The 113,355-nt window shown below is 69.2% G+C and carries 103 protein-coding genes and 1 tRNA gene (2 of these 104 cut by a window edge); 70 read left to right on the top strand and 34 right to left on the bottom strand.

All coding sequences use genetic code 11. From position 1 onward, the window contains the following. Positions 1-442: the 3' portion of a DUF2497 domain-containing protein gene (locus IEY36_RS01360; protein WP_229681005.1), read on the top strand. The gene continues 116 nt to the left of window position 1, outside the view; 442 of the gene's 558 nt are visible here — the last part of the coding sequence; its start codon lies beyond the left edge, outside the window; its stop codon occupies positions 440-442. Positions 443-572: 130 nt separating this feature from the next. Here IEY36_RS01360 and IEY36_RS01355 read toward each other — a convergent pair whose 3' ends face one another. Next, complete coding sequence (locus IEY36_RS01355) at positions 573-1,541, bottom strand: tripartite tricarboxylate transporter substrate binding protein (RefSeq protein WP_188965113.1); 969 nt, start codon at positions 1,539-1,541, stop codon at positions 573-575. A gap of 106 nt (positions 1,542-1,647) precedes the next feature. Here IEY36_RS01355 and IEY36_RS01350 point away from each other — a divergent pair, with 106 nt between their 5' ends. From IEY36_RS01350 to IEY36_RS01325, 6 genes are all read left to right on the top strand, one after another. Then, positions 1,648-4,353, top strand: a complete 2,706-nt coding sequence (locus IEY36_RS01350; RefSeq protein WP_188965112.1) for a valine--tRNA ligase — start codon at positions 1,648-1,650, stop codon at positions 4,351-4,353. 6 nt (positions 4,354-4,359) lie between these two features. Further along, entirely contained in the window at positions 4,360-4,533 is a 174-nt protein-coding gene (locus IEY36_RS01345; RefSeq protein ID WP_188965111.1) for a hypothetical protein, read from the top strand. 73 nt (positions 4,534-4,606) lie between these two features. Beyond that, a complete protein-coding gene (locus IEY36_RS01340; protein ID WP_188965110.1) occupies positions 4,607-5,407 on the top strand; it encodes a DUF72 domain-containing protein in 801 nt (266 codons plus the stop codon). A 41-nt stretch (positions 5,408-5,448) separates the two neighbouring features. After that, positions 5,449-6,450: an LLM class flavin-dependent oxidoreductase gene (locus IEY36_RS01335; protein WP_188965492.1), complete on the top strand. Its 1,002-nt coding sequence runs from the start codon at positions 5,449-5,451 to the stop codon at positions 6,448-6,450. Positions 6,451-6,528: 78 nt separating this feature from the next. Beyond that, positions 6,529-8,247: a dihydroxy-acid dehydratase gene (ilvD, locus tag IEY36_RS01330; protein WP_188965109.1), complete on the top strand. Its 1,719-nt coding sequence runs from the start codon at positions 6,529-6,531 to the stop codon at positions 8,245-8,247. Positions 8,248-8,612: 365 nt separating this feature from the next. Beyond that, positions 8,613-8,957 (top strand): hypothetical protein, encoded by a 345-nt coding sequence (locus IEY36_RS01325; protein WP_229681004.1) that lies wholly within the window; start codon positions 8,613-8,615, stop codon positions 8,955-8,957. A gap of 7 nt (positions 8,958-8,964) precedes the next feature. Here IEY36_RS01325 and xth read toward each other — a convergent pair whose 3' ends face one another. Further along, a complete protein-coding gene (gene xth, locus IEY36_RS01320; RefSeq protein WP_188965107.1) occupies positions 8,965-9,732 on the bottom strand; it encodes an exodeoxyribonuclease III in 768 nt (255 codons plus the stop codon). A gap of 386 nt (positions 9,733-10,118) precedes the next feature. After that, the gene (locus IEY36_RS01315) at positions 10,119-10,472 is read right to left on the bottom strand and encodes a HesB/IscA family protein (RefSeq protein WP_188965106.1); all 354 of its coding nucleotides are present in this window, start codon (positions 10,470-10,472) and stop codon (positions 10,119-10,121) included. 104 nt (positions 10,473-10,576) lie between these two features. Here IEY36_RS01315 and IEY36_RS01310 point away from each other — a divergent pair, with 104 nt between their 5' ends. The 13 genes from IEY36_RS01310 to serS all read left to right on the top strand — a co-directional run bounded on the left by IEY36_RS01310 (position 10,577) and on the right by serS (position 22,581). Next, positions 10,577-11,725, top strand: a complete 1,149-nt coding sequence (locus tag IEY36_RS01310; protein WP_188965105.1) for a deoxyguanosinetriphosphate triphosphohydrolase — start codon at positions 10,577-10,579, stop codon at positions 11,723-11,725. Between the two features lie 183 nt (positions 11,726-11,908). Continuing rightward, positions 11,909-12,484, top strand: a complete 576-nt coding sequence (locus IEY36_RS01305; RefSeq protein ID WP_188965104.1) for a hypothetical protein — start codon at positions 11,909-11,911, stop codon at positions 12,482-12,484. 132 nt (positions 12,485-12,616) lie between these two features. Then, positions 12,617-14,464, top strand: coding sequence for an arginine--tRNA ligase (locus IEY36_RS01300; RefSeq protein WP_188965103.1), 1,848 nt, complete (start codon positions 12,617-12,619; stop codon positions 14,462-14,464). 43 nt (positions 14,465-14,507) lie between these two features. Next, positions 14,508-15,257, top strand: coding sequence for an SPOR domain-containing protein (locus IEY36_RS01295; protein ID WP_188965102.1), 750 nt, complete (start codon positions 14,508-14,510; stop codon positions 15,255-15,257). Between the two features lie 10 nt (positions 15,258-15,267). Next, positions 15,268-16,299: a beta-N-acetylhexosaminidase gene (gene nagZ, locus IEY36_RS01290; protein WP_188965101.1), complete on the top strand. Its 1,032-nt coding sequence runs from the start codon at positions 15,268-15,270 to the stop codon at positions 16,297-16,299. Then, entirely contained in the window at positions 16,296-17,006 is a 711-nt protein-coding gene (locus tag IEY36_RS01285; RefSeq protein WP_308423097.1) for a site-2 protease family protein, read from the top strand. The genes nagZ and IEY36_RS01285 overlap by 4 nt, the downstream gene beginning before the upstream one ends. Further along, positions 17,003-17,761: a segregation and condensation protein A gene (locus tag IEY36_RS01280; RefSeq protein ID WP_188965100.1), complete on the top strand. Its 759-nt coding sequence runs from the start codon at positions 17,003-17,005 to the stop codon at positions 17,759-17,761. Before IEY36_RS01285 ends, IEY36_RS01280 begins: the two co-directional genes overlap by 4 nt. Beyond that, on the top strand, positions 17,745-18,554 hold the full coding sequence (scpB, locus tag IEY36_RS01275) for an SMC-Scp complex subunit ScpB (protein ID WP_229681003.1): 810 nt from the start codon (positions 17,745-17,747) through the stop codon (positions 18,552-18,554). The genes IEY36_RS01280 and scpB overlap by 17 nt, the downstream gene beginning before the upstream one ends. Continuing rightward, positions 18,551-18,709 (top strand): hypothetical protein, encoded by a 159-nt coding sequence (locus IEY36_RS01270; protein WP_188965099.1) that lies wholly within the window; start codon positions 18,551-18,553, stop codon positions 18,707-18,709. Before scpB ends, IEY36_RS01270 begins: the two co-directional genes overlap by 4 nt. An 11-nt stretch (positions 18,710-18,720) precedes the next feature. Next, positions 18,721-19,767: an ABC transporter ATP-binding protein gene (locus tag IEY36_RS01265; RefSeq protein ID WP_188965098.1), complete on the top strand. Its 1,047-nt coding sequence runs from the start codon at positions 18,721-18,723 to the stop codon at positions 19,765-19,767. An 89-nt stretch (positions 19,768-19,856) separates the two neighbouring features. After that, positions 19,857-20,495 carry a Sec-independent protein translocase protein TatB gene (tatB, locus tag IEY36_RS01260; RefSeq protein WP_188965097.1) on the top strand — a complete coding sequence of 213 codons (639 nt, stop codon included), beginning with the start codon at positions 19,857-19,859 and terminating at the stop codon, positions 20,493-20,495. A gap of 57 nt (positions 20,496-20,552) precedes the next feature. Next, positions 20,553-21,299, top strand: coding sequence for a twin-arginine translocase subunit TatC (gene tatC, locus IEY36_RS01255; protein ID WP_188965489.1), 747 nt, complete (start codon positions 20,553-20,555; stop codon positions 21,297-21,299). A gap of 13 nt (positions 21,300-21,312) precedes the next feature. Further along, positions 21,313-22,581 carry a serine--tRNA ligase gene (gene serS / locus IEY36_RS01250; RefSeq protein ID WP_188965096.1) on the top strand — a complete coding sequence of 423 codons (1,269 nt, stop codon included), beginning with the start codon at positions 21,313-21,315 and terminating at the stop codon, positions 22,579-22,581. Positions 22,582-22,587: 6 nt separating this feature from the next. On the opposite strand, the gene IEY36_RS01245 is transcribed toward serS, so the two are convergent. Both IEY36_RS01245 and IEY36_RS01240 read right to left on the bottom strand, forming a co-directional pair. Beyond that, complete coding sequence (locus tag IEY36_RS01245; RefSeq protein WP_229681002.1) at positions 22,588-23,547, bottom strand: MBL fold metallo-hydrolase; 960 nt, start codon at positions 23,545-23,547, stop codon at positions 22,588-22,590. Further along, entirely contained in the window at positions 23,544-24,407 is an 864-nt protein-coding gene (locus tag IEY36_RS01240; RefSeq protein WP_188965094.1) for an ATP-binding protein, read from the bottom strand. The genes IEY36_RS01245 and IEY36_RS01240 overlap by 4 nt, the downstream gene beginning before the upstream one ends. Before the next feature lie 90 nt (positions 24,408-24,497). On the opposite strand from IEY36_RS01240, the gene yajC reads away from it, so the two are divergent. Both yajC and IEY36_RS01230 read left to right on the top strand, forming a co-directional pair. Next, complete coding sequence (gene yajC / locus IEY36_RS01235) at positions 24,498-24,860, top strand: preprotein translocase subunit YajC (RefSeq protein ID WP_188965093.1); 363 nt, start codon at positions 24,498-24,500, stop codon at positions 24,858-24,860. 283 nt (positions 24,861-25,143) lie between these two features. Further along, positions 25,144-26,964: a hybrid sensor histidine kinase/response regulator gene (locus IEY36_RS01230; protein ID WP_188965092.1), complete on the top strand. Its 1,821-nt coding sequence runs from the start codon at positions 25,144-25,146 to the stop codon at positions 26,962-26,964. A gap of 237 nt (positions 26,965-27,201) precedes the next feature. Here the strand turns inward: IEY36_RS01230 and IEY36_RS01225 are convergent, their stop codons facing one another. After that, the gene (locus tag IEY36_RS01225; RefSeq protein ID WP_188965091.1) at positions 27,202-27,843 is read right to left on the bottom strand and encodes a superoxide dismutase; all 642 of its coding nucleotides are present in this window, start codon (positions 27,841-27,843) and stop codon (positions 27,202-27,204) included. 122 nt (positions 27,844-27,965) lie between these two features. Here IEY36_RS01225 and IEY36_RS01220 point away from each other — a divergent pair, with 122 nt between their 5' ends. From IEY36_RS01220 to IEY36_RS01200, 5 genes are all read left to right on the top strand, one after another. Beyond that, positions 27,966-28,775, top strand: a complete 810-nt coding sequence (locus IEY36_RS01220) for a phytoene/squalene synthase family protein (protein WP_229681000.1) — start codon at positions 27,966-27,968, stop codon at positions 28,773-28,775. Positions 28,776-28,848: 73 nt separating this feature from the next. Then, complete coding sequence (locus tag IEY36_RS01215; RefSeq protein WP_188965090.1) at positions 28,849-29,472, top strand: hypothetical protein; 624 nt, start codon at positions 28,849-28,851, stop codon at positions 29,470-29,472. A 39-nt stretch (positions 29,473-29,511) separates the two neighbouring features. Then, positions 29,512-30,309 carry a hypothetical protein gene (locus IEY36_RS01210; protein WP_188965089.1) on the top strand — a complete coding sequence of 266 codons (798 nt, stop codon included), beginning with the start codon at positions 29,512-29,514 and terminating at the stop codon, positions 30,307-30,309. 85 nt (positions 30,310-30,394) lie between these two features. Beyond that, positions 30,395-31,522, top strand: coding sequence for a hypothetical protein (locus IEY36_RS01205; RefSeq protein ID WP_188965088.1), 1,128 nt, complete (start codon positions 30,395-30,397; stop codon positions 31,520-31,522). Positions 31,523-31,584: 62 nt separating this feature from the next. After that, entirely contained in the window at positions 31,585-32,712 is a 1,128-nt protein-coding gene (locus IEY36_RS01200) for a hypothetical protein (protein ID WP_188965087.1), read from the top strand. Between the two features lie 4 nt (positions 32,713-32,716). Here the strand turns inward: IEY36_RS01200 and uvrA are convergent, their stop codons facing one another. Continuing rightward, positions 32,717-35,578: an excinuclease ABC subunit UvrA gene (gene uvrA / locus IEY36_RS01195; protein WP_188965086.1), complete on the bottom strand. Its 2,862-nt coding sequence runs from the start codon at positions 35,576-35,578 to the stop codon at positions 32,717-32,719. Between the two features lie 188 nt (positions 35,579-35,766). Here uvrA and ssb point away from each other — a divergent pair, with 188 nt between their 5' ends. The 6 genes from ssb to IEY36_RS01165 all read left to right on the top strand — a co-directional run bounded on the left by ssb (position 35,767) and on the right by IEY36_RS01165 (position 40,894). Next, the gene (ssb, locus tag IEY36_RS01190; RefSeq protein WP_188965085.1) at positions 35,767-36,300 is read left to right on the top strand and encodes a single-stranded DNA-binding protein; all 534 of its coding nucleotides are present in this window, start codon (positions 35,767-35,769) and stop codon (positions 36,298-36,300) included. Between the two features lie 171 nt (positions 36,301-36,471). After that, positions 36,472-39,141 (top strand): DNA gyrase subunit A, encoded by a 2,670-nt coding sequence (gyrA, locus tag IEY36_RS01185; RefSeq protein WP_188965487.1) that lies wholly within the window; start codon positions 36,472-36,474, stop codon positions 39,139-39,141. Further along, positions 39,134-39,643: a pantetheine-phosphate adenylyltransferase gene (coaD, locus tag IEY36_RS01180; protein WP_188965084.1), complete on the top strand. Its 510-nt coding sequence runs from the start codon at positions 39,134-39,136 to the stop codon at positions 39,641-39,643. The genes gyrA and coaD overlap by 8 nt, the downstream gene beginning before the upstream one ends. 14 nt (positions 39,644-39,657) lie before the next feature. After that, entirely contained in the window at positions 39,658-40,248 is a 591-nt protein-coding gene (locus IEY36_RS01175) for a peptidylprolyl isomerase (protein ID WP_188965083.1), read from the top strand. 23 nt (positions 40,249-40,271) lie between these two features. Then, positions 40,272-40,775: a peptidylprolyl isomerase gene (locus IEY36_RS01170; RefSeq protein WP_188965082.1), complete on the top strand. Its 504-nt coding sequence runs from the start codon at positions 40,272-40,274 to the stop codon at positions 40,773-40,775. A gap of 43 nt (positions 40,776-40,818) precedes the next feature. Next, positions 40,819-40,894, top strand: a tRNA-Lys gene (locus tag IEY36_RS01165). 179 nt (positions 40,895-41,073) lie between these two features. On the opposite strand, the gene IEY36_RS01160 is transcribed toward IEY36_RS01165, so the two are convergent. Further along, positions 41,074-42,924, bottom strand: coding sequence for a serine/threonine-protein kinase (locus IEY36_RS01160; RefSeq protein WP_188965081.1), 1,851 nt, complete (start codon positions 42,922-42,924; stop codon positions 41,074-41,076). Between the two features lie 65 nt (positions 42,925-42,989). Further along, positions 42,990-44,678, bottom strand: coding sequence for a solute carrier family 23 protein (locus tag IEY36_RS01155; RefSeq protein ID WP_188965080.1), 1,689 nt, complete (start codon positions 44,676-44,678; stop codon positions 42,990-42,992). 143 nt (positions 44,679-44,821) lie between these two features. Between IEY36_RS01155 and IEY36_RS01150 the strand changes: the two genes are divergently transcribed. From IEY36_RS01150 to IEY36_RS01120, 7 genes are all read left to right on the top strand, one after another. Then, complete coding sequence (locus IEY36_RS01150; RefSeq protein ID WP_188965079.1) at positions 44,822-45,628, top strand: formyltransferase family protein; 807 nt, start codon at positions 44,822-44,824, stop codon at positions 45,626-45,628. Beyond that, positions 45,625-46,380: a hypothetical protein gene (locus IEY36_RS01145; protein ID WP_188965078.1), complete on the top strand. Its 756-nt coding sequence runs from the start codon at positions 45,625-45,627 to the stop codon at positions 46,378-46,380. The genes IEY36_RS01150 and IEY36_RS01145 overlap by 4 nt, the downstream gene beginning before the upstream one ends. Beyond that, positions 46,377-48,446, top strand: coding sequence for an MFS transporter (locus tag IEY36_RS01140; protein WP_188965077.1), 2,070 nt, complete (start codon positions 46,377-46,379; stop codon positions 48,444-48,446). The genes IEY36_RS01145 and IEY36_RS01140 overlap by 4 nt, the downstream gene beginning before the upstream one ends. After that, positions 48,446-49,432 (top strand): ABC transporter substrate-binding protein, encoded by a 987-nt coding sequence (locus IEY36_RS01135; RefSeq protein ID WP_188965076.1) that lies wholly within the window; start codon positions 48,446-48,448, stop codon positions 49,430-49,432. Before IEY36_RS01140 ends, IEY36_RS01135 begins: the two co-directional genes overlap by 1 nt. A gap of 7 nt (positions 49,433-49,439) precedes the next feature. Beyond that, positions 49,440-51,503, top strand: a complete 2,064-nt coding sequence (locus IEY36_RS01130) for a PP2C family protein-serine/threonine phosphatase (protein ID WP_188965075.1) — start codon at positions 49,440-49,442, stop codon at positions 51,501-51,503. Between the two features lie 115 nt (positions 51,504-51,618). Then, on the top strand, positions 51,619-51,957 hold the full coding sequence (locus IEY36_RS01125; RefSeq protein WP_188965074.1) for an STAS domain-containing protein: 339 nt from the start codon (positions 51,619-51,621) through the stop codon (positions 51,955-51,957). A 10-nt stretch (positions 51,958-51,967) separates the two neighbouring features. Continuing rightward, positions 51,968-52,429 (top strand): ATP-binding protein, encoded by a 462-nt coding sequence (locus tag IEY36_RS01120; protein ID WP_188965073.1) that lies wholly within the window; start codon positions 51,968-51,970, stop codon positions 52,427-52,429. An 18-nt stretch (positions 52,430-52,447) separates the two neighbouring features. Here IEY36_RS01120 and IEY36_RS01115 read toward each other — a convergent pair whose 3' ends face one another. After that, positions 52,448-53,560, bottom strand: coding sequence for a tetratricopeptide repeat protein (locus tag IEY36_RS01115; protein ID WP_188965072.1), 1,113 nt, complete (start codon positions 53,558-53,560; stop codon positions 52,448-52,450). 260 nt (positions 53,561-53,820) lie between these two features. On the opposite strand from IEY36_RS01115, the gene IEY36_RS01110 reads away from it, so the two are divergent. Genes IEY36_RS01110 through IEY36_RS01085 form a run of 6 tightly spaced genes read left to right on the top strand, consistent with a single transcriptional unit; the run spans position 53,821 to position 58,852 of the window. Next, complete coding sequence (locus IEY36_RS01110) at positions 53,821-54,630, top strand: hypothetical protein (RefSeq protein ID WP_188965071.1); 810 nt, start codon at positions 53,821-53,823, stop codon at positions 54,628-54,630. A 36-nt stretch (positions 54,631-54,666) separates the two neighbouring features. After that, entirely contained in the window at positions 54,667-55,653 is a 987-nt protein-coding gene (locus tag IEY36_RS01105; RefSeq protein WP_188965070.1) for a COG4223 family protein, read from the top strand. A gap of 5 nt (positions 55,654-55,658) precedes the next feature. Then, positions 55,659-56,750 carry a PstS family phosphate ABC transporter substrate-binding protein gene (locus tag IEY36_RS01100; protein WP_188965069.1) on the top strand — a complete coding sequence of 364 codons (1,092 nt, stop codon included), beginning with the start codon at positions 55,659-55,661 and terminating at the stop codon, positions 56,748-56,750. Between the two features lie 25 nt (positions 56,751-56,775). Then, positions 56,776-57,510, top strand: a complete 735-nt coding sequence (locus IEY36_RS01095; RefSeq protein ID WP_188965068.1) for a hypothetical protein — start codon at positions 56,776-56,778, stop codon at positions 57,508-57,510. Positions 57,511-57,567: 57 nt separating this feature from the next. Continuing rightward, positions 57,568-58,002 (top strand): hypothetical protein, encoded by a 435-nt coding sequence (locus tag IEY36_RS01090; RefSeq protein WP_188965067.1) that lies wholly within the window; start codon positions 57,568-57,570, stop codon positions 58,000-58,002. Between the two features lie 43 nt (positions 58,003-58,045). Beyond that, positions 58,046-58,852: a bestrophin-like domain gene (locus IEY36_RS01085; RefSeq protein ID WP_188965066.1), complete on the top strand. Its 807-nt coding sequence runs from the start codon at positions 58,046-58,048 to the stop codon at positions 58,850-58,852. On the opposite strand, the gene IEY36_RS01080 is transcribed toward IEY36_RS01085, so the two are convergent. Further along, positions 58,849-59,454, bottom strand: a complete 606-nt coding sequence (locus tag IEY36_RS01080) for a hypothetical protein (protein WP_188965065.1) — start codon at positions 59,452-59,454, stop codon at positions 58,849-58,851. The genes IEY36_RS01085 and IEY36_RS01080 overlap by 4 nt on opposite strands. Before the next feature lie 120 nt (positions 59,455-59,574). Between IEY36_RS01080 and IEY36_RS01075 the strand changes: the two genes are divergently transcribed. The 3 genes from IEY36_RS01075 to IEY36_RS01065 are packed head-to-tail and all read left to right on the top strand — an operon-like array spanning position 59,575 to position 61,885. After that, the gene (locus IEY36_RS01075; RefSeq protein ID WP_188965064.1) at positions 59,575-60,552 is read left to right on the top strand and encodes a hypothetical protein; all 978 of its coding nucleotides are present in this window, start codon (positions 59,575-59,577) and stop codon (positions 60,550-60,552) included. A gap of 2 nt (positions 60,553-60,554) precedes the next feature. Then, the gene (locus tag IEY36_RS01070; protein ID WP_188965063.1) at positions 60,555-60,959 is read left to right on the top strand and encodes a DUF6524 family protein; all 405 of its coding nucleotides are present in this window, start codon (positions 60,555-60,557) and stop codon (positions 60,957-60,959) included. Beyond that, a complete protein-coding gene (locus tag IEY36_RS01065) occupies positions 60,956-61,885 on the top strand; it encodes a hypothetical protein (RefSeq protein WP_188965062.1) in 930 nt (309 codons plus the stop codon). The genes IEY36_RS01070 and IEY36_RS01065 overlap by 4 nt, the downstream gene beginning before the upstream one ends. Positions 61,886-61,998: 113 nt before the next feature. On the opposite strand, the gene IEY36_RS01060 is transcribed toward IEY36_RS01065, so the two are convergent. Beyond that, positions 61,999-62,706, bottom strand: a complete 708-nt coding sequence (locus IEY36_RS01060) for an MlaA family lipoprotein (RefSeq protein ID WP_188965061.1) — start codon at positions 62,704-62,706, stop codon at positions 61,999-62,001. Then, entirely contained in the window at positions 62,703-63,146 is a 444-nt protein-coding gene (locus tag IEY36_RS01055; RefSeq protein WP_188965060.1) for a hypothetical protein, read from the bottom strand. The genes IEY36_RS01060 and IEY36_RS01055 overlap by 4 nt, the downstream gene beginning before the upstream one ends. Positions 63,147-63,287: 141 nt before the next feature. On the opposite strand from IEY36_RS01055, the gene IEY36_RS01050 reads away from it, so the two are divergent. The 4 genes from IEY36_RS01050 to IEY36_RS01035 are packed head-to-tail and all read left to right on the top strand — an operon-like array spanning position 63,288 to position 66,903. After that, positions 63,288-64,022: a CoA transferase subunit A gene (locus IEY36_RS01050; protein WP_188965059.1), complete on the top strand. Its 735-nt coding sequence runs from the start codon at positions 63,288-63,290 to the stop codon at positions 64,020-64,022. Further along, entirely contained in the window at positions 64,022-64,651 is a 630-nt protein-coding gene (locus IEY36_RS01045; protein WP_188965058.1) for a 3-oxoacid CoA-transferase subunit B, read from the top strand. The genes IEY36_RS01050 and IEY36_RS01045 overlap by 1 nt, the downstream gene beginning before the upstream one ends. 5 nt (positions 64,652-64,656) lie before the next feature. Next, on the top strand, positions 64,657-65,259 hold the full coding sequence (locus tag IEY36_RS01040) for a 2-hydroxychromene-2-carboxylate isomerase (RefSeq protein WP_188965057.1): 603 nt from the start codon (positions 64,657-64,659) through the stop codon (positions 65,257-65,259). Positions 65,260-65,301: 42 nt separating this feature from the next. After that, positions 65,302-66,903, top strand: a complete 1,602-nt coding sequence (locus IEY36_RS01035) for a zinc-binding metallopeptidase family protein (RefSeq protein ID WP_188965056.1) — start codon at positions 65,302-65,304, stop codon at positions 66,901-66,903. On the opposite strand, the gene IEY36_RS01030 is transcribed toward IEY36_RS01035, so the two are convergent. Genes IEY36_RS01030 through IEY36_RS00985 form a run of 10 tightly spaced genes read right to left on the bottom strand, consistent with a single transcriptional unit; the run spans position 66,900 to position 76,542 of the window. Beyond that, on the bottom strand, positions 66,900-68,108 hold the full coding sequence (locus tag IEY36_RS01030) for a TIGR03862 family flavoprotein (RefSeq protein ID WP_268238093.1): 1,209 nt from the start codon (positions 68,106-68,108) through the stop codon (positions 66,900-66,902). The genes IEY36_RS01035 and IEY36_RS01030 overlap by 4 nt on opposite strands. Beyond that, complete coding sequence (locus IEY36_RS01025; protein ID WP_188965054.1) at positions 68,084-68,458, bottom strand: VOC family protein; 375 nt, start codon at positions 68,456-68,458, stop codon at positions 68,084-68,086. Before IEY36_RS01025 ends, IEY36_RS01030 begins: the two co-directional genes overlap by 25 nt. 19 nt (positions 68,459-68,477) lie before the next feature. Beyond that, positions 68,478-69,665: a CaiB/BaiF CoA transferase family protein gene (locus IEY36_RS01020; RefSeq protein ID WP_188965053.1), complete on the bottom strand. Its 1,188-nt coding sequence runs from the start codon at positions 69,663-69,665 to the stop codon at positions 68,478-68,480. Continuing rightward, a complete protein-coding gene (locus tag IEY36_RS01015; protein ID WP_188965052.1) occupies positions 69,665-70,636 on the bottom strand; it encodes a Bug family tripartite tricarboxylate transporter substrate binding protein in 972 nt (323 codons plus the stop codon). The genes IEY36_RS01020 and IEY36_RS01015 overlap by 1 nt, the downstream gene beginning before the upstream one ends. Further along, positions 70,633-71,838: a CaiB/BaiF CoA transferase family protein gene (locus IEY36_RS01010; RefSeq protein WP_188965051.1), complete on the bottom strand. Its 1,206-nt coding sequence runs from the start codon at positions 71,836-71,838 to the stop codon at positions 70,633-70,635. The genes IEY36_RS01015 and IEY36_RS01010 overlap by 4 nt, the downstream gene beginning before the upstream one ends. Before the next feature lies 1 nt (position 71,839). After that, positions 71,840-72,643 carry an FAS1-like dehydratase domain-containing protein gene (locus IEY36_RS01005; protein WP_188965050.1) on the bottom strand — a complete coding sequence of 268 codons (804 nt, stop codon included), beginning with the start codon at positions 72,641-72,643 and terminating at the stop codon, positions 71,840-71,842. A gap of 38 nt (positions 72,644-72,681) precedes the next feature. Beyond that, positions 72,682-73,512: an amidohydrolase family protein gene (locus IEY36_RS01000; RefSeq protein ID WP_229680998.1), complete on the bottom strand. Its 831-nt coding sequence runs from the start codon at positions 73,510-73,512 to the stop codon at positions 72,682-72,684. Positions 73,513-73,516: 4 nt separating this feature from the next. Then, complete coding sequence (locus tag IEY36_RS00995) at positions 73,517-74,362, bottom strand: amidohydrolase family protein (protein WP_188965048.1); 846 nt, start codon at positions 74,360-74,362, stop codon at positions 73,517-73,519. Between the two features lie 2 nt (positions 74,363-74,364). Then, positions 74,365-75,345, bottom strand: a complete 981-nt coding sequence (locus tag IEY36_RS00990) for a Bug family tripartite tricarboxylate transporter substrate binding protein (RefSeq protein ID WP_188965047.1) — start codon at positions 75,343-75,345, stop codon at positions 74,365-74,367. Positions 75,346-75,402: 57 nt separating this feature from the next. Beyond that, positions 75,403-76,542: a 2-methylaconitate cis-trans isomerase PrpF family protein gene (locus IEY36_RS00985; protein ID WP_188965046.1), complete on the bottom strand. Its 1,140-nt coding sequence runs from the start codon at positions 76,540-76,542 to the stop codon at positions 75,403-75,405. A gap of 62 nt (positions 76,543-76,604) precedes the next feature. Between IEY36_RS00985 and IEY36_RS00980 the strand changes: the two genes are divergently transcribed. Both IEY36_RS00980 and IEY36_RS00975 read left to right on the top strand, forming a co-directional pair. After that, positions 76,605-77,528: a dihydrodipicolinate synthase family protein gene (locus tag IEY36_RS00980; RefSeq protein ID WP_188965045.1), complete on the top strand. Its 924-nt coding sequence runs from the start codon at positions 76,605-76,607 to the stop codon at positions 77,526-77,528. A gap of 11 nt (positions 77,529-77,539) precedes the next feature. Beyond that, positions 77,540-78,400 (top strand): protein-L-isoaspartate O-methyltransferase family protein, encoded by an 861-nt coding sequence (locus tag IEY36_RS00975; protein WP_188965044.1) that lies wholly within the window; start codon positions 77,540-77,542, stop codon positions 78,398-78,400. A gap of 60 nt (positions 78,401-78,460) precedes the next feature. Here the strand turns inward: IEY36_RS00975 and IEY36_RS00970 are convergent, their stop codons facing one another. Continuing rightward, positions 78,461-78,913, bottom strand: a complete 453-nt coding sequence (locus IEY36_RS00970; RefSeq protein WP_188965043.1) for an Lrp/AsnC family transcriptional regulator — start codon at positions 78,911-78,913, stop codon at positions 78,461-78,463. Positions 78,914-78,987: 74 nt separating this feature from the next. Here IEY36_RS00970 and IEY36_RS00965 point away from each other — a divergent pair, with 74 nt between their 5' ends. Further along, positions 78,988-80,310 carry a D-amino acid dehydrogenase gene (locus IEY36_RS00965; RefSeq protein WP_373290280.1) on the top strand — a complete coding sequence of 441 codons (1,323 nt, stop codon included), beginning with the start codon at positions 78,988-78,990 and terminating at the stop codon, positions 80,308-80,310. 274 nt (positions 80,311-80,584) lie between these two features. Here IEY36_RS00965 and IEY36_RS00960 read toward each other — a convergent pair whose 3' ends face one another. The 3 genes from IEY36_RS00960 to IEY36_RS00950 all read right to left on the bottom strand — a co-directional run bounded on the left by IEY36_RS00960 (position 80,585) and on the right by IEY36_RS00950 (position 85,501). Beyond that, on the bottom strand, positions 80,585-81,673 hold the full coding sequence (locus IEY36_RS00960) for an adenosine deaminase family protein (RefSeq protein WP_188965041.1): 1,089 nt from the start codon (positions 81,671-81,673) through the stop codon (positions 80,585-80,587). A gap of 4 nt (positions 81,674-81,677) precedes the next feature. Then, on the bottom strand, positions 81,678-83,240 hold the full coding sequence (locus IEY36_RS00955; protein WP_188965040.1) for an ABC transporter substrate-binding protein: 1,563 nt from the start codon (positions 83,238-83,240) through the stop codon (positions 81,678-81,680). 188 nt (positions 83,241-83,428) lie between these two features. After that, entirely contained in the window at positions 83,429-85,501 is a 2,073-nt protein-coding gene (locus IEY36_RS00950; RefSeq protein ID WP_188965039.1) for a methyl-accepting chemotaxis protein, read from the bottom strand. Between the two features lie 219 nt (positions 85,502-85,720). Here IEY36_RS00950 and IEY36_RS00945 point away from each other — a divergent pair, with 219 nt between their 5' ends. Beyond that, positions 85,721-86,023 carry a putative quinol monooxygenase gene (locus IEY36_RS00945; protein WP_188965038.1) on the top strand — a complete coding sequence of 101 codons (303 nt, stop codon included), beginning with the start codon at positions 85,721-85,723 and terminating at the stop codon, positions 86,021-86,023. Between the two features lie 21 nt (positions 86,024-86,044). On the opposite strand, the gene IEY36_RS00940 is transcribed toward IEY36_RS00945, so the two are convergent. Genes IEY36_RS00940 through IEY36_RS00920 form a run of 5 tightly spaced genes read right to left on the bottom strand, consistent with a single transcriptional unit; the run spans position 86,045 to position 90,513 of the window. Beyond that, entirely contained in the window at positions 86,045-87,328 is a 1,284-nt protein-coding gene (locus IEY36_RS00940) for a hypothetical protein (protein WP_188965037.1), read from the bottom strand. Further along, positions 87,325-87,924, bottom strand: a complete 600-nt coding sequence (locus tag IEY36_RS00935) for a hypothetical protein (protein ID WP_188965036.1) — start codon at positions 87,922-87,924, stop codon at positions 87,325-87,327. The genes IEY36_RS00940 and IEY36_RS00935 overlap by 4 nt, the downstream gene beginning before the upstream one ends. Before the next feature lie 6 nt (positions 87,925-87,930). Further along, entirely contained in the window at positions 87,931-88,800 is an 870-nt protein-coding gene (locus tag IEY36_RS00930; RefSeq protein ID WP_188965035.1) for an HpcH/HpaI aldolase/citrate lyase family protein, read from the bottom strand. Beyond that, positions 88,797-89,669 carry a hypothetical protein gene (locus tag IEY36_RS00925; RefSeq protein WP_188965034.1) on the bottom strand — a complete coding sequence of 291 codons (873 nt, stop codon included), beginning with the start codon at positions 89,667-89,669 and terminating at the stop codon, positions 88,797-88,799. Before IEY36_RS00925 ends, IEY36_RS00930 begins: the two co-directional genes overlap by 4 nt. Position 89,670: 1 nt before the next feature. After that, positions 89,671-90,513 carry a serine hydrolase gene (locus tag IEY36_RS00920; protein WP_188965033.1) on the bottom strand — a complete coding sequence of 281 codons (843 nt, stop codon included), beginning with the start codon at positions 90,511-90,513 and terminating at the stop codon, positions 89,671-89,673. A gap of 100 nt (positions 90,514-90,613) precedes the next feature. Here IEY36_RS00920 and IEY36_RS00915 point away from each other — a divergent pair, with 100 nt between their 5' ends. Next, complete coding sequence (locus IEY36_RS00915) at positions 90,614-91,543, top strand: 3-hydroxyacyl-CoA dehydrogenase NAD-binding domain-containing protein (RefSeq protein WP_188965032.1); 930 nt, start codon at positions 90,614-90,616, stop codon at positions 91,541-91,543. Between the two features lie 36 nt (positions 91,544-91,579). Here the strand turns inward: IEY36_RS00915 and IEY36_RS00910 are convergent, their stop codons facing one another. Both IEY36_RS00910 and IEY36_RS00905 read right to left on the bottom strand, forming a co-directional pair. Next, complete coding sequence (locus tag IEY36_RS00910) at positions 91,580-93,286, bottom strand: N-acyl-D-amino-acid deacylase family protein (RefSeq protein ID WP_188965031.1); 1,707 nt, start codon at positions 93,284-93,286, stop codon at positions 91,580-91,582. 247 nt (positions 93,287-93,533) lie between these two features. Further along, positions 93,534-95,093 (bottom strand): peroxidase family protein, encoded by a 1,560-nt coding sequence (locus IEY36_RS00905; protein WP_188965030.1) that lies wholly within the window; start codon positions 95,091-95,093, stop codon positions 93,534-93,536. 284 nt (positions 95,094-95,377) lie between these two features. Between IEY36_RS00905 and IEY36_RS00900 the strand changes: the two genes are divergently transcribed. From IEY36_RS00900 to IEY36_RS00845, 12 genes are all read left to right on the top strand, one after another. Then, the gene (locus IEY36_RS00900) at positions 95,378-98,755 is read left to right on the top strand and encodes a transglutaminase family protein (protein ID WP_188965029.1); all 3,378 of its coding nucleotides are present in this window, start codon (positions 95,378-95,380) and stop codon (positions 98,753-98,755) included. Further along, positions 98,748-101,219, top strand: coding sequence for a circularly permuted type 2 ATP-grasp protein (locus tag IEY36_RS00895; protein WP_188965028.1), 2,472 nt, complete (start codon positions 98,748-98,750; stop codon positions 101,217-101,219). The genes IEY36_RS00900 and IEY36_RS00895 overlap by 8 nt, the downstream gene beginning before the upstream one ends. Beyond that, positions 101,216-102,091 (top strand): transglutaminase family protein, encoded by an 876-nt coding sequence (locus IEY36_RS00890; RefSeq protein WP_188965027.1) that lies wholly within the window; start codon positions 101,216-101,218, stop codon positions 102,089-102,091. Before IEY36_RS00895 ends, IEY36_RS00890 begins: the two co-directional genes overlap by 4 nt. Positions 102,092-102,231: 140 nt before the next feature. Further along, positions 102,232-103,008, top strand: a complete 777-nt coding sequence (locus IEY36_RS00885) for a class II aldolase/adducin family protein (protein WP_188965026.1) — start codon at positions 102,232-102,234, stop codon at positions 103,006-103,008. Beyond that, entirely contained in the window at positions 103,005-104,642 is a 1,638-nt protein-coding gene (locus tag IEY36_RS00880; RefSeq protein WP_188965025.1) for an amidohydrolase, read from the top strand. Before IEY36_RS00885 ends, IEY36_RS00880 begins: the two co-directional genes overlap by 4 nt. A gap of 7 nt (positions 104,643-104,649) precedes the next feature. After that, the gene (locus IEY36_RS00875) at positions 104,650-105,591 is read left to right on the top strand and encodes an ABC transporter permease (protein ID WP_188965024.1); all 942 of its coding nucleotides are present in this window, start codon (positions 104,650-104,652) and stop codon (positions 105,589-105,591) included. Beyond that, complete coding sequence (locus IEY36_RS00870) at positions 105,588-106,463, top strand: ABC transporter permease (RefSeq protein WP_188965023.1); 876 nt, start codon at positions 105,588-105,590, stop codon at positions 106,461-106,463. Before IEY36_RS00875 ends, IEY36_RS00870 begins: the two co-directional genes overlap by 4 nt. Before the next feature lie 17 nt (positions 106,464-106,480). Further along, positions 106,481-108,079, top strand: coding sequence for an ABC transporter substrate-binding protein (locus IEY36_RS00865; protein ID WP_188965022.1), 1,599 nt, complete (start codon positions 106,481-106,483; stop codon positions 108,077-108,079). A gap of 138 nt (positions 108,080-108,217) precedes the next feature. Beyond that, entirely contained in the window at positions 108,218-109,651 is a 1,434-nt protein-coding gene (locus IEY36_RS00860) for an amidohydrolase family protein (protein ID WP_188965021.1), read from the top strand. A gap of 276 nt (positions 109,652-109,927) precedes the next feature. Beyond that, entirely contained in the window at positions 109,928-110,911 is a 984-nt protein-coding gene (locus tag IEY36_RS00855; protein ID WP_188965020.1) for an ABC transporter ATP-binding protein, read from the top strand. Further along, positions 110,908-111,969: an ABC transporter ATP-binding protein gene (locus IEY36_RS00850; RefSeq protein ID WP_188965019.1), complete on the top strand. Its 1,062-nt coding sequence runs from the start codon at positions 110,908-110,910 to the stop codon at positions 111,967-111,969. The genes IEY36_RS00855 and IEY36_RS00850 overlap by 4 nt, the downstream gene beginning before the upstream one ends. A 148-nt stretch (positions 111,970-112,117) precedes the next feature. Next, positions 112,118-113,355: the 5' portion of an FAD-dependent monooxygenase gene (locus IEY36_RS00845; protein WP_188965018.1), read on the top strand. Its footprint extends 292 nt past the window's final position; the window shows 1,238 of its 1,530 coding nt (coding positions 1-1,238); its start codon is at positions 112,118-112,120; its stop codon lies beyond the right edge, outside the window.

The following is a 113,355-nucleotide window of genomic DNA, read 5'->3' as shown; positions in this document are numbered from 1 at the left end:
GACCCCCGCTGGCGCGGAGGCTGACGCCGCGCCGTCCGCCGTTGCGCCGGCGGAGCCTGGCGAGCCCGAGCCCCTGTTGCTGACGGAGGATATGATGGTGTCCGAGCCCATGGACCCCGCGCCGCCCGTGGCCGGACCGATCGCCGAGGTGGAAACGCCGCCGGTACCAACGCCGTCCCAGACACCGCAGCCCGTGGATCCCGAAGGGCTGTTGGCGCCGGCCGTCGCCGCCGCGGCAGCCGCCTCGGTCAGCCAGTTGCTGCGCGCTGTCAGCACCGAACGCGGCGCGATGGTCCATCGTGGCGGACCGAGTATCGAGGATGTCGTGCGCGAGGAACTGCGCCCGCTGCTGAAGGACTGGCTCGACCATCACTTGCCGGCGATGGTCGAGCGCTTGGTGCGGGCCGAGATCGAACGGGTGGTCGGGCGCGCCTTGTCCTGAGTGTCCATTGGTCGCGTTTCCGAGGCCGGTCCGGACCCGCAATCGACCGCCCCCTCCTGCATGCTGACCTGGGTGGCTGGGTAGTGCCGGGTTTTCCAGGCGGCCCCTCAGGCGCGACGGCCGCCCGGCATCACTCCGAGCGGATGTTGTTCTCGCGCACCACTCGACCCCAGGTCTCCATCTGGGTGTCGAGGAAGCTGCCGAAGGCCTCGGGCGTCGAGCCGACGATTTCGATACCGAGCGGGCCACTGATCCGCGCGCGGACCTCCGGCATCTCCAGCGCCTTGCCCAGCGCCACATGGAAGCGGCGCAGCACCGGCTCCGGCACGCCGGCGCGGCCGATCACGCCCCACCAGGCCAGGGCATCGATGCCGGGAATGCCGGATTCGACGACGGTGGGCAGGTCGGGGAACAGGGTCGACCGCCGCGCCCCGGTCTGTGCCAGCGGGCGCAACGTCTGGCCCACCTGGCCGCCGAGCCCGGCATTGGTCGCCATCGGCATGTCGAGTTCACCGGCAGCGGCTGCCGCGCTCATCGGCCCGCCACCGCGATAGGGGACATGCACCACCTGGAAGCCGCCGGCCTTCTGCATCAGCGACATGGTCAGATGCGCCAGCGAGCCGTTGCCGATCGATCCGTAGGTCAGCGTGTCGGGCCGCGCCTTGGCGGCGGCGACGACCTCCTGCAGGCTCCGCCAGGGGCGGGAGATATGGGTGGTGATCAGCATCGGGGAGGTGCCGACCAGCATCACCGTCGTCAGGTCCCGCTTCGTGTCGTAGCCGGGATTGGCGATCAGTGCCGGGTTCACCGCATGGGTGTCGAACACCATCGCCCAGGTCAGTCCATCCGCCGGTGAACGGGCCAGCGTGGCAGTGCCGATGGCGCCGGAAGCGCCGGGGCGGTTCTCGATCACCACCGGCACGCCGAGCTCGGCCGAGAGGTGGGGCTGCAGCAGGCGGCTCAGCGTGTCCACCGATCCGCCGGGCGGGAAGGGAGCGATGAGGCGTATCGGCCCGCTCGGCCAGGGCGCCTGGGCCAGGGACGGCCGCGCCAGGGCGGCGGCGGGCAGGGCGAGCAGAGGGCGGCGCTTTGTGTTCATGGTCGGTCCCCGGGAGGCTTCAGCGCATTAGCCCGGCGCCCGGCGCTCGTCCAACCCGCATGCGCAGCCCTTGACGCGGGGCGGCCGGGCGGGGAAGGGATGCGCCATGCTCGACAAGTCCTTCGACCCCGCCGCCATCGAACAGCGCCTCTATGAGGGCTGGGAGGGCGCTGGCGCCTTCTCGGCGAACCCCGCTTCGCCGGCCAAGCCCTTCACCATCATGATCCCGCCGCCCAATGTCACGGGCAGCCTTCATATCGGGCATGCGCTCGACAATACGCTGCAGGACATCCTGATCCGCTGGCGGCGTATGCAGGGGCGCGACGCGCTGTGGCAGCCGGGCACCGACCATGCCGGCATCGCAACGCAGATGGTGGTCGAACGCCTGCTGGTGCAGGAAGGCAATGCCGATCGCCGCAGCTTGGGGCGCGAGAATTTCGTCAAGCGCATCTGGGAATGGAAGGCGGAATCGGGCGGCACCATCACGCGACAGTTGCGCCGGCTGGGCGCCTCGCTCGATTGGCCGCGCGAACGCTTCACTATGGATGAGGGGCTTTCCGTTGCGGTGCGCGAGGTTTTCGTGCGGCTGTACCGGGACGGCCTGCTGTACCGCGACAAGCGGCTGGTGAATTGGGACCCGAAGTTCCTGACCGCGATTTCCGACCTGGAGGTCGAGAGCAAGGAAGTGAAGGGGCATCTGTGGCACCTGCGCTACCCGATCGAGGGCGAGCCGGGGCGCTTCCTGGTGGTGGCGACGACGCGGCCGGAGACGATGCTCGGCGATACGGCGGTGGCGGTGCATCCGGAGGATGAGCGGTTCCGTTCACTGGTCGGCAAGCGGGTGATTCTGCCGCTGGTGGGCCGCTCCATTCCCGTGGTGGCGGATGAGTATTCCGACCCGGAGAAGGGCTCCGGCGCGGTGAAGATCACCCCCGCGCATGACTTCAACGATTTCGAGCTCGGCAAGCGGCACGACCTGCCGATGCCCTCGGTGCTCGATGCCGAGGGGCGCGTGTTCCTCGATGAGATCGCCGGCGCTTTCGCGGCTGTCGATGGCGTCAGCGACCTCGACTTCGTGCGTGGCCTGGCCGGGCAGGACCGTTTCGCGGCGCGCAAGTCGATCGTCGCGCGGCTGGAAGAGATGGAACTCGTCGAGGCGATCGAGCCGCACACCCATGCGGTACCGCATGGCGACCGCTCGGGCGTGCCGATCGAACCGCGGCTGACCATGCAATGGTATGTCGATGCCAAGACGCTGGCCGCGCCGGCGATCAAGGCGGTCGAGACCGGCCAGACCGTGTTCACGCCCAAGCAGTGGGAGAACACCTTTTTCGCCTGGATGCGCGACATCCAGCCCTGGTGCGTCTCGCGCCAGCTCTGGTGGGGGCATCAGATCCCGGCCTGGTACGCGCCGGATGGCGAGGTGTTCGTCGCCTTCACTGAAGCGGAGGCGGCTGACCTCGCGCGGGTAAAATTCGGCCGGGATGTGGAACTGGTTCGCGACGAGGACGTGCTCGACACCTGGTTCAGTTCTGCGCTGTGGCCGTTCTCAACCATCGGCTGGCCAGAGAAGACGCCGGAACTCGCGAAATACTACCCCGGCGACGTGCTGGTGACGGGCTTCGACATCATCTTCTTCTGGGTCGCCCGGATGATGATGATGGGCATCCATTTCATGGGTGAGACGCCGTTCAAGACGGTGTGCATCCACGGCTTGGTGCGCGATGAGAAGGGGCAGAAGATGTCCAAGTCGCGCGGCAACGTCATGGACCCGTTGGAATTGGTCGATGCCTATGGCGCCGACGCGGTGCGCTTCACGCTGTGCGCGCTGGCCGGGCCGGGGCGCGACATCAAACTGGCGAAGCAGCGCATCGAGGGCTATCGCGCCTTCGCCACCAAGATCTGGAACGCGTCGCGCTTCTGCGAAATGAACGGGATTGCGCCACGTAGCGATTTCGATGCCTCGGCGGTCACGCTGCCGTTGTCGCGCTGGATTCTCGACGCGGCGAACAGTGCGGTGGCGGAAGCCAATGCGTCGCTCGAAGCCTTCCGCTTCGACGACTATGCCGGCGCCTGCTACCGCTTCACCTGGAACACCTTCTGCGACTGGTTCCTGGAATTCGCCAAGCCGGTGCTGCTCGGCCCGGATGGGGCGGAGAAGGAGGAGGTGAAGGGCGTTGCCCAGCATGTGCTCGGGACCGTGCTGCGCCTGCTGCACCCGGTGATGCCGTTCCTGACCGAGGAGTTGTGGCACCGGCTCGGCTATGGCGCCGAGGGCAGCCTGATCCGCGAGGCTTGGCCGGAAGCCGTGTCGGTCGAGGGTGTGGTCGAGGCGAGGGCGGAACTCGACTGGGTGGTCGGCGTGGTGTCGGAAATCCGGTCGATACGCTCGGATTTCGACATCGGCTACAAGATCAAGGGCCGGCTGGCCGCGCATATGCCGCCGGCCGAGGAGGCGCGGCTGCGTGACCGGCTGACGCGGCACAATGATATTCTACAACGGCTGGGCGGTTTGTCGGCGGTCGAGCCGGCCAGCACGGGCACGTCGTCGGGTGCCGAATTCGCCGTGTCGGGCGACCGCTTCGACCTGCAATTCGGCGACGATTTTGACTTCGCCTCCGCCGCGCCGCGGCTGGAGAAGGAATTCAAGCGCGTCGCCGGCGAGGCCCAGAAGGCTGAGGCGAAGCTGTCCAGCGAGGTCTTCATCTCCCGCGCGCCGGAGGAGATCGTGCAGGAAAACCGGGACCGCCTGGCCGCCGCGCAGACCGAGATGGCGCGGCTGCAGGCCGCCATCGCGCGCATCACCGGCTGACGGGCGATGTTCGATGGTGCCACGATCAACCTGTTCGTGGCGATTACGGTCGTCGTGTTCGTCACGGTTGGCGGTCGTGACCTGTTGGTGCGGCAGGGGCTGTCCAGGGTGGTGGCACAATCCGTCGCGGGCCTGGTGGGAATTTTCGTGGCGGTGGGATTCCCGCTCGCGCTCGGTTGAGCCGTCCCGCCGCCGAAGGTGATGTGGCGCCGGACCCGGTCCGGTCCATGCTTGCCGCAGGAGAAATCGCACCATGCCTGCCACCCCCGGACGCATCCATGTCGGCATTGGCGGCTGGACCTTTCCGCCTTGGCGCGGCGTGTTCTACCCGAAGGGGATGCCGCACAAGGACGAGCTGGCGCATGCCGGGCGGCAGCTGACCGGCATCGAGGTCAACGGCACGTACTATCGCCTGCAATCGCCGGATAGTTTCGCCCGCTGGCATGACGAGACGCCCGAAGGCTTCGTCTTCGCCCTGAAGGGGTCGCGCTTTGTCACCAACCGCCGCGTGCTGGCCGAAGCGGGGCCGTCGCTGGAGAAGTTCTTCGCCAGCGGGCTTACGGCGTTGAAGGCGAAGCTTGGCCCGATCAACTGGCAGCTTGCCGCGACCAAGCAATTCGACGCGGCCGATATCGACGCGTTTCTCGGCCTGCTGCCGAAGGCGCTGGACGGGCTGACGCTGCGCCACGCCATCGAGGCGCGGCATGAAAGCTTCCGACACCCGGACTTCGTTGCCATTGCACGCAGACACGGCGTGGCGATCGTCACCGCGGCGGATGGGGAGTACCCGCAATTCACCGACCTGACGGCGCCCTTCGCCTATCTGCGCATCATGGGCACCACGGCCGACCACCCGGAGGGCTATGATGCCGCGGCGCTCGACGCCTGGGCGGCACGGGCGAGACGGTTGGCGGCGGGGCAGGGGCTCGACGGCTTGGCCGCGCCTGTCGCGGAGCCAGGTCCGCCGACCCCGCGTGATGTGTTCCTGTTCGTGATCAGTGGCGAGAAGGAACGCAACCCTGCCGCGGCGATGGCGCTGATCTCGCGGCTCTGATCCGGGCTTCCGGGCCGCGCGGGTGCGCCCATATGCACGGTATGATCCCGCTCTCCATTCTCGACCTCTCCCCGATCCCCGAGGGCAGTGACGCCGGCCAAGCGTTACGACACTCGCGCGATCTCGCCCGTCATGCCGATGCGCTGGGATACCGGCGCTTCTGGATGGCCGAACACCACAACATGCCAGGCATCGCCAGTGCGGCGACCGCGGTCGCGCTGGCGCATGTGGCGGAGGGCACGCAGCGCATCCGCATCGGTGCGGGCGGCATAATGCTGCCCAACCATGCGCCGCTGATCATCGCCGAGCAGTTCGGTACACTGGCGGCGCTGTATCCGGGGCGGGTCGACCTCGGCCTCGGCCGCGCGCCGGGGACGGACCAAGTGGCGGCGCGGGCGATGCGGCGCAACCTCACCAGCGGCGAGGACGCCTTCCCGCAGGATGTGGTGGAGTTGCTGAGCTATTTCCGCCCGGCCGAGCCCGGCCAGGCCTTGCGTGCGGTCCCCGGTGCCGGCGAAGCGGTCGAGGCCTGGATCCTCGGTTCCAGCACCTTCGGCGCGCAGCTCGCGGCCTATCTGGGGCTGCCCTATGCCTTCGCCTCGCATTTCGCGCCGGCGCAGATGATGGATGCCATCGCGGTGTATCGCGAGCGGTTCCGGCCCTCCGAACGGCTCGCCGCGCCACATGTCATGGTCGGCGTCAACGTCTTCGCGGCGGAGACGGAGGATGAGGCGCGCTTCCTGTTTTCCTCCCTGCAACAGGCCTTCGTGAACCTGCGCAGCGGCCGGCCGGGCAAGCTGCCGGCGCCGGTCGAGGGGTTCGACGGACAACTCGACCGCTATGCGCGGGCTATGCTCGACAATGCCTTGTCCTGCTCGGTGGTGGGCACGCGCGAGACGGTGCGGCAGGGCATCGCCGAGATCGCCGCGCGGACCGGGGCGGATGAGCTGATGGTCACCGCGCAGATCCACGACCATGGCGCACGGCTGCGATCCTTCGAAATCCTCGCGAAGGCTCAGGCGATGGTGGGCATCGCCGCTTGACGCGCCGCGCGATCGGCCTTCGATAGGGGGGAAGCCGGCCCGCGACCGGCCCCCGACCCCCGCGTGAGGAAATCGTCCATGACCGCCTGGGACAAGTCCCGCCTGCCGAGCCGCCACACCACCATGGGGCCGGAGCGCGCGCCGCACCGTTCCTATTATTACGCGATGGGGCTGACCAAGGAGGAGATCGAACAGCCGCTGGTCGGCGTCGCCTCCTGCTGGAACGAGGCCGCGCCGTGCAACATCGCGCTGTCGCGCCAGGCGCAGGCGGCAAAGGTCGGCGTGAAGGCGGCGGGGGCGACGCCGCGCGAATTCACTACCATCACGGTGACCGATGGCATCGCCATGGGGCACCAGTCGATGAAGTCGTCCCTCGCATCCCGCGAGGCGATCGCCGATTCCATTGAACTGACGATGCGCGGGCATTGCTACGACGCGCTGGTCGGCATCGCCGGCTGCGACAAGTCGCTGCCGGGCGTGATGATGTCCATGCTGCGGCTGAACGTGCCGAGCGTGTTTATGTATGGCGGGTCGATCATGCCGGGCCGGCACCACGACCATGACGTGACGGTGCTCGATGTGTTCGAGGCGGTCGGCCAGCACGCCGCGGGGAACATGTCGGATGAGGAACTGGACGAGCTGGAACGCCATGCGTGCCCCGGGGCGGGCGCCTGCGGCGGCCAGTTCACCGCCAACACCATGGCCTGCGTGTCGGAGATGATCGGCCTCGCGCTGCCGTTTTCCGCCGGCGCGCCGGCGCCGGATGTGACGCGCGACGACTACGCCGTGGCGTCCGGCAAGGCGGTGGTCGAGCTGATCCGCCGCAACCTGCGCCCGCGCGACATCGTCACGCTCGACGCGCTGCATAATGCGGCGGCGATTGTCGGGGCGACCGGCGGTTCCACCAACGCGGCGCTGCACCTGCCGGCGATGGCGCATGAGGCCGGCATCCGCTTCACCTTGCAGGATGTCGCCGAGATCATGCGCAAGACGCCGCATATCGCCGACCTCAAGCCGGGCGGGAAATACGTCGCGGCGGATGTGTTCCGCATCGGTGGCGTGCCGGTCATCATTAAGGCCCTGCTCGATGGCGGCTATGTGAAAGGCGATTGCCTGACGGTCACGGGCAAGACGCTGGCGGAGAACCACCGCGAGGTCATCATCCCCAAGGACCAGGATGTGGTGCATCCGACGAGCAACCCGATCAGCCCGATCGGCGGTGTCGTCGCGCTGCATGGCAATCTCGCCCCGGAAGGCGCCATCGTGAAGATCGCCGGCATGCATAACCTGCGCTTCGAAGGCACCGCGCTATGCTTCGATTGCGAGGAGGACGCCTTCGCCGCGGTCGACGCCCGCGCCTACAAGGCGGGTGACGTCATCATCGTCCGCTATGAGGGCCCCAAGGGCGGGCCGGGCATGCGGGAGATGCTGTCCACCACCTCGGCGATCTACGGCCAGGGGATGGGCGACAAGGTGGCGCTGATCACCGATGGGCGGTTCTCGGGTGCCACGCGCGGCTTCTGCATCGGCCATGTCGGGCCGGAAGCGGCGGTCGGTGGGCCGATCGCGTTGCTGCAGAACGGCGACAGGCTGGTCATCGATGCCGAAAAGGGCACCATCGACATGCTGGTGCCTGACGAGGAGATCGCCCGCCGCCGCGCTGCCTGGAAGCCTCGCGCGCATGACTACAATGCCGGCGCGCTGTGGAAATATGCGCAGCTTGTGGGGCCGGCCTATCTCGGTGCTGTCACCAACCCCGGTGGCGCCGCCGAGACGCATTGTTACGCCGACCAATAGCCATCGTGGTGCCATCGCGTCGCCACAGGCAACGCGCCACTTAACCCGTGCGTTGAGGGGCTGCGGCATCAACCGCCGCCCCCATACGGGAGACCGTGATGATGACGTCCCGCCTGCTGCTGCCCCTATTGGCCGGAATCGGCCTGGCCGGTTGCGTTGCCTATCCGGTGGCCGGACCGCCGCCACCACCGCCGCGGGTCGTCTATGCCGCCCCCGGACCGCCACCGCCGGTGTATGTTGAACCTGCGCCGCGTCGCCGGGTGTGGGTGCCGCGACGCTGTGATGCCTATGGCCGGTGCTGGGGAGGTCATTGGCGCTGGGTCTGAGGCGGCCATCCGGGCCGTCCGGCGCGGAAGGATGAGTTGATGCGTAAGCTTTGGCCGACCTTGGCCGTTCTGCTGCCCGTCGCCCTTGCCGGCTGCGTGCAGTACCCCGATGGCACCTGGGGGCCACCACCGGTAGCGCAGCCGGCCGTGACGTATGCGTCGCCGCCCGGTCCACCGGTGCTCTATTCGCCACCCTCCTATGGCTATTACCCCGGGGCGCCGGTCTATGTCGTGCCGGCGCCGCAGCCGTCGCCCATGGTGGTGGCGCCGTCGGTTGGCATCGGGATCGGGCTGGGCTGGGGGCGCGGCTATTGGGGGCCGGGCTATTACGGCCGCCCCCGCGGCTATTGGGGTCGGCCGGGCGGGTATTACCGGCGCTGGTGAGACGGGTTCAGCGCAGCGTCGCGATCACCGGCGTGTGGTCGGAAGGCTGCGTCTCGCTGCGCGGCATGGTGTCGACCTCGCAGGCTTCGAGCCGCTCCGCCAGGTCGGGGCTGAGCAGCACATGGTCGATGCGCAGGCCGCGATTGGTCTCGAAGGCGGCGCCGTAGTCCCAGTAGGTGAACAGTGTCTCCGCCGGGTGCAGCGCGCGCAGCGCGTCGGTCAGGCCGAGATGCAGCAGGGCGCGGAACTGGGCGCGCGATTCGGGCCGCACCAGCGCATCGGTCGGCGGCAGAGCGCCGGGGGCGAGGTCGGCCGGCGTCGGGCAGACGTTGAAGTCGCCGAGCATCGCGAAGGGGGTGAAGGTGTCGAGCCGTTCGGCGGCGACCGCGCGCAGCCGTTCCATCCAGCCGATCTTGTAGGCGAAGCCGGCCTCGCCGCCGGAATTGCCGTTGGGCAGGTAGATGCCGGCGGCGTTGAGCCCCCCGGCGCGGATTTCGATGTAGCGGGCCTGGCTGTCCTCGGCATCGCCGGGCAGGACCTCGGCGACCACCTCGAAGGGGATGTTGGCGATCACCGCCACGCCGTTGCGCCCGCCTGATTGGCCGACCGCATGGGCAGTGTAGCCGAGGGCTTCAAACTCGCCGGCCGGTACCTGTTCGGCGGTGCAGCGGGTCTCCTGGAGGAACAGGATCTCGGGTTTCACGCGGTCGAGGAAGCGCGCGACATGGCCCGCCCGCTGGCGGATCGAATTGACGTTGAAGGTCGCGAGTTTCATGCCGGCTTCGATGCAGGGGAGGGGCACCATACCCCTTCCGCCGAAGCCGCGGTCAAGGCACGTCGATCAGGCGGGGGCCGTCAGGCCGCCACCGCCAGCGCCATGCAGCCGAGGAAGAAGCCGATGCGCGCGATGATCGCGGGCATCACGCCATAGGCATTGATCGGTTCGGGCATCGATGCAGCCTCCGCTTGGGGCCGCCACCGGCTGGCGGCCTGCCATGGGGAGCTTATAGGTCAGCAATACTGACCTTCAATGAAAATGCTGCGATGCAATAGAACGTGACGCATTCGATGTGGTTCGCGCATCACCTTCCGAACCCGGGAATGATCGCGCGATTCAGACCTTCGGTGCAGCCGCAGCGGCGGTCGTCACGCTCAAACGCGTCAGCCGACCGAGAAGGAGGTCCCGCAGCCACAGGCGGAGACCGCCTGCGGGTTGCGGATGGCGAAATGCGCGCCGATCAGTTCCTCGGCCCAATCCAGTTCGGCTCCGGCCAGCAGGTCGAGCGAGACGGGGTCGACGAAAACACGCCCGGCACCCTCCCCGACGATCAGGTCGTCCTCGGCCGGGCCGTCCTCCAGGCCGAACTTGTACTGGAAGCCGGAGCAGCCGCCGGCCTCGACCGCCAGGCGCAGCCCGGCTGCGGGGCGGCCTTCGCGCGCCGCGATGTCGGTGATCTGGGCGTGGGCGCGCTCGGTGACGCGGAAGGCGGGGGCGGTGATGGACCCGTCGGGCATGGCGGTCTGGACTCCTTGGCGATCAAGATAGGGCTTCCGGGCGCCGGTTCCAACGACGGCCTTGCGGTTGCCGTCGGGTGCGGCGCGGTGCTACGGCCCGCGGCATGGTTCTGGCACCCTATGCCGTCCGCCCCGAGACTTCCCGCGGCCGGCTTCATCCGGAAGCGGGGGGTGACGCGCGCTCGCCCTTCCAGCGGGACCGCGACCGCATCGTGCACGCCACTGCCTTCCGCCGGCTGCAGTACAAGACGCAGGTCTTCGTCTATCACGAGGGCGACCATTTCCGCACCCGGCTGACCCATTCCATCGAGGTCGCGCAGATCGCGCGCTCGATCGCCCGGCTGCTGGCGCTGGACGAGGACCTCGCCGAGGCGCTGGCGCTGGCCCATGACCTCGGCCACCCGCCCTTTGGCCATGCCGGGGAGGATGCGCTGAACAGCGCGATGAAGCCCTATGGCGGCTTTGACCACAATGCGCAGTCGCTCAAGGCAGTGACGCTGCTGGAGACGCGCTATGGCGGGTTCGACGGGCTGAACCTGACCTGGGAGACGCTGGAGGGCCTGGCCAAGCACAATGGCCCGCTGCGCCGCCCATCCCCCTACATCGCCGACTACGATGCGCGGCACCCGCTCGACCTCGACACCCATGCCGGGGCGGAGGCGCAGGTCGCCGCCCTGGCCGACGACATCGCCTACAACAACCACGACCTCGATGACGGGTTGCGGGCGCGGCTGTTCACGCTCGAGGAAGTCGGCACGCTGCCGTTGATCGGCGAGGCGCTGGCCGAGGCCCGCCAGGCCAACCCGGACATGGCGCCGGACCGCGTGGCGCCGGAGATGATCCGCCGCGTCATCAACCTGATGGTCGTCGATGTCGAGGTCGAGACGCGCCGGCGCCTCACCGTGCTGGACCCGGCCAGCGTCGATGACATCCGCCGCGCCAGGGAACCGGTGGTGGCCTTCTCGCCGCGCATGGCGGAGGCCAACCTGGCGCTGCGCGACTTCCTGTTCACGCGGATGTACCGCCACTGGCGGGTCAACCGCACCATGGCGAAGTCCAAGCGCGTGGTGCAGATGCTGTTCAGCCTGCTGCATGGCGGGCCGCAGATGCTGCCGCCCGATTGGCGCAGCCGCGCCGGGGATGCCGGCAGCGCCCAATGCGCCCTGGTCGTGTGCGACTACATCGCCGGCATGACCGACCGTTACGCGCTGGAGGAACACCGGCGCCTGACCGACCCGGATGTGCCAGGCTAGAGGTGGTCGCGCCCGGCCGGAGTGAGCCAGGCGCGTGACGATCTCCGATCAGGCAGTGTCTTGGACGGCTGGCGTGAGCGCAGTCGATCGCAAGCCGCTCTGGCCACGGGCCTTCGCACATTCCATTCCGCGTCCGGCTCGGCTAGCCTCGCTTCCCGGCGGGCAGGTTGAGGAAACGGTTCGATGAGTGGATCAGCGGACGGCGGCGCCAAGCGGACAGCGTCCCAGGGCAATCTGACCAGCGGGCGACCGAAGCGCTCGCGACGTGAATATCGCGAATTCGACGTCGCGGAAGCCTGGGACAGCTTCGCCGCCGAGGAACAGGCTGGCGACCATGACGACCATTCCGCCCAGTGCCGTGCGGTCATTTTCGTCGACAGCGAGGAGTTCGACTCCGACCCCGAAGGCTATGAAGGCCAGACCGGCAACGGCCACGGCCATGCGGAGATGGATGCGCTCGACTTCCTGATCGGCAGCATGGGCAACGAGGCGGTCGAGGCGGTGCTGCAGGAAGGCTCGGTCACGCTGGACTGCGTCGGCAAGCCCTGCTGCGTGCAGTGCTCGACCATGCTCGGCCTGCTCAATATCGGGCCGAAGACGCCGGCGACCAAGAAATCCCGCAACACCATGCTCGCCGGCGGGGCCTGGTCGGTATCGCTGCGCCTCAAGACCTTCCTCGTCGAGAAGTGGAAGTTGAAGGAGTCCGACATCCAGGACTTCGCCGCCATGGATCAGAGCCGCTTCGACCGGACGCTGTAGCGCCAGTCGGGCCAGGACGGTGCCCGGGCCAGGCCACGGATGCGGCAAATCGTCGATGACGGGGCCAGGGTGGCTACGCCCCGGCGCCGGCATGGCGTATCAAGCGCCCCGACATCCCTGCCTGAGTATGACATGACCGAGAATATCTTCGCCCTGCTGACGCAGGAGGTGCGCGGCGTGCTTGCCGCCCTGGTGCCCGATCTGCCGCCCGAGGCGCTGGCGCGCGTGCAGGTGGAGCCCCCGCGCGATGCTGCGCATGGCGACATGGCGACCAATGCCGCGCTGATCGCCGCGAAGCCGGCCCGCATGCCGCCGCAGAAGCTTGCCGCCGCGCTGGCCGAGAAGCTCGCCGCGCTGCCGATGGTCACCGAGGCGACGCCGGCCGGCCCCGGCTTCGTGAACCTGCGGCTGGACGAGGATTTCCTGCGCGCCCAGTTGCCGGCCGTGCTGCGCGCCGGGGAGGCCTATGGCGACAGCACGATTGGCGCCGGGGTGCGGGCGAATGTCGAGTATGTCTCGGCCAACCCGACCGGGCCGATGCATGTCGGCCATTGCCGCGGCGCGGTGGTGGGTGATGCGCTGGCCAATCTGTTGAAGAAGGCCGGCTGGGACGTCACCAAGGAATACTACGTCAACGATGCCGGCAACCAGGTCGGCGCCCTCGGTTGGGCGTCCTATTGGCGGTATCTGCGCGCGGTCACCCTCGATGCCGATGAGTGGAATGCCGAGAACACCGAACAGCGGTTCGGCGTGACGCTGCAATATCGCGGCGACTACCTGGTCGCGGTGGGCGATGCGCTGGCCGAGCGCCACGGCGCAGGGATGATGCCGCGTCGCGTCGAGGGCGGCACCGTTCCGGAGGAGGAGACGCTCTCAGCCTATGCCCCGGCGCTGGAACGCGGCTGGCTGGTGAAATCCGCCTGGCTCGACACCGCGCGTGAGATCGCGGTGGCGATGATGATGGCGGAGATCCGCGAGGACCTGGCACTGCTCGGCGTCGAGCAGGACGTGTTCGTGTCGGAACGCTCGCTGGTCGAGGCCGGTGCCGTCGAGGGCGCGGTGCGCCTGCTGGAAGACAAGGGGCTGCTGTACGAAGGCGTGCTGGAGCCGCCCAAGGGCAAGACGCCCGATGATTGGGAACCGCGCCCGCAGACGCTGTTCCGCGCCACGGAGTTCGGCGACGACGTGGACCGCCCGCTGCGCAAGTCGGACGGCACCAACACCTATTTCGCCAATGACATCGCCTATCACGCCGACAAGGTCGGTCGTGGGCAGGAGCTGCTGATCGACGTCTGGGGTGCCGACCATGGCGGCTATGTCTCGCGCATGCAGGCGGCGGTGCGCGCGGTCTCGGACGGCCGCGTGCCGCTCGAGGTCGTGCTCTGCCAGATCGTGCATGTGATGAAGGCGGGCGAGCCCGTGCGCATGTCCAAGCGCGCCGGCACCTACATCACCCTGCGAGACCTGATCGAGGAAGTCGGTCGCGACGCGGTGCGCTTCACCATGCTGACGCGCAAATCCGACGCGCAGATGGAGTTCGACCTCGACAAGGTCGTCGAGCAGTCGCGCGACAATCCGGTGTTCTACGTGCAGTACGCGCATGCGCGCTGCCGCTCGGTGCTGCGCCAGGCGGAGGCCGCGGATGCCGCGCTGGTCGCCGATCTGGCCGATGTGCCGCTCACGGCCCTGGCCGATCCGTCGGAAATGGCGCTGATCCGCCGGCTGGCGGCCTGGCCGCGCAGCGTGGAAGCGGCTGCAACAGCGCGCGAGCCGCATCGAATCGCGTTCTATTTAGCGGACTTGGCCGGGGATTTTCATGTACTGTGGAACCGTGGTCGCGACGATTCGACGCTTCGGTTCATCCGGACGGAGGATCGGGGGGCGACCCGGGCCCGGCTGGCCCTCGTCGCGGCGACCGCGACGGTGATCCGCTCGGGCCTCGGCGTCATGGGGGTGACGCCGGTGGAGGAAATGCGCTGACGGGCTCGACCATGGCCCCAGGGGCAGTCAGGGGGGGTGGGGCGTGACAGATGTACCGGTGCCATCCTATCGCGTGCGGCGTTCCGATGATGGCGGGGCACCGTGGCGGATGGTTGCGTTCGGCGGCGGCGTGGCCGCGGTGCTGGTGGTGGGCGGCGGCATCTATTGGGGGCTGTCGCGTGCCGGCGGGCCGCGTTCGGTGCCGGTGATCGAACCCGACCCGCGTCCCTTCAAGGTGCGCCCGGACGACCCCGGCGGGTTGCGCGTGCCGAACCAGGACGAACTGATCTTCGAGCGCAACCGCGGCAGCAACCTGCAGCCCCGCGACGCGCGCCTGGCGCCGGAGCCGGAGGCGCCGAGCCTTGAGGCATTGCGCGCCCAAGTAGCGCAGCCGCCGCCGCGGGCTGCCGCGCCGGAGGCCCCTGCCGCCACGCCGCAGCCGCAGCTGCCGGCCGCGGTGCCGCGCACGGCCGCCACCGTCGCGCCTGCCCCCGCACCGGCGGCCGAACAACCCGCCGCGCCCACGACCTTTGCCCCGGCGGCCAATGGCCGGATCCGCGTGCAGCTTGGCGCGCTGACCTCCGAGGAATCGGCGCGCGGGGAATGGGACCGCCTGGCGCGGGCACATGCCGACCTGCTCGGCGCCTTCCAGCCACAGGTGGTGCGCTTCGAACGCGAAGGCCAGACGACACTGTACCGACTGCGGACTGGCGGCTTTGCCAACACGGCCACCGCGCAGGCCTTCTGCGAGCAGGCGAAGGCGAAGCGGATGCCTTGCGTCGTGGTCCGCTGACGCTGCCGGCGTGACCCCCCGCGCGGCGATCATCGGCCTGTCCGGCCTGCGCCTGACGGCCGAGGAGGCCGCGCTGCTGCGCGCCCGCCGGCCGGTCGGCGCCATCCTGTTCGCGCGCAATGTCGCCGAGCCGGGGCAGTTGCGCGCTCTGACCGGCGAGATCCGCGACATCCTCGGGGCCGAGGCGCCCATCCTGGTGGATCAGGAGGGCGGCCGCGTCGCCCGGCTGAAGCCGCCGCAGTGGGAGCGATTCCCGCCCGCCGCCGCCTTCGAGCATGCGCCGGAAGCGGCCTTGCGGGCCAATGCCGAGTTGCTCGGGCGTGTCTGCCGGGAGGTCGGGCTCGACGTGGTTTGCGCCCCGGTGCTCGACCTGCGGCTGCCCGGCGCGCATGGCGTGATCGGCGACCGCGCCTTTTCCGAGGACCCCGCCGTGATCGCCCGACTCGGCGCCGCCTTTGTGGCGGGGTTGCAGGCCGCCGGCGCGATTCCGGTCATCAAGCACATTCCCGGCCATGGCCGGGCGCTGGCCGACAGCCACCATGAATTGCCGCGCGTGACGGCCTCGGTGGCCGACCTCGCCGCGGATATCGCCCCGTTCCAAGCGCTGGCGGGTTCCGGTGCCTGGGCGATGACCGCGCATGTGCTGTACGAGGCCTGGGATCGGGCATTGCCTGCCACCATTTCCCCGGTCGTGATCAGGGACATCATCCGTGGTGAGATCGGGTTCGAGGGCGTGTTGGTGACCGATGACCTGGCGATGGGTGCGCTGGCCGGTGCGTCGAATGATCTGGCCAGCGCGGCGCTGGCGGCCGGCTGCGACCTGGTGCTGCATTGCACCGGCCGGCTGGGCGACACCGCCGCGCTGCTGGCCGATTGCCCGACGCTGACCGACCGCGCGGCCGAGCGGCTGGCCCAGGCTCGGGCGATGACCGAGGCCTTCCATGGCCGCCGGCCCGACGCGTTGCGGGCCTTGCGCGATGCGGCGCTTGGCGCCCTGGCGGCGGTGGCACCCGGCGACGACCCGACCGCGCGGCCGGCATGATGCCCGATTGGCTGCCGGAGGTGGCGGCGGCGGCGATCGCCGCCATCCTCGCCATCACGCTGCATGAGGCCGCGCATGGCTACGCCGCGCTGTGGCTCGGCGACGACACGGCACAGCGCGCCGGGCGGATCAGCATCAACCCGCTGCGCCATGTCGACATGATGGGCACGATCATCCTGCCGGGCGTCATGGTGGCCGGGCAGTTGCTCGCCATGGGCCAGGTGCAGGGGGTGTTCGGCTGGGCCAAGCCGGTGCCGGTGAACATCTGGCAGCTGCGCAATCCGCGCTGGGGGATGGTGCTGGTCGCCGCCGCCGGGCCGGCGACCAATGCGGTGCTCGCCGTCATCGCCGCGCTGCTGGCGCATCTGGTGTTCTGGGGGCAAGGGGAGCTGGGGCCGGAGATGACGCGCTTCCTGCTGCGCTTCGTCGGCCTGTCCATCATGTCGAACCTGGTGCTTGGATTGTTTAACCTGCTCCCGCTGCCGCCGCTTGATGGCGGGCGGATCATGGTGGGCCTGCTGCCGCGCGGGCCGGCAATGGCGTTGGCGCGGGTCGAGCCCTACGGCATCCTGGTGGTGATCATGTTCCTGTTCATCCTGCCCATGGCCGTGCCGGCCTGGGACCCGATGAACCTGTTCCTGCGCAACATCGTCGCCCCGGTATTCGATTTCGTGCTGCTGACCGCCGGGCATGGGGGCGGCGGGTGAGCGAGTCGCTGCACCTGACGCTGGACGGCTTCGAAGGGCCGCTCGACCTGCTGCTGGAACTGGCGCGGTCGCAGAAGGTCGATATCGCGCGGATCTCGATCGTCGCGCTGGTGGACCAGTATCTGGCGGTGATCGAGGGCGCGCGGCGGGTGCGGCTGGAACTGGCCGCCGATTGGCTGGTGATGGCGGCTTGGCTGGCCTGGCTGAAGTCCCGCTTACTGATCCCCCCCGAGGAAGCCGAGGGCGAGGATGCCGAGGCGCTGGCCGAACAGCTCGCCGACCGACTGGTTGAGCTGGAACGCATGCGTGCCGCCGCGCTGTGGCTGAACCGGCGGCCCTGGCTCGGCCATGACGTGTTCGGCCGTGGCGCGCCGGAGAGTCTGCGCGTCGAGGACCGGTCCGGGCTGCATGCCGACCTGCCGTCGCTGTTACAGGCCTATGTCGCGGCGCGGCGGCGGGCGTTGGCCAAGCGGCCGTATCGCCCGAAGCCGCGCAAGCTGTTCTCGGTGCAGGAGGCGCTGGAGCGGCTGACCCGGCTCGTCGGCGCGCTGCCGTCCTGGACGGTGCTGCAGGGATTCCTGCCCGATACAATCATGGACCCGCTGGAACGTCGCGCGGCCCTTGCCAGCACGCTGATTGCGGGGTTGGAGATGGCGCGCGGCGGCGGGATCGAGATCCGCCAGGAGGAGGCCTTCGGTCCTATCATGGTACGCCGCCGGACCGAGGAAGGGACCGCGGATGACCAACCAGGCTGACGAGCCGAGGCCGGACGCGCCGGAGCAGCCCGCGGACGTGGCGCTCGCCGCGCCGCGCGAATCGACTGACCGCGACACGACGGCCGGGTCCGGGATGGACTCGGTGGAGGAGGTGGTCGCCGAAGGCGTGCCGGCCGATGACGTCGCGCCCGACCCGGCGCTGCTCGCCGCCGCCGTGCGGCTGGCCGAGGCGCTGGTCTATGCCTCCGACAAGCCGGTCACACCGGCCATGCTCGGCGCCATCCTGCCCGAGGGGCTGACCGCCGGCATCGTCATGGCGGCGCTCGCCGAGGCCTGCGAGGGCCGTGGCGTTGTACTCACGGAGGTCGCCGGCGGCTGGGCCTTCCGTACCGCACCGGACCTCGCGCAGCGGCTGACCAAGGTGGTGCAGGCGCCGCGCCGGCTGCCGCGTGCGGCGATGGAGGCACTGTCCATCATCGCCTATCACCAGCCCTGCACGCGCGGCGAGATCGAGGAGATTCGTGGCGCCGCGCTGGCGCAGACGACGCTGGAGGCGCTGCTGGAACTGGGCTTGGTCGCCCCGCGCGGCCGGCGCGAAGTGCCCGGCCGCCCGACGCTGTGGGGGACGACGCCGAAATTCCTCGAACAATTCAGCCTGCGCGCGCTGTCCGACCTGCCGCGCAAGGAGGAACTGGTGACCGCCGAAACCGGCCCGCCCTTGCCGTTGCAGGGAATGCGGCCCGAGAAGCCGGAACCCGAGCCCCCTGCCGAGCCCGAAACCACCTCGGAACCGGAGCAGGACGAGCCGCCGGCCGCCCCGGCGGGACCATGACCACCATCACCGGAAAAGCACCCCCCAGGCAGGCCGAAGGCCGGCCCGGTGCGCACAGCGCGAGCGCGAGCGCGCGCGACCGCCCGCCAGCCGCCGCCAATGCGCCTTGGATGCGCGAAGGCAAGCCGGCCGGATGGCCGGCGCCCGCCGTCTGAGGGCATAAAGCATGTCTCTCGAATTTCACGGCATTCGCCACGCCTATTCCGCCCAGGAGGTGCTGCGCGGCATCGACCTTTCCGTCGCGCCGGGGGAGATCGTCTGCCTGCTCGGCGCTTCGGGCTGCGGCAAGACGACGCTGCTGCGCCTGGCGGCGGGGCTCGAACCCTTGCAGGCCGGGCGGATCGACCTCGGTGGGCAGGTGATCGCCGAACCGGGGCGGGACGTGCCGCCGGAACGCCGCGGCGTCGGCTTCGTGTTCCAGGATTACGCGCTGTTCCCGCATCTGACGGTGGCGGAAAACGTCGCCTTCGGCCTGCGCTTCGCCCCGCGCGGCGAACGTGGCTGGCGGGTGATGGATGCGCTCGCCCGGGTCGGTCTCGAGGCATTTCAGGCGGCATTTCCGCACATGCTCTCGGGCGGGCAGCAGCAGCGCGTGGCGCTGGCCCGCGCCCTCGCACCGCGTCCGGCGGTGCTGCTGCTGGACGAGGCTTTCGCCAGCCTCGACGCCCGGCTGCGTGAGCAGGTGCGCGACGACACACTGCATGTGTTGCAGACCTCCGGCATCGCCACGCTGCTGGTCACCCATGACGCAGAGGAGGCGATGTTCATGGGCGACCGCATCGCCCTGATGCGGGAGGGGCGGATTCTCCAGCTCGGTCCGCCGGAACAGCTCTATTTCGGCCCGACCGACCCCTATGTCGCGACCTTCCTCGGCGAGGTGAACCGCCTGACGGCGCGAGTGATCTGTGGCCTGGCCGAGACCCCGGTCGGTGCCCTGCCTGCTCCGGGCATGGCCGATGGCGCTACTGTCGAGGTGCTGGTCCGCCCCGAAGGCCTGCGCCTGGGCGCCGATTCCGGCACGGAGGCGACGGTGGATGCCTGCCGGCTGCTGGGCGCAACGACGCTGGTGCATCTGTCGCTGCCGGATGGGGCAGGGGGCTTGCTGCACCTGCATGCCCGGCTGCCGCCCGGTCGACGGTTGTCACGTGGCGAACGTGTAACAGTTGCGATTGACCCCGAGCGGGCCTTCGTGTTTCCGCCCGAGGCACCCTAGATATCCGTCACCGCATTGGCGTGATGCCGGCTTCCTGCTAACGGGGCGTCCCCTGCCGGCAGAGAAAGACGCCGGAGGATAAGGAACGCATGTTCGACCTTGCCTGGTCCGAGATCGCCTTGGTTGCCGTGGTGGCGCTTGTCGTCATCGGGCCCAAGGACCTGCCCGATGCCATCAAGGGCGTGGCGAAGGGGATTCAGTCCCTGCGCCGGAAGGTTGCCGAGTTCCAGCAGCAGGCCGATGAGCTTGTGCGGGAAGCGAAGCTCGACGACGTGCGCAACCAGATCGCCGATGTGCGCAACACCATCAGCGACATCCGCAAATTCGACATCAAGGGGCACCTTGAGAAGGCCGTCGACGGTGATGGCTCAGTGCGCAAGGCCTTCGATGACCCGATGATGGGCGGCAGCAGCTATACGCCGCCGGCGCCTTATGAGCCGCCGCCGGTGCCCGAGAACGCGCCCGCCTTCGTGCCGCCCGACGTGGCGCGCTGGGCCGCGCCGATGCCGCCGCCCGCGCCGCTGCCCGAGCCCGTGGCGGCACCCGCCTTCGTGCCGCCCTCCGAGCCGGCCCCCTCGGCGTCCTCCGCGCCGCTTTTCACCACGGCGCCTGCGCCGCTTCCCGCCACGGCGTCCGCGCCGATGGCCGAACCGGTTGCCACGCCGGCCGCCCAGCCGTCTCCGCCGCCCGAGCCGCCCCGGCCCGCCCCCACCACCCCAAGCGTGTAGGGGACAGTGTCCTTGGCTTCGAATACCGAAGAAGAAGATCCGATCAACGACAAGCCGATGCCGTTGATGGATCACCTGAAGGAACTGCGCCTTCGGGTCCTGTGGTCGGTTGGCGCCTTCATCATCGCCTTCGCCGTCTGCTATTACTTTTCCCGCCAGATCTACGCCTTCCTCGCGGAGCCGCTGGCGCGGATTCTCGCGCAGCAATCGGGCGGCGAACGGCGGATGATCTTCACCGCCCTGTACGAAGCCTTCTTCACCTACCTTAAAGTGGCCTTCTTCGGCGCGGTGTTCTTCAGCTTCCCGATCTGGGCGACGCAGCTGTGGTTGTTCATCGCGCCGGGGCTGTACCGGTCCGAGAAGCGGGCGATCTATCCGTTCCTGATCGCCTCACCCTTCCTGTTCCTGATGGGGGCGGCGCTCGCCTACTACTTCATCTTCCCGCTGGCCTGGAAATTCTTCATCTCCTTCGAGACGCCCGCGGGTTCCGGCGGCATCCCGATCCAGCTCGAAGCGAAGGTCGGCGAGTATCTGTCGCTCGTCATGCACATGATCCTGGCCTTCGGCGCGGCGTTCCAGCTGCCGGTGCTGCTGACGCTGCTGGTCAAGGTCGGCATCGTGAATGTCGAGACGCTGCGCAAGGGACGACGCTATGCGATCGTCGGCATGTTCGCGGTCTCGGCGATCATCACGCCGCCGGACATCATCAGCCAAATCGGCCTCGCGGTACCGTTGATCCTGCTCTACGAAATCTCGATCTTCGCGGCGCGCTGGATGGCGCCCAAGCGCAACGACGACGCCTGAGGGATAGCCGGCGATGCATGACATAAGGGCCGTCCGCGCCGACCCCGCGGCGTTTGATGCGGCATTGGCACGGCGCGGAATTGCGCCGGCGTCGGCCGCCATCCTGGCGCGTGACGAAGCGCGCCGCACCGCGCAGACCGCGCAGCAGGAGAAGCAGGCGCGCCGCAACGCTATCGCCAAGGAGATCGGCATGGCCAAACGCCAGGGGGGCGACACCGCCGCCCTGGAGGCCGAGGCGATCGCACTGCGCGACGAGATGGCCGCGCTGGAGACGACCGCCGCCGAGGCCGAGCGCGAGCAGACAGCGCTGCTGGAAGTCCTGCCTAATACCCTCGACCCCGAAGTGCCCGATGGCGCCGACGAGACCGCCAATGTCGTGCTGCACCAACATGGCGAGATCCCGTCGCTCGCTTTCCAGCCGAAGCAGCATTTCGAGCTCGGCGAAGCCCTCGGTCTGATGGATTTCGCCACTGCGACGAAGATCGCTGGCGCCCGCTTCACCGTGCTCAAGGGCGCGCTGGCGCAGCTCGAACGCGCGCTCGGCCAATGGATGCTGGCGCTTCACACCGAGGAACACGGCTACACCGAGGCCTCGGTCCCGCTGCTGGTGAACGACGCCGTCGCCTACGGTACCGACAAGCTGCCGAAATTCGCCGACGACCTGTTCCGCACCACCGACGGACGCTGGCTGATCCCGACCGCCGAGGTACCGCTGACCGGTTTCGCGATGGATACGATCATTCCCGAGGCGGACCTGCCGATGCGCCTGACGGCGCTGACGCCTTGCTTCCGCTCCGAAGCGGGCAGCGCCGGGCGCGACACACGGGGGATGCTGCGCCAGCATCAGTTCTGGAAGGTGGAGATGGTCACCATCACCACCCCCGAGCAATCCGTCGAGGAACATGAGCGCATGACGCGCTGCGCCGAGCGGGTGCTGACCGATCTCGGCCTGACCTGGCGACGGGTGTTCCTCTGTGCCGGTGATACCGGCTTCGGCGCGGCGCGCACCTATGATCTCGAGGTCTGGCTCCCCGGGCAGCAGGCCTGGCGCGAGATCTCCTCCTGCTCCAACACGCGGGACTTCCAGGCTCGGCGCATGAACGGCCGCTTCAAGCCGAAGGAAGGCAAGGGCAATGTGTTCCTGCACACGCTGAATGGGTCGGGCGTCGCCGTCGGCCGAGCGCTGATCGCGGTGATGGAGACTTATCAGAACGAAGACGGGTCCATCCGTATCCCGGCGGTGCTGCAGCCCATCATGGGCGGGCGTGAGAAGATCGGCTGAACGGCCTCAGCCGGTCGTCGTGACCGGCAGGGTGATGGTCTCGCCGAAGGTGGGGATGCGGAAATCGGCGTCCCCGCGCAGGGCTTCGAGACGGGTGGTGGGCTCGTCGATCGCCTCGCGCGTCAGCTTAAACACACCGAAATGCATGGCGATCGATGTTCGCGCGCGCAGCGCGTGATGCGTCAGCAGCGCCTCCTCCGGGTTCATGTGGACCGTGTTCATGAACCAGCGCGGGTCATAGGCACCGATCGGCACCAGGGCGACATCGAAGGGACCCAGGCGGTCGCCGATCTCCTGAAGATGCGGCCCCCAGGCGGTGTCGCCACAGAAGAACAGGCGGGCGCCGGAGGCCGTCTCGATCGCGAAGCCGCCCCACAGCGCGTGGCATTGGTCGCGCAGGCCGCGCGCTGAGCCGTGCCGCATCGGCAGGTAGGTGATGCGGTGGCCGCCGGGCAGGTCATGAGCCTGCCACCAGTCGAGTTCCGTCACCTGGCGCAGCCCTGACCGGCGGATCAGCGGCGCGTTGCCGAGGCCGGTCATCACCGGCGGCGCGTCCATCCCCGCCAGCCGCCGCAGCGTGGCGAGGTCGAGATGGTCATAGTGGTTGTGCGAGACCAGCACCGCGTCAGGCCGCGGCAAGGCGTCGGGCGGCTGCCCCGGCGGTCGATGGCGATGCGGGCCGATGAAGCTGAAGGGGCTGGCGCGCCGGCTCCAGACCGGGTCGGTCAGCAGCACCGGGCCACCGGCGAAGGCGATGCAGAAGCTCGCATGGCCGATGGCGGTGACCGCGACATGGCCCGCCGGCGGCGGCACGGGCGGCGGCTGCGGGTGGACCGGCGCCGGCGCCGGCCAGGGCGCGCCGCTGCCGCCGAACATCAGCCGGACCACCTCGGACAGCCGCTTGCCGCCCGAGGACCCATCCGGATTGAGGAAGCGGCCGTTCGGGTCGCGCCCCGCGCCCCTCACGGGTCGATCTTCACTCCAAGCCGGCCCGCCAGATCCTGGATGAACTGCCACGCCACCCGCCCCGAGCGGCCGCCGCGCGTCACCGACCATTCGATCGCCTGGGCATGCAGGTCCTCGGTGGAGATGGGCAGGCCGAAATGGGCGGCATAGCCCTCGATCATGGCGAAGAAGGTCGGCTGGTCGGCGTTGTGGAAGCCGATCCACAGGCCGAAGCGGTCCGACAGCGAGACCTTCTCCTCCACCGCCTCGCCGGGATTGATGGCGGTGCTGCGCTCATTCTCGATCATGTCGCGCGACATCAGGTGCCGGCGGTTCGAGGTGGCATAGAACAGCACATTGGACGGCCGCCCCTCGATGCCGCCATCGAGCACGGATTTCAGCGCCTTGTAGTCGGCATCGTCCTTCTCGAAGGACAGGTCGTCGCAGAACACCAGGCAGCGGCGAGGCTGCAGCCGCAATTGGCCCAGCAGGTCGGGCAGGGTGCGGATGTCCTCGCGATGGATCTCGATCAGCGCGAGGGAGCCGGGGATCTCGGCATTGGCCGTGGCATGGGCGGCCTTGACCATGGATGACTTGCCGGTGCCGCGCGCGCCCCACAGCATGGCGTTGTTGGCGGAAAAGCCGCGAGCGAAGCGCATCGTGTTGTCGAGCAGCAACGCCTTCTGGCTCTCGATCCCCTGCAGCAGGGCGATCGGCACGGCGGCGACCTGCGGCACCGGGGCGAGGTGCGGACGCGGTTCGGGGTGCCAGACGAAGGCATCCGCGGAGGTCAGCTCCAGCGAGGAGACCGGTGGCGGGGCCAAGCGCTCAAGCGCTTCGGCGATGCGGGTGAGGGCGGGCAGCAGGGGGGTATCATCCATGGTTTCCCGGGCATAGGACGGGACGCTATTGACGGGAAGGGGCGGGCCGCTAGGTTCCGCGCCATCACGCCGGAAGACGGAACAAGCACCATGTGGAACCCCTTCGCGATCTCGGTCGCGCACGCCCAGGACGCAGCCGGTGGCGCCGCCGGCATCGCCATGCAGATCATGCCGCTCGTGCTGATCTTCGTCGTCTTCTACTTTCTGTTGATCCGCCCGCAGCAGAAGAAGATGAAGGATCACCGGGAGATGCTGACGCAGCTCAAGCGCAATGACCGGGTGGTCACCGCGGGCGGCATCGTCGCGACCATCACCAAGGTGAAGGAAGGCTCGGACGAGATCGAGGCCGAGATCGCGCCGAATGTGCGCGTGATGCTGGTGCGCGGTACCATCACCAGCGTAGTCCGCCCGCAGGCGGCGAACGACCAGGGCTCGGCGGTCAAGAGTGGCTGAACGCCGCATATCACCTCCCGCGACTGACATCGGGCGCTGGGGGACAGCCCCGGCGCCCTTCGCGATTGCGCCATCGGCAGGCCGTGGTGGGCGTTCTCACGCGGCGTCCGACGGGGCGTAGCCCCGCCGAGACGGCCGCCCGGGGCAGAGGCCAGCAGGCGATTGCCATTTCAAGCACCCGTCATGCCGCCCCTGGCTGCCTCGACACGTGGAATTGTTTGGGAGTTTGTCTCTTTTCTACTCTCAGTTCATATATGATCGCTACGACTCACCTCTGACGAGCATGCCGCTGCATCCGCCAACCATCTTCGCCATCGCCTGGCTGCTGGCCCTGATCCTGGGCTCGCTGCAGCTCTTGCTCTGGCGGCAGGATCGCAAGCAGCGGCCACTGGCATGGATCGGTGGCGGATTCCTGTCGGCGGCGGCTGGCGCGGCACTGCTCTCGGCGCGCGGCCACATCCCGGATTTCGTGTCGGTCGTCGTCGCCAACGCTCTGGTGCTGTTCGCCTACGCGCTCATCTGGACTGGCATGCGGCAGTTCATGCGACGTCCGCCCCGACCCGCCGCCATGGCCCTGGGGTCGGTGCTCTGGGTGCTGGCCTGCCAAGTGCCGGCCTTTTACGAGAGCTTCTCGCTGCGCCTCATCCTGGCTTCCCTGGTCTGCGGGGCATACTCATCTGCGGGCGCGTGGGAATTGCTGCAGGGGCCGGCCGTCGCGCGACTGCCATCGAGCAGGCCGCTTGCAGCGCTGCTGATGGTCAACGCTACGCTCGTCGTGTCGCGAATCCCGCTGTTCCACCTGTTGCCGCACCCGGAGGTCGGCATGGGGCTGCCCACGATGTCGGTCGCCTTCGGCTTCGTCTCGATGACATCGGTGGTCGTCTTCGTCGGCATCGCGATGCTGATGGTCTCGCTCGCCAAGGAGCAGGCCGAGCAGCGGTCCAATGCTTTGCTGGCGGCGGCGCGTGACGCTTCGGAACGGGCGAACGAAGAAAAGTCGCGCTTTCTCGCGCGCATGAGCCATGAATTGCGCACGCTGCTCAATTCCGTCCTCGGCATGGCGCAGTCGTTGGCCAGCGACCCGGCGCTTACCCCGGCGCAGCGGGACCGCGCCGAGACACTGGAGCGGGCGGGCCGGCACCTCGTCGCGATCGTGAACGACAGCCTCGACCTCGGCCGCATCGAGGCCGGGCGCCTGGAACTGGCACCGCGTCCCGTCGACCTGCGCGCCCAGTTGCAGGAGGCGGTCGAGCTCATGCGCCCGAGCAGCCTCGAGAAGCGCATCGCCCTCAGCCTCCAGCCATTGCCGCCCTTGCCGGACGCGGTGCTGGTCGACCCGGTCCGGCTGCGCCAGATCCTGCTCAACCTGCTTGGCAATGCGGTGAAGTTCACGCCCGAGGGCGGCCAGATCGCGGTCTCCGTGCTGTCCGGCCAGGCCGGGCTGACCATTGCCATCACGGATAGCGGCCCCGGCGTGCCGGAGGAAAGCCGCGCGCGGCTGTTCCAGGATTACGAGCGCGTCGGCGCCGATGCCGCGGGCACCGAGGGCACCGGGCTCGGCCTCGCCATCACCGCCGCGTTGGCCGAGGCCATGGGCGGCCGGGCGTGGTATGCGCCTGGCCCGGGCGGGGTTGGCAGTTGCTTCAGCGTGACGCTGCCGCTACCCGCGGTCGCCCCGCCCGCGCCAGTCGAGCCGCCGGCCCCGGAACCACCGAAGCGGACCGAAGCGCTCCGCATTCTCGTCGTCGATGACATCGCCGCCAACCGGATGGTAGCCGAGGCCTTGCTCGGCCAGCTCGGCCACCGGGTCCAGAGCGTCGCCGACGGGCCATCGGCGATTGCGCTGCTCGAGGAAGAGTCGCTACCCGATGTGGTGTTGATGGACATCTTCATGCCGGAGATGGATGGCTATGAGGCCGCGCGGCGCATCCGTGCCCTGCCGGGGCCGGCAAGCCGCGTGCCCATCCTCGCCGTCACCGCCGAGGCCGGGCCGGAGGAGGAGCGGGCCTGTCTGGCGAGCGGCATGGACGGCCATATCGCCAAGCCGATCGACCGCGACACGTTGTTGCGGGCCGTCGCCGACGCGGTTCGGGTACGCGCCTAGGGCTCGTCGCGGTCGGCTGGCCTCATCCGAGTGCGTGACGGTGCTCATCAGGGAATGGTTGGAGTGGTCGCTGTGAACGCATGCGAAAGCCGCATGCGCTGGGGCCGCAGCACTTGGTGCGGCCGACCGGGCCGGCCGACGATGCCCACCACTGTAACCGGCACGGGAAAAGGCGCCGGGCAGGGATCTGCCGCGGCGCCTTGATCAGCCAGGGGAGGGCCGCGGCCCTCCTGTCATTCAGGCCGACTGGCCGGTGGTGAAGGAGCCCTTCGCCATCAAGTCGGCGACGACTTCCCAGTTCACCAGCTTGTCGAGGAAGTTCGCCAGGTAGTTCGGGCGGACGTTGCGGAAGTCGAGGTAGTAGGCGTGCTCCCATACGTCGCAGCCGAGAATCGGCTGGCCTTCGCCGGTCGCCAGCGGGTTGGCGCCGTTCGGGGTCTTGGTCACCTTCAGCTTGCCGTCGCCACCGATTACCAGCCAGGCCCAGCCCGAGCCGAACTGCGTCGCACCGGCCGCCTTGAAGGCGTCCTTGAAGGCGGCGAGGCCACCGAGGTCGGCATCGATCTTCGCGGCCAGCGCGGCCGGCAGGCTGTCGCCATGCGCGCCGCCGGGGGCCATCACCTGCCAGAACAGGCAGTGATTGTAGTGCTGGCCGGCCTGGTTCAGCACCGGCAGGCCATCGGCGCCAGCCTTGCCGGCTTCGGCGCAGATGGTCTCCAGCGACTTGCCGGCGAGGCCCTTGCTTTCGACCAGGCCGTTCAGCGCGGTGACATAGGCGTTGTGATGCTTGCCATGATGGAGTTCGAGCGTCTCCTGGCACATGCCGGTCGCGGCAAGGGCACCGGTCGCGTAAGGCAGCGGAGGCAGGCTGAAGGCCATGGGGTCTCTCCCGATCGTCGGACGAAGCGCGGGCCGCGCCACACAGGCGAGGTAGGCGGGGGTGTAACGCGCGTCAACCGCATGGGGTTCCGCCGGGCGCCGCGCGCGCGCATATCGGCGGCGTGAGTCTTTCCCCGATCGGCGCCTTCGCCCGCGCCCACGACCCCGACCGATTCCTCTGCGCGCTCTTCGCCCCGGCGGAGCGGCGGGAGGCGATCTTCGCCCTGATCGCGCTCAACCACGAGCTCGCCCGTGCGCGGGAGGCGGCAACCAACCCCATGGCCGCGCTGATCCGCCTGCAATGGTGGCGCGATGCGGTCGAGGAAGCGCGCGACGGTCGCCCCGCCCGCCACCACGAGGTGGCCGGCCCGTTGCATGAGGCCGTCACTGCCGGCGCGCTCGACCCCGATGCGCTGATCAAGCTGATGGATGCGCGTGAGGTCGAGACCGAGGAGGGCGGCTTCGCCACCGAACAGGATTTCGTGACCTGGCTGCGCGGCACTGCGGGCGGCTGGTCGGCGGTGGCCGGGCGCGCGCTCGGCGCCGATGCCCAGGCGGCCGAGCTGCTGAGGGCGCTGGGGGCGGCCTATGGGCTCGCCGGGGTGTTGCGCTCGGTTCCTGCCCATGCCGCCCAGGGGCGCTGCCTGCTGCCGCTCGACCGGCTCGCCGAGGCCGGGTTGCTGGCGGAGCATGTCATCGCCGACCCGCAGAGCGTTGCGCTGGCGCCGATGCTGCGGACGATGGCGCGGGAGGGGCTGGAGGCGCTTGCCTCGGCACGGCGCGACGTGCCGGCCGGGGTGATCGCCGCCGCGCTGCCGGCGGTGCTCGCGCGGCGCGACCTGCGGCGTCTCGCTCGGGGTCGGCCCACGGCGTTGCGCGGGGTGGGCGACCGGCTCGCGGTAAGTTGGGCAGGGCTGCGTCACGCCGTGTGATCCATTTCGTCGCCCGGTGGCGCCGAGCCGGGTAGCCCTGCGCCCGCATCAGCGACAGGAGCGGCGACGGCCCATGGCGGCGAACGACACTGAATTCGGCGGCGCGACCGGCGAGCGGAACCTGGCCTTCGCCCAGGGCTGGAATCCCGCGACGCGTTCGGCGCGCGGCGGCATTTCCTTCCCCCAACAGGTCAAGATCCGCCCCGGCGAGGTGCTGATCCGCATCGGCCATTCCGTGGACCAGGCCGGCAACCCGATCCCCGATTGGGTGAACCTCACCTCGCCGTGGTGGATGACGAGCAGCACCTTCCTTGAGATCGGCGGGCGCAGCGAGGATTCCGGCACGCCGATCGACCACATGGTGCGAATCAAGCTGGCGCTGACCCCGGATTTCGGCGTCGCCGACACGCTGTTCTGGGTGATCGTGCGCGATACCCTGCGCGCCTGGAATGGCCGCGGCTTCCCCGTCATGGAAGACCCCGACCCGGCGGTGCGCGAGAAGCAGGGCGTGCCGCTCGCCTGGCATGGCGGCTACGAGATTTCACAGAACTTCATCCCCGGCCTGCGCGACTTCGCGGCATGGAAGCCCTCGCTGGTCGCGCTGGGGAGCTTCGACGTGCTGCCGAAGATGCCGCTCACTGCCTGGGGTTCGCTGCATGACGGCGGCTTTGCGCCGATACCGTTTCCGCTACCGTGACGAATGGGGCGGCGCGCCCGCCCGATGGAGTATGCCCTGATGTTCCCCATTCTCTCCGCCTTCCCGCAGCGCCCGTTGACCCTCAAGCCCGGGCGCGGTGCGTTCGGCGGCTGGATGATGGCACTGCTGGGCGTGGTGCTGTTCGGCGGCTTCCTGGTCCTCATGGCGATCGAGATCGGCCCGGCGATCCGCGACGATTTCGCGGTGCGCGACCAGGCCCGGCCCGCCGCCTTCGCCCGCGTCAGCGAGGGGCGCTGCAGTTCGCGCATGTTCCTGTTCCAGAGCTGCGACATCACGCTCGACTGGCGCGACAAGGACGGCAGCCACACCCGCAAGCTCAGCTACATGTTCGTCGAGCCGCATATGGGCTCCTGGACCGCCACCCCGATGATGGACCCGCAGCGGCCCGCGCTGGTGACGACGGATCTCGGGCTCGACCGGCTGTGGAACCGGGTCGCCACCGCGATCGGCGGCGTGGTCTTCGCGCTGGCCATCATCGTCGGGCTATTCCTCACCGCACGGCAGGCCCAGGCCAAGCGCGGCGAGGTCTCGGCGCTGTCCGGCCGGGTGTTGCAGCCGGTGCCGGTGGTGTTCGATGGCTGGGGCAAGGGTCCGACCTGGCGCGTACGCGACGAGCACGGCGCGCATTTCGAATGGCCGGTCCGCAAGTCGGACAAGCCCTATATCCTCGACGCGCAACGCGGGCTGGTGCTGGCGCTGCGCGACCCCGCGGGTGGGCCGGCCTTCCCGCTGGATGAAAAGCTGCGCTTCGTCACCCTGACGCAGGAGGAGCGGGCGCGCATCGACGGTTCCCGCTGGGTGCCGGCCTCGGCCTGATCGGTCGCCCGGCTGTCGGCCCCTGCGCCTTGACGATGCGCTCGCCGCTGCCTGACTATCGCCCGACGTGCCAGGGACCGCCACCATGTGGATCACCGGGGTCGAGCCCGGGGTGAGCCGGGTGCCGATCGTTATCTTCTCGCTCGACCGGCCGGATTATCTCGAGCGTCTGTGCCGCGGCCTGCTGGCGCAGGTGCAGGTCCGGCCCGATCCGTCGCGTGTCTTCCTGATGCAGGACGGCGCCGTCTCGCCGCGTTCGGGCCGCCGCTACGGGGATGCGGCGCGCATGCAGCGCTGCGTCCATGTGTTCCGGAGCCTGTTTCCGCACGGGACGGTCGTGCCGGCCGGTGACAATCTCGGCATCGCCGACAATATCCTGCGCGGCCAGCGTCATGTCTTCGAAGCGCTGGACGAGCCGCTCGGCTATTTCTTCGAGGATGACCTCGAACCCGGCCCGCTCTACCTCGCCGCGCTGGAGGCGATGCGCGCGGCGACCGAGCCCTTCGCGGCGCGTGTCGCGCATTTCTCCGCCATCGGCGATCACCTAGCGCCGCGCCCGGGGCCGGTGGTGACGGTCAAGCAACTCGAATACCATTGGGGCTTCGGCCTGCGCCGCGAAGCGTGGCGACGCATCCAGGACCATCTCGCCCCATGGTGGGAGGAAGTCCGCCGGGTCGACTATCGCGGCAACAATCATCTGCGCCTGCTGAAGGTCTATCGGGGGTGGGATGCGGCATTCCTCGGTGTGGGACAGGACTCGGCGACGGCGGTGGCCTGTGCGTCGCTGCGGCTGGCGAGGCTGAACACTGATGTCTCCTTCGCCCGCTACATTGGCGAGCATGGCGAGCACTTCACGCCCGGCCTGTTCCGTCGGCGCGGATTCGAGGCTATGCGCTGGGCCGAGGCTGAGGCATTCACCCTGCTGCCGATCGCGCCCGACACGCTGGATGGTATCGTCGCCTGGGCGCGCGAATTCTACGTCACCTACCGGCGTGACCACCTGGAACCACTGATCGCGAAGATCGAGGCGGAGCAGGCCGACCCCGACCGCATCGCGACCGAGGAAGACATCGCCGGGCTGTGGCTGCTGATGCTGGACCGGCGGACCGTGCCGCCGCAGGTCCTTGAGCGCCATGTCAACCGCACGACCATGCGCGACCTGCGGCGCGAGATCGTGCGCATGCGCGCCTTCCAACGGGTGACCGGCAGCTGATCGGCTGCGCTTGACGTGCTTCATGGCGGCATCCGAACATCGTCCCGTTCCGGGAGCACGACATGCGCATCGTTGGTGTGGAGCCTGGGGTGACCCGGGTTCCTCTAGTGATCTTTTCGTTCGATCGGCCGGAGTATCTGGAACGGCTGGGCCGAGGATTGCTGGCGCAGACGCAGGTACGCGTCGATCCCTCTCGGGTCTATCTGATGCAGGACGGCGCAGTCTCGCCGCGCACCGGCACACGCTACGGTCGACCCGTCATGCTGCGTCGGTCCGTCGAGGTCTTCCGGTCACTGTTTCCGGAAGGCACCGTGTTGCCGGCCGACCATAATCTTGGCATCGCCGACAATATCCTGCGCGGCCAGCATCATATCTTCGAGACCCTGGATGAGGAGGTAGCCTACTTCTTCGAGGATGATTTGGAGCCTGGTCCGCTCTACCTCGCGGCGCTCGAGGCGCTTCGCCTGCGGACGGAGCCCTTCTCCGATGCGGTCGGGTATTTCGCCGCCTTGGGTGACCAACGTAAGCCATTGCCGGGGCCAGAGGTCCGGATGACGCAACTCGAGCACAATTGGGGCTTCGGATTGCGACGTGCGGCCTGGCGGCGCATCCAGGCCTTCCTGCCGTCCTGGTGGGAGGAAGTGCGGCGCACCGACTACCGTGCCAAGAACCAGGCGCGCCTGTTGAAGGTCTATCGAGGCTGGGATGTCGCCTTCAAGGGCGTCGGGCAGGATACGGCGACATCGCTCGCCTGTGCCTCGCTGCAGTTGGCGCGGATCAACACCGATGTCTCCTTCGCACGCTACATCGGCGAGCAGGGCGAGAACTCGACGCCCGAGGTATTTCGCCGGCGGGCCTTCGACACCATGCGCTGGGCCGAGGCCAAGGCGTTCACCATGATCGGCCCGACCGAGGAGGACGCGCAGCGCATCGCCCGCCGCGACCACGGATTCTACCAGGGCTTCCGGCGCTCGAATCTTGAACCCCTGCTCGACAGGATCGAGGCGGTGCAGGTTGACCCCGACCGCATCGCGACCGAGGAGGACATCGCCGCGCTGTGGCTGCTGATGCTCGATCGGCGGATCGTGCCGCCGCCGATACTGCGACGCCATGCCAATCGCACGACCATGCGCGACCTGCGGCGCGAGATCGTGCGCATGCGCGACTTCCAGCGCGCGACCGGAAGCTGAGGCGTCAGGCGCGCTTGCGCTTGCGCGCCGGCGGCTCCACCCGTTCCAGCAGGGGTGCGAGGAAGCGCCCCGTATGGCTTTCAGCCACCGCGGCGATGACCTCCGGCGTGCCCTCGGCGATCATCCGCCCACCGCCTTCGCCGCCCTCCGGCCCGAGGTCGAGCACCCAGTCGGCGGTCTTGATGACTTCGAGATTGTGCTCGATCACCACCACCGTGTTGCCCTGTTCCACCAGCGCATGCAGCACTTCGAGCAGCTTGCGCACATCCTCGAAATGCAGGCCCGTCGTGGGTTCATCGAGGATGTAGAGCGTGCGGCCCGTGGCGCGACGTGACAGTTCCTTCGACAGCTTGATGCGCTGCGCCTCGCCACCCGACAGCGTCGTCGCCTGCTGGCCGAGATGAATGTAGCCGAGGCCGACTTCCCTCAGCACCTTCAGCTTGTCGCGGATGGAGGGCACGGCGGAGAAGAACTCCACCCCCTCATCCACCGTCATGTCGAGCACGTCGGCGATCGACTTGCCGCGGAACTTCACCTCCAGCGTCTCGCGATTGTAGCGCTTGCCCTTGCAGGTGTCGCAGGTGACGTAGACGTCGGGCAGGAAGTGCATCTCGATCTTGATGAGGCCGTCGCCCTGGCAGGCCTCGCAGCGGCCTCCCTTGACGTTGAAGGAGAAGCGGCCGGCCTTGTAGCCGCGGGCGCGCGATTCCGGCATTTCCGAGAACCAGTCGCGGATCGGCGCGAACAGGCCGGTATAGGTCGCCGGGTTGGAGCGCGGCGTGCGGCCGATCGGCGACTGGTCGATGTCGATGATCTTGTCGAGATGTTCCAGCCCCTCGATGCGCTCATGCGGGGCAGGGACCTCGGCCGCGCCCATCAGGCGGCGGGAGGCGGCCTTGTAGAGCGTCTCGATCACCAGCGTGGACTTGCCGCCGCCGGACACGCCGGTGACGCAGGTGAAGGTGCCGAGCGGCAGCGCGGCCGTCAGGTTCTTCAGGTTGTTGCCGGTCGCGCCGATGACACGCAGCTGCTTCTTCTTGTCGGCCTTGCGACGGGTCGCCGGCACCTCGATGCGGCGGATGCCGGACAGGTACTGCCCGGTCAGGCTGGCGGGGTTGGCGGCGACCTCGGCCGGCGTGCCCTGGGCGATGACATGCCCGCCGCCCTTGCCGGCGGCCGGGCCGATATCGACCAGATGATCGGCCTGGCGGATCGCATCCTCGTCATGCTCGACCACCAGTACCGTGTTGCCGAGGTCGCGCAGCCTGCGCAGCGTGCCGAGCAGCCGTTCATTGTCGCGCTGGTGCAGACCGATGGACGGTTCGTCCAGGACATACAGCACGCCCGTCAGGCCGGAACCGATCTGCGAGGCGAGCCGGATGCGCTGCGATTCGCCGCCCGACAGCGTGGCCGACGACCGGCTGAGACTGAGGTAATCCAGCCCGACATCGACCAGGAACTGCAGGCGTTCTTCGATCTCGCGCAGGATGCGCCGGGCGATCTCCTGGCGCTGCGGGGTCAGCGTCTCCATCACCGTGGCGAACCACTCCCGCGCGCGGCGGATCGACAATTCGCTCGCCTCGCCGATGTGCCTGCCGGCGATCTTCACCGACAGCGCCTGCGGTTTCAGCCGGTAGCCGGTGCAGACCTGGCAGGGCTTCTGCGCCTGGTAGCGGGAGAGGTCCTCGCGCACCCAGGGATTGTCGGATTCCTTGAAGCGACGTTCGAGGTTCGGGATGACGCCTTCGAAGGCCTTCTTCACCTCGTAGGCACGCAGGCCGTCCTTGTAGCGGAGCGTGACGACGTCATCGCCCGTGCCATGCAGGATCTGCTGGCGCACCGCGGCCGGGATATCCTGCCAGGGCGTGCTCATCGGGAATTTGAAGTGCTTCGCCAGGCTTTCGAGCGTCTGGGTGTAGTAGGGCGATTGCGCACCGGTCCACGGCATGATGGCGCCGTCCTTCAGCGACACATCATCCTGCGGCACTACCAGCTGGGCATCGAAAAAGGTCTCCGTCCCGAGGCCATCGCAGGAAGGGCAGGCGCCGTGCGGGGAGTTGAAGGAGAACAGCCGCGGCTCGATCTCCTCGATGGTGAAGCCGCTGACCGGGCAGGCGAATTTCGCGCTGAACACGGTGCGTTCCTGGGTGTCCGCGTTCTCCGCATAGGCGATGCCGTCGGCCAAGCCCAGCGCGGTCTCGAAGCTGTCCGCCAGGCGCTGGGCGATGCCCTCGCGCACCACGATGCGGTCGATCGCCGCCTCGATGTCGTGCTTCAGCTTCTTGTCGAGCTTCGGGGCCTCGGCGATCAGGTGCAGCGCGCCATTCACCTTCACCCGCTCAAAGCCCCGGCGTTGCAGTTCGGCGAGTTCCTTCTTGAACTCGCCCTTCTTGCCGCGCGCGATGGGGGCGAGCAGCAGCAGCCGCGTGCCTTCCTCCATCGCCATGACGCGGTCGACCATCTGCGAGACGGTCTGTGCCTCGATCGGCAGCCCGGTCGCCGGGCTGTAGGGCACGCCGACGCGCGCCCAGAGCAGGCGCATATAGTCGTGGATCTCGGTGACGGTGCCCACGGTCGAGCGTGGATTGTGGCTGGTGGTCTTCTGCTCGATGGAGATCGCCGGGCTCAGCCCCTCGATCGAATCGACATCGGGCTTCTGCATCAATTGCAGGAACTGTCGCGCATAGGCCGATAGCGACTCGACATAGCGCCGCTGTCCCTCGGCATAGATGGTGTCGAAGGCGAGGGACGACTTGCCCGACCCCGACAGGCCGGTGACGACGGTCAGCTTGTCGCGCGGGATGTCGAGGTCGACATCCTTGAGATTGTGCTGCCTGGCGCCGCGAATTCGGATCTGGCCGGTCATGCGATGGGGGCTCCGCCCGGGGCACGGCGGGGCCGGCCGGGAGTGTTCCGGTGATGTTCTCTATCTATATGCCCCCTGACCGGGCGTCTGGAAAGGGTTTGCTGCGCTGCCGCGTGCCCTGCGGGGGGATGGCCGCGACGGCCAGAAGCGAGTAGGCTGGCCGGCTAAATTACTGAGGAATCGCTGCTATGGCGGGAATCAACAAGGTCATTATCCTCGGCCGCCTGGGTCGCGATCCGGAAGTGCGCAACTTCCAGAACGGCGGCAAGGTGGTGAACCTGCGCATCGCAACCAGCGAGCGATTCAAGGACCGCGAAGGCAACCAGCAGGAGCGCACGGAGTGGCACGCCGTCGCCATTTTCAATGAGCGCCTGGGCGAAGTGGCCGAGAAGTACCTGCGCAAAGGCAGCGAAGTGTACATCGAAGGCCAGATCGAAACCCGGAAGTGGCAGGACAAGGAAGGCCAGGAGCGCTACACGACCGAAATCGTGCTGCGTCAGTTCCGCGGCGAATTGCAGCTGGTCGGCGGGCGTGGCGGCGCCGGCGGCGCGCCGGATGAGGGCGGCTATGCCGAACGTCCGGCCAGCGGCGGTGGCGCCTCGCGTGGCGGCTACGAGGGTGGCGGCGGCGCGGCGCGCTCCGGTCCGGCGCCTCGCAGCGGCGGTGGCGGTGGCGGCTGGGACTCGAAGAAGACCGACCTCGACGACGAAATCCCCTTCTGAGCCGGCCCGGCGCGGCGGTTGACGCAGGCCGCCGCGCGGTGCCTATGACGCCCAAACCCGCGCGCGGCCGCGCCGCGCCCCCATGACCGGATCGAGCCCAACCGCGTGAGCGACCCCAGCACCCCTGGCGACACCCCCTTCGACACGACCCCGATCGCGCTCGAGGAGGAGATGCGCCGCTCCTATCTCGACTACGCGATGAGCGTGATCGTCGCGCGCGCCCTGCCGGACGTGCGCGACGGGCTGAAGCCGGTGCATCGGCGCATCCTGTTCGCCATGCAGGAAGCCGGCTACACGTCGGACAAACCATACCGCAAATCGGCGCGCGTCGTCGGTGACGTCATGGGTAAGTATCACCCGCATGGCGACGCCTCGATCTACGACGCCATGGTGCGCATGGCGCAGCCTTTTTCGATGCGGGTGCCGCTGATCGACGGGCAGGGCAATTTCGGCTCGGTCGACGGCGATCCGCCGGCGGCGATGCGCTACACCGAGGCACGCCTCGCCCCCTCGGCGATGGCGCTGCTTGAAGGCATCGACGAGGACACCGTCGATTTCCAGGCCAATTACGACGAAAGCGCGCATGAGCCGCGCGTGCTGCCGGCCGCCTTCCCGAACCTGTTGGTGAACGGTGCGGGCGGCATCGCCGTTGGCATGGCGACCAACATCCCGCCGCACAACCCGACCGAGGTGATCGACGCGACGCTCGCGCTTGTGGCGGATAACTCGCTGACGCTCGATGATTTGATGAAGATCATCCCCGGGCCGGATTTCCCGACCGGCGGCATGATCCTCGGTCGCTCCGGCATCCGCGCGGCCTTCGAGACCGGGCGCGGCTCGATCCCGCTGCGCGCGCGGGCCGAGATCGAGGAGATGAAGGGCGGTCGCCACCTCATCGCCGTCACCGAGATCCCGTATCAGGTCAACAAGTCCACGCTGCTCGAGAAGATCGCCGAGCTGGTGCGCGCCAAGGCGATCGAGGGCATCACCGACCTGCGCGACGAATCCGACCGCTCCGGCATGCGCATCGTCATCGAGCTTAAGCGCGATGCGACACCCGAGGTGGTGCTGAACCAGCTCTATCGCATGACGCAGCTGCAGACCTCCTTCGCGGTGAACTTCCTTGCCCTCAACAATGGCCGCCCGCAGCAGATGGGGTTACGCGAGGCACTGCTCGCCTTCATCGCCTTCCGCGAGGATGTCATCCTGCGGCGGTCGCGCTACCGGCTGGCCAAGGCGCGCGAGCGTGGTCACCTGCTGATCGGCCTCGCCATTGCCGTCGCCAATATCGACGAAGTCATCCGCGTCATCCGCGCCAGCAGCGACGCCGCCACGGCGCGCGCCGCGCTGATGGAACGCGCTTGGCCCGCCGGCGACGTTGGCGTTCTGCTCGAACTGGTCGATGACTACCGCAACGTCATCACCCCGGAAGGCACCGTGCGCCTGACCGAGGAACAGGCGCGCGGCATCCTCGAATTGCGTCTGCAGCGCCTGACCGGGTTGGAACGCGAGAAGATCACCGGCGAGCTCGGCGAAGTCGGCGAACGCATCCGCGACCTGCTCGACATCCTCGGCTCGCGTCCGCGCCGCATGGAGGTGATGGACAACGAGCTGCGCGCGGTGCGGGAGAAGATCGCCTCCGCCCGCATGACGCAGATCGTCGACGGTTACTCGGATGTCGATGACGAAAGCCTGATCGAGCCCGGCACCATGGTGGTGACGCTGACGCGCGACGGCTACGTCAAGCGCACGCCGCTCGACACCTTCCGCGCCCAGGGACGCGGCGGGAAAGGGCGCACAGGCGCCGGCACGCGGGCGGATGACGTCATCATCCGCTCCTTTGTCGCGCATACGCATCAGTTTGTGCTGTTCTTCACCAGCCGCGGCATCGCCTTCCGCGAGAAGGTCTGGCAGCTGCCCGAAGGCGGCGCCACGGGCCGTGGCCGCTCGCTGCGCCAGGTGCTGGCCCTGCAGGAAGGCGAGAGCGTCACCGCGGTGCTGCCGTTGCCCCTCGATGAGGAGCTGTGGGACGGGCTGCACTTGGTCTTCGCGACCGTGCAGGGCAATGTCCGCCGCAACCGGCTGTCGGACTTCAAGAATGTCCGTTCCTCCGGCCTCATCGCCATGAAGCTGGACGAGGGCGACAGCCTGGTGGGTGTGGCCACCTGCCGCGAAGGGGATGACGTGCTGCTGGCCACGCGCTTGGGCAAGGCCATCCGCTTCCAGGCCGAACCGGACACGCTGCGGCTGTTCGCCGGGCGCGATTCGACTGGCGTGCGCGGCATCCGTCTCGCCGAGGGCGACAGCGTGATCGCGCTATCCGTGCTGCGCCACAGCGATGCATCGCCGGAAGATCGCGTGGCCTATCTCAAGGCCGCTGCCGCCCGTCGTCGCGCCGCCGGCGAGGAAGCCGATGCCGCGCCGATCGAGGAGAGCGAGGAGCCGGTCGCCGATGTCGCGCTCAGCCCCGAGCGGTTCGACGCCCTGGCCGAGGCCGAGGAACTGATCCTCGCGGTGACCGATGGCGGCTTCGGCAAGCGGACATCGTCGCATGAATACCGCGTGACCGGCCGCGGCGGGCAGGGCATCAACGGCATCACCTTCTCCGCCCGCACAGGGCGGGAGGTGGTCGCCACCTTCCCCGTCCATGCCGGCGACCACATCATGCTGGTCACCGATGGTGGGCAGCTTATCCGCCTCCAGGCCGATGCCGTGCGCATGACCGGCCGCCAGGCGATGGGCGTGACGCTAATGCGCCTGTCGGACGGGGAGCGCGTGATTTCCTGCTTCCCGGTCGCCGACGAAGGCGATGACGAGGAAACGGCAACCAACAATGACTGAGCGGATCGCCCTGTATCCGGGCACTTTCGACCCCGTCACCAACGGGCATCTCGACGTGATCGGCCGCGCTGCGCGGCTGGTCGACCGGCTGGTGGTCGGCGTCGCCATCAATATCGGCAAGGGCCCGCTCTTCGACCTCGAGGATCGCGTCGACCTGGTGCGGCTCGAAGTGGCACCGATCGCCGCGCGCACCGGCGCGGTCATCGAGGTGCGGCCCTTCCAGGGGCTTCTCGTGCATTATGCACGCGAGATCGGGGCACGAATGATCGTCCGCGGCCTGCGCGCGGTCTCCGATTTCGACTATGAATTCCAGATGGTCGGCATGAACCGCCGGCTGGACCAGGAGATCGAGACGGTCTTCCTGATGGCATCCGAGACCAACCAGTTCATCGCCTCCCGCCTCGTGAAGGAAATCGCGAAGCTGGGCGGCGACATTTCCGGCTTCGTGCCGAAGACGACGCTTGACCGCACCATGGCCAAGCTGCGCGCAACACAAGGCTGAAGGGAAACCCACACATGGACCGCAGGACGCTCATCGGAGGCACTGTTGCCGCGCTTGGCCTTGCCGCCTGCGCGCAGAACGCGCCGGCGCAAACCCCCGCGCCGGCCCCGGCCGCCGCACCCGACCCCGAGAACACGCTGATCCTCGAGATCCCGGGCGGTCGCGTGGTCATCCAGATGCTGCCCGACCTCGCACCGAACCACGTTGCGCGGATCAAGACGCTGACGCGCCAGGGCTTCTACGACAATACGCCGTTCCATCGCGTGATCCCGGGCTTCATGGCGCAGGGCGGCGACCCGACCGGCACCGGCACGGGCGGTTCGCGCCTGCCCGACCTCGCCGCGGAATTCAGCCCGGCCTCGCGCGCGCGCTTCGTCCGCGGCACCGTCGGCATGGCCCGTACGGCCAATCCGAACAGCGCGAACAGCCAGTTCTTCATCATGTTCGCGCCGAACCAGGGCCTCGATGGCCAATACACCATCTGGGGGCGCGTGATCTCCGGCATGGACGCCGTGGACAAGATCAAGCCCGGCGCGCCGGGTTCCGGCGCCGTGACCAATCCCGACCGCATCCGCACGGCGCGCATCGCCGCGGATGTCCGCTGACCTTATTGCCGAAAGCAGAATCCATGAGCGAGACCCCGGCCACCGACCTCGAGAACACGCTGATCCTCGAACTCGAGCACGGCACCGTGACGATTGCCTTGCGCCCAGACCTGGCGCCGAAGCATGTCGAGCAGATCAAGACCCTGGCGCGCCAGGGTTTCTACAACGACGTGCCCTTCCATCGCGTCATTGAGGGCTTCATGGCCCAGGGCGGCGACCCGACCGGCACTGGCACCGGCGGTTCCGAGCTGCCCGACATCGAGGCGGAGTTCAGCCAGCCCGGCGTAGCGCGTTTCCAGCGGGGTACCTGCGGCATGGCCCGCACGCAGAATCCGCACAGCGCGAATAGCCAGTTCTTCATCATGTTCGCCCCGGCACCGAGCCTCGATGGCCAGTATACCATTTGGGGCCAGGTGACGGCCGGCATGGAAGCGATCGACAAGATCAAGCGCGGCGCGGGCGGTTCGGGCATGGTGCAGGGCCCGGACAAGATCCGCAGCCTGAAGGTGGCGGCCGACGCCGCTTGAGACTATGTACCCGGCGCCACCAAGACCCGGCGCCGGGTCCGGCGTGCCCGTAGCTCAGCCGGTAGAGCAACGGACTTTTAATCTGTAGGTCGTGGGTTCGAGTCCCACCGGGCACACCAAACATTCCACCACGACATGGCCTCCCGGGTCTCGGCCTGGGCGTGTCGGTGCTGCCACGCGATTGGCGCTGGCGACCGTGCCCTGACGGGGCGTCAGCGGCGGTCAGCGACGTCGATCACCGTGCGGCGGTCGAGCGTGAAATGCCGGATGGTGCTGCCTGGCATGGCACCGATCTCGATCACGCCCGGCGCGCCGGCAACCGCGCGGATGTTGCGCGGCAGGGCGGCGGTCGGGCTGACCGTGATGCAGAGTGGCTCGGCAAATTGGAGGCGAATCCCGTCCGGCAGGACCGTCGCGCTGTAGCGTACCGGCTGCGACCAGCGCTGCACGAGGCGGCCGAAGCCTGGGTGGTTTCCCGTGGCGAGTTGCGGCGGCCTTCCGACACAATGGGCGACTGCCGGCACGGCGGGGGGTGGAGCTGCCGCCTGCTCGGTGGCGATGGTCGTCGGCGGGGACTGGCCGCCATCAAGGGTTCGGCGGCAGGCTGCGCCGGTTCGGGCGGCGCTTCGGCGGTGTTGGCGGGTGATGGACCTCGCGGCTCGTCGCCGACAAGCGGGGCGTTTTCGCTGTCCGTCGCCTCGGCGAGCGAGGTGACAGGCTCGGCGGGCAAGACCTGCGGCGGTGCCGCGTCACGCTCGGGCTCGGCCGCGACGATCGCGGACGTCGCGGTCGGCACCGCCTCGGCACGGATTGCGGGGGCCTCCAGGGATGCTTCGGCGGCAGCGCTGGGCCGCGGCACCTCGGCAGGCAGAGGGTCGGGGAGGGGTGCCGTGGCCGCCGCTCCTTCGGCGAGAACGATGGGCGGTTGCTCGGGCAATGGCGGCACGACCGGTCCGGCGGCCGTATCGACGCCCGCGAGGCCGGCATCGGCCGGCAGGGGTTCCACGGATGTCGCCGCGAGGAGGTCCGTGGCTTGCGGTCTGCCCGGGAGGGGCGATGCAGCCACATCGTCCTTCGCGATCCGAAGCAACTCGACGGATGCCGGTTCCGGCGGCAGGGCGGCGGCAATGACCGCGTGGCCCGGCCAGCCCCGCCAGTCGTTGTCGCGCCAGACGAACCCGGCCGAGGCCGCGACTGCCCCGGCAAGGAAGGCGAGTGCGGTTGAAGTCCGCGCGCTCCGCGATGCCGGCGGCGGCGGTACCGCGCCAGCCGGCGGCAACATCGTCTCGGGTTGACGCGGATCGAGCAGGGCGCCGGCCACGTCATCAATCGCGGCCGCCATCTCCCGCGCGGATTGGAATCGGCGGCTGATCGACTTCGCCAACGCCGTCTCCATCACCGTGTCGAAGGCGAGAGGAAGGTCGGGGTTGAGCAATGTCGGTGGCAGCGGATCGCGCGCCAGGACAGCCGAATAGACCGCCGGCACGCCACCGGCGAAGGGCGGCGTGCCGGTCAGCAATTCATAGAGCACGACGCCGGCGGACCAGAGGTCGGTGCGTTCGTCGCAGGCCTCGCCGCGGATCTGCTCGGGCGCCATGACCGAGGGCGTGCCAACGAATTCAAAATCCCCGGGCTTCTGCCCCGCCACCAGGCTGGCGATGCCGAAATCCGTCAGCCGCACCCGGCCATGGCCATCCCCTGCATCCATCGCCAGCATGATGTTGTATGGCTTCACGTCGCGATGGATGACGCCCCGCGCATGCGCCGCGTCCAGCGCGTCGAGCAATTCGCGGCCGATGCGTAAGGCTTCGCGCAGCGGCAGGCGCGCCGGTTCGCGCAGGGCGTCACGCAAGGTCTGGCCGATGACCAGTTCCATCGCGATCCAGGCTTCGTTCTCCGCTTCGCCGGCGTCATGGACGGCAACGATGCCCGGATGCTGCAGCCGCGCCGCCGCCCGCGCCTCGGTCAGGAAGCGGCGGCGGCGTTCGGCGCGCTCCTCCGCGGAACCACCACTGATCGGCAGGACCTTCAGCGCGACGAGGCGGCCGAGTTGCCGGTCGAAGGCCTCCAGCACATGGCCCTGTGAGCCCTGGCCGAGGCGATCGCGGATCTCGTAGCGGCCGGCGACCAGGGTGCCGATCGTCATCATGGGGGCACCCTCCTTCTATCGCCGGCAGTATCGACGGATAGGTTGAACCGGCCCCTAACGAAGCGTCAGTGATCGTCGATCGTCGCGGTCAGGCCGTGCCGGCCGTCGGGCAGGGTGGTCGGCTCCAACCTGTCCGCGTGGTGGCGCATCAGCACCATGGCGAGCCCCGAGACGAAGCCCGCGGCCTCAATGTCGGCATCCAGGTCCACCGCGGCGCCGGCGGCCATCGCCTCGCCCTGCCAGGCGAGGTCGATGTCGAGGTGCAGCTCATCGAAGCGGGCGCGCACCAGCACCGTCTGGCCGGGGTCGACCACCAGCGGCGCGGCATCGGCGAATTCCTCGAGCAGATGCGCGGCCTTGCCGACGACCTCGGCCCGCGCGCCGCAACTGCGCCCGGCCTCGTTGACGAAGTCCAACAGCGCCCCGGTGCCCTGCGCCGGGTCCCAGCTCCATTCCGCGTGGTGCGTGGCGCCGATGCGGAAGATCGCATTCAGGGCCAACGCCGCCGCCATGCCGAGCACCAGGCCCGAGCCGATGGTCATCAGCAGGTAGTCGGGCAACGCGGCATACATGCCGGGGATCTCGCTGTAGGACAGCGCGATCAGCAACGCGACGCCGATGGTCAACGTGCGCCTGGTGTCGAGCAGCCGCTGGGTGATGATCGTCATGCCCGACATCAGGATGTAGGAGGCGGCGTAGAGCAGCACCGCGCCGAGCACGCCGCGCGGCACCGCCATCACCAGCGACGCCGCCCCGGGCGTCAGGCCGAGCAGGATCCAGCCCAGCCCCGCCGCGGCGGCGACGCGGCGGGCGGTAATCCCGGTCGCGGCGGCGAGCCCGACGCTCGCTGAATAGCTGTTCATGCCGATCACGCCGATCGCGCCGGCGATGACGTTGGCGAGCCCATCGGCCATCATGCCGCCCTGGACGGTGCGGAAGTCGGTGCGCTTCCAGGCCGGGTCATTGGCGCGCTGGCTGGCCACCACGTCGCCCATCACGCGCACCGCCGCGGCGACCGCGCCGACCATGAAGCCCGGCAGATAGACCAGCGGCAGGTTCGGCGCGGCGAGCGGCCAGGATATCACCGTCAGGTGGATCTCCGGCGCGGCGCTGCCGGGAAGCAACCCGGCGAGCAGCAGCACGAGATGCGTCAGGCAGCCGGCCCCGAGACCGACCAGCACGGCGACGGTGCGCAGCCGCGCACCACCCCAGACGGCGACACCGAAGGTGACCAGCAAGGCGACGATCCCGGCCGGCAGGTCGCGCGTGCCGCCATTTCCGATCTCGTCGACGCCGAGCACCAGGCGCAGCGACAACAGCCCGAGGATGATGCCGAGCACGGTGACCACCAGCCCGACCACCTCGGCCGGCAGGAAGACGCGAATGCGCTGGATGACGCGCGACAGCACGATGGAGGTGAGCCCGGCGACCATGGTCAGCCCCGCCACCGCGCCCAGCCCGCCGACATGCGCGGCGGCGATCGCCGGCGGCAGGAAGATCGCGGTGTAGACCGAGGGCAGCAGGAAGCCTGAACCGATTCCCCGCCGCCCCCAGCATTGCAGCAGGGTGCCGATGCCCAGCGCGATCATCGCCAGGCTGACATAGTTCGCGGTGGTGCGTTCATCGGCGCCGGCGGCCTCGGCCACCAGCAGCGGGAAGACCAGGGTGACGGCGCCGAGGCCGATATGCTGGAAGGCCGCGGGCAGCAGCACGCGCAGCGGCGGCCGCGATTCCAGACCGTAGATGATTGCCATGGCGCCGTCGGCTCCCCTCGAACCGGAACCGTCTTACGGCCGATTTGTTCAACAAGACGTAAGGGTCGCCGGCCTAGGGTCCGATGCGGCGGGGGCATCGGCCTGCCTCACGCCACGATGCAACGGTTCGGGAATGGCTCGCGATGCGTGTTGCCCTCTGCGTGAAGCGCGACATTTTCGGCGTCATCGCCGCGCGCCGCTTTCTCGGCGAACTGGGCGATGCGGCGGAGGTCGACGTCTTCTGCAGCACCAAGGTCCGCCCGGCCGAGGACAGCGTGCCGGGCCTGCGCCTGCTGAGCGCGCTGGAGCGCGAATTCCCGATCGGCACGCTGCATCCGGCGACGATGGGCGAATGGGCGGGCGCGCCGGAATCGCTGCGCCCGGAATCCTGGCTGCCGCTGCCCGACCTGCGCCGCGACGGCGGCGCGCGATGCCTGCTCGACCGCTGCCCGGACATGGTGGTGTCGATGCGCTTCAGCCTGATCTTCCCCCAGCGCGTCATCGATGCGGTGCCGATGGGCATCCTCAATGTCCATCCCGGTCCGCTGCCGCGCTATCGCGGCCTGTTCGCGCCCTTCTGGCAGGCGGCGCTGGGTGAATCGCGCCTTGCATCGAGCCTGCACATCGTCGATGCCGGCATCGACACCGGCCCGCTGATCGCCGAGCACAGCGTGGCGCGCGACGATCAGCGCTGCCTGCTGTGGCACATCGCCGAGCTGTATCGCGGCGGTGCGACGCTCGCTGCCGCCGCGGTGCGCGCGGCGGCGGCCGGGCATCCGCCGCGCGGCCATGGGCAGCCCGCCGGCGGCCAGTATTTCCGCATGCCCGACGCGACCGCCTTCGATGCGTTCGAACGCGGCGCCATGCCGCTGGTCTCGGCGGTCGACTATCTCGGGCTGCTGGCGGAAGCGCTGCTGCCACCAACCCTGTGCAGCGCCGTCCCGGCATGACGGGGTCGTCCTTCGCCACCCGCATCGGCCTGCTGCTGACGGCGCTGACCGTACTCGCCTGCACCTTGGTCACCGCGCTCAACTACCTGAAGTTCGAGCGTCTACTCCTGATCCAGCATCAGCGCATGTTCACCACCATCGGCGCCGACCTCGTCGATACCTTCGAACGCGGGATGAATATCGGTGTGCGGCTGGCCGACGTGCCGGGGGCGCAGTCGCTACTCGACCGTGCCTTCGGGCGCGATGTGGACCTGCAACGCATTACCGTGGCCGATGCCGGCGGGCGCGTGCTGTTCGACACCGAACGCGTGCGCATCGGCGATGCCGCCGCCCCTGCGCTGCTGCCGGCGGGCACCACGCGGCGCCTCGCGCGGTTCGGCGGGCTCGACTGGATCGGCATGCCCGTCGTCAACAGCTTCGGCCAGCGGGAAGGCAGCCTGCTGCTCGGCTATGGCCGGGCGGGCATTGCCGACCGGCTGACGGCGGTCGCGCTCGCCATGGCCGGGCCCGGATTAACCGCGTTGGCGATCGGCCTGCCGCTCGCCTGGCTCGCCATCTTCCTGGTGGCACGGCCGACGCGCGCGCTCTTCGCGCAATTGGCCGGGCTGCTCGCAGGCGGCGGTGCACCCGCGACGGAGGAGGCGATGCTGCAAGGCCTGCGGGAGGCCATCCATCGCCACGGCGCAACGCTGGACGATGCCGAGCGCCAGCTTGAAGCCATCGCCGCCCGCGCCCCGGAACGCAACGCATGATCAGCACCGAGCACATCGTCCGCCGCCTGGTGCGCAACCTGTCCATCATCGCGGCGCTGGTGCTGCTGGGCACGGTGGTCGCGGTCTCCTTCGCGGCTCTCGGCGCCTTCGACCGCGAAGTGCGCCCGGCGATCGAGCGCGAGGCGGCGGTGATCGGCGTCGTGGTCGCCAACCCACTCGAGCGCGCGCTCGGCCTCGGCATTCCCTTCGACGAGTTGGTCGGTACGAGCGAATACCTGGCGGACATGGCGGCGAGCCAGCCGGCGGTCGCCTATCTGGTGCTGACCGACCTGGCGGGCCAGCCGCGCGCCACCGCCGGGCCGGCCGCCGCCAGCTTCGAGCCCTTGGTGCCGCCGGCGGTGCTGCCCGGCGATGGGATGCTGCGCCGCGCCTTGCCCGGCATCTACGAGACGGCGGTGGCCGTCGCAGCCCCGGGCGGTCGGCCGCAGGGCTGGTTGCTGGTCGGCGTCAGCCGCGCCGCGGTCGATGGCGTCATCGAGGATACAAGCTGGGACCTCGTGATCGTGCTGCTGGTCGCGGTGATGCTGGCGATGGAACTGCTGCGCTTCGTCATCGACCGCACGGTGATCGGGCCGCTCTCGATGATCGAGCGCATGGCGCGCCGGCTCAGTGCCGGCGATTGCACCGCGCAGGCCGTTACCGGCGCGACGGATGAGGCCGGCGCCGTGGCGCGCGCGGTGAACGCGCTGGTGCGGCGGCTTGGTGACCGCTGGGCCTATCTCGAATGGCTGGCGGCGGAGGCAGCTTCGGCGGGTGGCCGGGCGGCAAGGGAGGCTGCCGCGGTGCTCGACGGCCTGCACGACCGGCTGCGCTTTCGCGACGGCGGCGCGGTCCCGGAACCGCTGGCGGGCAGTGCGAGCGCGGCAAGGCTGCCGCTCTTCCTCTTCGTCGTCGCCGAGCAGCTTTCCACCTCCTTCATCCCGCTGCTCGGTCGGGATCTGGCGCGCGGCGCACCGCCCTTCCTTTCGCCCGACCTGCTGGCAGCGCTGCCGATCTCCGCCTTCGTCGCCGCCGTGGCGCTGGCCACGCCCTATGGCGGGCGGCTCACGGCGCGGCGCGGGCCGCGTGGGGCGATCCTGATCGGTGGCGGCCTCGCGGCGCTCGGCTATCTGGGCGCGGCGCTCGCCACGGAGTTGCTGCCCTTCGCCGCCGCGCGCGTGCTGTGTGGCATCGGCTATGCGGTGCTGACCATCGCCTGCCAGGCGCAGATGGCGCTCGCCGCGCGGCAGGGACGGCTGGCGCGCTCGCTGGGCGGTTTCACCGGCGCGGTAATGAGCGGCGCGGTCTGCGGCACCGCGATCGGCGCGGTGATCGCCGACCGGCTCGGCTATGCGGCGACATTCGTGGCCTCGGTGGCGCTGGTGGTCGTGGTGATGCTGGTGGCGCTGCGGGCTATCCCGCGCGGCCTCGCCGAGGCGGGGGCGGCCGCCGAGAGCGTGCTCGCTGGCGCGCGTGCCGCCTTCGGCAATGCGCGTTTCACGGCGCTGCTGCTGCTCGCCGCGGTGCCGGCGAAGGTGGTGCTGGCCGGCGTGATCTTCTACCTCGCGCCGCTCGCGCTGCGCGACCTGGGTGAGAGTCAGGCGGCGATCGGGCGCAACGTCATGCTGTACGGGCTGTGCATGCTGCCGGCCATCACGCTGGGCGGTTGGCTGGCCGACCGCGTGCGCATCGGTGGCGGGCTGATCTGGGGTGGTGCGCTGCTGAATGGCGCGGCGCTGCTGATGATCCCCATCCTGCCGGAGGCCGTGGCGCTGCCCATCGCCATCGCGGTGACCGGTGCGGCGCAGGGCCTCGCCTCGGCGCCGATGCTCGCGGCCGCGGCGGCGACGGGCAGCGGGTCGACGCCATTGCTGCTCTCCTTCCTGCGGCTGGGCGAGCGCATCGGCAGCGTGATCGGGCCTTTCGCCGCCGCATGGCTGTTGACGCGCGGCGATACCGTCTGGGCGATGGGCGTGCTCGGCGCGGTGACGGCGCTGGCAGGCCTGGCCTACGCCGTGGTGCAGCAGGCCGGCCGACGCGCGGCCGCCATGGGGAGTGCGCCGTGATGCGTCGTCGTCCGCTCGTCGCCGCCGCCGCGCTTGGGCTCGTTGCGCCGGCTGTCGCGCGCGCCCAGCGCCGCCCGCGTATCCTGATGATGCTGTTCCGCGGCTGGGAGGAAGCCTGCGACGGCTTCCGCGATTACTTCGCCGCACGCCGGCTCGATGTCGAATTGGTGGTGAGTAACGCCGAGGAGGACCTCTCCCGCGTGCCGGCCATGGTGCGGCAGGCGCAGGCGATGCGGCCGGACCTCGTTTACCTGTGGGGCACGACGCTGACCATGGCGGCGCTCGGGCCGTGGGATGCGCATGACCCGGCGCGGCATCTGAACGGCATGCCTGTCGTCTTCAACATCGTTACCGACCCGGTGCGCAATCGCGTCGTGCGCAGCCGCGCCGCGCCGGGCCGGCCGGTGACCGGCACCGAATACATCGCCCCGGTCGCGGTGCAGCTGCGCGCGATGGAATCCTATCGGCCCTTCCAACGCGCCGCTGCGCTGTTCAACCCGCGCGAGCGCAACTCGATTGTGACGCTGGAGGAGATGGCCGAACAGCTCGCCACGCGCGGTGCCGTGCTGCACAGCCTCCCGGTGCCGCTGGCCGATGGCCGCCCGCAACCCGACGCCATTCCGGGGCTGGTGACCGCGGCGCGCGAGGCCGGCGCGGAATGGCTCTACATCCCGCCCGACACCTTCCTCAACGAACATCGCGCCGTGCTGACCGCCGCCGCCCTGCAGGAGGGCCTGCCGAGCTTCGCCGCGTCGGAGCGTTTCGTCGCCTTCGCCGATGGGCTGGCCGGGCTGGTCAGCCGCTACTACAGCGTCGGCGCCTTCACCGGCTTCAAGGCGGAGCAGATCCTGTTCGGCGGCGTGTCGCCGGCGGCGATCCCGGTCGAGACGCTGTCACGCTTCTCCTATCTCGTGCGCATGGAAACGGCGCGGCGGCTGCGCGCCTATCCGCCGGTCGAACTCCTGCGCATCGCCGAGGCGGTCTAGACGCATCATGCTGCTCCGCACCCGCATCATCGCGCTCGCCGCCGCCATTGTCCCGATCGTCGCCGCGGCCGTCGCCGTCCCGGCCTGGCTGCTGTTGCAGGAACGCGACGGGCGCGTCGGCGAGCTCACCGTCGCGCGCCAGGTCGCCGTCGTTTCGCGCGAGATGCTGCGCGCCGCGCGGCCGCTGACCGAGGCGGTAGAGCGCATCGCCACCGATGCCGCCTTGGCGCAGGAACTCGAGCGGGGCGACATCCCCGCCGCCCGGGCGCGGCTGGAGGTGTTGCGCGAGGGTGCGGCGCCTATCGAGCGCATCGAAGTGATCGCGCGCGGTGGCCGCGTGTTGCTCGCCCAGCCCGCCGAACATGCCGTCGAAGGCATGATCGACACCGCCGCGGTGCTGCGCGAATACCAGCCCGGCACGGGGGACAGCGGTATCGAGCCGATACCCGATGGCGGTGGGCTGCATCTGGTGGCCTTCGCGCGCGGGCAGGGGCCACAGGTGGTCGCCGCCGGGGCCGCCTTCGCGCCGACGCTGGAGGTGATCGGTGCCGCGCTGGGGGGGCAGGCGCTGGTCGCCGACCTCGCCGGCCGTCCATTGCTGCCGCAGGGGGCGAGCGCCTGGCACAGCATCGAGGCGGCCGGCGCGCGCGATGCCGCCATGCCGGTCAGCTTCCGCCATGACGGCCGCTGGATGCAGATCGTGCCCACCATGCTGATGGGCAGCAGCGGCGTGCCGGTGGCGCGGCTCTTCGTGCTGCAGGATGTGTCGCAATCGGCGCAGCGGTATGAGGTGGTGCTGTTGGTCGCCGGCCTGGTGCTGGTGGTGGTGATCCTGACCGCCGGCATCCTGCTGTACCGCATGCTGCGTGCGGCGCTGGAGCCGCTGACCGACCTCGCCGGGGTGCTGCGCGCCATCGCCGGCGGTGACCGGCTGGCCAGCGCATCGGTCGATGAACGCGACGACGAGATCGGCCAGATCGCCCGTGCCCTCGGCGTGCTGCGCAGCAGCGGCCTCGCGCTCGACCGGATGGAGACGCGCGACCGCCTGGCCCGCCGCCGTCACCTCGCGCTGATCGGCGGTGAACTGACGCGCCTCGCGGAGGTGTTCGAAGCCTCGGAACGCGCGGCGGTGACGGCGGTGCTGCGCCGCCTCGAACAGGGCGAGGGGCAGGGCGGCGCCGGCCTCGCCGAGGCGTTCCAGAGCATGGTCGAGAGCGTGCTGAACCGCCATACCAAGCTCGAGGCCCTGCTGACCGAGCGCACGCGCGACCTCGACACAGTGCGCCAGGCGCTGGACCAGCGCGTGCTGCTCGAACGCATGGTGCAGGAGCTTCAAGTCGCGCGCCGGCTGCAACTGGAAAGCCTGCCCTCGGTCTTCCCCGTTTCCTCGTCCTTCGAGATGCACGCGGCGATGTGGCCGGCCAAGGAAGTGGGCGGCGACTTCTACGACGTGATGCGGCTGCCCGATGGCGGTCTCGCCGTGATGGTGGGCGATGCTTCCGGCAAGGGCGTCGCCGCGGCGATCTTCGTCGCCATGACGCGTAGCCTGTTGCGCGCGGCGATGTCGCGCGGGGCGAGCCCGGCCGAGGCGCTGTTCCAGGCCAATTCGGCGCTCGCCGCCGACAACCCGACGATGATGTTCGCCACCGCCTTCGTCGCCATCCTCGATCCTGAGAGCGGCCATCTGCGCTACGCCAATGCGGGTCACAACCCGCCGCGCGTGGTCGGCGCCTCCGCCTGCCAGCGCGCGCTGGGCGGGGCGGATGGCATCGCGCTCGGCGTCGTCGAGGATTTCATTTTCGACGACCGCGAGACGCGGCTCACGCCGGGCGAGACGCTGGTGCTGTTCACCGATGGCGTCACCGAGGCCGACCGTGCCGATGGCAGCCTGTTCGGCGACGACCGCCTGACAGCCGCGCTGATCGCCGCTGCGGGATCGGACCCCGCCCAGCTGGTCGGCCACATCGCCGCGGTGGTGAACGACTTCGCCGAAGGCTGCCCGCAGGCCGACGACATCACACTGCTCTGCCTCGCCTATGCCGGCGAGGTGGTGGCCGTCGCAGGCGATTAGCGCAGGCCGCGTTCACAAGCATGCGCACAGCCTGCCCCGGGCATTGTTTGGCTAACATCCTCACGCGTTCGGATGATTCCACCGAACGCGACCTCATCCGGAAGGGACCATCGCGATGGACATCTATACCCAGGCGACCGACGGCGTTGTGCTGCATCGGCTGAAGGGCCGGCTCGACAACAACGCGACCGTCAAGGCGGAGGGTGCGATCCTCGGCAGCTTCGCCGGGCCGGCGCCGCGCGTCATCCTCGATATGCGCGATGTTGCCTATGTTTCCTCGGCCGGCTTGCGCGTCGTGCTGATGGCGGCGAAGCGGGCCAAGGCCTCGGATGGCCGGCTCGCGCTGTTCGGGCTGCCGGCGGCGGTGCAGGAGGTGTTCGACATCTCCGGCTTCTCGAAGGTGCTGTCGATCGGCGCCGATGAGGAAGACGCCCGCCGCCTCATCGGCGCCTGAGGCGCCCGGCGTGACCAGTGACGAGACAGCGACGCGCAGGCTCGACTTCGCCTGTGCGCGGGACGATGCCGCCATCGCCGCCGTGCTGGCACGGCTTGAGGAGGCGCTGGCCGATGCCGGCTGCACGCCCGGCGCCTGCGCCGCCTTCCTCGTGGTTGCCGAGGAGATGGTGACGAATGTGGCGCGCTATGCCTGGCCTGCCGGAGCGGTGCCGGGCATTTTCACCGTCTCGACCGTGGTCACCCGGCGTGACGATGGCGTCGAGGTGGAACTCGCGACCGAGGATGACGGCATCCCCTTCGACCCGACCGCCCGGCCGGTGCCCGATACGGATGCGTCGGTCGAGGAACGCACGGTGGGTGGACTGGGTATTCACCTGGTCATGCAGATGACCGAGTGGCAGCGCTACAGCCGTGACGACGGGCGCAACCGCTTTGCCGTGCTGTGGCGCCGCGCCGCGCCGCCGAGCTGACCCGGCGGCACGCGTTCTTCAGCGCGCGCGCGAGACTGTGCGCGTGCGCGGGTCGAGCAGGAAGGCCGAGGCCATCAGCCCCGGGATCTGTGGCGACAGCGTGGTGGCGATAGCCGGCCGGTCCGCCGCATTGGGCGCGATGCCGAGGCGGCTCTGGGCGATCCAGTGACGATAGATCAGCGCCACGTTGTTCCGCGGATCGACTTCCAGCGCGCGCTGGAAGGCGGCGTCTGCGTCGTCAGTTTTGCCGGTGGCCCAGCTGATCAAGCCGCGCTGCACTTCCACATAGGCGGGGAAGACCGGGATGATCTGTCGCATCGGGATCTGCGCGGCGCGGTTCAGTTCCCGTTCAGCCAGCAGCAGGTCGCCCTCCAGGATGCCGATGAAGGACCCGTTCAGCGCATAGAAGGAACGTGCCGTGGGCAGCGCACCATCGATGGCTTCGGCCCGGCGGATTTCGTCGCGCGCTCCGTCCACATCGCCATGCAGCAGGGCGAGGACGGAAACGAGACTGTGCAGCGCCGAGCGTTCGACATCGGAATCCACCCCCCAGTCGCGTTGCAGCAGGCGCTCGGCATGGGCACGGACCCGCCCCACATCGAGATTGGGGTCCTGCAGCACGTCGCGCAGCTGCGCGAGGGTCACCCGAAAGGGCGCGATCTCGGCGAAGGTGGTGATCGCCGCCTGGCGGATCAGCGCCACCGCGTCGCCATCGGGCCGTTCGAAGGAGAGCCGCTGCAACGGATGGCCTTCCTGCGCCACGATGGCTTCCATCACCAGCCCGTTGCCGCGCTGGATGATCGTCGCGGAGACGCGGATCGGCTCAAGCCCGAACAGGTCCTGCAGGGCGACGGTCAGGTCGGTGAGCTTGAGCGGTTCGGCCAGCGCGCCGATCACGGTGCGGCGGGAGGAAACGCGCGGCACAGGCACCGGTACGCCCGACGGGATGGCAGCGATGCGGGAGAGTTCGGTGACGAAAATCTCCTCGGCCGATTGGCGGGTGAGGCCGGATTGCTGCACCGTGGGCGGCAGGCCGATGCCCACTGCCATGGTGTTGGCGCTGATCACCGCATCGCCGGCGATCAGGCCGAAGACGATGGCGGACAGTAGGCCGATGGTCGCAAGTTCCATGCTGACGAGCTCCTGGTCGATCTCGCCCATACCGTCCGCCAGTCGCGTTAAATCCGGATTGATTTTCCCGGCTGCTCGATCGGCTTCGGCAAAGATCCTTGCGCCTGCCGCATCGTCACAGCGCCGCGGCGTAAGCGATTTCTCCATCCTGTTGGTGTCTTCTGGGGCGGATCGTCGCATCCATGGCCCTGCGCGGCTTCCCGCGGCGCCCCGGGTCCTGTCGCGGCGTGGTCGTCGGACCAGATGAGCGGAGACGGACCTTGTCGATAGCCTATGATGCCGAGACGAATGCCGGTCAGCCCCCTGTCGGCCCCGCGCCGGCGCCGTGGCGCAGTCGCGCGTTGCGCGCGGCCGGGGCGGTCAGCCTCGGCTTCGTCGCGGGCTATGGCGTCGCCCTGATGCGGCCGGCCGCGGTGCCCGCCACGGCCACGCCGCTGGCGCTCGCCGCCTACGCCGTCTCCGAGGCGAACCTGGCCAGGTTGGCGGCGGACATGGCCCTCGAAATGCAACGCCTGGCGGATGCCGAGCGCGACTATGTCCGCTTCCGCGGCAGCCGGCAGGAAGCGGATTCACTCATGCGCGCCGGCCTCGCCTTGAGCGAGGGGCTGCGCGCCGGCGGCTCCTATGCGGTACCGCTCGCCGCGTTGCGCGGGCTGGATGCCGGCGAGGATGCGATCGCGCCACTATCGGCCGCATTGCTGCGCGATGTCGATGGCGTGCCGGACCGGGCGGGTCTGTCGGCGCAGCTCGATGCCATCGCTGCCAGCGTGCTGGCCCTCGGCGAGGAGGAACCGCAACGCTGGACCACCCGGATGGCGCAGCGGATAGTCGCGCTGGTCCGCAGCGACAGCCGCGTCGCGATCCAGGCACGACGGAGCGAGATCTTCGCGACCGCCCGCGACGCCGCCGCCCGCGGTTTGCTGGAAGAAGCCATGGCGGCGCTCGCGCCGCTCGATGCCGATGCCGCGGCCGCGTTGTCGGGCTGGGTCGAGGCAAGCCGCCAGCGCATCGCGCTGGATCGGATGGCCGACCGCGTCGCAGCGGTGCTGGCTGCCTATGCCTATCGGTAGCACCGGTCGTCTGGCCTCGCCGGCATCCCGAAAATCGTGCTGCGGCGCAAGGTAATTGGCGCGAGGCCCACTCCATTCACGACGCATAAACCACTGCGCGGCGATAACGGGCCTACCGGAATCACCCTGCCAAGAATGGCGGGCAACGCTCCAGGTCGGCGCAGCATGAAGCAAATCAGCAACCTGATCCCGCAACAGCCTCCCGGTCCGGGCAGCAGCCTGGCCCTGGCGCCCGGCGCGCCCCGGCGTCTCGTGCCCCTGGTGGCCCGATGCCGCGGGGGCAGCGCCCTGGCCGGCATATTGCTCGCCGGCCTGGTCGTCATGCCGCTGAGCGGGCAGGGGCAGTCCCTCACGCCGGAGGGCGGCGCCACCGCTGTCGCCGATAGCCGCCCACGACCCGTGACCCTGGATGCCCGCGTCCGGCGCCTGGAGGAAGGTCTCGGCACGCTCGACGAACGGCTGAACCGCGCCACTGAGGCGCGCGCGGCCATGGGTGGCATCCAGGCGGACCGCCTCGCGCTAGCATTGCTGCATCTCGAGACGGTGGTCAGCACCGGGCGGCCCTGGGCGCGTGAATGGCAACTGATCCTGTCGCTGGATGGCCCGGCCCTGATGCCGCAACTCTACCTTGAAGTGCTGGGCAGCCATGCCGCGCGGGGCCTGCCCTCGGCGCGCGATCTGGCCGAGCGCTTCGAATTGCTGGCGCCGGCGATCGCCGCACGCGCCGGCTCCGAAAAGGACTTCCTGCAACGCGCGATGAATGCGGTCCGGTCCACGCTGTCTGGTGTCGGCCTTGTCGCGCCGGTCGAGCCGGGTCTGGTCGATACCGCGTTTGCCAGCATTCGCGAGCATCTGCGGCGGGGTGAATTGGCCGGCGCGCTGGCGGAGGTCGCGACCCTCGATGACGAACAGCAGACGCTTCTCGCCGGGTGGCTGGCCCAGATGCGCGCCAGGGTCGCCGTGGAACAATCGCTGCAGGATGCCATCCTGGGTCTGCTTGCCGGTACAGGGCGGCAGGGGTGACGCGCATGACCCGGAAGACCGACCTCCTGCGCCGCCTGGGCGCATTGTTCGGTGCAGCGGCGCTGAGCCTCGTCGCGCTGCCGAGCGGCGCGCTGGCCCAGGCCAGGCCGACCATCCTGCGCGACCGGCTGACCATCGTCGCGGCTGCGAATGCGGAGCGCGTCGCCGCCCTGGTGACTCAGGGATTCCTGGAGCGCTACCCCGAGGCGGCGGCGCCCGTGATCCAGGCGCTGCCGACCTCGCGTGCCGTTGCGTTGTTCTGCGCGGGAGTCGGCGTGGCGATGGCCGACATGCTGGTGACGTCCCGTCGCATGTCCTCCTCGGCGCGCGAGCTTTGCGGCGCCAATGGTGTCGAGGAAGCGGTCGAGTTGCGTCTCGGCCTTGGGGCGGTGGTGCTCGCGGTGCGCCGCGGCGACCCGCAACCCACCCTGACCACCCGTCAGGTCTATGAGGCGCTGGCCGCCGAGACCGCCGGGGAGCGCGGCTTCGACGCGAACCGGGCCATCGTCTGGTCGCAGCTCACCATCGGGCTGCCGAATGAGCAGATACGCTTCATCTTGCCTGCGATTGGCAGCGGCCTGCGCGAGTTGTTCGAGGATACGGTGCTGGAATCCGGCTGCCGTCCTGTCCGCCAGATCCGCATGATCTTCGAGGCCGGTTTCCGCCGCGAAAAATGCATCACGCTGCGCGTCGACGGCCGTGTGACGGAATTGCCCGCGAGCGAGATCACGGCGCGGCTCGTCGCCAGCCCGCGCGGGACCATTGCCGTGACCTCCTTTGACGACGTGACGCGCAGCGGCGGCAATCTCGTCGCCCTGCCGCTCGACGATGTGTCGCCGACGCGCAATTCAATCGCCTCGGGCGAATACGAGCCGACACGCACGATCTATCTCTACGCCAAGCGTCAGCATGCCCGCACGCGTGGCGGCGTCGGCGTGGTGCGCGGCATTGCCGAGTTCCTGGACGAGGCGACCAGCGAGGCATCGGTGGGCCCGACGGGCTATCTCGGTCAGGCCGGCCTGGTGCCGTTGCCGACCGCCGATCGCTTGGCGCAGCGGATCGCCGCCGAACGCATGACCGTGATCCAAACGAGATGAGCCCCCCGGACTCGGAGCGACAACAATGAGCCTGCGTGCCCCCGCCAGCCTGATTCTGATCGCCGCGCTCTGGAGCGCCGCGATCCCCGCCGCGACCGCCCGGCCCGGCGGCGAGCAGGCGGAACATGGCTCGGTCGTGACCTTGCCGCTGCAGGACCTACCCTCGGGCGACACGGTGTTCGAACGCATCGGGCGGATGTTCGATGGCTTCCTCGGCATCTTCTCGTCGGGCCAGGCTTCGGCGAGTCCGGCGCGGCTCGGTGCCGAGACCCTTCGAAGCCAGATTCAGCAGCGCGATGACTTCGTCGCGCTGATGGAAACGGCGGGCTACGGCTTGCGCGAGATCGAAACCTCTATCGGCCTGATCCCCGGATCCCGCATGACCTTCGGCCAGGCGCGCGAGCTGACCGATGCCGATCGGGACTACATTGAACGTCAGCTTGAACGCCATGCGCAGCGTCAGGGCGGGCCGCTGTCGCGTGTACAGCGCGCGATCGTCGGCGCCGTGGTCGCCGCTTCCGAGATCGGCGACCTCTCGGTCGAGCGAGTCGAGATCGATCTCTTCCCGCTGCCGCAGATCAAGATGGCACTGGTGCCGCGGGATGCGCCGATGTCGCTCGAAGCGGGCCGGCTGATTCGCTCGATCGATCGGCTGGGCGAGCAACTGCAGGCACCCCGCGCGCTGCATGGCGAGACCGAGTTGCAGATGCGCCGGCAGGACCCGCCGCTGCGCTCCGTCGGCATGCAGGTAATGCACTGAACCGAGCGGGCGTGGCGCGTCCGCGACACAGAACGCCTCCAAAACAGAGGATCGACGATGGCGATGACGGAAAATCCCGATGCGGCGCGCTTCGGCGAATTGGTAAGGCTGCACACGCAAGGCAGCCGCTTTCTCGACCGGGAGGAGGAACGCCGCCTCCTCGAGGAGGGCGTGACCCGCTACCGTCTCCGGCTGGATGAGGCGCGCGGCATGATCCGCGCGGCCGCTGCCGAGGAGGACATGTCGCTCGAGCATGAGGTGAATGCCTCTGCCGCGCAGCTCCTGAAAACCCTCGCCGACCGGCATGGCCGGGTCACGCGCAAGGATTTCGACAAGGCCGCCGCCTTCTACCGCGCAAGGGCGGGGCGCAACGTCGCGCCCGCCGATGCCCAGCGCCGCGTCAAGCGGCTGATGGAGGAGGCCGACCTCAAGCCGGCGCGCAGCGGCCGCATCCTGCGCACGCGGCGCTGGTATCGCCAGATCGGCGAATGACGCCGGCCCAAGGGCCACGCAATCCCGATCCGGAGAAACCATCATGGACTTCCTGATGGCACAGGACATCGCGGCGATGCCGATCGTGTTCGGCGTGATCGTGACCATCGGCGTGCCCGTGCTGATCGCAATGTCGGTCGGCGCGGTGATGTTCGCCGTCTTCACGCCGCAGGAACTCGCGGCAAGCAGCGGTATCGGCTCGGTCAAGTTCAGCTTCGTCGTCGAGGTCTATGCCGTCGTCGCCGCCCTCACGCTGGTCGGTGCCTGGGACATCTATACGACATCGCGCGACACCCTGCAGAAGGAAAGCGGCGCGCTCTACATGCTCGCCCACGCCGTCGATACCTACAACGGCGCCGAACAGACCGGCGCGCGCCAGGCCATGCGCGGGGCGATCCGCGACTATGCCGAAGCCGTCGTGGCGTATGACTGGCCGCGCCTGCGCCAGGGCGCCGGCATCGGTTCCGGCAGTTCCGACGCCGCCTTCACCCGCCTGTCGCGCGTCTTCTTCGACACTGAGCCGGTGACCCAGGCGCAGCAGGCCCTGGCACAGAACACGGTGCAATGGGTCGCACAGGTCGCCGAGGCACGCATCGACCGGCTGTCCGTGGGCACGCGGACCATTTCGCTGCTGATCTGGATGCTGATCCTGAGCGTCTCGGTCTCGGTACTGGTGTTCCAGTGGTTCATCGGCAGCGGAGGCCTCGGCGTCCACTACGGCATGGGGGCGGTGATCGCGATCATCGTGGGCCTGGTGCTGCTCGTCTCACTCAAGCTCGCCTTTCCCTTCGTGGGCGATGATCCGCTGCTCTCGCCGCGGCCCTTCATCATGCTGATGGATATCCGCTAATGCGCGGCGGAGCGGCGACCATGGCGCCACCGCTGCAATGCGACCAGCAGCAGCAGGAAGATCCAGAAGCTGAGATGCGCCGCCACCCAGGCAGCGAGATGCACGCCATAGCCGAGCAACAGAGTGATCCAGCCGGCCAGGCTGAAGAAGGCGAGCAGGGCGCGCACCCGGCTCCAGCCGCGCCAGAAGCGCAGCGCGGCGAAGCAGCCGAACAGGATGCTCGCCACGGCCGTCCAGGCGGCCATGATCACCGGCGCGCCGGACTCGCCACGCAGTCCGCCCCAGAAGGTCCGCAGCGCCGCGGCCTGCGGCAGCGCATAGGAGGTGAGGAATTCCTTCAAGTCGATCGCCCACGGCGAATCCTCGGCGAAGATCCGGCGTGGCGCGAAGGCGTCCAGATTCGGCGAACAAATGAGCAGCACCGCGCCGCAGATCAGCCCCGCCATCAGCGCCGAGACGTGGAAGATCGGCACCGCCTCGGCATCAGCGGGGGCGAGCAGGTTGAACTGTGCGGCGCCGAGCCGCATCGCACCGAGCGCGATCAGCAGGGCCAACAGCATCGCCGCGGCATCAAGGGCAAACGCAATCGTCGTCTCGGACACCCTGGCCGCTCTCACTCCTACTCGTGTGGTTTTTTAGCACGCATTGCCGGGCTTGGCGTCATCGCTGTCGCATTCTTATCGGTTGCCGCCCAGGCGGAAGTGCCGTCGGGTGGCGAGCGCGTGCGCGCCGTCGCCTTGGTGCTGCCCGATGGACGCTGCCTGCTGCGCGCCGTCAGTGCGGAAACGCTCGCAGGGGCGCGCGTCGGCTTCGCCCGCGCGGCCGAGGACAGCGCCGCCCTGATGGGCCGTATCGCCAATGACGCCGCGGCGGCCCGATTCGCCACTGCGCGCGAAGGTGTGCCGGCCTTCAGCGGCTGGGCCTTCGACTGGGTGCAGTCCTACATCAATTCCTTCCGCATGCTGGGCGCCATGCTGCGCGGCGTCGCCGACAGCGCGGCGGGCGGCGACATCGTCGAAGCGGAGGACCTGGTCCAGCGCATGGCAGAGCCGATGCGTCGCGCCTTTCATCAGCGTCTGCTGGCGCCAGCGGGCATGGCGGACGGCCTCGCCGCCGATGCCGCCAATGCCGCGAGCCTGGTCGAGCTGTTCTGGCGGCGCGGGCTGCTGGACGCAGTGCGCCCGATCATCGACGCGGCACCCGTCACTGCCGCGCCCGCGCCGCCGCGCCTTGACCTTGCCGTCTCGATCAACGGCCTGGCTTCCGAGGTCACCGCCGGCGTCACGGGGTTGGGGCCCGGTGCGGGGCCGGAGCCCGGCTCGGATCCGACATCGGTCTTCGTGCATTCCATGCGCCCGATGGCCGCCAGGCTGAGCGCCGTTGCCGTCCGCGCCAGCGAGGCCGGGTCGCTGCTGGCAGCCGGCGGTGCCGCCGGCTTCGCCATCGGCGGCGCGCCGGGGCTGGTCATCGGGACGGCCAGCGGCGTCGGGCTCTATTGGGCGATCGACTGGGGGTTCAACCGCGTCGATGCCGCGCTGAACCGCACTGATTTCGAAGCCCGGGCGATGCAGGCGATCGGCCGTGCCGAGGCCGCCTATGTCGCCGTGCTGGACGATGCCACGCGCCGCGCCATCGCGGCGCGTCGCCCTGAGATCACCGCCGGCCTGGCCGGCTGCCCATCGGCCAGCGGAGGGCGGTGAGTATGCATTTCGACTGGAAGGCGGCCCTGGCGCGGGTCCTGTTCAGCCTTTTCGTCGTCTTTGCCGTCTATAACCCGAGCGGCCGCTCCTATTGGCATTGGCTGTGGGATGGCCACGGGCATTTCTGGCCCAAGCTGACCGTCGGTCTGCTGCTGCTGCTCGTCCATGCCGCCATCCTCGGCACCCTGTTCGGGGCCTTCGGCAAGAAGGGCGTGGCGATGGTGACGACCGCCGTGCTCTGCAGCTGGATCACGCTCACCCGGCTGACCGACCTCGACACCTTCAGCCTCGAAGGCCTCGCGATCATGCCGCTGGGAGTCGTGAGCCTAGTCTATGCCGCCGGCCTGTGCTGGTCGCTGCTGCATCACCGCCTGGCCGGCATCACTCATGTCGAGATCCTGAAATGACCGTTGCTCGGAATGCGCGGCCGCCCTCGGTCGCCGATACCTTCGTCGTCTCCTGCATCGACCCGCGTTTCGTCGAGGAGCCCTCGGCCTTGTTGCAGATGCTCGGCCGCACCGGGCGGTACAGCGAACTGCGTATCGGCGGCGCCGCGTTGGCCGCGGTGGACGAGACGCGGCCCGCCTGGGGCACCGCGCTGTGGGAAAACCTCGCCGCGTCGCGTCAATTGCATGGCGTTCGGCGGGTGACCTTCCTCAATCACCGTGATTGCGGCGCGGTGAATGCCTGGGCGGGGCGCAAGCTCTCCGCCGACCCGGCGGACGAGTTGCGGGTGCATACGGACTTGCTGAATCGCGCCGCGGCCGAGGTGCGCCGCCGCCACCCCGACATGGAGGTCGAGATCAAGCTCATGGAGCTTGATGGTGCGGTGCAGTCGCTGCCCTGCCTGCATTGCGCGCCGCAGGGGTTGCGCGCTGAGGTGGTCATGCCGCCCACGCCGGAGCCGTCGCCGAACCGCAAGCCTGAGGCCTTCGCCGAACTCGTGCGCCTGCGCAGCGCCCCGGGTGCGCAGCCTGATGCGGCGCAGGAACGCGAATTGCTCGCCACCGGCATTCGCGAATATGGGCTGACGGCCGATGAGGCGCGACGCATCCGTGGCGAAGTCGGCGCGCCGAGCGGCGCCGTGGCCGAGCGCGACATCTCGGTCTTCCTGGCTTCACGCGCCGATGCACGGGGGCGCGTCGGGCGCGCGGATGTGAGCGAGGCCGGGCGGCTGTATCGCCGGCTGTCCGGCGGCACGCTACGCGAACAGGACGCGAAGGCCCGCGCCGCGCGTATTGCCTCGACCGCCGGCCTGGAGCCGAGGGCCGAGGGGTTCTGGCCGTTCCGTTCCGAGCGCTGGTTCCGGCGCCTGACGGCGGTGCCGGCCTGACGCGCCTGCCTTGAGCACATCCCGATCAGGTGGAACCATCTGATCGGGCGGAGATGCTCGCAGAAACAACAGCCTGGAACGGGTTCCGCGAGGTGTGGCGAACGGAATCCGCCCTACGCCGGCGCGCGGGCCTGCGCCTCGGCGCAAAGGCGAGTCCGGTGTTCGAGATAGGCATCGCGCACGGCTTCGAAATCCGTCCCGGTCGGTCGCCCCGGGTCGAAGTTGCGCGCCATCGCGAGTGCGGCGATGTCGCTGACCGCCTCGATGACGATCAGTATGCCGATTGACGGCGCCATGCCGACGAACGGGATCACCATCGCGTAGATCACGACGTTGGACGCCGTCAGATCGGTCAGGCCATCGCGCGTCGTGCGCGGGCCCATCACCGGCAGGACGAAGAAGGGGCCGGCATCGACCCCGCGCACGCAAAGCGCGGTGCCGATATCGATCAACGGCACATCGATGCCGCGCTGGGTCGCCCGGTCCACATAGCCGCCATAGCCGGCGACGAGATTGATGCCGACGCGCTGCATCTGCCGCCCTGCCAGGTCGTAGCGGCCGGCGATGGCATGGCCCATGGCGCTGAGTGGTTCATTGACGCTGTTGTGCAGCATGTTCAGCAAGCCGGTCTGCACCGATGACGGCAGCCGGAGGTAGTCGGGCACGGCGTCGAGCACCACCAGCGCGGCTTCCTCGATGTCGTGATTCAGGGCGAAGACAGTCCGGTTGAAGCGGTCCCGCCAGCTGCCTTCCTCCTGTGCCAGGGCTGGCATGGGTGCGAGCAGCAGTGCCACGGCGAGGGCACGTGTCAGCGCCCTCATGCGCGGTCCGCCAGGCGCGCTCCGGACCGAAGCGCGGCCGCCGAGACGCAGTGGAGCAAGGCCACCAGGCGGCGATTGTCGAAAAGGCTGAGCATGAAGGCGTTCTCTGCAAAGGCATCGCGAAGGTAGTGGCCACTCGGCTGCGGGCAGCCGGCGTAGCTGAAGCGGATGAATTGCACGAACAGCAAGGAGCGCACGAAATGCACGGCGGTCAGGCTGCTCAGCACAATCTCGCTTTCCATCTCGCGTTCGAGATGAAAGGCCAGGTTGACCAGGGTGAAGAAGATGCCCCGACGCTGGAGGACCACGCGGTCCTCATAGACACTGATGCGTCCACCGATGCCATTGATACGCATGAGGGGCTTGTCAGCCCCACCGCCTGCCATAAGCCACTCCCGCGATGCGGTGGTGGGCGCCGCCATCAGCGCGCCCGAGGCCATTTTGGCATAAATTTCTTAACTAGAACTTTCTCCACGCGCCAGCCCCCGCGCGCGCCTCACTGCGAAAGTGATTACCGCCGCCCCTCTGGACATCGTCGCCCAGCCGCCGGACCATGGCGGAAAGGGTAAGGGAACGATGCGATGGCGCGACGCAGCAAGGTCGTGGCGGATTTCGACGCGGCGGTGGCCGGCATACAGGACGGCTCGACGATCGCCTTTGGCGGCTTCGCGCTGCCGGGCTCACCCTTCAACCTGACGGCGGCGCTGCTGCGGCAGGGGGCCAAACGGCTGGTCTGCGTCGGCAACACCACCGGTGGTCCGCGCAAGCCGCGCAATCCGGACATCGGCATGCTGGTGGAAAACGGCCAGGTGGCGAAGGTGATCTGCTCCTTCACCGCCGCGCCGCGTGCCTCGGACGTGCTTCCCTTCACCCCGTATTACGAGCGCGGCGAGGTCGATGCGGAGACCGTCCCGCAGGGCACGCTGGCCGAGCGCCTGCGCGCCGCCGGCGCCGGCATTCCCGCCTTCTATACGCCCACGGCGGTCGGCACCGAGCTCGCCGAGGGCCGCGAGACGCGCATGATCAACGGCCGCGAGTACCTGCTGGAATACGCGCTGCCCTGCGATGTCGCGCTGCTGCGCTGCTACCAGGCCGATGAGGCGGGCAACCTCCGCTTCCGCCGCGCCCAGCGCAATTTCGGCCCGATCATGGCGATGGCCTCCAAGCTGGTGATCGTCGAGGTCGAGGAGCCCATCCTCCCTGCCGGCGCCATCGACCCGGACGACGTCCACACCCCCGGCATCCTGGTCCATCGCCTGGTGCACATCCCGCCCGCGCCCGCGGCGATCTGGCCGTCGCTGAAGGAGACCCGCTGATGCCCTGGTCCCGCACACAGATCGCCGAACGCCTGGCGCGCGAATTCCAGGACGGCTGGATCGTCAATCTCGGCGTCGGCATGCCGACACTGATCACGGATGTGCCGCTCGGTGACCGCGAGGTGTTCTTCCACGCCGAGAACGGCGTCATCGGCTTCGGTCCCGTGGCGCCCGAGGGGCAGGAGGACATCCACCTGGTCGACGCCAGCCGCCGCTATGTCACCCTCAACCCTGGTGCCGCCATTGTCGACCACGCCGACAGCTTCGCGCTGATCCGTGGCGGGCGCATCGATGTCACCGTGCTTGGCAGCTATGAGGCCGCGGCGAATGGCGACTTCGCCAATTGGAAGGTGAAGGGGTCCAAGGGCGGCGTCATCGGCGGCGCGATGGACCTCGCGGCCAGTGCGAAGAACGTCTACCTGATGATGGAACACCGTACGCGCGACGGCTCGCCACGGCTGCTCGCTACCTGCTCGCTGCCGATCACCGCGCGCGGCGTGGTAAAGTTGGTGGCGACGGATCTCGGCCTGTTCGCGCCCACCGGCACCGCCTTCGCGGTGCGGGACCTCGCGCCGGGCGTGACGCTGGACGAGGTCCGCGCCGCCACCGCCGCTCCGGTTACGGAGTAAGTCGCATGGCGCATATCGACTACTACGCCTCGCTGAACTCGCCCTGGACGCATTTCGGCGCGGCACGGATTGAGGCGCTGGCCGCGCAGCATGGCGCGACGCTGCGCATCTTCCCGGTCGATTTCGGCACGATCTTCGCGGGCTCGGGCGGGCTGCCGCTGCCGAAGCGGTCCCCGCAGCGCCAAGCCTATCGGTTGCAGGAACTGGCCCGCTGGCGCGACACGCTCGGCATCCCCATCAAGATTCATCCGAAGCATTTCCCGCACAATGAAATCCCCGCCGCCGCCTGCGTCATCGGGCTGCGCGAGGCGATGGGCGATGCACCGGCCATCGCGCTCGCCCATCGCGTGCTGAAGGCGCTGTGGGAGGAGGAAAGGAACCCCGCCGATCCGGCGACGCTCGCCGCGTTGATCGCCGATGTCGGGCTGGACGCCGAGAAAGTCATGGCGCTCGGCTCCGATCCGCACTGGCAGGAACGGCGCCTGGCCGATACCCAGGCGGCGCTCGACCGCGGCGTGTTTGGCGCACCCTGCTACGTGATCGGCGACGACATCTTCTGGGGCCAGGACCGGCTGGAGTTCGTGGCCCGGCGTCTGGCGCGGGGCTGACGCCCGTCGCATCATGACGCGGCCAACCACCGAGGGCCCCGCATGACCGACCTTTCTGCCTTGCGCCGCAGCGCGCTCGACTGGATCACCGCGAATGAATCGCGGATGTCCGCCTTCAACGAGCGCATCTGGCATTTCGCCGAGCCGGCCTGGCGCGAATACAAATCATCCGCCGCCTATGTCGAGCTGCTGCGCGCCGAGGGCTTTGAGGTCGAGGCCGGTTCCGGCGGCATGCCCACCGCCTTCTGCGCGCGTTGGGGCCGTTCCGGGCCGGTTCTGGCGTCATTCTCGGAATACGATGCGGTGCCCGGCAACTGCCAGGCGGTGGTGCCACGCCGGGAGCCGCGCGCCGGGATGCACCCCTACGCGGCCGGGCACACCGACCCGCATTCCTCCCTCGGCACCGCGGCGCTGACCTCGATCCTCGCGACCAAGGCCGCGCTGGAAGCGACCGGCACGCCGGGCCGGCTCGTGCTGTTCGGCGAACCGGCCGAGAAGGTCTGCGGCTCCAAGCCCGTCCATGCGGCGAAGGGGTATTACGACGGGCTGGATGCCGCTGTCGTCTATCACCCGCACATGCAGAACACCGTCACGGCAGAGACCCAGTTTGGCGCCTACTGGTCCTGCATCGTCACCTTCACCTGCGACAGCCCGGAATCCTGGATCGATAAATCCCTGCTGCCGATCCGTGATGTTGGCCACGCCGCCGCCCGCGCGCCGGGTGCGACCGACGCGCTGTGCCTGATGTACACGACGACGAAATACACCAAGGAGGCAATGTTCCCCCACGCCGGCGCCTGGACGCTGAACGAGTTCATCATGCATGGCGGCGATGCGACGTCAGACAACCTCGCGCCGCGCTTCACCCAGATCCAGTATTCCTGGCGCACGCCCTCGCTGCCGATGGCGCAGCAGATCGCCAATGTGCTGATGGCCAATGCGCGCTCCGCAGCCGCCGCGACTGCCTGCACAGCCCATTGGCGCTGGGTGACCAAGACGCGTGTCGGCCTCGCCAACACCGTGCTGACCGAAGCGACCTGGGCGAACCTCCAGGAGGTCGGCCCGCCGGCATACCCCGCCGCCGCCAAGGTCTTCGCGCGCGAGATCCAGCAGGGGCTCGGCCTCACGCCGATGGATGACCCCTTCGCCGCTGCCAATACGACGCTGACGACGCCGGCCGATTTCGAAGCCGGCATGCGCCACTTCCTGCCGCCTTGGCAGATGCATCTCTCGGCCGATGATTACGTCGAATTCTGCTGGCACTGCCCGACGGTGCGGCTGCTCACCGCGCGGCCCCGGCTACGCGTGCCCGATGGAAATTTCGACTACCCGATGTGGTCCTACAACGCGCTCGGCGGCCTGCCGGCGGCGATCGACCCGGGCATGTTCGTCGCGGCAAAGACGATGGCGCTGACGCTGGTGGACCTCGCCGCCAAGCCCGGCCTGCTTGACGCCGCGCAGGCCGAATGGCGCCAGCGCACGGGCGGCGGCATGGGCGGGTCTGACTGGGTCGCGCCGCTGCTGGAAAAGGACTTCGTTCCGCCGGTCGACCTGCGCTGGCCCGAATACGCCACCACTGCGCGCGGTGAGGAATGGTGCGTGCCGACGCCGTTCGAGGGTATCGGCGCGGGCGAGCGCCTTTAGCGCGCGAAGGCCGCCGCGGCGCGCCCCGCCGCGCGGCCTGTCGCGAAACAGGCCTGCAGCAGATAGCCGCCGGTCGGCGCTTCCCAATCCAGCATCTCGCCGCAGGCGAAGACGCCGGGGTGGCGTGTCAGCATGAAGCTTTCGTCTACCTCGCTCCAGGCCAGCCCACCGGCGGAGGAGATGGCGCGTTCGATGGCGAAGGGCGCGGTCAGCCGCACCGGCACGGCCTTCACCAGCGCCGCGAGGTCATCGCGCGCCGCCCCCGCATGCAGCGCTTCCTGCACCAGCGCGATGGCAACCGGCGCCAGCCCGCCCGCGCGGCGCAGATGGTTGGACAGCGTCACCGCACCCGGCCGCCCGCCAAGTCTGCGCGCCAATTCCTCGCGCGCCACGTCCGGCCGCAAATCGACCAGCAGAGTCGCCTCGCCCATCGCCGCGATGGCGTCGCGCAGCGCCGCCGACAGCGCATAGACCGCTCCGCCTTCGATGCCGCGTTCCGTCACCACCGCTTCGCCGCGTACCGTCGTGCCGTCGAAGCTCAGCGCGATCCGCTTCAGTGGCGTCCCGGCGAAACGCGCGCGTAACGCCCCCGACCACGCCACCGCAAAGCCCATATTGGACGGCCGCAGCGGTGCGATCGCGCAATCCGCCAGCAACGACACCCAGCCGCCATCCGAGCCCAGCCGCGGCCAGGACGCGCCGCCCAGCGCCAGCACCGTCGCGCGCGGGCGTTCCAGATGCTCGCCTTCGGGCGTCGCGAAACGCAGCGCACCATCCGCGGCAAACCCCAGCCACCGATGCCGCGTGCGCAAGGTGACACCGCGCCCCGCCAGCCGCGCCAGCCAGGCGCGCAACAGCGGCGACGACTTCATCGCCTTGGGAAAGACGCGGCCCGAACTGCCGGTGAAGGTCGGCTGCCCCAGTCCCTCGCACCAAGCGACCAGCGCCTCGGGTGGAAAGGCGCGGATCGCCGCCGCAAGCCGTCCCCGCGCCGTGCCGTAGCGATCAAGAAAGCGCTCAAGCGGTTCGGAATGCGTCAGGTTCAACCCGCCCCGCCCGGCGATCAGCAGCTTCCGCGCGGGGGAGGGCATGTGGTCGAAGACGGTGACGGACGCACCGGCCTCCGCCGCCGCCTCCGCCGCCATCAGCCCCGCGGGGCCGGCGCCGATGACCGCGACGGTCAGGCGGCGCTCCGTTCGAGCAATTCGATCGAGATGTTCTCCGGCCCGCGCAGGAAGGCGATGCGCACGCCCGGCCGAATGGTGTTCGGCTCCATGGTGAAGGTCACGCCCTTCGCCTTCAGCTCGGCGACCACGGCATCGATGCCGGTCACGGCGAGGCCGATATGCTCCAGCCCGCGATAGGGCGCCGAGGGCGCATCCCCCGTCGTCGTATCCGTGATCGGCGAGACGAAGACCGGCTGCCCACCGAGATTGAAGTCGATCCGCTGCGCGCTGCGCTTCAGCTCGACACCGAAGACGCGTTCGTAGAAGGCGGCGGTCGCCTCCATGTCGGGGCTGCGCAGGTGGATGTGATCGAAGGTGAATGTCGCCATGGGGCTCGCTCCTGGGGGATCAGACCGCGCCGCTGCGGCGCAGGGCGGCACGCGCCGCATCGTCGTAGCCGAGTTCGGCAAGGATGGCATCGCTGTCCGCGCCGAGCGGGCGCGGCGGCGCATCGACGCGCGGCCCGCCGTGGGCGAAGCCGAAGGCGGCGACCGGCACGCTGAAGGGACCGGCGACGCCCTCCGCTTCCGCGAAGCGATGCGTCAGGCCGCGCGCGGCGAGTTGCGGGTCGGCCAGCGCCTCGTCCATCCGGCGCACGCGGCCGGCGGGAACGTGGCGCGATTGCAGGAAGACCTCCCACTCATCGGCGGTGCGGGTGGCCAGGATCTCGCGCAGCACCGCGGCCTCAGCGGCGCGGCCGGCAACGCGCTCCTCATTCGTCGCCTTGGCCATCTCGGGCCGGCCGAGCGCCGTCCATAGCCGCTTCTGCTGGCGCAGATTGGAGGCGCCGAGCATCACCATCCCGTCCTTCGTCGCATAGGCGGAGTTGGTCGCGTATTCATGCTCGTTGCCGCGCGGCCTGGCCGATTTGCCGGTGCGCGAATGCGCCGTGACGTGTGAGGCCATCATCATCATCGCCACATCCAGCATGGCGAGGTCGATGCGCTGGCCGCGTCCGGTGCGTTCCCGTTGGAACAGCGCCGCCGACAGCGCGAAGGCCCCCATCGTGCCGGTCGCATAGTCGATCGCCGGTGCGCCGAGCTTCACCGGATTCACCTCCGGCGTGCCGGTGCAGGCCATGATGCCCGAGGTCGCCTGGATGACATGGTCATAGGCGGTCTGCCCGCCGCGCGGCCCGGTCTGCCCGAAGGCGGAAATCGAGCAATAGATCAGCCGTGGATTCAGCGCCGACAGCGCCTCATACCCCAACCCCAGCGCCTCGAACGCACCGGGCCGGTAATTCTCCACCAGCACATCGGCCTCGGCGACGAGCTTGCGGAACACCTCGCGCGCCGCCTCCTGCTTGAGGTCGAGCGTCAGGGACCGCTTGTTCGACCCCTGGGTGAGGAAATACGTGCCCATCCCGGCGCGGTTGAGGTCCCAGTCGCCGCCGCTGCCGCGGCTCTGGTCCGGGTCCTCGGGGTGTTCGACCTTGATGACCTCGGCGCCAAGCAATGCGAGCTGATAGGCCGCGAAGGGCCCGGCCAGCACATGCGTTGCATCGATGATGCGGATACCTTCGAAGGGACGGGTCATCAGCCGAGGCTCACATTGTTGCGGCGGATCAGCGTGCCCCAGAATTCGCGTTCACGCGCGATGTAGTCGCCGAATTGCGCGGGGGTCATGGGGTCGGCGGTGGCACCCTCGGTCTCCAGCCGCGCCCGGAACGGCGCCTCGGTGAGGATGCCGTTGCAGGCTTCGTTCAGCCTGCCGACGATCGCCACCGGCGTGCCCGGCGGGGCAACGATGCCGTACCATTGCAGTACGTTGAACCCCGGTACGCCCTGGGAGGCGATGGTCGGGATCTCCGGCGCGCTCGGCAGGCGTTCCAACGAGGAGATGCCAAGCCCGCGCAACTGCCCCGCCCGGATCGGCGGCAGTACCGGCGGTCCGCCCGTCATGGTCAGGTTGATGGTGCCCGAGATCAGGTCCGTCATCATCGGCCCGGTGCCGCGATAGGGCACATGGGTCATGTCGGTCCCCGTCGCCTCCATGAAGGCGACCATCGAGATATGCGCGGCACTGCCATTGCCGCCGGAACCGTAGGTCAGGATGCCCGGCTGCCGCTTCGCCAGCGCGACCAGCGATGGCACGTCCGTCGCCTCCAGCCGGTTCGTCACTGCCAGGAAATTCGCGACATTGGCCACCAGCGCGACCGGGACAAAGGCGCCGATGTCGAAGGACAGATTGCGGTACAGAGCGGGGTTGGCCGCCAGCGTGCCGATGTGGCCCATCATCAGCGTCTGCCCGTCGGGAGCGGCGCGGAACACCTGCTCGGATCCCAGCGTCCCGCCGGCACCGGGGCGATTGTCGATGATGAAGGGCTGGTTGAAGATCTCGCCCAGCCGCTGGCCCATCGCGCGGGCGAGGATGTCGGTCGACCCACCTGGCGTGAAGGGCACCACGAGGCGCACCGGCTTGTCCGGCCAGGTGCCCTGCGCGCGGGCGACCGCAAGGGGTGCGAGCGTGGCGCCGGCGATGGCCGCGCGTCGGGTGAAGCGGATCATGACATTCCCTCGATCAGCACGCCGTCCTGGCGCAGCACGTCTATTTCATCCGCTGTAAGACCGGCCTCGGCCAGCACCGCCGCGCCATCGGCACCAAGCCGCGGGGCAGGGGGCCGCGGCGGCGCGACGCCCCCGGAAAAGCGGTTCGGCGCGCCGATGGCCCAGGTGGCCCCCTCGGTCGGGTGTTCCTCCTCGCGCACCATGCCGACGGCGCGCAGATGCGGGTCGTCGATCAGCGAGCCGATGGTGTTGTAGGGCGAGGCCGGCACATCGGCCTGGTCGAAAATCTCCAGCCATTCCGCCGTGGTGCGGCCGCCCAGCGAGGTCGCGCGGATGTGGAAGTACTCCTTGGTATGCTGCACGCGCTGGGCCACGCGCGCAAAGCGCGGGTCCGTCTTCAGCTCCGGCCGCCCGATTGCGTCGAAGAAGCCATGCGCCTGCGCATCCGTATTGGCCGAGACGCAGATGAAGCCGTCCTTGGTCGGCAGCGGCTTGCCGTCGGGGCTGAGCACGCGATGGTCGCCTGCCGGTCCCAGCGGCGGGCGGAAGGACGCCGCGCCCAGATGTTCCTGCATGATGTAGGCGGCCATGTTCTCGAACATCGGCACTTCGATTGCCTCGCCCATGCCCGTCTTCTCGCGCCGATACAGCGCGAAGCCAATCATCTGCGCGGCGACCAGCCCGACCGTGTGGTCGGCCACAAGGAAAGGCACGTAGCGCGGCTCGCCGGTCGAGGCCTCGAAGGCGCCGGCAACACCCGACACCCCCTGGATTACCGTGTCATAGGCCGGCCGCCCGGCATAAGGCCCGTCACTGCCGAAGCCGGTGATCGAGCAATGGATCAGCTTCGGCGCCATCGCCCGCAGGCTCGCCGCATCGACACCGAGCCGCGCCTGCGCATCGGGCCGGATATTGGTGACGAACACATCAACCGTCGCGGCCAGCCGTTGTAGTGCGGCGATGCCAGCGGGCTTCTTCAAATCGATGCCGAGCGACCGCTTGCCCCGGTTGAAGTTCAGGAACTTGCCGTTCATCCCCGGCGACCGCCCCTTGCCGGCGAGCGAGCGCAGCAGGTCCCCGCTGGGCGGCCCCTCGATCTTGATGACCTCCGCGCCGTGTTCGCACAACACGTGGGTGCAGATCGGCCCCACCACCACCGCCGAAAGGTCGAGCACGCGCACGCCGTCGAGTGGACCGGCCATCTCAGCCGACCCTCGTGACGATGCGGATCGCCATGGCGCCGTCCGCGGCCTCGACCCACAGGGCCTGCTTGCCCTCGGCATCGGGTGCCTCGCCACACAGGAAGGCCGGGCGGTCGCAGAAGACGGGTTGCATGGTGCGGGCCTCGTAGTGGCGGATCTGCTTGCCCGGCGCGCGACGCAGCAACGCCTCGAACAGGAACAGCGTGCTGACGCTGCCATTGACGATCAGCGCCGGATAGCCCTCGACATCGCGCGCGTAATCCGCGTCGTAGTGGATGCGGTGGCCGTTGAAGGCGAGCGCCGAGAAGCGGAACAGCACCACCGGGCTCGGCGTCCATGGCTCGCGCCAGGCGCTGTTCGGCGTGACGATCGGCTTTTCGACCGGTGCGGGCGCGTTGCGCTTGGCTTCGAGATAGACGGTATCCTGTTCCTCTACCGCCACCAGCCCGTTCGGGCCGGTGATGGAGTGGCGAAGCATGACGAAGATCATCGCCCCCGAGCGCCCGACCTTGGGCGTGATGGCGGCGATCTCGGTTTCGCGTTCCAGCGTGTCGCCGACGCGCGGCGCGGCGTGATAGGTCACGCGCCGCCCGCCCAGCATTCGGCGGGGCAGGGGGACCGGCGGCAGGAAATCCCCCTTCGTCGGATGCCCGTCCCGGCCGAGCTGCGATTGCGGCGCCGCATCGTCGAACAGGATGGAGAGCCAATGGTTCGGCACCGGCGCGCCACGGTCGAGTGCGACGTCGCTGCGGTCGGTCAGCGCCGCCATGCGGCGCACCAGCGGCGTGGCCATTTCGTCGCTCACGCGACGCTTGCGGCCGACCCATTCATGAATGTCACCGGTCATTGGAAACCGTAGAGCCGCGCGGGGTTGTCCACCAGCACGCGCTGCAGCGCGGCCTCGTCGCCGAATTGCGGGAGCATGTCCACGAGATCAGCCTCATCAGGTTCCCAGCGCACATTGGGGTGCGGCCAGTCGGTGCCCCACAGCGTGCGGTCGGGAGCGACCTCGATCAGTTTGCGCGCAAAGGGAACGGCGTCATGGAAAGGCGGCCCCTCGGCGGAAATGCGCTCGGACCCCGACACCTTCACCCACCAGTTCGGCGCCTTAAGCAGGTCGAGCAGGATGCGGAACGGCGCCTGCTCCAGCCCATCCTGTGCCGGTGGCCTGCCCATGTGATCGACCACCACCGGCAAGCGGAAGGCGCGGAACAGCACCTCAAAGTCAGGGATATTTGCGGCGTCGAGATGCAGTACGAGGTGCCAGCCCATCTCGCCGATCCGATGCGCCGTGCGACGCACCAGGTCGAGATCCGGGATGCCGCCGAGATGCTTCACGAAGCCGAAGCGCACGCCGCGCACGCCGCCATCATGCAGCGCCTTGTACTCGGCATCCCCGAAGCTCTCATCCACCAGCGCGACGCCGCGATAGGTAACGGGGTTGTCGGCGATGGCATCGAGCATCGCGCGGTTGTCGGCCTTGTACACCGATGTCTGGACGATGACGCAGCGCTGCACGCCAAGCCGCGCATGCAGCGCCAGCAAGTCCGCCTTGTTGCGTTCGGGCGGCGTATAGGGCGCGCCCTTCGCGACAGGGAACCTATCGAAAGGCCCCCAGACATGCACATGCGTATCGCAAGTGCCGGGCGGCAACGTGAAACTCGGACGGCGCATCGTCTCAGCCTCGCGGGAAGTCATAGAGCCGCGCCGGCGTATCCGTCAGGATTTTCCGTCGCTGCACAGGGTCGGTCGTCCAGTCGAGGAAGACGCGCAGCAACCGCGCTGCATCCGGCCGTCCGCCATCCGGGCGCGGGTGCGGCCAGTCGGTGCCCCACACCAGCGCATCGGGATTCGCCGCGACCAGCGCATCGTGGAAGGGCTTGGCCTCGATGTAGTCCGGCTTCACGGCGCCGAGGCGATAGGTGCCCGACAGCTTGGCCATGTACCGCCCAGCGCCCACGCCACGCAGCAGCGCCTGGAAGCCCGGGTCGTTCGTCCCATGGCTGTGATGCAGCCGCCCCATATGGTCCACCACGATCGGCACCGGCACCTTGGCCAGACGCGGTTCCAGTTCCGGCAAATGCCGCGCATCGATCCACAGTTGCAGGTGCCAGCCGAGTTCTTCCATTATGGGGAAGAACGGCTCAATCTCCGTCAGCCGGACGCCGCCATGATACGCGGCGGCGCCGTCGCGCCGGTATTCATTGGCGCGCAACCCGCGGATGCCATCGCGATGCATGGCGCGCAGCGTGTCGGGCGTCGCCTCCACGCCGACCACCGCGACGCCGCGCAACCGATCCGGCGCGCGCCGCAGCGCATCGAGTGTGCACGCATTGTCGCGATCATAGGCGGAAGGCTGCACGATCACGCCGCGATCGAGGTCCAGCCGGTCGAGCAGCGCGAGATAGTCCTCGAGCGTCTCATCCTCCGGCGTGTAGGAACGCGGTTCGGCATAGGGGAACCGCGCCGCCGGGCCGAAGATGTGGCAATGGCAGTCGGTCGCGCCTGGTGGTGTTTCGCGCATGGTCACTCCACCCGGATATTGGCGCTGCGCGCGATGACGCGCGAGCCGGCAAGGTCGGCCGCGATATAGCTGGCGAAGCCATCCGGCGTGGCGAGCGCGGCGGACGCCGCCTCGCCACCCATCGCTTCCATGCGGCGGCGGAATTCAGGCTCGCGCACGATGGCCGCCATCGCATCGCCTAGCTTGCGCATCGCCTCGGGTGGCGTGCCCGCGGTCGCCACCAGCCCGACATAGGAGCCGGCGGTAAAGCCCTCCACGCCCTGCTCGCTCATCGTCGGCACATCGGGCAGCGCGGCGAGCCGCTCGGCCGAGGCCACGGCGACGATGCGCGCCTTGCCGTCATTGTGCAGCGGCAGGGCGGTGGAAAATTCGGTGAACAGCATCGGTAGGTTCCCGGCGATGAAATCCGGGATCGCCGCCCCGCCGCCGCGATAGGGAATATGTAGCAGGTTCGCCCCCGTCCGCGCCTTGAAGGCCTCCAGGGAGAGATGCGTCGCACTCGCCACCCCGGCCGTGCCGATGCCGAATCCGTCAGGGGTGCGCTTGGACGCCTCCACCACATCCGACACGGTGCGATAAGGCGCATTGGGCTGCACGACGAGGCAATGCGGCACCTGCATCGCCATGGCGATCGGCGCGAAATCCTTGGCGGCGTCATAGGGCAGGTGCGCCTGCACCACTGGGTTCACCGAAAGCGGGCCGTTGGAGCCGATCAGCAACGTATAGCCATCCGGCCGGGCGTGGGCGACCGCATCGGCGCCAACCCCGCCGCCGGCACCGGGCCGGTTCTCCACGACCACCGGCTGGCCGAGCTTCTCCTGCAGGCGCGGCTGCAGGAGGCGGGCGATGGTGTCGGCATTGCCGCCCGCGGCGAATGGCACGATGACGCGAATGGGCCGGTCCGGCCAGGCCGCCTGCGCGACGGCCTTACCTGACGCGAGAAGGGCAGCGCTCAACGCGAGCACCTGGCGGCGGCTGGTCATCGGATGTTTCCTCCGGATTTCCTGGACCCCCGAGATATGCCACGCCGCGCGCGCCCGTCATAGCAGGCGGGTCGGCACCGCGACGGACCCCTGCATCAGCCGCCGCGCGGAACGAAAGACCACCGCACTTTCAGCGAACCAGCCGGCACCGTCGCGCCGTACTTCCGCGCCCACCGAGAGAATGCCGGAGGGGTTGGCGAGGCGCACCTCATCGTCCCGAGACGGCGCGGCGATCAACTGCGGCAGCGACCCCTCGATCCGGCAGGCAACGCCGAGCGCCATGCCGCCGGTCAGCGGCACCGCCCGATGGGCGCGTTCCATCGAGATCATGCGCACCGCGACTTCATGCGTGGTGGCTCCGATCGTCTGCCCGTCCAGCGCGCGATAATTGGCCGGGGCTGACACGACGGCGACCTTCGGGATCGCGAGCGGCGCGGCCTCGGGCGTGGCGCACAAGCCCATGCGCACCGCCGCGACCCGCCGCAGCGCATCGAGCAATGCCATGATGGTCGGCTGCGCCTCGATCGCGTCGGGGCCTTCGGTGCCGGCCAGGCCGAGTTCCGCGGCATCGAGGAAGACGCAGGCATTGGCGGCGTCGACCAACGTCGCACGATACCGCCGCCCGCAATGCTCCAACACATCGATGGCATGGCCGGTCGGTAGCAGCGTGCCTGTCGCGCCACCACCGGGTGCGAGGAAGTCGAGCCGGATACGCGCGCCGCTGCCCGACACGCCGGCCATGACGAAATCCCCCTCCGTCGCCGCGCGCCGGCCGCGTACCAGGAAGCGCGCATGGATGATGCGCTTCGTGTTGACCTGGTGGATACGCACCAGCGCCTCGCCATCGCTCGCCCGCACCAAGCCTTCATCCACCGCGAAAGGCCCGACGGCAGAAGACAGATTGCCGCAATTGCTCGACCAATCGACCAACGGCCGGTCCACTGCGACCTGCGCGAAGGTGTAGTCCACATCGGCCTCGGGATGCGTCGGCGGCCCGATGATGACGGCTTTGGACAGCGAGGAAATGCCACCCCCCATCCCATCGAGCTGCCGCCCATAGGGGTCCGGGCTGCCAAGCACCGAGAGGAAGATCGCATCCTGCTTCGCGCGGTCGGCCGGCAGGTCCTTGGCATGGAAGAAAACGCCTTTGGACGAACCACCGCGGAGAAAGACGGCGGGGATGAAGGCCTGGTCCATGTGACGGTTCCTCGCTTCGGCGCTATGGTCGGGTCACATAGCCAGCCGCGAAGGGAATGCCCATGCTCGACCGATCCGCCAAGGGCGTATTCGTCATCGCCCCCACGCCGTTCCTGCCGGATGGCGCGATCGACGTCGCCAGCACCGACCGCATGACGGACGCCTTCATCGCGGCCGGTGCCTCGGGCATGACGATCCTCGGCGTGATGGGCGAGGCCCCGAAGCTGACCGAGGCGGAAAGCCTCGCCTTCGTCGATCGCGTGCTGAAGCGCGTCGCGGGCCGCATCCCCGTCGTGGTCGGCGCTTCCGCGCCCGGCTTCGCGCAGATGAAGGCGATCGCCCGCGGGTCGATCGATCTTGGCGCCGCCGGGATCATGGTTTCCCCCACGCCAGGGCTGAAGGGCGACGAGGCGGTCATCTCCTACATTGCCCAGGCGATGGATGTGGTGGACGCGCCCTTCGTGCTGCAGGACTACCCGCAGCTGACCGGCATCACCATGACCGCACCGATGATCGCGCGCATGGCGCAGGATCAGCGCATGGTGATGTTGAAGGCCGAGGACTGGCCGGGCCTCGACAAGCTGACGGCCGTCCGCCGCCTGGAGGCCGAAGGCAAGATGCCGCGCGTCTCCATCCTCGGCGGCGTCGGCGGCCAGTTCCTGCCGGAGGAACTCGCCCGCGGCGCCGATGGCATCATGACCGGCTACGCCTTCCCCGAAATGCTGGTGAAGGTCTGTGCGCTGATGGCGGCCGGAAGCCGCGATGCGGCGCAGGACCTGTTCGATCTCCACCTGCCGCTGATCCGCACCGAGGTGCAGCCGGGCCTTGGCCTCGCCATCCGCAAATACGTGCTGGTGAAGCGCGGCATCATCGCCCACGACACCCTGCGCGCGCCGGGGCCGAAGATGTCGAAGGAGACGGCCGGCGAGGTGGATTACCTGCTCGCCCGCCTCGCGCGGACGGAGCGACTGGCGGCAGCGGCCTGACGGCGCCCCGCATGGCCAAGGATGGCGATGCGCGCAGCGCGCGGCTGCGGCACTTCTTCGCCGCCGTCACCGCCCATCGCGCCGGTGCCTCCGGCGCGGTGCGGCGCGCTTTCGCCGCCGTGCCGCGCGAGGTCTTCGCCGGCCCCGGTCCCTGGCAGATCCCGGTGTACGGCGCCTCCGGCCGGGCTTACGTCCAGACACCGGACGACGACCCGGCCTACCTGTACCAGGACAACCTCGTCGCGCTGGACGTGTCGAAAGGCCTGAACATCGGCGAGCCCGTGCTCCACGCCCGCTGCCTCGAAGCGCTGGCACTGCGACCCGGCGAAGCGGTGCTGCATATCGGCGCCGGCAGCGGGTACTACACGGCGATCCTGGCGCATCTGGTGGGGGAGGGCGGTTCGGTCACCGCCTATGAGATCGAACCCGCCCTTGCCGCGCGTGCGACCGAGAACCTGCGCGCCATGCCCTGGGTGCGCGTGGTCGCCAGCTCCGGCGCGGTGGAGGGCCTGCCGCCGGCCGATGCGATCTATGTCAGTGCCGGGTTGGCGCAACCGAGCTGGGGCTGGCTGGAAGCGCTGCGCCCGGATGGCCGGCTGATCTTCCCGCTGCAGCCAGAGGGCGGCTATGGCGGCATGCTGTTGGTGCGCAAGCCGCGCCAGGGTGGGCTCGCCTGGCCGGCGCGCTTCATCCAGCGCGCGGCCTTCGTCGGCTGCCGGACGGACCTGCCCGGCGGGGCTGACGCCGGCCTCGCCGCCGCCTTCGACGATGGGGGCTGGGAGGCTGTGCGCGCGCTCCGCCTTGATCCGGTGCGCGACGCCTCCTGCTGGTTCGCCGGCGATGGGTGGTGGCTCTCCACCGAGCCGGCCTAACCTTTTGTCTGAGCGGGTATCTTCACGCGCCTGACCGGGTAAAGTCAGGCGCGATCTGCCCTAGCCCCGGCTGCCGATCACCCGTCTGATCGCGAAGGCGGATTGGATCCGCGCCACCCCCGGCAGCCGCGACAACTGCTCTTTGTGCACGCGCTCGTAGTCCGGCGCGTCGCGCACCTCGACCCGCAGCAGGTAGTCCGACATCCCCGTCATCAGGTAGCATTCGCGCACTTCTGGCAGCCGCCGCACGGCGTTCTCGAAGCGCGAGAGATGTTCCTCCGTCTGCCGGTCCAGCGTGATCTGCACGATCACCGTCACCGTGTCCCGCGCCTCGGGTTCGTCGATGATGGCCGTATAGCCGCGGATCACCCCGCTGCGTTCCAGCAGCCGCAACCGCCGCAGGCAGGCCGAGGGCGAGAGCCCCACCGCCTCGGCCAGTGCCGCATTGGTCATCCGCCCATCCTGACGGAGGGCGCGGAGGATTCGAAGGTCGGCATCATCGAGGCTTGGCATGATCTGCGGCAAATTCGCAGAGTCTGCGGCGTAGGGCCAGCGTAATGGCGCAATCTGCGGCGATTCCGCAGCACATGCGACACCAAACCGTCACACCATCGCCGCATCACAGCATCATCCGGCAAAGGGTGCCCCCCATGCGCGTCATCGTTCTCGGCAGCGGCGTCGTCGGCGTCACCAGCGCCTGGTACCTGGCCCGGGCGGGGCATGAGGTGACCGTGCTCGAACGCCAGTCGGCGGCCGGGATGGAGACCTCCTTCGCCAATGCCGGCCAGCTCTCCTACGGCTATTCCGCGCCTTGGGCCGGCCCCGGCATCCCAGTGAAGGCGCTGAAGTGGATGATGATGCGCCACCGTCCGCTGGTGATGTGGCCGCGCGCCGACCGGCGCCTCTACACTTGGCTCGCCTCGATGCTCGCCAACTGCACCGAGGCCGCCTACCGCATCAACAAGACGCGCATGGTCCGCCTCGCCGAATATTCCCGCGACTGCCTGGGCGACCTGCGGCGCGAGACCGGCATCGCCTATGACGGACGCTCGATGGGCACGCTGCAGCTGTTCCGCACGCAGAAGCAGCTCGATCATGTGGGCGACGACACGGCCGTGCTCGATACCTTCAAGGTGCCCTACGAACTGCTCGACCCAGCCGGCTGCATCGCCGCCGAACCAGCGCTGAAGAACGTTCAGGGCAAGTTCCTCGGCGGCCTGCGCCTGCCGGGCGACGAGACGGGCGACGCCCACATCTTCACCCAGCGCCTTGCCGCCATGGCCGAGGCGGCCGGCGTCACGTTCCGCTACGGAGTGACCGTGCGCGGCCTGCAATCCGAAGGCGACCGCATCACCGGCGTGGTCACCGACACCGGCACCGAGACGGCCGACAGCTATGTGATCGCGCTCGGCAGCTTCACGCCGGAACTGCTGGCGCCGCTGAATGTCCGCGTGCCGATCTATCCGGTGAAGGGCTACTCGCTGACCATCCCGATCCGCGAGGAGGCCGGCGCCCCGGTCTCCACCGTGATGGACGAGACCTACAAGGTCGCCATCACCCGCCTCGGGGACCGTATCCGCGTCGGCGGCACAGCGGAACTCGCCGGCTTCTCGCTGCAACTGCGCAAGCCGCGGCGCGAGACGCTGGAACACTCGGTGACGGATCTGTTCCCCCGCGGCGGCAATGTCGCCGAGGCGTCCTTCTGGACAGGCCTGCGCCCGATGACGCCGGACGGTACGCCGGTGGTCGGGCCGACGCGTTTCCGCAACATGCATCTGAATACCGGCCATGGCACGCTGGGCTGGACCATGGCGTGTGGGTCGGGGCGGCTGCTGGCGGACTTGGTCACCGGCAAGAAGCCGGAGATCGAGGCGGCGGATCTGTCGCTGGCGCGCTACGCGGCGGCGTGAAAAGGTTGGAGGGGCTTTGCCCCTCCAAGCCACCCCACCAAAGGCCTAAGGGCCTCTGGACACCAATACTTCGTGTTGGGCGGGGAGAGGCCTCTCACGGCAGCAGAACACCAGAGCTGCGCAGTACCAGGAATGCGTCTGGGCGCGGGGCACGACGCGACATTGTCGTTCCTGCAACCCCGCCCGGCCCCGCACCGGAAAATGGTGTCCAGAGGCCCTTAGGCCTTTGGTGGGGTGAGGTCCGGAGAGGGGAAAAGCCCCTCTCTGGTCCCCCTCAAGCGCCCGGCCGCGCCCGCTCGATCGCCAGATCGACCACCCGATCAACCGGATCCACCCGCGCCTCCAGCGCATCCAATCTCGCGACAAACGCCTCCCGCAACGCCGCCTTGCGTTCCGCCGGCAACCAGCAGGCATCGACGCCGGCCAGGCTCAGCTTCCGCGCCTCAGCCACACCCCACCGCGCATGGTCGAACACTACGCGCCACCCATGCCCGATCGTCGTCGCGAACATCGTCGGGTCGTCTGTGCCGAGTACGATGTTCAGCCCCGCTTCCCCCATCCGCCTGATGCGTTCCAGCCGCGGCACCCGGTTCGGCACGATCGAGGACCAGCAGGCCATGGTGAAGGGCGTGCCGTCCTCGACCATGCGCGCGACAAGGTCGGGGTCGGCCAGCATGTTGTAGCCATGGTCGAGCCGGTCGCAGCCCAGCGCGTGCCGACAGTTGATCACGTGGCTGGGCGGGCCTTCGGCGAGGGTCTGGTTGTCCTCGCAAACATGCGCGGTGCGGAACAGCCCCATCCGCCCGGCGCGCCGCCATGCCTCAAACCACACCAGCGGCGGCCCGCCGCGCTCGGCGCCATCCAGCCCGACGCCGACGACGCGCGGATGCGGATGCGCCGCGACCCAATCGAGCATCTGCAATGCCTCGCTGGGAAGACACACGCTGCGGTCGATGCAGGCAATCATCAGCGACGACACGCCGAAATCCCTCTCGGCGCGTTCCAGCCCGGCGGCGAGACCCTCGACGATCAGCGGATAGGTCGCCCCATTCGGCGCATAGTAATGCGGGTTGAAGAAGATCTCGACATGCCGCGCATTGCCGTGGCGGTGCATGTCCTCGATGCACTCATAGGCGACGCGCTCGAAATCCTCGCGCCGCGTCACCGCCAGCGCGCCGAGCCGCAGCACTTCCAGGAAGCCGTAGAAATCCTTCCACTGGTACAGCGTCTCGGCCGGGCGCGGCAGCGTCACGCCATTGGCCGCGGCGATCTCATGCAGCGAGGTCGCGCGCATCGCGCCGGCGATGTGGCAATGTAGCTCAACCTTCGGCACGGCATCGAGGAAATCCGACCAGGACAGCATCGCCTCAACCTCCGCGCCGGATGTTCCACAGGAACATCGCCGGGCCGGTCGGCACGTCGTTCAACTCCGCCCGCCAGGCGGAGGGTGCCACGAACTGCCCGAGCGGCATGTAGAAGCCGGCTTCGGCCGCGGCGCGATGCACCTGCTCGGCCGCGCTCTTGCGCGCCGGCTCATCGGCCGCCGCGGCGAAGGCGCTGCGCCCGGCTTCCACCGCCTCCGAGGCCGGCCAGCCGACGAAGCCGCGCGCGCCCGCACCGTTGAGATAGGCGTTCTGCAACGGCGTCTGCATATCCGGCACGGTGTTGGTGGTGTGGAAGATGTGCCACCCCTCCGGCCGCGCCCGCCGCCCGAAGAAGGTGTTCAGATCCATCGTCTGCATATCGACGGTGAAGCCGAGCCGCGTCAGCAGATCCTGCGATACCAGCCCCAACGCAGCGATGCCCGGCGCATCCGCCGGATGCAGGATGCTGACTGGTTTCGACAGATCGGCGCCGGATGCCCGCAGCTCCGCCTGCGCCGTGGTGAAATCGGTCGCCGCCGGCATGCCGGCATTGGTCTCATAGGGCGTGCCGCAGCCATACATGGAGCGACAATCGCGCGCGAATTCCGCCCGGCCCGACACCGCCGCCAAGTAGTCCGATTGCTTCACCGCCAGCATCACCGCCCGGCGCACGCGCACATCGTCGAACGGCGCCTGGGTGTGGTTGAAGCGCAAGATGCCCTGGTACCCAAAGGGCGAGACGACCTGCGCCCGCACCGCGCAATTGCGCTCCAGCACCGGCAGCACATCGGCGGGCACGCGTTCGAGGTAATCGACCTCGCCGGTGGAAAGCCCGCTCACCTGGCTCGATACATCGGGCAGGGCGATGAACTCGATGCGTTCGAAGGTCGGCCGCTTGCCGCCCGACGCCCAGACCGAGGGCTCGGGCCGCGGCCGATACGCCTCATTGCGCGCGAAGACGATGCGGTCCCCGGCGCGGTACTCCGACGCCACGAAACGGTACGGGCCGGACCCCATCGGCTCCGTCACCGGCCTTGCCGGCGGCGTCTCGGCCAGCCGCTTGGGCATGATCATCGGCACCATCGCGCCCGGCTTGGCCAGCGCCTGCAACACCAGCCCGAAGGGCCGCGACAGGCGTAAGCGGAAGCTGCGCGCATCCACCGGCTCGAGCGATTCCGTCGCGGCGATCAGGAAGGCGCCGAGCGAATCCCGCGCGCCCCAACGACGGATGCTCGCGGTGCAATCCTCGGCCGTGACCGGGCTGCCATCGTGGAAGGCGAGCCCCTCGCGCAGCGTGAAGGTCCAATCCCGCCCATCCGGGCTTTCCGTCCAGCGCTCGACCATCTGGGGCTTTGGTTCCCAGCGGTCATTCACCGCGAACAGCGTGTCATAGACGAGATAAGCAACGTCGCGCGTCGTGAAGCTGGTGGTGAAATGCGGGTCGAAGATGGTGGTCAGCGTCTCCGGCACCACGCGCAGCGTGGCGGCGCGGCTCGCTTGGGCGGCGGCACCCCGCGACAGCAGGGTCGGCAAGGCAAGGGTCGCGACAAGGGCTCGGCGGTGCATGGAAAACCTCGCGACGGTTCGTGGGCGTGCCGCTGTGCCGGTGGCACGCGCTGATCTCGCGATGGTCCTTCGATTCACGCCGGGGTTCAAGCTGCGGCTCGCCGGCAAGAGGACAAGGCAAGACCCGCTCGGCCAAGCCGCGCGTGTCTTGCCCAGATGGGCGCAGCGTAGCGCCCCGTCGCCCCGCCTCAGGCTGCGCGGATGCGTTCGAGGAAAGTGCCGATCTCCCCACGCAACCCGGCGGACTCGCTGGACATGGTACGGATCGCCGTCACCATCTCGTCGGTCACCTCATGCATCTGCCCGGCCGACTGCGTGACCTCGCCGATCTCCGAGCGCATCGCATTGGTGCCGACGGCGGTGCGCTGGACACTCTCGGCGATTTCGCGCGTCGCATGCCCCTGCTGGTCGACCGCCGAGGCGATGTCGGCCGACACGTCACTCATCTGCGAGATGCGCTGGCCGATGCCCTGGATCGCCGTCACCGCACCGGCCGTCGCCGCCTGGATCTCGGCGATCTGGCGCGAGATATTCTCGGTCGCCTGCGTGGTCTGGCTCGCCAGGCTCTTCACCTCGCTCGCCACCACGGCGAAGCCCTTGCCGGCCTCGCCGGCGCGCGCCGCCTCGATGGTGGCGTTCAGCGCCAGCAGATTGGTCTGCGCCGCGATGTCGGTGATCAGCTGCACCACCTGGCCGATCTCCTTGGCCGCCGCCGCCAGCCCCTGGACGGAACTGTCGGCCGCCTGTGCCTCGCGCACGGCTTCCTGCGCCATGCTGCTGGCGTTCTGGACGCGCCGCGTGATCTCGACCACCGAGGCGCTGAGCTCCTCGGTCGCCGCTGCGACAGTCTGCACCTCGTTGGAGGACTGATCGGCCGTCGCGGCGACGGACCCGGCGCGCGAGCCCGTCGTCTTGCTCGCCGCCGAGACGGTATCGGCCGCGCGCGTCATTGCCTCGGTTGCCTCGGTCAGGCGCCGCAGCGAGACCTGCGCTACGGTATCGAAGCTGCTGACCTGGCTGTCGATCCGCGCCGCCCGCTCGGCCTTGGCGCGCTCCTCGGCCTCGCGGGCTGCCTCCGCCGCGCGGCTGCGCAGGCCGGCTTCCTTGAACGTCTCCAGCGCCTGCGCCAGTTCCCCGACCTCGTCACGGCGCCCCAAATGCGGCACATCGACATCGAGCCGCCCGGCGGCGACCGTGGTCATCGCCGCGGTGATCTCGGTGAGCGCACCGAGCACCTTGCGCCGGAACAGCCAGCCGCCGATGCCGAGCGCCACCAGGCCGAGACCGAGGGCGACCAGGCCCGTGATCAGGTCCTGCCAGGCTTGGGCGCGCACCGCCTCGGCCTCGGTCATCAGCACGGCAGCGGCCACGTCGCGCAGTTCAGCGACGCCGCCGAACGCATCCACAGCGGCATTCCAGTCCTGTTCGCTGGTCTGTGGTGGGCCCTGGCGGGCCTGATCGACCGTGCGGTCCACCAACTGCTTGTTGGGGGCAAGAACGCGGTCGGCCATCGTCGCATAGCCACGCAGCAAGGTCGGCGCGGCGTCGTCGCCGGCCATGCGCGACTGCATCTCTGCGGTCAGCGTGTCGTAACGGCCGAAGGCGGTGTCGATGCGGCGCAGTTCCTCGGGCGTCGCGGCGCGATGGGCGCGCACGCTCGGGCCGGTCGGCACCAGGAAGCCCGAGATCGCTTCGCGCAGGTTCACCGTCAGCCGCGCCATGGCGGCCGGCGTCTGCAAGTCGGCGCTGAGCCGGCTGATTTGCTGTTCGATGCTGGGGATCAGCGTGCTGAACTGCGTCTGCGCCACAAGGGTGCGTCCCGAGAGCTGGGGCTGCAACACCAGCCTTTCGTCACGCGACAGGCGCCGGCCGGCCTCCGCATCGCGGTGCACGGCGGCAAGGGCGGTCTGCAGGTCGTTCAGGGCGGTGCCGACACTGCGCGGCAGGATGGTCCCGGCCCGGTCGACCGCCCCCCGCACCGCGTTGATTTGCGAGTCCAGCTCGTTCCGCGCCTCGCCGAAGCGGGCGCGCGTGGCCGCCTCCTGCGCCTCGTCGCTGGTGATGAAGCGGGTCAGGCGGGAGCGGTCCTCGGCCACCAGCAGCGGCAGCCGCGTGATGCCCGCAAAGACTGCGCTGAGGGCGGTGGCGTCGTTCGCCTTGTCGAGTTCCTGGAGGTTGGATCGCAGCAGCAGCCCGCCGGCCACCAGGGCAATTGCTGCGATACCGCCGAGCGCGGTTGTCGCAATGGTTCGAATGCGCACGCAGAGATGCTCCTGCCGCTGATGCCCGCCATGCCGCGGACTGGATGGCGGGCCGATCGCGCCACGCCGGCGAACAGTGATGCACCGTAGCAGTTAATGGATTGCCACATGGTGGCCGCGACGCCTGCAAGGCGACGCGATTTGGCGTGGCGGCGGTCCCGGGCTTGGAGGCGCGCGCGATCCGCGCCACCCTGCGCCATCCGCAACGGGAGAAGCGCCATGCCCAAGATCGCCATCCACGTCGAATTCCGCCCGCATCCTGGCAGCCATGCCGCCTTCGATGCGCTGATCCGCGAACATGCCCGCCTGACCCAGGCCGAGGAACCGGGTTGCGAGCGCTTCGAGGTGCTGCAGCCGCTCAACGCCGATGGCAGCAAGGATGAAGGCCGCATCATGCTCGTCGAGGTCTATACCGACCGCGCCGCGGTGAAGGCGCATACGCAGAACCCCCGCATGCCGCTGGTGCGCGAGGCCTATACCCCGCTGATCGCCGAACGCATCCTGACCATGTGCGAGATGTAGCGCGCCACGTGGGGCCGGGCGTCAATCCAGCACCCGGCCCTCGCGGTCGAGCTTGTCGAAATAGGCGATGACGCGGTCCATCATGCCGACGATGTCGCGTGCCTGCTTCTCGCGCGGGGCGGCTGCGGTGGCGATGGCGTGCAACTCCGGCCGGATGTCGACGCCCGCGGCACGCAAGCCGAAGGCCGCCGCGAACACCCCCGTCGCCAACGTGTGGGGGCGGTCGTAAAGCAGGGCCAGGCTGTTCTCATCGTCCGGGTCTATCGCCTCGATCATGACGACGAGCGCGGCCGCACGGCGGCGGACGGCGTCGCCGAGGACCGCCGGCGGCGGCCGCATCTGCCCCACCAGATACATCGCGTCGCGCGCGGTCTCGGCATCCCCCTCGACAATGCGCGCCGCCATCAGCGGCACGAAATCGGCGCGATCCTGCACGGTAGCGAGGGCGCGGTCGCGGGTCTCGCTCGGCATCGTGACGGAGGTGAAGGCAAGCCACGCCTCGGTGGGCGCGTCGGCCTCCGGCAGCGGCGGCGGGCCGGCGGGGGCGGGCATCTCCACGGGCGGCGGCGGCGGCGGGCGCAGCACGACACGATAACGCAACTCGAACCCCACCCCAGTGGGTGGCGGAGCGGCAGAGGAGGCATCAGGCTCGCGCCAACTGGACCAATCGCCATCCACACGCGCGGGTCGCGCCGGGACATTCACGGTGAAGAAGCGCGTGCCGCCACCGAGCAGCACCACGCCGACCACACGGTCATCGACGCTGATGTGGATCGGCACCGACCCGGGGATGATCCAGCGCTCATCCTCCAACCGCGCCGCCTCGATGTCCAACGGGCCGGCGCGCCCACTCCTCTGCGGCCCGGAATGCATCGAGACGTAGGAGTAGCCGCCTTCTGCCGCCACCGGCCGCGCCTCGCCCTCCGCCAGGCGGATCTCGACGGCGACATCGAGCGGTTTCCCGCCGATCAGCGGTTCCACCTCGCGCGACAGCCAAGCCAGGCCACCCAGCAGGGTGATGACGCCGAGCACCCCGGCAAGCCCGATGCCGAAGCCGCGAGCGACACCCGGCAGGCCCGGCCCGCCGGTCAGCCGGCACAGCACCATGCCGAGGATGCTGCCGCCGACGAAGCCGAGCAGGATCATCAACGCGACGAACATGCCGGACCCGCCCTCGCGGGCCGAGATGCGCAGCCAGGGCACCGCGGCGTCGGCGACGACGCCCCCGTACGCCCCGGCGGCCAGGCCGATCAGCAAACCAAGCAGGATGGTGGGCAGCCAGGCCATGGTGATGCGGTCCGTCATTCTTTGAGGTCGATGCGCGACATGCCGTGACCTTGGCGGCAGATGTCGATGATTCGTTTCACCACCCGCTCACGCTCCGCCGGCGTGATGGGCCGCCAGCCTTGCCCGTCCGGCAGCCTCCACCCGTTCAGGGTGCGCGGCAGCAGGCGCGGCGGGTCGCCGAAGGTGCAGATAATCGTCGCGACGCGCCCGTCCTCGCGATAGGTCAGCATCTCGCCGCGATAGTCGAATTCAAGTTCGGCATCCGGCGTCGATGCGGCCGGCTGTGCCACAGGGACCATCGCCGCGCGAATGACGTCCATGTCCGGCGGTTCGGCCGGCGGCAGCGGCGGTTCGAGCACGAAGAACGCGCCCGCTGTATCGGACCATTCGCCCGACAGCAGGCTGCTCTCCCGGGCGCGAAAGGACAGCACCCCGTCACTCGCGCGCGGCCGCGTCGAGACCGGCCGCGCCAGCACCAAGCAGGCGCCGACCGGCGGTGCCGGAAAGCCGTGGTGGACCTCGGCGACGGCATTGCCGGCGGCCAGTTCAGCCTCGACCAGGCGACGCAGGCTGGCCGGGAAGCCTTCGAACTCCTCCCGCCAGCCTGTTGCCATTGGCCGTTACCGGGCCCGCAACAACAGCCGTCGCGCGCGTTCGACCACCGGCAGGTCGATCATCTGCCCTTCGAAGGCGACTGCGCCGCGGCCCTCGGCCAAGGCCACGTCGAAGGCGCCGATCAGCCTGCGCGCGCGTTCGACCTCGGCCGGGGAGGGGCCGTATTCCTCGTTGATGATCGGCACCTGTGCTGGGTGGATGCAGGCCTGGCAGGCAAAGCCCAGCGCCCGCGACCGCTTCAACGACGCGCGATACGCCGCGAGATCCGAGAAATCGGCAAACGGCCCGACCGACCCCAGCGGCTGGATGCGCGCCGCGCGCGCTGCCGCGACGACCATCATCGCATAGACGTACAGCATGTCCCCGCTGGGCACGGCTTCCAACTCGGTGGACAGGTCCTCCGCGCCGATGCCTAGCGCGACGACGCGCGGATCCGCGGCGGCGATGGCGCCGAGCAGCGGCAGCGCGTCTGGCGTCTCGACGATGGCGGCGAAGCGCGTATGTCCGATCAGCATGCCCTGCGCCGCCTCGCGCGCCGCGACGACTTCCGACAACAGCCGGATATGCTCCGGCCCCATCACCTTGGGCAGCATCAGCGTTCCGACGGCCGGCATCACCGCCGCCGCGATATCCGGCACGGCGAGGTCGAGCGCGCGGTTGATGCGTACCGCTACCTCCGCCCCCGCCTGGCCGACGCTCGCGGCCGCGGCGGGCAGCGCGGCGCGCGCGGCCTGCTTCTCGCCGGGCGGGATGGAATCCTCAAGGTCGAGGATCACCACATCCGCCCCGCGCGTATGCGCCTTGGCGACGAACTTCTCGCCCGTGGCAGGCACGAACATCAGCGACCGCCAGGTCACCGGGGAGGCGCGGGTCATGCGAAGGCGACCTCCATCGTCGCGCAGAGATGGCCATCCTTGTCGGCCGCCCAGCACGCCATTTTGCCATCGGCCGGCGCCGCGCCGCACAGCATGACGGTGTCGCCAACCCACAACGGCCGCGCCAGCCGAGCGGTGAAGCCGGTGATCCGCCCGGGCCCATGCTTCAACGCCGCATCGAGCATCAACTGCATGGTCAGTCCGCCATTCTGCACCGTGGCGGGATAGCCTTCCTCGTCGCGCGCGTAGTCCGCATCGTAATGGATGCGATGCGCATTCCACGTCACCGAGGAATAGCGGAACACCAGCGGCGAGGAGAGCAGCTTCCGTTCCGACCACGCCGCATTGTCGGGTGCCGCGACCGGCGGCGTCGCGGCGGTCGGCTGGCCCGGCGGCGGTGCCTCGCGATACATCGCGTCGAATTCATCGACCGCGGCGGTGCGCCCTTCGCATTCGATGACGTGCCGCATGGTCAGGATCGCCATGCGCCCGGTGCGCCCGATCTTCGGCAGCACCTGTGCCACGATGGCGCGCTTGATCGCCGGCGTGCCGATGCGCAGCGCCTCGTTGATCGTCACGCGCCGCCCCGCGCCCATGCGCCGCGGCAGCGGGATCGGCGGCAGGAACACGCCCTTGTTGGGGTGCCCGTCCGGACCGATGTCGGATTGCTTCGCGATGTCCGGAAAGAACATCGTGAACCAATGCGGCGGCAGCGCGTCGCCCTGCTTCAGCGAGGCGGGATCGATGTCCAGCATCCCCGCGATGCGGCGGGCGGAGGACAGGCCAATCTCGTCCTCGACCACGCGCTCGCGGCCGACCCAGTCCTGCAATGCCGCGATGGCGGCTTCGAATTCGGCGTCGGTTGTCATGTCAGTTCATCGCATCCCAGCAGGCCCGGGTCAGTCGCCCGGCGGTGGCATAGGCGGCCGTGTAGCCCGGCAGCCCATCAGGCAGCGTATCCGGCACGCGGTCGACATAGGCGGTGATGATGAAGCGCGGCGCATCGTCCTTGTAGACCACGCCCGCATCCATCCGCCCGCGCGGCCCGCGCCCGGTCTTGTTGGCGACCTTGGTCTTGGCCGGCAGCAGCGACGGGATCAGGTTGCGCAGCCGCTGCCAGGAGAGGATGTCGAGCCCCAGCCGCACCAGTTCCGGCGTCGCGCCCAGATGCGCCGCGGCGGCCGCATCGCTCGCCCCCTTCACCATCTTGTCGAGCAACACGCCCTGGTCGCGCGCCGTGGTGCTCGCCACCGCGTCGATCGGGTGGTCCCACGGCAGGCCCGGCGGCGGGAAGTTCACCCGATGCGTCGTCCCCGTCATGCCGATGCCCTTGCACCAGGCGTTCAATTCACCGCGGTCGAGCCGCTCCAACACCATCTGCGTGCAGACATTGTCGGAGGTGATGATCATGTTCACGAAGGCATCGCGCAGCGGAATGACACAGCCCGGCGTCATGTACTGGTAGGTGCCGCTGTCCACGCCTTCCTGCAGCCGCGCCTCGATGGTGCAGGGCTCGTCGAGCTTGAGCTTGCCCTCATACACCTTCGACAGCGCATGCATCAGGATCGAGGTCTTGCGCGTGCTGGCCGATGGCGTGACGACATCGCCGCCCCGATCCGCCTCGGCGCCGGTCTTGAGGTCCTTCACATACCAGGTGGTGTCGAAATTCTGCGCGTCGCAGATCGCATTCATCCGCGCGACGAGGTCTTGCATGGGCGTTCCTCCTGAAGTGCGAAGGCTAGTCCGGCTTCCGGGGCGTGGCCAGGGCAGGGCGGCCGCGATATCCTGCGCGGCAACGAACGGAGGATACCCCATGCGGACGGAAATCAGGCGCGTCGCGGTGATTGGCGCGGGAACGATCGGCGCCTCCTGGGCCGCCTATTTCCTCAGCCGCGGCCTGCCGGTGAGCGCCAGCGACCCTTCCCCCGGCGCGCCCGACCTGCTGCGGCGGATGATCGAGAATGCCTGGCCGACGCTGATGCGCCTGGGCGGCAAGCCGGATGCCGACCCGAATGCCTGGACCTTCAACGCCGACCCTGTCGTCGCGCTCGAAGGCGCCGATTTCGTGCAGGAAAGCGCGCCCGAACGCCTCGACATCAAGCAGGACCTGCTCGCCCGCATCGACGCCGCGCTGCCGCCGGATGTGGTGATCGCGTCATCCACCTCGGGCCTGCTGGCCTCGCGCCTGTCGGAACGCTGCGCGCATCCCGAACGCGTCGTGATCGGCCACCCCTTCAACCCGCCGCATCTGATCCCGCTGGTCGAGGTGGTCGGCGGCGCCAAGGCCAGCCCCGAGGCCGTCGCCGCCGCGATGGCGATCTACCGCGCCATCGGCAAGCACCCGATCGAGATCCGCAAGGAAGTCCCCGGCCACCTCGCCAACCGCCTGCAGGCGGCGCTGTGGCGCGAGGCGGTGCATCTGGTCGCCGAGGGCGTCGCCTCCGTCGCCGATGTCGACGCCGCGATCAGCGAGGGTCCCGGCCTGCGCTGGGCGCTGATGGGTCCCCACACCACGTTCCACCTGGCCGGCGGGGAAGGGGGCATGGAGCATTTCCTGCACCACCTGCTGCCCGCGTTGGAATCCTGGTGGATGGACCTGGGCGACCCGAAGGTGGATGCAGCGGTGCAGGCGATGCTGGTGGCCGGCGTCGCCGAGGGAACCGGCGGCGCGACCACGGGCGAACTCGCGCAGCGGCGCGACGCCGCGCTCGTCCGCCTGCTGGAAGCCCGCGCCGCCGGCTAGACGGCGCGCGCGGGCCAACCCGCGATGGCTCGGGGCCTACCGCCCCGCCCGCACCAGCCGCCCCGGCAGCGCCCCGGTGGCCTGCCCGTCGCGATAGGTCACCGCGCCCGCCACCACGGTCGCCACATACCCGCGCGCGCGTTGCAGCAGCCGTCGCCCACCGGCCGGCAGGTCAGCCACCATGCGCGGCGCGTCGAGCCCCAGCGCCGCCAGGTCGAACACATTCGCATCCGCGCGCAGCCCGACCTTCAGCACCCCGCGATCGGCGAGCCCCGCTGCCCGCGCGGTGTCCGATGTCAGCCGCCGCACGATCTCCGGCAGCGCGAAGACCTGCTCCTTGGCATCCCGTGCCCAATAGGTGAGCAGGAAGGTCGGAAACGACCCATCCGAGATGAAGCCGACATGCGCCCCGCCATCCGACAGCCCGGCGATGGCATTCGGGTGCCGCAGGCATTCGGCGCTGGCCGAGAGCGTGTAGTCCGCGAAGTTCGTCAGCGGCGCGAAGATGAAGCCGGCCCCGTCATCGGCCGTCAGCAGGTCATAGGCGACCTCCTCCGCGCGGCGCCCCTCGCGCCCCGCCATGGCGGCGATCGAGGCCTCCTGCGGCGGCGCGTAGTCCGGGGGGTCGCCGAAGGGGAACATGCGCTCGAACCCCAGCCGCGTGATCAGCGGAAAACTCGACCCCGCGACGCGGTCCTCGGACAGGATCGCCGCGCGCAGCGCCGGGTCGCGCATCGCCGCCGCGCGGGCGGGCGCGGGCAGATGCGCGATGGTCCTGTAGGACGGGCAGCCGGCGAAGGGATTCTGGCTACCCTGCAGGCCGAGCAGGATGCCGATGGGCCGCGGCGGAAACACCGGGCGGATCGGCAGGCCCTCCGCCGCCGCCGCGTCGGACAAGGCGAGCAGTTCCTTCCACGCCTCGGTCCGGTCATGCCGCGCGGTCAACGAGAACACGGCCGGCTGCCCGCTCGCCGCTACCACGCGGCGGAGGATGGCGAATTCCGTGGCTGGGTCGGGCGTGTTCCAGTCCGACACCATCTCCAGCATACCGCCGCCACCGTCGCGCAGGCCGAGGGCGAGGCCATGCAATTCTTCCTCCTGGGCTCGCAGCGTCGGCGTCGGGTCGCCCTTCAGCGTCTTGTGGCTGATGGTGCGCGAGGTCGAAACGCCGAAGGCCCCGGCGCGCACCGCCTCGGCCGTCAGCGCCCGCATCGCGGCGATATCGCCCTGGTTGGCATTCTCCAGCGCCAGACCGCGCGCGCCCATCACATGCACGCGCAGCGCGCCATGCGGCAGCAGCGCGCAGATGTCGATGTCGCGCGCCTTGGCATCCAGCGCGTCGAGATATTCGGGGAAGGTCTCCCAGCGCCAATCCAACCCCTCATGCAGGATCGGACCGGGGATGTCCTCGACTCCCTCCATCAGTTCGATCAGCTTCTCGCGGTCGGCCTCGCGGCAGGGCGCGAAGCCGACGCCGCAATTGCCCATCACCGCCGTGGTCACGCCATGCCAGGCGGAAGGCGCGAGATGCGAATCCCACACCGCCTGCCCGTCGTAGTGGGTGTGGATGTCGACGAAGCCGGGGCTGACGATGCGGCCGCGCGCGTCGATCTCCTCGCGCCCGCGTTCGGCGACCCGTCCGATCGCCGTGATATGGCCGCCATCGAAGGCGACATCCGCCTCGAAGGGTGCGGCACCCGTCCCATCGACGACCGTGCCGCCGCGGATCACCAGATCGGCCATGGATGGTGTTTCCTTCCCGTGTTGGAAGGCAGGCTAGAGCAGATCCCGATCAGGTGAAATCACCTGATCGGGAGAAGATGCTCCGAAAAGCGACAGCCTGGAGCGGGTTCCGTGAACTGGAGCGAACGGAAACGGCTCACAGTGTCCGCCTGCAAAATCCTGTGCCGGAAACGCCAATGCGTCATCTGGCAGAGCTTCGGTCGAGCATTGAGACCGCTCGCAAGGCGACGCAAACCATCCGTCTGGATCAGGGTCGGATATTCGGCGGGTGGTTGATCGGGTTCAGGAAGCCCGGCTCATGCGCCGCGACGTAACGCAGCAGGTCCGGCATGGTGAAATGCCCCGCGAAGGCCGAAGGCAGGGTCGGCCGCCAGGCCGGATCCTGGTCCGGGTGCAGGAAGGACTCAGGATCCGTCTGCAGCAGCCCGACGAAAACCTCGGCCAATATCCGGCTGCCAGCCGGCCCGAGGCGGTTGCCGACATCGCCCAGCATCTGCGCTTCCTTGAGGATGTAGTACCAGAGAGGCGTCGCCTCATGCAGGCCGACCTGTTTCAGCATCTTGCCATCGTCGCCGGAGGTGATCTCCGCCTCGGACATCACCGGCACGCCCATGTGCCGCGCGACGGCCTGCCCGCTCGGCAGCTCCAGCCGGTAGCCGCGCAACAGGTTGCGGAAGGGCAGCGACCCGCCGCCGCCGGGCAGCGTGTGCAATTCTGGCACGAGGAACGGGTCGAGCAGCCGCGCATGGTTGAGAACGAAGGCGTTGTCGGCGGGGGTGGTGCCAGGCGGAACCGGGGTGGTGGGGCCGAGATCGTAGAACCGGTGCCAGTCGATTGCCCAATCGCCAGGCAGCTCGGGGAACACGAAGGGCAGGCCGAGCTTGAGCTGCGCCGCCATGGCCGCGTTGTCGTTCTGGCTCAACCCGTTCGCGAGCGTGCCGACAATGCCGCCTGATTTGCCGGTGAAGTGGAACAGGAATTTGAAGGAGGAGGTCAGCCCCACCCCTGGAAGTGGTGGCCGGGTCGGGTTGAACGCCCGGTTGTGACTGTAGTTCTGCCGCACCATCGAATGGCCCAGCCGATAGGCGGCGCCGGAGAATTCGACCGGGATATAGGCCTCGCCATAATCGCTCTGGATCTCGGGCAGATAGAAGCGGCGGCCGCCGGTCAGCACGTCCTGCAGATCGTTGTTGTCGATCAGCTTGGTCAGGAAGTCGTGCAGCACGATCCACTGGTAGTGCCAGCGGACGAGCTTGCGCGTCGCGTCGAAGTCCTTCCCACCCTCGTTGTCGAACACCGTATTGTGGAACTTGAGAAAGGCGAGCTGGGTCTGCGCCACGAGCAGGTTCTCGTCGTTGCGCGCGTCGCCGATCAACGCGATGCCCTGTGCATTGCGCGGCAGGTCGAGCGGCAATCCCGCCTTTACCTCGGGGGCGCCGATGGGCCCACCCGGCCCGGCGACGCCGATGAGCAGCTTGCCCGGCCGCATCCGGTCGAACAGATGCGCCGAGGCATCGCCGCTGGGCCCTGCCGCATAGACGTTGTCTAGCTCAAGCTGCGGCGTGCGGAAATTCTTCTCCCCGAGGGGGTCGCGATCGGCTTCGGTCAATGACGAGAGATCGAGCGTGATGTCGTGGTCGATGAACTGCCCGAGATAGGTGTAGCCGGCTGGGATGTTGTCGTTGTTGCCCTGGTTCTCCGGCCTCGTATCCTTCATCGTCGCGGCAAGATCGTTCAGCGCCGTATCGGGGACCACGGGCGGCCGCTGCAGGCTCGCCGGGAACATGTGCCCGAACCGGCCGACCATGAATCTAGGATTGCGATCCCGAAGGGTGCCCGCCCGCACCGCCTTGATCTGCGGGGGAAGTCCACCGTGACCGGACATCGCTAAATCCTTCCGAGATAGGAATGATGTTTTAGCGAAACGATTGGCCGCCGCCAACCAAAATCACCCCCCCTCTGAGATCCGCATCGACGCACGAATGTCCCGCGCCCGTTCCGCACCTGATCCCATGACCTTCCGAGTGGACCGCCGATTGCATCCATCAGCCCATCCATGGGAAGCATCCCCAACCCCGGCCAGGTAGCACCATGTCCATTCACGTCGCCCTGACGCACCGCACGACCTACCGCTACGAACGCCCGGCGACCCTCGGGCCGCAGACGGTGCGCCTGCGACCGGCGCCGCACAGCCGGACGCCGATCGTCGCCTATGCGCTCAAGGTCGAGCCGCAGCCTCATTTTCTGAACTGGCAGCAGGACCCGCAGGGCAATTTCCTGGCGCGAATCGTCTTCCCCGAGCGGGTGACGCATTTCGACGTGACGGTGGACCTCGTCGCCGACATGGCGACGATCAACCCCTTCGACTTCTTCCTCGAACCCGAAGCCGAGACCTGGCCCTTCGTCTATGACCCCGGCCTTGAGCAGGAACTGGCGCCGTTCCGCCGTATTGACCCCTCGGGCGGCCCGCGCCTGGATGCCTTGCTGGCCGAGGTGCCGCGCACCGAACAGCGCACCATCGACATGCTGGTTGCGCTCAATCAGATGGTGCAGTCGCGCATCGCCTACGTCGTGCGCATGGAGCCCGGCGTCTGGTCACCCGACCAGACCCTGACCGAGGGCCGCGGCTCCTGCCGCGACAGCGCTTGGCTGCTCGTGCAACTGCTGCGCCGGCTCGGCTTCGCCGCCCGCTTCGTCTCCGGCTACCTGATCCAGCTCGTCGCCGACCAGAAGCCGGTCGAGGGCCCCGAAGGCCCGACCGAGGACTTCACCGACCTGCACGCCTGGGCCGAGGTCTACCTGCCCGGTGCCGGCTGGATCGGCCTCGACGCCACCTCCGGCCTGATGACCGGGGAGGGCCACATCCCGCTCGCCGCGACGCCGGAGCCGCAATCGGCCGCCGCCATCTCCGGCGCGCTGGAGGAGGTGAAGACCGAATTCTCCTTCGAGATGTCGGTCCGCCGCGTGCTCGAGACGCCGCGTGTCACCAAGCCCTATGCCCCGGCCCAATGGGACGCGATCCGCATGGCCGGCGAGGCGGTGGACCGCAAGCTCAAGGCGCTGGGCATGCGCCTGACCATGGGTGGCGAGCCGACCTTCGTCGCCGCCTCCGACCGTGACGCGGCGGAATGGAACACCGATGCCCTCGGCCCGACCAAACGCGCCTATGCCGGCCGGCTGCTGCGCCGGCTGGTCAAGCTGTGGTCGCCGGGTTCGGCCCTGCAATACGCCATGGGCAAGCACTACCCCGGCGAGCAGCTGCCGCGCTGGGCGTTGTATTCCCATTGGCGTGCCGATGGCGAGCCGGTCTGGACCAACCCGGCGCTGCTCGCCTCCGACGACGACAAGGACAACGCCACGGCCGCCGATGCCTCCCGCTTCGCCAAGCTGCTGGCCGAACGCCTGCAGGTCGACCCCGGCCTGGTGCAGGGCGCGCATGAGGACATCCACTACTACCTGTGGAAGGAGCAGCGCCTGCCGGCCAATGTCGTGGTCGAGGATGCCAAGCTCGCCGACGAACTCGAACGCGACCGCCTCGCCCGAATCTTCGGCCAGGGCCTCTCGGCCGAGGTCGGCTCGGTGCTGCCGATCCATCGCGTCATGCAGGATGGCGTCCGCCGCTGGCAGTCCGGCCGCTGGTTCTTCCGCGGCGAGCACATGTTCCTCATCCCCGGCGACAGCCCGATCGGCCTGCGCCTGCCGCTCTCCTCGCTACCCTGGATGAGCCCGGAGGATGCGCTCCGCACCCAGGAATTCGAAGCCGACCCCTTCGCCTGGCGCGACGACCTGCCGCCCTATGCCGCGCTGATGGCGCAGCGGGCGATGCGCGCCAACCAGGACAGCGAGCCCCTGCCGCAGCGTGCCCTGCGCGCGCCGCATGCTGGTGAGGGCGTCGCCTCCTCCATCGAGGATTTCCGGCCCCAGCCGCAGAACATCCCGGTGGTCGGCCAGTCCGACCCCTCCGTGGTGCGCACCGCGCTCACCGTCGAATCGCGTGACGGCAAGTTGCACATCTTCTTCCCGCCGCTCTTCGCCGCCGAGGATTGGCTGGAGATGGTCGCCGCGGTGGAAGGCACCGCTGCCGAGATGGGCCGCAAGGTCGTGCTCGAAGGTTATCTGCCGCCATCCGACCCGCGCCTGCTGCATTTCTCCGTCACCCCCGACCCGGGCGTGATCGAGGTGAACATCCACCCCGCCACCAACTGGGATGACCTCGTCGAGCGCACCGGCCAGCTTTACGAGGAAGCCCGCCAGGAAGGCTTGGCCGCCGAGAAGTTCATGACCGATGGCCGCCATGTCGGCACCGGCGGCGGCAACCATGTGGTGATGGGCGGCGAGACGGTCGCCGAAAGCCCCTTCCTGCGCCGGCCGGACATGCTGAAGTCACTGGTCGGCTTCTGGCACAACCATCCTTCGCTGTCCTACCTGTTCAGCGGCCTCTTCATCGGCCCGACCAGCCAGCATCCGCGCATCGACGAAGCGCGAATGGATGCCATCCATGAATTGGAGATCGCCTTCTCCAAGGTGCATGCATGGCAGGAAGTGCCGCCCTGGATGACCGACCGGCTGTTCCGCAACCTGCTCGCGGACATGACCGGCAATACCCATCGTACCGAGTTCTGCATCGACAAGATGTACGATCCGGGCAGCAGCAGCGGTCGCCGTGGCCTCGTGGAATTCCGAGGCTTCGAGATGCCGCCGCATGCCGAGATGTCCACCGTCCAGATGCTGCTGATGCGCGCCGCGCTGGCCGCCTTCTGGGAGCGCCCCTATGAGCGCCGCCTGGTGCGCTGGGGCACAAGGCTGAACGACCAGTTCATGCTGCCCTACTACTGCGAGCAGGACTTCCGCGACGCCGTCGACGAACTGCGCAACATGGGCGCGCCGATCGACCCCGAATGGTTCGCCCCGCATCTCGCCTTCCGCTTCCCGCAGATCGGTGAGGTGACGGTGCGCGATGTCGGGCTCGAACTACGCCATGCGCTGGAACCCTGGCATGTGCTTGCCGAGGACCAGGTCGCCGGCGGCACCGCGCGCTATGTCGACAGCAGCGCCGAACGCGTGCAGGCGCGCGTCACCAACTGGGTGCCGGATCGTCACATGCTGGCGGTGAACGGCATCGCCGTGCCGCTGCGCGCGACGGAACGCGCGGGCGAATACCTTGCTGGCATCCGCTTCAAGGCGTGGAATCCGCCCTCGTCCCTGCACCCGACGATCCGCCCGCAGACCCCGCTGGTGCTCGACGTGTTCGACCGCTGGAACGGGCGTAGCCTCGGCGGGCTGACCTACCACGTCGTGCATCCGGGTGGGCGCAGCTACGACCGCTACCCGGTCAATGCGAATGAAGCGGAGGCACGACGCCGCTCCCGCTTCATGCCCTTCGGCCACACCCCGGGCCCGATGGCGCCGCATGAGCCGAAGACCGAACTCGAATTGCCCTTCACCCTAGACCTCAGACGTCATGGCTGATCAGGAAGACGTCACGCCCATCGACGAGATGGTCGATGGGCGCGGCGGCGTACGCGCCCATTGGCGCCCGCTGCTGGGCACGCTGGGCGGCATGGGGGAGGGCGCGCTGGCCGAGCGCGCCCGACGGCTCGACCGTGCCTTCGAGGATGAGGGCATCGCCGGCGTGCTGCCCGGCGCCAAGCGTGACGCCGCCTGGCGCTGCGACCCGCTGCCCTTGGTGCTCTCCGCGGCGGAATTCGCCACGCTGGAGGCCGGCATCATCCAGCGCGCCCGGCTGCTGGAGGCGCTGCTGGCCGACCTCTACGGCCCGCAGGACATGCTTGCCGAAGGGCTGCTGCCGCCCGAACTCGTCTTCGCCAATCGCGGCTTCCTGCGCGCCTGCCACAGCGCCGGCGCGACGCCGCCTCGCCCGCTGCTGCATCTGTATGCCGTCGACCTGGTGCGCGGGCCGGATGGCTATTGGCGCGTGCTCGCCGATCGCACCTCTGCGCCGGCCGGCCCCGGCATGGCGCGGGAGAACCGCCGCCTGCTCGGCCGCGTGATGCCGGAGGCGTTCCGCGGCACCCAGGTGCGTTCGATGCGGCCTTTCTTCGACCTCTGGCAGGACGCGCTGCAACGCCTCGCCCCGCCCGAGGTCGGCGATCCGGCAGTGGCCCTGCTGACCCGTGGCTCCCAGGCGCCGCGCTGGTTCGAGGACATGCTGCTGTCGCGCGAGCTCTCCTGCGCGCTGGTCGAATGCGGCGACCTGACGGTGCGCGGCGGCCGGCTCTTCCTCAAGACGCTGCAGGGTCTGCAACGCGTCGATGTGCTGCTCTCGCGCGTCGATGGCGCCGCACTCGACCCGCTCGAGATGACCGGGTCCGGCACAGCCGGCGTGCCCGGCCTGCTCGACGCGGCCCGCAGCGGCGTGGTGCGCATCTTGAACGCTCCCGGCGCGGCGCTGGCCGAAGCGCCCGCGCTCGCCGCCTTCCTGCCCGCCCTGTCGCGCCGCCTGCTCGGCGAAGCGCTGGAACTGCCCTCGGTCGAGACGATCTGGCTCGGCGAGCCCGGCGCCGCCGAACGCGTCGCGCGTGAGTCCGGCTGGCTGCTCCGCCGCGCGACCGATGGCGCCATGCCTGCCGCCGCCGAGGCCGCGGCCGCCGCGCTGGCCGCCCGCGCCGCCCCCGCCACCTATGCCGCCGCGCGGGTCCCGCCGCCCTCGTTGGTGCCCTGCGTCGCGGCGGAGGGGCTCGAACCCCGCCCGCTGGTGCTGCGCATGTTCGCCATGTTCGACGGCACGCAATGGCAAGTCATGCCCGGCGGGCTGGCGCGGATCGGGCAGGGCGCCACGCTGGGCGGCGCATTGCCGCCGCAGGGCCTTTCGAAGGATGTCTGGGTGATCTCCGACGAAGGCAGCGACATCATCGGCCCGGCCCCGGCGCATCTGCCGCCGATGCGTATCCGCCGCACGCCCGGGGCGCTGCCGTCGCGCGTCGCCGACAACCTGTTCTGGCTCGGCCGCTACACCGAGCGCCTGGAACGCGCCGCCCGCCTCGTGCGCGCGACTCAGGCGCGCATCGCGCGCGGCGTGGTGCTGCCGCGAGAGGCCGCCGAGGTCTCCGCCCTGGCGCGATGCCTCGCCCATGCCGGCTTCGACGGTGCCGAGGAGGTCACCGGCTCCGCCGCCGCCCAGGCGTTGCCCAGCGTGATCGCCGCTGCACTGCGCGACGATGGCGCGCTGACCAGCCTCGGCGAGCGCATCGCCGACCTCACGCTGCGCGTGCGCGACCGGCTGACCGCCGACATGTACGCCACCTTCACCCTGACGCTGCGGGCCGCCCGCGCCGAGATGGACCAGGCCGGCGACAATCTGGAATCGATCAGCCGCGCGATGATTGCCGTGCTGCGCTTCGCAACCGCCGTGGCCGGCGTCGCCGCCGAGAACATGGTGCGCGGCGGCGCCTGGCTGTTTCTCGACCTCGGCCGTCGCGTTGAACGCGCCCAGGCGATCGCCTCGGAGGTCGGCTTCGCTCTCGACGAACCACCGGCGCGCATCGAGGGCGGGCTGCGGCTGATGCTGGAACTCTGCGACAGCGTCATCACCTACCGCAGCCGCTACCTGACGGTGCTGCAGCCGGCCCCGGCCCTCGACCTGGTGCTCGCCGACGGCTCCAACCCGCGTGCGCTCGCCTTCCAGCTCGAAGCGATCAGCCGCAACCTGTCGGAAGTCACCACCGCCGACGACACCACCTTGCCCGATGAAGCGGCCTCATTGCTTGCCGAGGCCGAGGCGATCGTTGCCGAACTGGTCGACGCCACCGACCAGGCCGTCGCCGCGGCCAACCTGCCGCCGCGGCTGGAGGCGATGGCCAACCGCATCGCGGCGCTCTCCGATGGCGTGACGCGACGGTACTTCGCGTTGCTGCCGGCGGCGCAGACCCTCGGCATGGAAGGCGCCGAACCGGCGTTGCGGGGGGCAGCGTGATCTACCGCCTGCGCCATGTCACCACCTATGCCTATGCGCATTCGGTCGACCTCGCCGCGCATCTGCTGCTGCTGACGCCCCGCTCCCTGCCGGGCCAGAACGTGGTACGCAGCACGCTCGCCATCACGCCGACGCCCTCGCACATCACCGAGGCGGCCGACCATTTCGGCAATGCCGCGACGCGCGTCTTCCTCGACAAGCCGCATGAACGCTTCGAGGTGATCGCCGAGGCGTTGGTCGAGGTGCGTTTCCCCGACCCGCCACCGCCCGCGCTGACGCCTCCCTGGGAGGATGTCGTGGCCGGCGCGCGGCGGAGCGAGGCCGCCGAATTCATCTTCCCAAGCCCGCTCGCGCCGCTGGTGCCGGCGGCGACAGGCTATGCCGCCGCCTCCTTTCCCGCCGGCCGTCCGGTGCTGGTCGGGCTGCTGGAACTGATGGGCCGCATCCGCCGTGACTTCACCTACAAACCGGGCGTCACCGGTAACAACACGCAGGTCGTCGAGGTGATCGAAAGCCGCACCGGCGTATGCCAGGACTTCGCGCATGTGATGTGCGCCGCGCTGCGCGGGCTGGGCCTGCCGGCGCGCTACGTCTCGGGCTATGTGCGCACCCGCCCGCCGCCGGGCCGCGTCGCGCGCCGCGGTGCCGACCAATCCCATGCCTGGGTCGAGGCCTGGATGGGAGAGGGCTTCGGGTGGGTCGGCCTTGACCCGACCAACGACATCGTGGTGCGCGACGAGCATGTGGTGCTCGCCTGGGGCCGCGATTTCATCGACGTCAGCCCACTGAGCGGCGTCATCCTCGGCGGCGGCGAGCACGGGCTGCGAGTGGGCGTGGACCTTGAGGAAGCCGAGGGTCCGGTGGCGGCCTGAAGCGCTGCCCGCCTGGGCGGCAGGGCTGCCCGGCCGGCATGCAACACGGTGTGGCGGGCGTCCCAATTTGTCGTGGGACCGGTTGACGTCGCGGGCGCGCAAGATGACTGTTTGGCCACGCGCGCCCCGGAGATCCCGCCATGAACGTCGTCAGCCCGCCCGCCGCCCTGCGCGGCATCACCGAGGAAGAATGGCAGGTCCGCTGCGACCTTGCCGCGCTGTACCGCCTGGTCGCGCATTTCCGCATGACGGATTTCATCTACACCCACATCAGTGCGCGGCTGCCGGGGCCGGAACATCATTTCCTGATCAACAAATACGGCGTGCTTTTTCATGAAATGCGCGCCTCGGATCTGGTGAAGATCGACCTCGACGGCAATGTCGTCGAGGAAGGTGCCGAATCGAAGCCGGTCAACGCCGCCGGCTTCACCATCCATTCCGCCATCCACATGGCGCGCGAGGATGCCGCCGTCGTCATCCACACCCACACCGAGGCCGGCATCGCCGTCTCCGCGCAGCGCCAGGGGCTGCTACCGATCAGCCAGCATGCGCTGAAGTTCTACGGCCACCTCGCCTATCACGACTATGAAGGCATCGCGCTCGACCTCGATGAACGCGACCGGCTGGTGAAGGATCTTGGCACCCACAACGCGATGATCCTGCGCAACCATGGCCTGCTGGTCTGCGGCCAGCACGTCGCCGAGGCCTTCCTGAACATCTACTACCTCGAACGCGCCTGCCAGGCGCAGATCTCCGCCATGTCGGGCGGCGCTGAGCTCGTGCTGCCGCCGGAATCCGTGCGGCAACACACCGCCGGCCAATTCAACCGCCCGAACAGGGGCCAGGACGGCTTCGCCATGGCCTGGACCGCCGCGCTGCGGCTGATCGAAGACGGGAAGCCGGATTATCGTTCGTGATCGCTGACACGCTGATCGCCGGCGGCCGCATCTTCCGCGGCCTCGCCGGCGGATTTACTGACGCCGTCGCTTTGAAGGACGGCAAGGTTCTCGCCCTGGGGGACGCGGCACTCGCCGCCGCCGGATCTCAGACGCGCCATATCGACCTCGAAGGCCGCATCGCCATCCCGGCCTTCAACGAAGCGCACATGCACCTGCTGCCCTACGGCCTCGGCCTGACGCAGGTGAACCTGCGCGCCGAGGAAGTGCGCACGCTGGACGAGGTGCTGCGCCGTATCTCCACCGCCGCGCAATCCGCGCCCAAGGGCGCCTGGGTCATCGGCCGCGGCTACGACCACGGCGAGCTCGACGTCGGCCGCCACCCGACCGCCGCCGAGCTCGACGCCGCGGCCCCCAACAACCCCGTCTACATCGTGCGCACCTGCGGCCATATGGGCGTGGCGAACAACGCCGCCCTGAAGCTCGCCGGCGTCGGCCACAACACGCCCGACCCCGAGGGCGGCGTCATCGAGCGCCGTGGCGGCATATTGACCGGCCTGTTCCTCGAACGCGCCCAGCGCCTCATCAAGGACGCCATGCCGGAGCCCGACCAGGCCCGCATGGTCGATGCCATCGAGGCCGCCTGCGCGCATCTCGCCTCGCTCGGCTTCGCCTCAGCCACGGACATGAATGTCGGCATGACCGCCGGCATGGCGGAAGTGACCGCCTACGAGACCGCTAAGGCCAGCGGCCGCCTACCGCTGCGCATGTGGCAGGTGCTTGCCGGCAACCCCGAAGGCATCGCCCAGGACGCCTGGGCCGCCGGCCTGCGCCCGATGCAGGGCGATGACAGCCTGCGCTGGGGCGCGGTGAAGGTCTTCGCCGACGGTTCCGCCGGGGGCCTGACTGCCGCCTTCTTCGAGCCCTACCTCGCCAGCGCGGGCGGCGGCACCGGCGTCTTCACCTTCCCCGATGACAAGATCCACGCGCTGCTGAAGCAGTATCATGAACAGGGCTGGCAACTCGACATCCACGCCATCGGCGATGCCGCAATCGAACAGGTGCTGCTCGGCATGGAAGCCGCCGACAGCCCGGCCTATCCCTTCGCCGCCCGTCGCCACCGCATCGAGCACTGCGGTTTCGTCACCCGCGACCAGCGCCGCCGCATGAAGGCGCGCGGCATCCTGCCGGTGCCGCAGGCGGTCTTCATGTACGAATTCGGCGACCTGTACGTGAAGAACCTCGGCCATGAGCGGTCGGACCACGCCTATCCGATGAAGACCTGGCTCGGTGAGGGTCACCATCCGGCGGCGTCGTCGGATTGCCCGGTCTCGACCGTCGACCCCTTCATCAACCTGTTCACCATGGTCACCCGCAAGACCAACAAGGGCACGGTGATGGGGCCGGAGGAGGCGCTGACCGTCGCCGAGGCCGTCCACTGCTACACTTGGTGCGGGGCCTACACGCAATTCGCCGAGGATCGCCGCGGCACTCTGGAACCCGGCATGCAGGCCGACGTCACGGTCCTCTCCGCCGACATCTTCGCCATCGAACCCGAGGCGATCTTGACGACGCAGACCGACATCACCCTGCGCGACGGCCACCCGCTCTTTGACCGCCACGGAGAGATGGCCACCGCCGTCGCCGCGCAGTGATCCGGCCATGTTGAGACACGCGCTGCACCGCCTGGTGCTCGCCGTCCCCGTCATGTTCGGCGTGTTGCTGATCGGCTTCCTGCTGATGCAGGTGGTGCCGACCGACCCGGCGACGGTGCGCGCCGGCCCCTCCGCCACGCCGGACGTCATCGCCGAGATCCGCGCCGATCTCGGCCTCGACGAACCGCTTTATGTGCAGTTCAGCCTCTATGTCTGGCGCCTGATGCATGGTGACCTCGGCGCCTCGATCATCAACAACGTGCCGGTCTCACAGGAACTCGGCGCCACCATCGGCCCGACGCTGGAACTGATGTTCGCCAGCCTGTTCTGGTCGATCCCGCTCGGCATCCTGCTCGGCACGCTGGCGGGGTATTGGCGCGGCACGCTGATCGACCGGTTCATCATGGCGCTGTCGGTCGGCGGCGTCTCGGTGCCGGTGTTCTTCCTCGGCCTGGTGCTGATCTGGTTCGTCGGCTTCCAATGGCAGTGGCTGCCCTTCACCGGTCGCGGCGGGCCGTTGTGGACGATGGACGGCATCCGCTCGATCATCCTGCCGGCGGTCACGCTGGGCGGCGTCTTCGTCGGCCCGGTCGCGCGCATGACGCGCACGGCGGTGCTCGACGTGCTCTCGGCCGACCATGTGCGCACCGCCCGCGCCAAGGGTCTCACTGAAACCCTGGTGGTGCGCCGCCACGCGCTGCGCAACGCCATGGTGCCGGTGATCACGCTGATCGGCCTGCAGATCGGCTTCCTGCTCGGCGGCGCGGTGGTGACGGAGACCGTGTTCTCCTGGCCGGGCGTCGGGCGCCTCGCGGTCGGCGCCATCCTCTCCTCCGACTTTCCCATGGCGCAGGGCACGATCATCGTGCTCTCCATGGGCTTCATCGTGGTGAATCTGATCGTGGATGTGCTCTACGCCGCGCTCGACCCGCGGGTGCGCGCGGCATGAGTGCCGCCACCGACGCCAGTGAGCCGATCGCCCCGCCACGCCCGGGCATCCTCTCGCGGCTGATGCGCGAACCCGGCGCGGCGATCTCGCTCATCCTCGTCGTCCTGCTGGTCGGCGCGGCGGTCTTCGCGCCGCTGCTCGCGCCGACCGACCCCTATGACAACGACCTCGCCCTCTCCATGGCGCCGCCGGGCAGTGACGGCCTGCTGCTCGGCGCCGACGCCCAGGGACGGGACATGATCACGCGCCTGCTCTACGGCCTGCGCGTCTCGCTGATGATGGGCTTCGCCGCCGTCGCGATCGGCGGCGGCATCGGCGCGCTGCTCGGCTTCCTCGCCGCCTTCTACCGCCGCTGGCTCGACGGGCCGATCATGCGCCTGGTGGACATCATGCTGTCCTTCCCGGCGATCCTTGTCGGCCTCGCCATCGCCGCCATCTTCGGCCCCGGCATCTTCTCGGTGGTCCTCGCCCTGTCGGTCGCGACGGTGCCGCTGATGGCGCGCATCGTGCGCGGCTCGGCGATGGTGGTGATGCGGCTCGATTTCATCGAAGCGGCGCGCGCCACCGGCATGTCCGATGCGCGGCTGATCTGGCGTCACCTCGCACCGAACTGCCTCTCGGCGATCTTCGTCTTCGCCACGCTGCGCTTCGGCCAGGTGATCCTGCTCGGCTCGGCGCTGTCCTTCCTCGGCCTTGGCGCGCAGCCGCCGGTGCCGGAACTCGGCGCGATGGCCTCGGAAGGGCGCAACTTCCTGTTCTTCGCGCCGCACATCGCCGTCGTGCCCTGCGTCGTGATCTTCATCGTCGTGCTCGCCTTCAACGTCCTCGGGGACGCCTTGCGGGACGCGCTCGACCCCAGGCTTCGCGTTTGATCGGGAGACATAGAATCATGAAGAAGACCATCGGGGCCGCGCTGCTCGCGCTGGCCGCGGCCACGCCCTTCGGAGCGGCCTTCGCCCAGGCACCCAACCCGCCCAACACGCTCGTCGTGCTGCGCGAGATCGACGCCGACCGCTACGACCCCGCGCGCTCCACCGCGCGCGGCGCAGGCGAGGTCCTCTACATGATGGCCGACACGCTGGTCGGTCTCGACTTCGACATGCAGACGGTCCGCCCGATGCTCGCCGAGCGCTGGGAGGTCAGCCCCGACGGCAAGACCTATTCCTTCCACCTGCGCCGCGACGTCACCTTCTGCGACGGCCGCCCGATGACCGCCGATGACGTGGTGTACTCGATCAACCGTTGGATCGACCCGGCGACGCGCAGCCCCGTCCGCTGGCGCGCCGGCCCGGTGAAGGAAATCCGCGCCCGCGACCAGTTCACCGTCGAATACGAACTGACCGAACCCTTCGGCGAACTGCTCTATCAGCTCACGCTGTTCTTCGCCTCGATCGTCGATCGCAATTCGGTCGAAACCCTCGGCCAGAATTTCGGGGTACAGGGCTTCAATGGCACTGGTCCGTACTGCTGGGTGTCCTGGACGCCGCGGCAGGAAATGGTGCTACGGCGCCATGAGGGCTACAATTGGGGTCCGCCGGTGATGTACCAGAACCCCGCGCCGCAGGTGGACCGCGTGGTCTGGCGCGTGACGCCGGAAAGCCAGACGCGCCTCGCTGCGCTGCAGACCGGCCAGGGCGACGTGACGCAATACATCCCGGCCATCGCGGTGCAGCAGCTCCGTCGCCAGCCGAATGTCCGCATGTCCCAGCAGGTGAACTACTTCTGGGACCACTTCATGGGCTTCAAGGTCGACAAGCCCGTGGTCAGCGACCCGGCGGTGCGCCGCGCCATCAATATGGCGGTCAATCGTGACGCCATGGTGCGCGCCACTTGGTTCGGAACGGCAACGCCGGCCGATGCGTATCTGAACCCCGCCGTCACCGGCTTCGACGCGCAGGCCGCTACCCTGGTGCCGCATTTCGATCAGGCCGGCGCGCGCCGGGTGCTTGACGAAGCCGGCTGGACCATCGGTGCTGATGGCATCCGCGTGAAGGACGGCCAGCGCGCGACCTTCCTGGTCTATGGCATCCAGACCCAGGCGGCGCAGCAATACCTCCAGGCGATGCAGGCGGATCTGCGGCGCATCGGCCTCGAGATGCGCATCCAGATGTGGGATGCGACGGTGGGCTGGGGTCGCCTGGCCACCCAGGAATTCGACGCCTTCGTGATGTCGTATCCCTATGTCACCGCGACGGACGCACTGTCGCTGTACTTCCTCAGCGGCAATCGGCCGACGCCGAACCGCATGAACTGGAACGACCCGGCGACCGACGCCGCGCTGCGCGAAGCACAAACCGCGGTCGACCCGGCGGCGCGCGCCGCGGCGATCGCCAATGCCCAACGCCTCGTCGCCGGGGCCAATGTCTGGTTCCCGGTGGCGCGCGAACAGCTGTGGCTCGCGTCCTCCGCGCGGACCGAGGGCGTGCGCGCCCACGGCATCTATGGCGTCGGGCTCTATAAGGGCCTCGACATTCGCCTGACGCGCTGAGTCGAACCGGGGGAGGCTGGTCATCACCGCGCTTCCCCTGGTCGTGATGGCCTCGCCCGATCCGGGCGCGGTCAGCCTATGCGCCGCCGCGCGGCGGGTGAGCCCCCACTGAACGAGAACGTGTCGAGGACCAAGGTCATGGCCACAACGCTCATCAAGAACGCCGAACTCGCGGTCGCCTGGGATACCTCCGAGAAGGCGCACACCTATGCACCCGACACGGACATCGCCTTTACCGATGGCACGCTGACCTTCGTCGGCCGCGGCTATGAAGGCACCGCCGATACGGTGATCGACGGCCGCGGCCTGATGGTCATGCCGGGCCTCGTCAACATCCATTCCCACCCGTCGAGCGAGCCGCTGAACAAGGGCTTCCTCGATGAGATCGGCTCGCCCGGCCTCTACAATTCCTCGCTGTATGAATACATGCCGATCTTCCGCGCCGATGCGGACGCGGTGCCGAGCTGTGTGCGCGTCGCCCTGTCCGAACTGCTGCTCTCCGGCGTCACCACGCTCGCCGATCTGTCCATGGCGCATCCCGGCTGGCTCGACCTGCTGGCCGAGGCCGGCATGCGCGTCTGCATCGCGCCGATGTTCCGCTCCGCCCGCTGGTTCACCAAGAACGGCCACGTCGTCGAATACGAGTGGGACGAGAAGGCTGGCGAGAAGGCGATGGAGGAAGCCCTCCGCCTCGTCGAGCGCGCCGAACAGCATGAGTCCGGCCGCCTCTTCGGCATGGTCGTGCCCGCGCAGATCGACACCTGCGCGGCCGGGCTGCTGAAGGAAAGCAACCAGGAGGCCAAGAAGCGCGGCCTGTCCTGGCAGATCCACGCCGCGCAATCCGTCGTCGAATTCCACGAGATCACCCGCCGCCACGGCATGACGCCGATCGGCTGGCTCGACTCAATGGGCCTGCTCGGCGAACGCTCGATCATCGGCCATGGCATCTTCCTCGACGACCATCCCTCGACGCCCTGGCACACCAAGGACGACCTGAACCGCCTGGCCGAGACCGGCACCACCGTAGCCCATTGCCCGACCGTCTTCGCCCGGCGCGGCATCGCGATGAAGGATATCGGCCGCTACATCCGTCGCGGCGTGAACATGGGCATCGGCACCGACACCTACCCGCACAACATGCTCGATGAGATGCGCCTCGCCGCCCACATCGCCCGCACCCAGGCCGGCGACCCGCGCACCATGACCACGACCGACCTGTTCAACGCAGCGACGATCGGCGGCGCGAAGGCGCTCGGCCGCGATGACATCGGTCGCCTCGCGGTCGGCTGCAAGGCGGATTTCTCGCTGGTGGACATCACCCACCCGATGATCCGCCCGGCCTATGACCCGCTGCGCAGCCTCATCTACGCCGCCGGGGATCGCGCCCTGAAGGCCGTCTTCGTCGATGGCAACAAGGTCGTCGAGGATGGCGAGGTGTTGACCATGGACTACCGCCAGGCCGCCGCGCATCTGAACGAGGCGCAGAAGCGCATCGCCAGCGGCGTGCCCCAGCGTGACTGGGCGCATCGCAGCGCGGAGAAGATTGCGCCGCCGACGTTTCATTGGTCGTGAGGGTGCGCCTCAAGGCTGGAGGGGCTCTGCCCCTCCAAGCCACCCCGCCAAAGGCCCGGGGCCTTTGGAATGCCATCCATGGGCGCCGGGCGCCGCTGCCAGGATCGATGCCGTGACCCGCCTTTGTGCTCAACGCGTGTTTGCCGGAGACATTGCTGCCGCCCCGCCGCGCGCCAGGTTGAGGTTTCCAAAGGCCCTTAGGCCTTTGGTGGGGAGAGGTCCGGAGAGGGGCGACGCCCCTCTCTGGCCTACCCGCCCAAACGACACCAGCGCCCTATGACCGACCTCCTCACCATCGCCGGCCTGCGCACCGTCTTCCGCACCCATGGCGGCGAGATCGCCGCGGTGGACGGCGTCGACCTCTCGGTCCCGCGCGGCCGCACCCTCGGCATCGTCGGTGAATCCGGCTGCGGCAAATCCGTCCTTTCCCTCTCGGTGATGCGCCTCGTCGCCCATCCCGGCCGCGTCGCCACCGGCTCCGTCACGCTCGACGGCCGCGATCTGCTGAAGCTCTCCAACGCGGATATGCGTGACGTCCGCGGCAGCCAGGTCGCGATGATCTTCCAGGAACCGATGACCAGCCTGAACCCGGTCCACACGGTCGGCTTCCAGATCACTGAGGCGATGCGCGCCCACGACACCCACGCCTCCAAGGCCGAATTGAAGAACCGCGCGATCGAAGCGCTCAAGCGCGTGCGCATCCCCGCCCCCGAGCGCCGCTTCGACGAATACCCGCATCAGCTCTCCGGCGGCATGCGCCAGCGCGTGATGATCGCCATGGCGCTCGCCTGCAGCCCGAAGCTGCTGATCGCCGACGAGCCAACCACCGCGCTCGACGTGACGGTGCAGGCGCAGATCCTCGACCTGCTGCGCGACCTGCAGCAGGAAACCGGCATGTCGATCATCCTGATCACCCACGACCTTGGCGTCGTCGCCGAAATGGCCGACGACGTCGCCGTGATGTATGCCGGGCGCGTCGTCGAACGCGGCGCGGCCGGCGCGGTCTTCGCCGACCCGATGCACCCCTACACCCTCGGCCTGCTCGGCTCCGTCCCGCGCCTCGATGAGGAACGCGAAACCCTGCTCGCCATCGAGGGTTCCGTGCCGCCGCCCTTCGCCCTGCCCAAGGGCTGCCGCTTCCACCCGCGCTGCCCCTTCGCGGTGGATGCCTGCAAATCCGAGCAGCCCCCGCTGCGCATGCTCGCCGATGGCCATCAGGCCGCCTGCATCCGCGCCCCTGTCGAGGCCTTCGTCGCATGAGTGACACGCTGCTCGAGGTGACCGGCCTCGCCAAGCACTACCCAGTGCGCGAGGGCCTGATCCTGGCCAGGCAGGTCGGCGTGGTGCGTGCCGTCGATGGTGTCTCCTTCACCGTCAATCGCGGCGAGACGCTCGCCCTGGTCGGTGAATCCGGCTGCGGCAAATCCACCACCGCGCGGCTGGTACTGCGGCTCATCGAACCCTCCGCCGGCACCATTAATTTCGAGGGCGTGAACGTCACCCGCAGCGCCGGCGCCGCCCAGCGCGCGATGCGTCGGCGCATGCAGATCGTCTTCCAGGACCCTTATGCCAGCCTGAACCCGCGCCTGACTGTCGCCGATACCATCGCCGAACCGATGATCGTGCACGGCATCGGCGACACCGCCTCGCGCCGCAAACGCGTCGAGGAACTGCTCGGCCTCGTCGGCCTGCGCCCATTCCACGCGCAGCGCTACCCGCATGAATTCTCCGGCGGCCAGCGCCAGCGCATAGGCATCGCCCGCGCGCTCTCGGTGCAGCCGGACCTCGTGGTCTGCGACGAACCGGTCAGCGCGCTCGATGTCTCGATCCAGGCGCAGGTGGTGAATCTGCTGAAGGACCTGCAACGCCGCTTCGGCCTGGCCTATCTGTTCATCGCCCACGACCTCGCGGTGGTGAAGCACGTCGCCGACCGTGTCGCGGTCATGTATCTCGGCCAGATCGTCGAGACGGCGCGCAAGGGCGATCTCTTCACCACCCCGCGCCACCCCTATACCCGCGCGCTGCTCGCCGCGATCCCGCACCCCGACCCGCAGCGGCGCGGGCAGGTGAAGCCGCTCGGCGGCGACGTTCCGAGCCCGATGAACCCACCCCCCGGCTGCCGCTTCCACACCCGCTGCCCCTTCGCGCAGGAGCGTTGCCGCATCGAGGCGCCCGCGCTGCGTCGCATGGCTGACGGCCACGAAGCCGCCTGCCATTTCGCCGAGACGCTGCCGCCGGCCGGCCTCGACTTCAGCGGCGGTCTCTCGGAGATCGCGGCGAAGCGCCTCGCGCTTTACGCCCGCGCCCTCGCGGCGTGATCAGGGTGCGTTCCGCGGCGGGCCCATGTCCGCGAGGGCACGCCACGTGGAACCGCCTTCCCGTTGAACGGGCGTCGCCACCAATGCTGGTGGTTTCAGGCCTGGAAATATCTGCTCAAACTGTCGCGTCATCGCCGGAGCACCAGACATGACCGATGTCCTCGTCGTCGGAGCAGGCCCGGTCGGCCTGACCATGGCCTGTGAACTCGCGCGCCACGGCGTACGCTGCCGGATCATCGACAAGGCCGAACAACCTTCCCCCTATTGCCGCGCCATCGGCGTCACCCCCCGCACCCTCGAGATTTGGGAAGGCATGGGCATCGCGCGGGAGGCGATCGATGCCGGGCTATGGATCACCGGCATGCGCTCGGTCATCGCCGGCCACCCGCCCTTTGACATGCAGCGCGACCTGTCGGACCTGCCCTATGCCAGCCTCGGCATTCCGCAATACGAGACGGAGCGCGTGCTGACGCGCCACCTCGTGCGCCATGGCCTGGCAATCGAACGCGGCATGGCCCTTGAGGCCCTGCACCAGGATGTGGAAGGCGTCACGGTCACCCTGAACGGCCAGTCGCGCCGCTTCGCCCATGTCATCGGCTGCGACGGCGCGCACAGTGCCGTGCGCCGCGCCCTCGGTATCGCCTTCGAGGGCGAGGCCATGCCGATGACGTTCATGCTCGGTGACGTCCACATGGCGGCCGACCTGCCCTATGGCTTGGCGCTGCGCGCCGTGCGCCCGCGGGAGGATGCGCCGCCCGACCTGTTCGTCGCGGTGCCGCTGCCCGAGCCCAACCGCTACCGCGTCTCGATGATCGCACCCGAGAGCATGGCCACCGGCGCCGGCACGGGCCACGGCATCCAGGCGGACATGGCCGGCCCCGATCTCGCCACTCTCCAGGCCGTCGCTGACGATCTGCTGCCCGACCGGCCGGTGCTGTCGGACCTCCGCTGGTCGTCCCTCTTCCGCATCAGCATGCGCCTCGCCGCGCGCTATCGCGACGGGCATGTCTTCATCGCCGGCGATGCCGCGCATATCCATCCGCCGACCGGCGGGCAGGGGATGAACACCGGCATCCAGGACGCCTGCAACCTCGCCTGGAAGCTCGCCGCCGTGTTGTCAGGCCGCGCACCGGCCGCACTGCTCGACAGCTATGAGGCCGAACGGCGCCCTGTTGGTGCGGATGTCGTCGCGCGGACCCTGGCGGCCTCGATCAACTTCGGCCGCGAAGGCGGCGCCAAGCCGGATCGGCTCGAGGATACGCAGATCCTGGTGAACTACCGCGACTCCGTCTGGGTGCGCGACGATGGCGGCGCCGAAGGCCCGCATGCCGGCGACCGCGCCCCCGATGCCGGCGGGCTGCGGCGTCAAGGCGTCGGCTTTTCGCT

The sequence above is a fragment of the Neoroseomonas lacus genome (assembly GCF_014644535.1).
Lineage (GTDB): Bacteria > Pseudomonadota > Alphaproteobacteria > Acetobacterales > Acetobacteraceae > Neoroseomonas > Neoroseomonas lacus.
The sequence above is the reverse complement of the archived record's forward strand: the minus strand, read 5'-3'. Positions and strand labels throughout refer to the sequence as shown.

What these genes read in the sequence shown, in the direction of transcription:
- IEY36_RS00895 (WP_188965028.1), top strand. Translation starts at nt 98,748, where the DNA reads ATGGCTGATCAGGAAGACGTCACGCCCATCGACGAGATGGTCGATGGG.
- IEY36_RS01325 (WP_229681004.1), top strand. Translation starts at nt 8,613, where the DNA reads ATGCGTAAGCTTTGGCCGACCTTGGCCGTTCTGCTGCCCGTCGCCCTT.
- IEY36_RS01285 (WP_308423097.1), top strand. Translation starts at nt 16,296, where the DNA reads ATGATGCCCGATTGGCTGCCGGAGGTGGCGGCGGCGGCGATCGCCGCC.
- IEY36_RS01060 (WP_188965061.1), bottom strand. Translation starts at nt 62,706, where the DNA reads ATGAGGGCGCTGACACGTGCCCTCGCCGTGGCACTGCTGCTCGCACCC.
- IEY36_RS01050 (WP_188965059.1), top strand. Translation starts at nt 63,288, where the DNA reads ATGGCGCGACGCAGCAAGGTCGTGGCGGATTTCGACGCGGCGGTGGCC.
- serS (WP_188965096.1), top strand. Translation starts at nt 21,313, where the DNA reads ATGCATGACATAAGGGCCGTCCGCGCCGACCCCGCGGCGTTTGATGCG.
- IEY36_RS00900 (WP_188965029.1), top strand. Translation starts at nt 95,378, where the DNA reads ATGTCCATTCACGTCGCCCTGACGCACCGCACGACCTACCGCTACGAA.
- IEY36_RS00905 (WP_188965030.1), bottom strand. Translation starts at nt 95,093, where the DNA reads ATGGTCGGCCGGTTCGGGCACATGTTCCCGGCGAGCCTGCAGCGGCCG.
- IEY36_RS00875 (WP_188965024.1), top strand. Translation starts at nt 104,650, where the DNA reads ATGTTGAGACACGCGCTGCACCGCCTGGTGCTCGCCGTCCCCGTCATG.
- IEY36_RS01305 (WP_188965104.1), top strand. Translation starts at nt 11,909, where the DNA reads ATGAGTGGATCAGCGGACGGCGGCGCCAAGCGGACAGCGTCCCAGGGC.
- IEY36_RS01355 (WP_188965113.1), bottom strand. Translation starts at nt 1,541, where the DNA reads ATGAACACAAAGCGCCGCCCTCTGCTCGCCCTGCCCGCCGCCGCCCTG.
- IEY36_RS00960 (WP_188965041.1), bottom strand. Translation starts at nt 81,673, where the DNA reads ATGCTGTCCTGGTCGGATTTCCTCGATGCCGTGCCGAAGGTTGAGCTA.
- gyrA (WP_188965487.1), top strand. Translation starts at nt 36,472, where the DNA reads ATGCGCCGCTCCTATCTCGACTACGCGATGAGCGTGATCGTCGCGCGC.
- IEY36_RS01340 (WP_188965110.1), top strand. Translation starts at nt 4,607, where the DNA reads ATGCCTGCCACCCCCGGACGCATCCATGTCGGCATTGGCGGCTGGACC.
- IEY36_RS00945 (WP_188965038.1), top strand. Translation starts at nt 85,721, where the DNA reads ATGCCCAAGATCGCCATCCACGTCGAATTCCGCCCGCATCCTGGCAGC.
- IEY36_RS00965 (WP_373290280.1), top strand. Translation starts at nt 78,988, where the DNA reads ATGCGACACCAAACCGTCACACCATCGCCGCATCACAGCATCATCCGG.
- IEY36_RS01115 (WP_188965072.1), bottom strand. Translation starts at nt 53,560, where the DNA reads ATGGAACTTGCGACCATCGGCCTACTGTCCGCCATCGTCTTCGGCCTG.
- IEY36_RS01100 (WP_188965069.1), top strand. Translation starts at nt 55,659, where the DNA reads ATGACCCGGAAGACCGACCTCCTGCGCCGCCTGGGCGCATTGTTCGGT.
- IEY36_RS01000 (WP_229680998.1), bottom strand. Translation starts at nt 73,512, where the DNA reads ATGCGCCGTCCGAGTTTCACGTTGCCGCCCGGCACTTGCGATACGCAT.
- IEY36_RS01040 (WP_188965057.1), top strand. Translation starts at nt 64,657, where the DNA reads ATGGCGCATATCGACTACTACGCCTCGCTGAACTCGCCCTGGACGCAT.
- xth (WP_188965107.1), bottom strand. Translation starts at nt 9,732, where the DNA reads ATGAAACTCGCGACCTTCAACGTCAATTCGATCCGCCAGCGGGCGGGC.
- IEY36_RS00885 (WP_188965026.1), top strand. Translation starts at nt 102,232, where the DNA reads ATGAACGTCGTCAGCCCGCCCGCCGCCCTGCGCGGCATCACCGAGGAA.
- ssb (WP_188965085.1), top strand. Translation starts at nt 35,767, where the DNA reads ATGGCGGGAATCAACAAGGTCATTATCCTCGGCCGCCTGGGTCGCGAT.
- IEY36_RS01095 (WP_188965068.1), top strand. Translation starts at nt 56,776, where the DNA reads ATGAGCCTGCGTGCCCCCGCCAGCCTGATTCTGATCGCCGCGCTCTGG.
- IEY36_RS00980 (WP_188965045.1), top strand. Translation starts at nt 76,605, where the DNA reads ATGCTCGACCGATCCGCCAAGGGCGTATTCGTCATCGCCCCCACGCCG.
- IEY36_RS01170 (WP_188965082.1), top strand. Translation starts at nt 40,272, where the DNA reads ATGAGCGAGACCCCGGCCACCGACCTCGAGAACACGCTGATCCTCGAA.
- IEY36_RS00990 (WP_188965047.1), bottom strand. Translation starts at nt 75,345, where the DNA reads ATGACCAGCCGCCGCCAGGTGCTCGCGTTGAGCGCTGCCCTTCTCGCG.
- IEY36_RS01010 (WP_188965051.1), bottom strand. Translation starts at nt 71,838, where the DNA reads ATGGCCGGTCCACTCGACGGCGTGCGCGTGCTCGACCTTTCGGCGGTG.
- IEY36_RS01270 (WP_188965099.1), top strand. Translation starts at nt 18,551, where the DNA reads ATGACCACCATCACCGGAAAAGCACCCCCCAGGCAGGCCGAAGGCCGG.
- IEY36_RS01020 (WP_188965053.1), bottom strand. Translation starts at nt 69,665, where the DNA reads ATGACCCGTCCCTTCGAAGGTATCCGCATCATCGATGCAACGCATGTG.
- IEY36_RS00920 (WP_188965033.1), bottom strand. Translation starts at nt 90,513, where the DNA reads ATGCAAGACCTCGTCGCGCGGATGAATGCGATCTGCGACGCGCAGAAT.
- ilvD (WP_188965109.1), top strand. Translation starts at nt 6,529, where the DNA reads ATGACCGCCTGGGACAAGTCCCGCCTGCCGAGCCGCCACACCACCATG.
- IEY36_RS00995 (WP_188965048.1), bottom strand. Translation starts at nt 74,362, where the DNA reads ATGCGCGAAACACCACCAGGCGCGACCGACTGCCATTGCCACATCTTC.
- IEY36_RS01230 (WP_188965092.1), top strand. Translation starts at nt 25,144, where the DNA reads ATGCCGCTGCATCCGCCAACCATCTTCGCCATCGCCTGGCTGCTGGCC.
- IEY36_RS01070 (WP_188965063.1), top strand. Translation starts at nt 60,555, where the DNA reads ATGCATTTCGACTGGAAGGCGGCCCTGGCGCGGGTCCTGTTCAGCCTT.
- IEY36_RS01215 (WP_188965090.1), top strand. Translation starts at nt 28,849, where the DNA reads ATGGCGGCGAACGACACTGAATTCGGCGGCGCGACCGGCGAGCGGAAC.
- IEY36_RS01135 (WP_188965076.1), top strand. Translation starts at nt 48,446, where the DNA reads ATGCGTCGTCGTCCGCTCGTCGCCGCCGCCGCGCTTGGGCTCGTTGCG.
- tatB (WP_188965097.1), top strand. Translation starts at nt 19,857, where the DNA reads ATGTTCGACCTTGCCTGGTCCGAGATCGCCTTGGTTGCCGTGGTGGCG.
- coaD (WP_188965084.1), top strand. Translation starts at nt 39,134, where the DNA reads ATGACTGAGCGGATCGCCCTGTATCCGGGCACTTTCGACCCCGTCACC.
- IEY36_RS00910 (WP_188965031.1), bottom strand. Translation starts at nt 93,286, where the DNA reads ATGGCCGATCTGGTGATCCGCGGCGGCACGGTCGTCGATGGGACGGGT.
- IEY36_RS01145 (WP_188965078.1), top strand. Translation starts at nt 45,625, where the DNA reads ATGACGGGGTCGTCCTTCGCCACCCGCATCGGCCTGCTGCTGACGGCG.
- IEY36_RS00870 (WP_188965023.1), top strand. Translation starts at nt 105,588, where the DNA reads ATGAGTGCCGCCACCGACGCCAGTGAGCCGATCGCCCCGCCACGCCCG.
- IEY36_RS01175 (WP_188965083.1), top strand. Translation starts at nt 39,658, where the DNA reads ATGGACCGCAGGACGCTCATCGGAGGCACTGTTGCCGCGCTTGGCCTT.
- IEY36_RS00850 (WP_188965019.1), top strand. Translation starts at nt 110,908, where the DNA reads ATGAGTGACACGCTGCTCGAGGTGACCGGCCTCGCCAAGCACTACCCA.
- IEY36_RS00915 (WP_188965032.1), top strand. Translation starts at nt 90,614, where the DNA reads ATGCGGACGGAAATCAGGCGCGTCGCGGTGATTGGCGCGGGAACGATC.
- IEY36_RS01085 (WP_188965066.1), top strand. Translation starts at nt 58,046, where the DNA reads ATGGACTTCCTGATGGCACAGGACATCGCGGCGATGCCGATCGTGTTC.
- IEY36_RS01150 (WP_188965079.1), top strand. Translation starts at nt 44,822, where the DNA reads ATGCGTGTTGCCCTCTGCGTGAAGCGCGACATTTTCGGCGTCATCGCC.
- IEY36_RS01065 (WP_188965062.1), top strand. Translation starts at nt 60,956, where the DNA reads ATGACCGTTGCTCGGAATGCGCGGCCGCCCTCGGTCGCCGATACCTTC.
- IEY36_RS00865 (WP_188965022.1), top strand. Translation starts at nt 106,481, where the DNA reads ATGAAGAAGACCATCGGGGCCGCGCTGCTCGCGCTGGCCGCGGCCACG.
- IEY36_RS01210 (WP_188965089.1), top strand. Translation starts at nt 29,512, where the DNA reads ATGTTCCCCATTCTCTCCGCCTTCCCGCAGCGCCCGTTGACCCTCAAG.
- IEY36_RS01025 (WP_188965054.1), bottom strand. Translation starts at nt 68,458, where the DNA reads ATGGCGACATTCACCTTCGATCACATCCACCTGCGCAGCCCCGACATG.
- IEY36_RS01315 (WP_188965106.1), bottom strand. Translation starts at nt 10,472, where the DNA reads ATGCCCGACGGGTCCATCACCGCCCCCGCCTTCCGCGTCACCGAGCGC.
- yajC (WP_188965093.1), top strand. Translation starts at nt 24,498, where the DNA reads ATGTGGAACCCCTTCGCGATCTCGGTCGCGCACGCCCAGGACGCAGCC.
- IEY36_RS01160 (WP_188965081.1), bottom strand. Translation starts at nt 42,924, where the DNA reads ATGATGACGATCGGCACCCTGGTCGCCGGCCGCTACGAGATCCGCGAT.
- IEY36_RS01240 (WP_188965094.1), bottom strand. Translation starts at nt 24,407, where the DNA reads ATGGATGATACCCCCCTGCTGCCCGCCCTCACCCGCATCGCCGAAGCG.
- IEY36_RS01200 (WP_188965087.1), top strand. Translation starts at nt 31,585, where the DNA reads ATGCGCATCGTTGGTGTGGAGCCTGGGGTGACCCGGGTTCCTCTAGTG.
- IEY36_RS01090 (WP_188965067.1), top strand. Translation starts at nt 57,568, where the DNA reads ATGGCGATGACGGAAAATCCCGATGCGGCGCGCTTCGGCGAATTGGTA.
- IEY36_RS01310 (WP_188965105.1), top strand. Translation starts at nt 10,577, where the DNA reads ATGGTTCTGGCACCCTATGCCGTCCGCCCCGAGACTTCCCGCGGCCGG.
- IEY36_RS00930 (WP_188965035.1), bottom strand. Translation starts at nt 88,800, where the DNA reads ATGACCCGCGCCTCCCCGGTGACCTGGCGGTCGCTGATGTTCGTGCCT.
- IEY36_RS01225 (WP_188965091.1), bottom strand. Translation starts at nt 27,843, where the DNA reads ATGGCCTTCAGCCTGCCTCCGCTGCCTTACGCGACCGGTGCCCTTGCC.
- uvrA (WP_188965086.1), bottom strand. Translation starts at nt 35,578, where the DNA reads ATGACCGGCCAGATCCGAATTCGCGGCGCCAGGCAGCACAATCTCAAG.
- IEY36_RS01130 (WP_188965075.1), top strand. Translation starts at nt 49,440, where the DNA reads ATGCTGCTCCGCACCCGCATCATCGCGCTCGCCGCCGCCATTGTCCCG.
- IEY36_RS01155 (WP_188965080.1), bottom strand. Translation starts at nt 44,678, where the DNA reads ATGGCAATCATCTACGGTCTGGAATCGCGGCCGCCGCTGCGCGTGCTG.
- IEY36_RS00925 (WP_188965034.1), bottom strand. Translation starts at nt 89,669, where the DNA reads ATGACAACCGACGCCGAATTCGAAGCCGCCATCGCGGCATTGCAGGAC.
- IEY36_RS01045 (WP_188965058.1), top strand. Translation starts at nt 64,022, where the DNA reads ATGCCCTGGTCCCGCACACAGATCGCCGAACGCCTGGCGCGCGAATTC.
- IEY36_RS01350 (WP_188965112.1), top strand. Translation starts at nt 1,648, where the DNA reads ATGCTCGACAAGTCCTTCGACCCCGCCGCCATCGAACAGCGCCTCTAT.
- IEY36_RS00955 (WP_188965040.1), bottom strand. Translation starts at nt 83,240, where the DNA reads ATGCACCGCCGAGCCCTTGTCGCGACCCTTGCCTTGCCGACCCTGCTG.
- IEY36_RS01335 (WP_188965492.1), top strand. Translation starts at nt 5,449, where the DNA reads ATGATCCCGCTCTCCATTCTCGACCTCTCCCCGATCCCCGAGGGCAGT.
- IEY36_RS01205 (WP_188965088.1), top strand. Translation starts at nt 30,395, where the DNA reads ATGTGGATCACCGGGGTCGAGCCCGGGGTGAGCCGGGTGCCGATCGTT.
- IEY36_RS01015 (WP_188965052.1), bottom strand. Translation starts at nt 70,636, where the DNA reads ATGATCCGCTTCACCCGACGCGCGGCCATCGCCGGCGCCACGCTCGCA.
- IEY36_RS01125 (WP_188965074.1), top strand. Translation starts at nt 51,619, where the DNA reads ATGGACATCTATACCCAGGCGACCGACGGCGTTGTGCTGCATCGGCTG.
- IEY36_RS00855 (WP_188965020.1), top strand. Translation starts at nt 109,928, where the DNA reads ATGACCGACCTCCTCACCATCGCCGGCCTGCGCACCGTCTTCCGCACC.
- IEY36_RS00985 (WP_188965046.1), bottom strand. Translation starts at nt 76,542, where the DNA reads ATGGACCAGGCCTTCATCCCCGCCGTCTTTCTCCGCGGTGGTTCGTCC.
- scpB (WP_229681003.1), top strand. Translation starts at nt 17,745, where the DNA reads ATGACCAACCAGGCTGACGAGCCGAGGCCGGACGCGCCGGAGCAGCCC.
- IEY36_RS01055 (WP_188965060.1), bottom strand. Translation starts at nt 63,146, where the DNA reads ATGGCCTCGGGCGCGCTGATGGCGGCGCCCACCACCGCATCGCGGGAG.
- tatC (WP_188965489.1), top strand. Translation starts at nt 20,553, where the DNA reads ATGCCGTTGATGGATCACCTGAAGGAACTGCGCCTTCGGGTCCTGTGG.
- IEY36_RS01035 (WP_188965056.1), top strand. Translation starts at nt 65,302, where the DNA reads ATGACCGACCTTTCTGCCTTGCGCCGCAGCGCGCTCGACTGGATCACC.
- IEY36_RS01300 (WP_188965103.1), top strand. Translation starts at nt 12,617, where the DNA reads ATGACCGAGAATATCTTCGCCCTGCTGACGCAGGAGGTGCGCGGCGTG.
- IEY36_RS01140 (WP_188965077.1), top strand. Translation starts at nt 46,377, where the DNA reads ATGATCAGCACCGAGCACATCGTCCGCCGCCTGGTGCGCAACCTGTCC.
- IEY36_RS00860 (WP_188965021.1), top strand. Translation starts at nt 108,218, where the DNA reads ATGGCCACAACGCTCATCAAGAACGCCGAACTCGCGGTCGCCTGGGAT.
- IEY36_RS00970 (WP_188965043.1), bottom strand. Translation starts at nt 78,913, where the DNA reads ATGCCAAGCCTCGATGATGCCGACCTTCGAATCCTCCGCGCCCTCCGT.
- IEY36_RS01345 (WP_188965111.1), top strand. Translation starts at nt 4,360, where the DNA reads ATGTTCGATGGTGCCACGATCAACCTGTTCGTGGCGATTACGGTCGTC.
- IEY36_RS00935 (WP_188965036.1), bottom strand. Translation starts at nt 87,924, where the DNA reads ATGGCAACAGGCTGGCGGGAGGAGTTCGAAGGCTTCCCGGCCAGCCTG.
- IEY36_RS00975 (WP_188965044.1), top strand. Translation starts at nt 77,540, where the DNA reads ATGGCCAAGGATGGCGATGCGCGCAGCGCGCGGCTGCGGCACTTCTTC.
- IEY36_RS00940 (WP_188965037.1), bottom strand. Translation starts at nt 87,328, where the DNA reads ATGACGGACCGCATCACCATGGCCTGGCTGCCCACCATCCTGCTTGGT.
- IEY36_RS01265 (WP_188965098.1), top strand. Translation starts at nt 18,721, where the DNA reads ATGTCTCTCGAATTTCACGGCATTCGCCACGCCTATTCCGCCCAGGAG.